The sequence below is a fragment of the Algibacter miyuki genome, from assembly GCF_030409805.1.
Lineage (GTDB): Bacteria > Bacteroidota > Bacteroidia > Flavobacteriales > Flavobacteriaceae > Algibacter > Algibacter miyuki.
Genome location: NZ_JAUFQP010000013.1, coordinates 230,686 through 346,028 on the forward strand (window position 1 = coordinate 230,686; position 115,343 = coordinate 346,028).

Here is a 115,343-nt window from a genome sequence, read left to right on the forward strand (position 1 = left end):
GTTTATTGCGATTATACGATTGATCTAATTAATTTTTTTTAACAACAGTCTGTTTGAGGTAAATCTTGATCTAAAAAAGCAGTCATTACAGCTTTCATTTTGGTCCAATTTTCTGGATTTATACAATAGCAAACACTCGTGCCCTCAACATTACCTTTTATTAAACCTAGTAATTTTAATTCTTTTAAATGTTGTGAAATTGTAGGTTGTGCTAGTCCTATTTCGCTTACCAAATCGCCACAAACACACGTGTTTATTTTGAATAAATGCTCTAAAATAGCTACACGTGCAGGATGCCCGAAGACTTTTGCAAACAAGGCTATTTCGTTTTGACTATCGGTGAACATTTCGGTTTTAGCTAATCCCATACTGTTATATTATTTAATTGCAATATTACGATTAAATAATGAATATGACTAATTTTAATTAAAATTTAATGTTCCTAGGGATCAAATTTAAATCGTTTGAATTGAGGTTTATGTTTAGGGTAGTAGCGTTTTAAATAGAAAAAAAATATTAAACATTATTTTCAATATCACTAATATGGTGTTCTAGAGCTTTTACCGAAATTTGAATTTCAACAATTAAAAGGGACAACGAAATAATAAGTAAAATAAGCGCCAAACCAAAGGCCCAAATGGCAATAGCATTCTGCTGAATATAAATTAAAAACATGGTAAGTACACAAAGCAGCAAGCTGGAAATACCAAAAATTTGCATACTACGGGTTAAATACAAACGTTTTTTAATGTTTTCTATTTGTGCCATTAAAACGCTGTCTTTTTTCTTTCGATACTTATCATGTAAACTTCTAATGGTAGAGGCGTAAGCCAAAAAGCGATTTGTATAAGCCAACATGATTAGCGAAATAGCTGAAAATAAAAGTGCAGGCGTGGTAAGTGTAAGTTGTTCCATAAAATAGAGTTATATAAAGGAGTAAAGTTAATTTAATTTTAAATCCCGATTGGATTTCTTGCATTAAATAACCGTTTCTAGTAGGAAGTTAGATGTAAAAACATAGTAAACAGGTAGGTAGCGTTGCTTTTGCGTTTCATTAAAATTTGGAGATTTTGTTTTGTAATACTATCTTTAAAACATGCAAGAAGATTTTCTACACTACATCTGGAAATTCAAAAAATTTGAAACCCATAATTTAAAGACTGAGGAAGGGCTTCCGGTAACGGTAAAACAAGTTGGACAGCATAATTTTAATTCGGGTCCCGATTTTTTCAATGCAAAACTTGAAATTGGTGAGCAACTTTGGGCGGGTAATGTTGAAATTCATGTAAAATCATCCGATTGGTATTTGCACAATCACGAACAAGATCTAGCTTATGATGGTGTTATTATGCATGTGGTTTGGGAACACGATACCGAAATTTTTAGAAAAGACAATACGGCAATTCCAACATTGCAAATTCGAGATTATATTGATTTTACACTTCTTAATAATTACAAAAAGCTATTCGCCAAAAGTAATACTTGGATAAATTGTGAAAATGATTTTGCTAAAACGGACGAATTTGTATTAGCACATTGGATAGAACGGTTGTATTTTGAACGCCTGCAACGTAAAACGGATTATATAGAAACCTTGTTGCAAGAGTCCCGAAACGATTGGGAAGCTGTACTTTTTAAAATGTTGGCTAAAAATTTTGGACTAAAAGTAAACGGTGATGCTTTTTTTAGTTTGGCACAGTCTATAGATTTTTCGGTGGTTCGGAAATCGCAATCTGATTTGCAGCGTTTGGAGGCTTTGCTTTTTGGACAATCAAATTTATTATCCGAAACCTTTGAAGATGCTTATTTCATAAGCCTATCAAAAGAATACAATTTTTTGAAACAAAAGTTCGGTTTAGAAAACAAGCACGTTTTACCTTTACAATTCTTTAGGTTGCGACCACCTAATTTTCCAACTATTCGTTTATCACAATTGGCAAATTTGTATCATCAACATCAGAATATATTTTCAAAAATTATAGAGACCGATACTTTGGAAGATTTTTACAAGCTCTTCAATGTGGAAACTTCCGAATTTTGGAAAACGCACTATACGTTCAAAAAAGAATCGAAACCAACATCAAAAGGAATTACAAAATCTTTCACCGATTTATTGCTCATTAACACGATATTGCCCTTGAAATTCTGTTATGCCAAACAGATGGGGCATGATATTGATTCGACTATTTTACAATTGGCTTCAGAAATTCATTCAGAAAAAAATAGTGTTATCGATGCTTTTAATCGGCTTAAAAAAATATCTAAATCGGCATTACAGTCGCAATCATTGCTTCAACTAAAAACAGAATATTGCGATAAAAATAAATGTTTACAGTGTGCTGTTGGGAATGCATTGTTAACTAAATAAACTCATTTTTAAACTAAATAAAAGTTTTATGTTTTTTAGAATAGACTTGATTATAGTAAATTGAAAAGGCTTAAATTGGCGTAATTATTCTAATAGGGAAGCGGGCTCTTTGATTGTTTAAAGTGTACTGCTCATTAAATATTTCGACAGATAAGCTTTTAAACAAATAAACTAATTCTTAAATTGCAACCATGAACAATATCTACAAGCCTTTATTGTTTTTTCAAAAACATGGTTATTATGTATGTCAACGTATTGCCGACAGGTTCGGTATTCGTGCAAAAGTGGTGCGTACGTCATTTATGTACCTCACCTTTGTAACGGTTGGTTTTGGCTTTGCATTATACTTGTTTTTGGCGTTTTGGATGCGTATTAAAGATTTAATTTACACCAAACGCTCTTCGGTTTTCGATCTGTAATTTATGAACCCATTAATTAGAATTTTTAGAACCAAAATTTATACGGCCGTATTTTTACTCGTTCTTATTCTGCTTATTGGTGTTTTTGGTTATGTTATGATTTCGGATTACACTATTATCGATGCCCTTTACATGACGGTTATTACTGTAACCACTGTGGGGTTTGGAGAAGTCGTACCGCTAGACGACGAGTCGAAAATATTTACCATTTTTTTAATTTTAACAAGTATTATAATTGTGGGTTACGCGCTATCCACAATTACCGAATATATCTTGAGCAAAGACCATATTGAAGAATTAAAACAGAAAAAGATGCAGAAGAAAATTGATAGTTTTAAAAACCATGTGATAATTTGCGGTTATGGTAGAAATGGTAAACAAGCTGCTGTAAAATTAGCAGCACACAACCGACCTTTTGTTATTGTTGAAAAAGATAAAGAAATGGTAGAGCGTCTAGAATTAGATGATGTGCCCTACGTTATAGGTAATGCTAATGAAGATGAAACATTAATGCTTGCTGGTGTAGAGCGTGCCGATTGTTTTATTTCGGCGCTGCCAAATGATGCCGATAATTTGTTTGTGGTGCTTTCTGCAAGGCAAATTAACCCAGAAATAAATATTATAAGTCGTGCGTCTCAAGAATCATCATATAAAAAATTAAAATTTGCGGGGGCCAATAATGTTATTTTACCCGATAAAATTGGTGGAGATCATATGGCATCCTTAGTTGTGGTTCCTGGATTAATGGAATTTATAGATAACCTATCTATCGTTGGTAAATCAAATATTAATATAGAAGAGGTTGCCGTAGAGAAATTACACAGTACCAGCGCTATAAAAACCATTCGCGACCTAGATTTACGTCGAAAAACAGGTTGTAGTGTAATAGGGTATAAAACTGAAAAAGGCGAATACATTGTAAATCCAGAGGCCGAATTAGAACTAGAACAGCATTCTAAAATTATTGTTTTGGGTCGTCCAGAACAAATTGAAGCATTAAATACGGAATATAATATAGAGTAGTGCTCTACGATTTTAGAGGGCTTTTCTTTAATTTACCATTTTTTTTTAGCATCTTGCTGCTTTTTAGTGTCATTTTGTAATGAAATGCTCCGTTTTGATGAAGTAAAAGTAAAATCAACACATATAAATATCTTATGAAGAAACATCTTCTTTCCATTTTTACATTAATTACACCTTTTCTAACTTTTGCACAAGAAACAGCCGAGTTAGGGATCGATCAGCAAATAGATCAAGCCTTTAAACCCGTTTCCGATTTTTTCTCAAGCGTAATCTTCTTCCAAGTATGGGGTACACCGTTTGTTTTAATCTTATTAGTGGTAAGTGCTTTATTTTTTACAATTTATTTCGGTTTTCCAAATGTTAGATATTTTGGTAAAGCAATAAAAACAGTGCGTGGTAAATATGAAGATATTGAAAAGCACGGCGCCAAGGAGCTTTATGGTGAAGGTGGTATTGCACAAGGTGTTGATATCAATACTATAGATAGTATAGAAGATCATTTAGTTAATGTAGAAAACGATTTAGCTGTAGATGGTGATATTGTAGACACTATAAGGGACGAAAGCAGCGATGGTGAAGTAAGTCACTTTCAGGCCTTAGCAACGGCTGTATCTGGTACGGTTGGTAATGGTAATATCGCAGGGGTAGCATTAGCTATCGCACTTGGCGGACCAGGAGCAACATTCTGGATGGTTATTTGCGGATTATTAGGAATGTCAACAAAATTTGTAGAATGTACTTTAGGAGTGCAATACAGGGATGTTGGTGAAGATGGTACCGTTTACGGAGGCCCAATGTATTATTTAAAGAAAGGTTTAAAAGAACGCGGTTTTGCTAAACTTGGAAAAGTTGCAGCGGTAGTATTTGCCATCTTTTGTATTGGTGGTTCTTTTGGTGGAGGTAATGCCGCACAATCTAACCAAGCCACTATTGTATTAAAAGAATTATTTGGACTTGAAAGTACGGGGGCCGGATTTTGGATTGGTATTATTTTAGCCTTTACAGTGGGGATTATCATCATTGGAGGTATTAAACGTATTGCTTCGGTTACCGAAAAAGTAGTGCCGTTTATGGCATTATTGTATATTTTATGTTGTTTATACATCATATTAAGTAATTTCACACTTATTGATGATGCTTTTGGCTTAATTTTTCAAGAAGCATTTAACCCGAAAGCTATCGGTGTTGGTGGTTTTATTGGTGTGTTATTAGTTGGGTTTAAGCGTGCAGCATTTTCTAATGAAGCAGGTGCCGGTTCAGCGTCTATTGCGCATTCAGCAGTACGAACTAAATATTCAGCAAGTGAAGGTTTAGTAGCCTTATTAGAGCCTTTTATTGATACGGTAGTGATTTGTACTATGACGGCTTTAGTGATTATTATTTTCAACTTCGGAGGGTTCTTCGAGTATGGAGATGTTACAGGTCAAGGTGTGGCTATTATAAATGGTGAATCTTTTGAAGGTGCTGGTATTACAGCCAAAGCTTTTGCAGAGTATATTCCTTATTCTAATATATTCTTAACTATTGCAGTGGTATTATTCGCAGTATCAACCATGATTTCTTGGTCGTATTACGGGTTACAATCTTGGAAGTTTTTATTCGGAAGAGGGAAAGCAGCAGATTTAACATATAAAATCTTATTTTTAACTTTCGTTGTTATTGGTGCAGCAGCAAGTATGAAATCTATCTGGGATTTCTCAGATGCGATGATATTCGCAATGGTGTTCCCTAACATGATTGGTCTTTATTTCTTATTCCCAGTCGTTAAAAAACAATTGAATAGATATTTAGATGCTATCAAGCTTAAAAAAGATGCTTTAGAAAATTAATATTTAAAATTTTAACATATGAAATCCCATGTTACGTTTACTAAAAGTCAGCGGCATGGGATTTTTTTATTGACGCTACTCATCATTATACTGCAATGCGTTTATTTTTTTGTCGATTTTTCTTCGGAAGATACACAAAGTAACAATATCGCGTTAGCAAGCTTTACCAAAGAGATTGATTCCTTAAAGTTAATTGAATTAGAAAACCGGAAACCTAAGATATTTCCATTCAATCCTAATTTTATAACCGATTATAAAGGGGCTTCTTTAGGGATGAGCAACGAAGAAATCGATAGATTACTTGCTTTCAGAAAACAAGACAAATGGGTTAACTCCATCAATCAGTTCCAAGAAGTAACTAAAGTTTCAGATTCATTGTTAAATCGTATTTCACCCTATTTTAAATTCCCCGAATGGATTACAAAAGCCAAACCGGTTACAACACCTGTTCGCAATTCATATAAAACAAAAAAGAAAACCTTTGCCCAAAAACAAGATTTAAACACGGCAACAGCGGTACAATTACAAAAAGTATACGGTATTGGCGCATCGTTTTCTAGTCGTATTATAAAGTACAGAAACAAGTTTGTTGGCGGCTTTATTGCGGACGAACAATTGCAAGCTATTTATGGGTTAAATCCAGAAACTATTGAGAATATCAAAGCAGATTTTACCGTAAAAACCCCACGACAGGTGCAAAAATTAAATTTAAACACCGCCACCATCGATCAACTGGTAACGGTAGAGTTTATAGATTACGATGTAGCGCACCATATTGTTGAACAACGCCACTTGCGCGAAGGTTTTAAAACCTTTGACGAATTAATAAAAGTAAAAGACTTCCCAGTAAATAGAATAGAGATAATTAAATTATATTTGCTCATCGATAAAATAAACTAATGAATAGCATGTATTTCACAGAAGAGCACCAGCTTTTTAGAGAAAGTCTTAAAGATTTTTTACAGAAAGAAGTCGTTCCTCACATCGAAAAATGGGAACAAACCGGTGTTATAGACCGTTTTATTTGGAAAAAATTTGGAGATATGGGATTCCTCGGAATCAACTATCCTGAAGCTTATGGCGGTATGAATTTAGATTTATTCTACACTGTAATTCTTCTTGAAGAACTTCAAAAAATAAACTCAGGCGGTTTTGCAGCAGCCATTTGGGCACACATGTATTTAGCCATGACGCACCTTAATGCCGAAGGCGACGAAACCATAAAACAAAACTATTTAGTGCCAAGTATTTCTGGCGACAAAATAGGGTGTTTATGTATAACCGAACCTTTTGGAGGTAGCGATGTTGCAGGTTTGCGTACCACAGCTGTAAAAAAAGGAGATTCGTATATTATTAATGGTTCAAAAACTTTTATCACCAATGGCGTGCTAAGCGATTACTTAATTGTAGCCGCAAAAACAAGTCCAGAGTTAGGTAATAAGGGTATCAGTATTTTTGTAATAGACCGCGATACCAAAGGTATTTCGGCAACCAAACTTGATAAATTAGGCTGGCGCGCTTCCGACACTGGAGAAATCGCTTTTGATAATGTTGAAATTCCAGCAAGCCAACTTATGGGGGAAGAAAATAAAGGCTTCCCATACATCATGCAGCATTTTGCATTAGAACGTTTAATTATGGGAATAAACGCCCATGCACGTGCCGAATTTGCTTTAGAATACGCTTTAAAATACATGAGCGAACGCCAAGCTTTCGGAAAAACTATCGATCAATTTCAAGCTCTACGCCACAATATAGCCGATTTATACACCGATACTGAAATCTGTAAAGAATTCAATTACTCGGTCGCTTATCGTTTAAATAAAGGCGAATACGTAGTGAAAGAAGCTACGATGTCCAAATTGAAATCCACCAAAGTGGCCGACGAGGTGATCTACCAATGCTTACAATTTTTAGGCGGCTACGGCTACATGGAAGATTACCCAATGGCACGCCTACTTCGCGACAGCCGATTAGGACCTATAGGTGGAGGAACCTCAGAAATTCTACGAGAAATTATTGCAAAAATGGTTATCGATAAAAAAGAATACCGTCCAGCAACAAAATAAAACACACTTGTAAAACGGATAAGTATCATCTTGTTTTGGGCAAATTACGCCCTTAAAAGATGGTGCTTTTATGTTTATGTCAGTTAATCCAGCACGTTTAGTTTTTCTTATAAAAATAGGCTAGGGCGCAACCACGCTTTCCGCTATATCTTTTGTTTGGGCAATCTTAAAGCTGCGTTTTTATTAAGAACCTGTTGGTTGTTTAATGCATTTTAGAGTATTCAACTAAAAACAAAAGGATGCCGCATCAATCGTTTTTGCAGGGTAAACTCGTCAAAATTAAGTGTAACAGCAGAGGTGTTTTACATCCTAAATTCAGCAATAAAAAAAAGTTATAAAAATATAATTGATAGTAAATAAATGTTTTTATATTTGCAGCCTGAAAATTCTAAAAGAGAGGAGGTTATGACACTATGTTAATAATACCAGTAAAAGATGGAGAAAATATAGATAGAGCGTTAAAGCGTTACAAGCGTAAGTTTGTAAAAACAACGGTTAAAAACCAGTTGAATACACGCAAACAATTTAACAAACCTTCTATTGTACGTAGAGCTCAGGTTCAAAAAGCACAATACATCCAAGGAATGAGAGACGCAGAAGAAGTTTAATTTTTCTGTTCTACTAATATAAATCCCGCAACTTGCGGGATTTTTTTTGCTTTAAACTCTCGAAAAACTATCGGGTTAAAAGTTGTATTCAGCATTTTAAAACGATAACTTTATAACTTCAAAATATGTTTATATGCCCTTTCAATCATTTACAGATTATCTTTTGCTCGAAAAAAACTATTCGGCATTAACCGTAAAGGCGTATCAAACAGATTTAAAAGGGTTTTCAGAATTTGTCAAAACCGAATTTGACGAAACATATATCAGCGATGTTAGTTATACCCAAATTAGAAGTTGGATTGTATCGTTGGTAGAAAAAAATATTTCAAACCGAACCATCAACCGGAAAATTTCATCATTAAACACTTATTATAAATTTTTATTGAAAATAGGGGAGATCACTTTAAATCCTTTAGCGAAACACCGTGCTTTAAAAACAAGTAAAAAAATGCAGGTACCTTTTTCCGAAGTAGAAGTAAAAAACGTTTTAAACGACTTTAATTTTGGAAACGATTTTGAGAGTCTACGTAATAAACTCATCATCGAGCTGTTTTACACAACTGGAATTCGACGTATAGAATTAGTGGAATTAAAGATAACCAGTTTTAATACAGGCGATAAAACATTAAAAGTATTAGGTAAACGAAATAAGGAACGGATTATACCGCTTTTAGGCTCGGTAATAGAAACCTGTAACATCTATTTAAAAGCGCGAAACGAGCTAGAAGACATCGTAGATTACGATAACTTATTTTTAACAAAAAAAGGTGTTAAAATATACGAAACACTTGTTTACAGAATAATAAAAGAGTATTTTAGTTTAGCATCTACAAAGGTGAAAAAGAGTCCCCATATTTTAAGGCATTCTTTTGCAACACACTTACTAAATCAAGGTGCCGATTTAAATGCTGTTAAAGAACTTCTTGGTCATTCAAGTCTAGCAGCAACACAAATATATACGCATAATAGTATTGCCGAATTAAAAAAGGTTCATATTAGTGCGCATCCTAGAAGTAAAAAATAGCACCTCATACAAGCATTCTATGTTATGATGTGTAATAGAAGAATAACTTAATAAATGTTTAACCAAAAACACGAGTATGAAAGTAAACACCCAAGCCGTAAATTTTAATGCAGATCAAAAATTAATAGATTTTATTCAAAAAAGAATGGATAAATTGGATATGTTTTATGATAAAGTCATTAAATCGGATGTTTTTTTAAAAGTAGAAAACATCTCTGATAAGGAAAATAAGATATTTGAGGCTCGCGTAAGTGTCCCTGGCGATAGTTTTGTTGTGAAAAAGCAATGTAAAAGCTTCGAAGAAGGAGCCGATATGGCTGTAGCGTCCCTAGAAAGACAGTTAAAAAAACGAAAAGAAAAATTAAGAGCGCATTCATAGAAGGCGTGTAGACCTGTAAACTAGTTTAGTTTTAAGTTCATTTACATAAAATTAAAACTTTATCGAAATATTTTTTCAAGGTCGATAAATTAAAATATCAAGCAATAGGTGCCTAAAACAACTGTTTTTTGAAATATTTTAAAAATACTTTACATTTCTATAAAAAATAATTAAAAAAATGTTTTGAATAATTAAATAATTCTATACATTTGCAGTCCGTTAGAAATAGCGGACTTTTTTATGCGTAAAAAAGGAAATAAAAGCCGATGTAGCTCAGCTGGCTAGAGCAGCTGATTTGTAATCAGCAGGTCGTGGGTTCGAGTCCCTCCATCGGCTCTTTAAAAGTTCATTAAAATACAGAATTGAAATATTGAAGTAAAACACGATATTTTAATTGGTTCGGGGAGATACTCAAGCGGCCAACGAGGGCAGACTGTAAATCTGCTGACTACGTCTTCGCAGGTTCGAATCCTGCTCTCCCCACAAATTATCGGATTGATTTTTCAATCCATCGTTTATTTGAAATATTGATAATAACCTTTTGTAAACTTTATGTAGTTAAAGTTTACAGAGAAATGCGAGAGTAGCTCAGTTGGTAGAGCGTCAGCCTTCCAAGCTGAATGTCGCCGGTTCGAACCCGGTCTCTCGCTCAAATTATCCTGCGAAGGCAGGCGTCGCTACTTTTTTAAGTTTACTTCGGTGGGTTTAAAAAGTATTAGGGAATAAAAACTTTACGCCGGTGTAGCTCAGGGGTAGAGCGTTTCCTTGGTAAGGAAGAGGTCACGAGTTCAATTCTCGTCATTGGCTCTAAATAGTGAAAAGAAAAATTAGATTACAAATTATTATATAACTTAGATTAAAATCATTTTAAAAACATGGCAAAGGCAACTTTTGATCGTTCAAAACCACACTTAAATATTGGTACAATTGGACACGTAGATCACGGTAAAACAACTTTAACTGCTGCTATTACTAAAGTATTAGCTGATGCAGGTTATTCTGAAGCAAGATCATTTGATCAAATTGATAATGCTCCTGAAGAAAAAGAAAGAGGTATAACAATTAATACATCTCACGTAGAGTATGCAACATTAAACCGTCATTACGCTCACGTTGACTGTCCAGGTCACGCGGATTACGTAAAGAACATGGTAACTGGTGCTGCGCAAATGGATGGTGCTATCTTAGTAGTTGCGGCTACAGATGGTCCAATGCCACAAACTCGTGAGCACATCTTATTAGGACGTCAAGTAGGTATTCCTCGTATCGTTGTATTCATGAATAAAGTGGATATGGTTGATGATGAAGAATTAATCGAATTAGTAGACATGGAAGTTAGAGATTTATTATCTTTCTATGATTACGATGGAGATAACGGACCTGTAATTGCTGGATCTGCTTTAGGAGCACTTAACGGTGAACAAAAATGGGTTGATACAGTGTTAGAATTAATGCAAGCTTGTGATGATTGGATCGAAGAGCCATTAAGAGAAGTTGATAAAGACTTCTTAATGCCTATTGAAGATGTATTTTCTATTACTGGACGTGGTACAGTAGCAACTGGTCGTATTGAGACTGGTATCGCTAACACTGGAGATCCTGTAGAAATTATTGGTATGGGTGCTGAGAAATTAACATCTACTATCACTGGAATTGAAATGTTCCGTCAAATATTAGATAGAGGAGAAGCTGGAGATAACGCTGGTATCTTATTAAGAGGAATTGAGAAATCTCAAATCTCTAGAGGTATGGTAATCTGTAAGCCAGGTTCTGTAACACCACACGCTAAATTTAAAGCTGAGGTTTATATCCTTAAAAAAGAAGAAGGTGGACGTCATACTCCATTCCATAACAACTATCGTCCACAGTTCTACGTACGTACAACTGACGTAACTGGAAACATTGCGCTTCCTGATGGTGTTGAAATGGTTATGCCAGGAGACAACTTAACTATTACTGTTGATTTAATTCAACCAATTGCAATGAATGTAGGTTTACGTTTCGCAATTCGTGAAGGTGGTAGAACTGTTGGAGCTGGTCAGGTAACTGAAATATTAGAATAATACAGTTTACAATAAATAAAGAGTTAAGGTGTTCTTTTTAGAATGCCTTAACTTTATTTACGGGCGTAGCTCAGTTGGTAGAGCACTGGTCTCCAAAACCAGGTGTCGGGAGTTCGAGTCTCTCCGCCCGTGCAAAAGTAAAGAGATATAAATCTCAAGTAAGAAAGTTTACACTAAGCATCTTTCTAGATGTTGTAAAAAAAAGTAAAAATGGCTGGATTTGTAAATTATGTAAAAGAATCATTTGGAGAACTTAAAAACAATGTAAGTTGGCCAACATGGGCTGAAGCGCAAAGTTTAACCATATTAGTGGCTGTGTTTTCTATTATATTCTCTTTAGCAATTTGGGGAGTAGATACAGTATTCAGTAAAGTCATTTCATTTTATTTTGATTTAATTAAATAAAAAAAAATTATGTCTGAAGTAAGTGAAAAAAAATGGTACGTTGTTCGTGCTGTAAGTGGTCAAGAAAATAAAATTAAGACATACATCGAGAATGAAATTTCGCGTTTAGGTCTTACTGATTATGTAGACCAAGTACTCGTTCCTACAGAGCGCGTTATCCAAATCCGTAACGGAAAAAAAATCCACAAAGAGAAAGTATTCTTTCCAGGTTATATTATGGTGCAAGCCAATTTAACAGGAGAGGTTCCTCATATTATTCGTTCAGTAACAAACGTTATAGGTTTCTTAGGAGAAACTAAAGGCGGAGATCCTGTGCCATTGAGACAATCTGAAGTAAACAGAATGTTAGGTAAAGTAGATGAGTTGGCTGTAGAAGAAAGTGCTATAGTTGCAATCCCTTATACTAAAGGAGAAACTGTTAAAGTAATTGACGGTCCTTTTAATGGATTTGATGGTACTATCGAGAATATTAATGAAGAAAAGCGTAAGCTAGAAGTAATGGTGAAAATTTTCGGAAGAAAAACACCATTAGAGTTAAGCTATATGCAAGTAGAAAAAGTATAATAGTGTTACATTAAGATAGATGTATTTTTCGCTTCCAAATGGAAAATAACATCAAATTAAATTAATTAAAATGGCAAAAGAATTAGGTAAAGTAGTTAAGTTACAAGTTCGGGGAGGTGCTGCGAATCCGTCGCCACCGGTTGGACCCGCTTTAGGAGCCGCTGGTGTTAACATCATGGAGTTCTGTAAGCAATTCAATGCTAGAACCCAAGATAAAGCTGGTAAAGTATTACCGGTTGTTATCTCTGTTTACAAAGACAAATCATTTGACTTTGTAATCAAGACTCCTCCAGCAGCAGTCCAGTTAATGGAAGCAGCTAAGTTGAAGAAGGGTTCTGGAGAGCCAAACCGAAAAAAAGTAGCTAAAGTATCTTGGGATCAGGTGAAGACTATCGCTGAAGATAAAATGGTAGATTTAAATGCATTTACTATCGAGTCTGCAATGAAAATGATAGCTGGTACAGCAAGATCAATGGGGATAACTGTAACAGGGCAATTCCCTAATTAATCTATTAAAGACATTAGAAAATGGCAAGATTAACAAAAAAGCAAAAAGAGGCTTTAGCAAAAATTGAAAAGGGTAAAATTTATTCTCTTAATGAAGCGTCTGCATTAATCAAAGAAATTTCGAACGCGAAATTTGATGCATCTGTAGATTTAGCGGTACGTTTAGGAGTAGATCCTCGTAAAGCTAACCAAATGGTGAGAGGTGTTGTTTCACTTCCACACGGTACAGGTAAAGATGTAAAAGTATTAGCATTAGTAACACCAGACAAAGAAGCGGAAGCTAAAGAAGCTGGGGCAGATTACGTAGGTTTAGATGAGTACCTTGATAAAATCAAGAGTGGTTGGACAGACGTTGACGTAATTATTACTATGCCAAGTGTTATGGGTAAATTAGGTCCTTTAGGACGTGTATTAGGCCCACGTGGTTTAATGCCTAACCCAAAAACAGGTACAGTAACTATGGATGTAGCAAAAGCTGTAACAGAAGTAAAAGCTGGTAAAATTGACTTTAAAGTTGATAAAACAGGTATCGTACACGCTGCTATAGGTAAAGCATCTTTTAGTGCTGATAAAATTGCAGGTAATGCAAATGAATTATTAACAACTTTAATGAAACTGAAACCAACGGCTTCAAAAGGTATCTATGTAAAAAGCATTTTTATGTCTTCTACAATGAGCCCAAGTATAGCTATTGATCCTAAAATTGGTTAATTAAGTTAAAACTTTTATTATGACAAGAGAAGAAAAATCACAAGTAATTGAGGACTTAACTGTAGAATTAGCTAATAACGCTAATATTTATTTAGCTGATATTTCAGGATTAAATGCAGTTACTACTTCAAACTTACGTCGTGCTTGTTTTAAGGCAGATGTAAAATTAGCAGTTGTAAAAAATACATTACTTGAAAAAGCAATGGAAGCGTCTGAAAGAGATTTCGGAGACCTTCCTTCTGTTTTAAAAGGAAATACATCAGTGATGTATTCTGAAACAGGAAATGTACCAGCAAAACTTATAAAAACATTCCGTAAAAAATCTGATAAACCTTTATTAAAAGGAGCATTTATCGAGGAGTCTGTTTATATCGGTGACGATCAATTAGACATGTTAGTAGATATCAAGTCTAAAGAAGAGTTAATCGGAGAGATAGTAGGATTATTACAATCGCCTGCTAAAAACGTTATTTCAGCACTTAAATCAGGTGGTGGAACAATAGCTGGACTTATCAAAACACTTTCTGAGAGATCAGAATAGTATTAAATAGTACGCACTTTATTACATTATATTATTAAAATTTATTAAAACGATAGAAAAATGGCAGATTTAAAAGATTTCGCAGAACAATTAGTTAACCTTACTGTAAAAGAAGTAAATGAGTTAGCAACTATATTAAAAGATGAGTACGGTATCGAGCCTGCTGCTGCTGCTGCAGTTGCTGTTGCTGGTCCTGCTGCTGGTGGTGACGCTGAAGAAGCTCAAACTGAATTTGATGTTATTTTAAAAGCTGCAGGTAGCTCTAAGTTAGCTGTTGTAAAATTAGTTAAAGAATTAACTGGTTTAGGTTTAAAAGAAGCTAAAGGTTTAGTTGATGATGCACCAAGTCCAATCAAAGAAGCTGTAACTAAAGACGAAGCTGAAGCTTTAAAAGCTCAGTTAGAAGAAGCAGGAGCTGAGGTTGAGCTTAAATAAGCTTAACAACTCAACAACATAAAGGTTTAGGTCTGGAGCACGCGCTACCAGACCTAGACCATTTTGTGTATAATAGCATTTATACCAAAAGTTTACAAAACAATTCAAATTATTTGACTTGTTTTTTGCAGTTTAATTAGTGTTTTAAAGCACTATCACTATTTTTTTAATCATAATTCCGTCTATTGATGTTGTCAACACAAGCTGAAAGATTAAATTTCTCGTCTATTGTAAATAAGACAGATTACCCCGACTTTTTGGATATTCAGATTAAATCTTTCCAAGATTTTTTCCAATTAGAAACAAAATCTGAAGAAAGAGGTGATGAAGGTTTATATAATACCTTCATGGAAAACTTTCCAATTACCGATTCTCGTAATCAATTCGTTTTAGAATTTTTAGATTACTTCGTAGATCCTCCAAGATATGCTATTGAAGAGTGTATTGAACGTGGATTAACATATAGCGTACCGCTTAAAGCGAGGTTAAAGTTATATTGTACAGATCCTGAACATGAAGATTTCGAAACCATTGTTCAAGATGTATACTTAGGAACTATACCTTACATGACACCTTCTGGTACTTTTTGTATCAACGGTGCTGAGCGTGTTGTTGTATCGCAATTACACCGTTCTCCGGGCGTATTCTTTGGTCAGTCTTTTCACGCCAATGGAACAAAATTATATTCAGCAAGGGTTATACCATTTAAAGGATCTTGGATTGAGTTCGCTACGGATATCAACCAAGTGATGTATGCCTACATTGATAGAAAGAAAAAATTACCTGTTACAACGCTTTTCCGTGCTATCGGATTTGAGCGTGATAAAGATATTTTAGAGATTTTTGATTTAGCTGAAGAAGTTAAAGTATCAAAATCTGGTTTAAAAAAGTACTTAGGAAGAAAATTAGCAGCACGTGTTTTAAACACATGGCATGAGGATTTTGTTGATGAAGATACTGGTGAAGTTGTATCTATCGAGCGTAATGAAATTGTGCTTGATCGTGACACCATTTTAGATAAAGAAAACATAGAAGAAATTCTTGAAGTTGATGTTAAAACGGTTCTTTTACATAAAGAAAGTACGGAACAAGGTGATTATGCCATAATCCATAACACACTTCAAAAAGATCCAACAAACTCTGAAAAAGAGGCTGTTGAACATATATATAGACAATTACGTAATGCTGAGCCGCCAGATGAGGAAACTGCACGTGGAATAATTGATAAATTATTCTTCTCAGACCAACGTTACTCTTTAGGAGAAGTTGGGCGTTACAGAATGAACAAAAAGTTACAGTTGGATATCGGTATGGATAAGCAAGTGCTTACCAAAGAAGATATCATAACTATTATAAAATATTTAATTGAGTTAATCAACTCTAAAGCAGAGATTGATGATATTGATCACTTATCTAACCGTCGTGTACGTACAGTTGGTGAGCAATTATCTTCTCAATTCGGTGTTGGTTTAGCACGTATGGCTCGTACTATTCGTGAACGTATGAACGTTCGTGATAACGAGGTATTTACACCAATCGATTTAATTAATGCCAAGACATTATCGTCTGTTATTAATTCTTTCTTCGGAACAAACCAATTATCTCAGTTTATGGATCAAACCAATCCACTAGCGGAAATTACGCATAAGCGTCGTTTATCAGCTCTTGGACCAGGGGGTTTATCTCGTGAACGCGCAGGTTTCGAGGTTCGTGATGTGCATTATACGCACTACGGACGTTTGTGCCCAATTGAAACTCCTGAGGGACCAAATATTGGTCTTATTTCTTCACTTTCTGTATTTGCAAAAGTGAATTCAATGGGATTCATCGAAACGCCTTATAGAAAAGTAACCGATGGTGTTGTTGATATCATTAATGAACCAACATACTTAAGTGCTGAAGAAGAGGAAGAAAAATTAATCGCTCAAGCAACTGTTAAGGTTGACGAGAATGGTAAAATTTTACATGATAAGGTAATTGCAAGAATGGAAGGTGACTTCCCGGTAATCGATCCAGCAAAATTAGATTATACCGATGTTGCACCAAACCAGATTTCGTCTATCTCGGCGTCGTTAATTCCGTTCTTAGAACATGATGATGCGAATAGAGCCTTGATGGGATCTAACATGATGCGTCAAGCAGTACCATTATTAAGAGTAGATGCACCAATTGTAGGAACTGGTTTAGAGCGTCAAGTCGCTTCAGATTCTAGAGTTTTAATTAATGCTGAAGGTACTGGTGAAGTACTTTATGTTGATGCAAACGAAATTAAAATTAGATACGATCGTACTGAAGATGAAGCTAAAGTAAGTTTCGATAGCGATATCAAGACCTATAAATTAGTAAAATTCAGAAAAACGAATCAAGGTACTTCTATCAACTTAAAACCAATTGTGGTTAAAGGTGATAAAGTAAGCAAAGGTCAAGTTTTATGTGAAGGTTATGCTACTCAAAAAGGAGAGTTAGCTTTAGGTAGAAACATGAAAGTAGCCTTTATGCCTTGGAAAGGGTATAACTTTGAGGATGCGATTGTAATTTCAGAAAAAGTTGTTCGTGAAGATATCTTTACATCAATTCATATTGATGAGTATTCTCTTGAAGTTAGAGATACTAAATTAGGTAACGAAGAATTAACTAATGATATTCCTAACGTTTCAGAAGAAGCTACTAAAGACTTAGATGAAAACGGAATGATTCGTGTTGGTGCCGAGGTTAAACCTGGCGATATCCTAATTGGTAAAATTACACCAAAAGGAGAATCAGATCCAACACCTGAAGAAAAATTATTACGTGCTATCTTTGGTGATAAAGCGGGTGATGTAAAAGATGCTTCTTTAAAAGCCTCTCCATCATTACACGGTGTAGTTATCGAAAAGAAATTGTTCGCAAGAGCCGTAAAAGATAAGCGTAAAAGAGCTCAAGATAAAGATGATATCTTAGCTTTAGAAGCGCAATACGACAGAAAGTTTGATGATTTAAAAGATGTTTTAATCGAAAAACTTTTCAATATCGTAAACGGAAAAACTGCTCAAGGTATTTTTAACGATTTAGGTGAAGAAGTATTACCAAAAGGTAAAAAGTTCACACTTAAAATGTTAAATGCTGTTGATGATTATGCGCATTTAGTGTCAGGTAAATGGACAACAGATGAGCATACGAATACTTTAGTTGCCGATTTAATTCACAACTATAAAATTAAAGAAAACGATTTACAAGGTGGTTTACGTCGCGAGAAGTTCACAATTTCTGTAGGAGATGAGTTGCCAGCTGGTATTATCAAACTTGCTAAAGTTTATATCGCTAAAAAACGTAAACTTAAAGTTGGAGATAAAATGGCAGGACGTCACGGTAACAAAGGTATTGTTGCTCGTATCGTTCGTCAAGAAGATATGCCTTTCTTAGAAGATGGAACACCGGTTGATATTGTATTAAACCCACTTGGTGTACCTTCTCGTATGAATATTGGTCAAATTTATGAAACTGTTCTTGGATGGGCAGGTCAAAAATTAGGTCGTACTTATGCAACACCAATCTTTGATGGTGCAACTATAGAGCAAATTAACGGATTTACAGATGAAGCTGGAATTCCAAGATACGGACATACTTATCTATACGATGGTGGTTCAGGGAAGCGTTTTGATCAACCAGCAACTGTTGGTGTGATTTACATGCTGAAACTAGGACACATGGTTGATGATAAAATGCACGCACGTTCTATCGGACCTTACTCATTAATTACACAACAACCTCTTGGTGGTAAAGCACAATTTGGTGGTCAACGTTTTGGTGAGATGGAAGTTTGGGCACTTGAGGCTTATGGAGCATCAAGTACTTTACGAGAAATTTTAACTGTAAAATCTGATGATGTTATTGGTAGAGCTAAAACTTACGAAGCAATCGTAAAAGGTGAACCAATGCCAGATCCAGGATTACCAGAATCATTCAACGTACTTATGCACGAATTGAAAGGTTTAGGATTGGATATCAGATTAGAGGAATAAAAAAAAACTAGTAATCAGTGATCAGTTGGGAGTAAATACTGCCGACTGAATACTGAATACTGAATACTAGAAAAATGGCAAGAAAACAAGATAAGAATACAGTAAAGAGGTTTAATAAAATCTCAATTGGTTTAGCATCACCAGAGTCTATTTTAGCAGAATCTAGAGGTGAAGTTTTAAAACCTGAAACTATCAATTATCGAACACACAAACCAGAACGTGATGGTTTGTTCTGCGAGCGTATCTTCGGCCCTGTAAAGGATTACGAATGTGCTTGTGGTAAATATAAAAGAATACGTTACAAAGGGATCGTTTGCGACCGTTGTGGTGTAGAAGTAACCGAAAAGAAAGTACGTCGTGATAGAGTAGGGCACATCAACTTAGTTGTACCTGTTGCTCATATTTGGTATTTCCGTTCGTTACCAAACAAAATAGGATACTTATTAGGTTTACCATCTAAGAAATTAGATATGATTATTTATTACGAACGTTACGTCGTAATTCAACCTGGTAATGCTAAAAATGAAGAAGGTGAACCATTACAAAAAATGGATTTCCTTACGGAAGAAGAGTACTTAAACGTAATGGAATCTCTTCCACAAGACAATCAGTATTTAGATGATGAAGACCCTAACAAGTTTTTAGCTAAAATGGGTGCTGAATGTTTAATCGACTTATTAGCACGTATCGATTTACAAACGTTATCATACGAATTACGTCATAAAGCAAATACTGAAACGTCTAAACAACGTAAAACAGAAGCTTTAAAACGTTTACAAGTTGTTGAAGCGTTAAGAGAATCTAACAACAATAGAGAAAATCGTCCAGAATGGATGATTATGAAGGTTGTGCCAATTATTCCACCAGAATTACGTCCTTTAGTGCCGTTAGATGGTGGTCGTTTCGCAACTTCAGATTTAAATGATTTATACCGTCGTGTAATTATTCGTAACAACCGTTTGAAAAGATTGGTTGAGATAAAAGCACCAGAAGTTATTTTACGTAACGAAAAACGTATGTTACAGGAATCTGTAGATTCGTTATTCGATAATACACGTAAATCTTCAGCTGTAAAAACAGATTCTAACCGTCCGTTAAAATCATTATCCGATTCATTAAAAGGTAAGCAAGGACGTTTCCGTCAAAACTTACTTGGTAAGCGTGTTGATTATTCTGCACGTTCGGTAATTGTTGTTGGACCAGAATTAAAGTTACACGAATGTGGATTGCCTAAAAACATGGCAGCAGAACTTTACAAACCTTTCGTAATTAGAAAACTAATTGAAAGAGGTATCGTAAAAACTGTAAAATCTGCAAAGAAAATTATAGATAAAAGAGAACCAGTGGTTTGGGATATCTTGGAAAACGTTCTTAAAGGGCATCCAGTATTATTAAACCGCGCACCTACGTTACACCGTTTGGGTATTCAAGCGTTTCAACCTACATTAATTGAAGGTAAAGCGATTCAATTACACCCATTAGTATGTACGGCATTTAACGCCGATTTCGATGGAGATCAAATGGCGGTGCATTTACCTCTTGGACCAGAAGCTATTTTAGAATGTCAATTATTAATGTTGGCATCTCATAATATCTTAAATCCAGCTAACGGTTCGCCAGTAACGGTACCTTCTCAGGATATGGTACTTGGTCTGTACTACATGACCAAGCTACGTACGTCTACACCAGAAGTGCCAATTAAAGGTGAAGGTTTAACATTTTATTCTCCAGAGGAAGTAGAAATTGCTTTCAATGAAGAAATGGTAGACTTAAATGCTGGTATTAAAGTTAGAACTATCGGTCTTAATGAAGATGGTAAACTTGATAAAATGATTATTGAAACTACTGTAGGTCGTGTGTTATTTAACCAACACGTACCACAGGCAGCTGGATATATTAACCAAGTATTAACCAAGAAATCTTTAAGAGATATTATTGGTGATATTTTGAAAGCAACTTCTGTTCCTGAAACGGCTGATTTCTTAGATGCGATTAGAACGTTAGGATTTAAGTTTGCATTCCAAGGTGGTCTATCATTCAGTTTAGGTGATATTATTATTCCACCAGAAAAACAATCAATGATTGATAAGGCTAACACGTTAGTTGAAGGTATTACCGGAAACTATAACATGGGTCTTATTACAAACAACGAACGTTACAACCAGGTTATTGATATCTGGACATCGACAAATGCTGAATTAACAGAGTTGTCTATGAAACGTATTCGTGAAGATCAACAAGGGTTTAACTCGGTGTTTATGATGCTTGACTCTGGAGCAAGGGGATCTAAAGAACAGATTCGTCAGCTTACAGGTATGCGTGGATTAATGGCGAAACCTAAAAAATCTACTGCAGGTGGGGGATCTATTATTGAAAATCCAATTCTTTCTAACTTTAAGGAAGGTCTTTCAATTTTAGAATACTTTATCTCTACGCACGGTGCTCGTAAAGGTCTTGCGGATACGGCTCTTAAAACCGCCGATGCAGGTTACTTAACACGTCGTTTAGTAGATGTTTCTCAAGATGTTATTATTAACACAGAAGATTGTGGAACATTAAGAGGTGTAGAAGTTGAACCATTGAAGAAAAATGATGAAGTTGTTGAAACTTTAGAAGAAAGAATCGTTGGGCGTGTATCTTTAAATGATGTTTATAATCCATTAACCGATGAGTTGTTAGTTTCAGCTGGTCAGTTAATCGAAGATGATATTGCTAAAACCATTCAAGCATCTCCAATTGAAAGCGTAGAAGTACGTTCTGCATTAAGTTGTGAGGCTTTAAAAGGTATTTGTGCTAAATGTTACGGACGTAACTTGGCTACCGGAAAAATGGTACAACGTGGTGAAGCTGTAGGTGTAGTTGCTGCACAATCTATTGGAGAACCAGGTACACAGTTAACACTTCGTACATTCCACGTAGGTGGTATTGCAGGTAACATTTCAGAAGAAAACAAATTAATTGTTAAGTTTGATGGTGTTGCAGAAATTGAAGATTTAAAAACAGTTAAAGGTAAAGATAACGAAGGAAACGATATTGATGTTGTAATCTCTCGTACATCTGAACTTAAACTTATTGATAAGAAAACAGGTATTGTATTAAGTACAAATAACATTCCTTACGGTTCTACGATTATTGTTAAAAATGGTCAGAAACTATCTAAAGGTGATGAAGTTTGTTCTTGGGATCCATATAACGGTGTTATTGTTTCAGAATTTGCTGGTAAAGTAAGGTATGAAAACATCGAACAAGGAGTTACTTACCAAGTAGAAATAGATGAGCAAACAGGTTTCCAAGAGAAAGTAATTTCTGAATCTAGAAACAAAAAGCTTATTCCAACGCTTCATATTGAAGATTCTAAAGGAGAAACAATGCGTTCTTACAACTTACCAGTTGGAGCACACATTATGATTGACGATAGTGAAAAAGTTATCGTTGGTAAGATTTTAGTTAAAATACCTCGTAAATCTGCTAAAGCAGGTGATATTACGGGTGGTTTACCTCGTGTAACTGAATTATTCGAAGCACGTAACCCATCTAACCCAGCAGTTGTTAGTGCTATTGATGGTGTGGTTTCTTTCGGAAAAATCAAACGTGGTAACCGTGAGATTATTATCGAATCGAAAACTGGAGATATTAAGAAATACTTAGTGAAATTATCAAGTCAGATTCTTGTTCAAGAAAATGATTTCGTAAAAGCAGGTATGCCTTTATCTGATGGTTCTATTACGCCTAACGATATTTTAAATATCAAAGGTCCATCTGCAGTGCAACAATACTTAGTGAACGAAGTACAAGAGGTATACCGTTTACAAGGTGTGAAAATTAACGATAAGCACTTCGAGGTTGTAGTACGTCAAATGATGCGTAAAGTTAGAATTATCGATTCTGGTGATACAATTTTCTTAGAAGATCAATTAGCTCATAAAGCGGATTTCATTTTAGAAAATGATGAAATCTTCGGAATGAAAGTGGTTGATGACGCTGGAGAATCTACAAACTTAAAAGCAGGTCAAATTGTTTCACCTCGCGAATTAAGAGACGAGAACTCTATATTACGTCGTGAAGATAAAGCGCTTGTTTCTGCAAGAGATGCACAGCCAGCAACGGCAACTCCAATACTACAAGGTATTACGAGAGCATCACTTCAAACCAAATCGTTTATTTCAGCGGCTTCCTTCCAGGAAACAACTAAAGTACTTAACGAAGCAGCAGTAGCTGGTAAGGTAGATTCTTTAGAAGGTCTGAAAGAGAATGTAATTGTTGGACATAGAATTCCAGCAGGTACAGGTATGAGACGTTATACAGACATTATCGTAGGCTCAAAAGAAGAGTTTGACGAAATGATGCAAGTAAAACAAGAATTAAATTATAATTAATAATTGCGATTCCTGCGAAAGCGGGAATCTCAATTATTTACGCTCAACGCAGGTTGAGATTCTGATTAAATAAAAAATGTCCTGCTAAATTTATAGTGGGACTTTTTTTTTGAAAACAATAAATAATAAGGCTTCCATACCCATGGGGGTTAAAAACATAATTTTCAATGGCAAACGAAAAAGAGGCTCCTAAGCAGGGGCAAATAAATATTGAGTTGGACGAAAAAGTTGCAGAAGGAACCTATTCTAACTTGGCAATTATCAATCATTCGGTTTCCGAATTTGTAGTCGATTTTGTAAACATCATGCCTGGTGTACCAAAAAGTAAGGTAAAATCACGAATTATTTTAACACCGCAACATGCCAAGCGCTTACTTAAAGCTTTAGGTGAGAATGTAACCCGTTTTGAGCATGCTCATGGCGAGATTAAGGATTATGAACAACCTCCAATCCCTTTGAATTTTGGACCCACTGGACAAGCTTAAATTATAAAAAAAGCCCTTTGAATATAAATATTCAAAGGGCTTTTTTTATACCTCCAATTTATAAAGGTGAAATATGTATGAGATCACTTCTTTTTTTGGGCTAAAAAATCAATTTCTATTATTTAAATTCAGAAACAAAATGAAACTTAATACTTGGGTATTTCTGTTGTGTCATTTGTAAAGAGAACGAGGAATCGGCTAAAAACACCAATTGGTTTTGTTTATCCTTTGCAAGAAAACGTTGCTTTACTCGCACAAACTCTTTGTACTCATCGTTTTTAGGGTCTTTTGGTTCAACCCAACAGGCTTTAAATACATTGAGGTTCTCGTAGGTACATTTAGCACCATATTCGTGTTCTAATCGGTATTGAATAACTTCATACTGAAGCGCTCCAACGGTTCCAATCACTTTTCGTCCGTTAAGTTCTAAAGTAAATAATTGCGCAACACCTTCGTCCATTAATTGGTCGATTCCTTTAAAAAGTTGTTTGGATTTTAATGGGTCGGCATTATTAATATATCTAAAATGTTCTGGAGAAAAACTCGGTACACCTTTATAGTTTAAAATTTCACCTTCTGTTAAAGTATCTCCAATTTTAAACGTTCCGGTATCTTGTAAACCTACAATATCACCAGGATAGGAGATATCTACAATCTCTTTCTTTTCAGCGAAAAAAGCATTCGGACTAGAAAATTTCACCTTCTTATTATGGCGTACGTGCAAGTATGGTGCGTTTCTTTTAAATTCACCCGAAACTATTTTAACGAAAGCTAAACGGTTTCTATGGTTTGGATCCATGTTGGCATGTATTTTAAATACAAACCCCGTAAATTTATCTTCGTCTGGTTTTACTAGACGTTCTTCACTTTGTTTTGGTCTTGGTTTTGGAGCAATTTCAACAAAACAATCTAACAATTCACGAACTCCAAAATTGTTTAAGGCCGAACCGAAAAATACAGGCTGTTGTTCACCATTGAGGTAGGTTTCTTTATCAAATTCAGGATAAATACCTTCAACAAGTTCAATTTCTTCACGAAGTGTGTTTGCTGCTTTTTCTCCAATCAACTTGTCTAATTCCGGCGAAGCCAAATCTGAAATTTCAATAGTTTCTTCTATATCCTTTCTGCTATCACCGCTAAATAGATTAACGTTTTTCTCCCAGATATTATAAATCCCTTTAAAATCGTAACCCATACCAATAGGGAAACTTAATGGCGCAACTTTCAACCCTAATTTTTGTTCAACTTCATCTAATAAATCGAAAGCATCTTTACCTTCACGATCCATTTTATTGATAAAAACTATCATAGGGATGTTTCGCATTCGGCAAACTTCAACCAGTTTTTCTGTTTGTTCCTCAACACCTTTTGCAACATCAATAACAACAATAACGCTATCTACTGCGGTAAGTGTTCTAAAAGTATCTTCAGCAAAATCTTTGTGACCAGGCGTATCTAAAATATTTATTTTGATGCCATTGTACTCAAAAGCAAGTACCGATGTTGCTACCGAAATTCCACGCTGACGCTCAATTTCCATAAAGTCACTCGTAGCTCCTTTCTTTATTTTATTACTTTTTACGGCACCAGCTTCTTGTATGGCGCCACCAAATAGTAGTAATTTTTCTGTTAAGGTTGTTTTTCCGGCATCGGGATGCGAAATAATACCAAAAGTTCGTCTGCGTTGTATTTCTTTTAAAAAACTCATAAATTCATGTTGAAAAGCGAGTGCAAATATAAGTGTAAATATAGATATTACAGTATTATAAGCGGGTTAAATAGGTTGTCTATCATCAGAAAAAATGAAGTTTTGCCCCATATCACCTGCTTTAATGAAAGTTAGTTTGATAACTCACTCATAATTTTGCGATTTTTTAAAATGTTTTGTCTAAATTTATACCTTATTTCGTCTTGAGGGAGTGCGAAATAACTGATATTTCAAATGTAAATTGCTAGATTTTAATAATAAATTATGAAAAATGACAAGACGTCGGTAATTGTAATTGAGGATGACGAGGTACTTTTAGATGCTTATGAGTATTACATAAACTCTTACGAAGGTTTTGAGTTAATAGGGATGTATAGTACTGTAACCAGTGCGCTTAAGAATTACGACAATGTACAACCAGATATTATTGTTAGTGATATTTCTATGCCTGGATTAAACGGTATAGAAGGTGTAAAAAAGTTTAAAACGCTTAATGAATCGATTAAAATTATTCTAATAAGTGTACACGATGAAGTCGATTATATTTTAGATTTTATTGAAAGTAGGGTTGATGGTTACTTAACCAAACCCATTAGTAAGGATAGTTTGTTGAATGCTTTGGAATCTGTTTTAGTAGGCGGTATGCCGTTAACAGGCGATGTGTCTAAGCAAATTGTTAACATGCTTCGAAATCAGAAGGAAGACGATTTTATTGTTGAAAATATATTTTCTGAACGGGAAGCCGAAATTTTAAATTTGTTTACCAAAGGATACACGTATAAAGCTATAGCTGAAACGCTTTTTATAACACATAGTACGGTTAATTTTCATATTCAGAATATTTACTGTAAACTAGATGTTAATAATAAATCGGACGCATTGGATAAATTGAAAAATAACAAGTTAAAATAATGGCTTGTTTTTTTAACTTCAAAGTATTTTAGAACCTATATCAAATGATGTGGGTTTTTTTATTTCCATTATTAAGGTGTCTTTCTATTTGTACATGGTTTTGATATAAATAAACAGAAAGGTTTCTGATGAATTGAAAACAAATTTGTTAAATAGATGAAAAGAAAGAATTTCTAAGCCACATAATATGTTTAATTTAGTATTGTTCTAATTATTAAAAATTAGTTGGTATTTTTGTATTCTATGATGGAAGAAAAAGTTGTTTTAGTAAACGAAAAAGATGAACAAATAGGTTTAATGCCTAAATTAGAAGCCCATGAAAAAGCCGTATTGCATCGTGCATTTTCAGTTTTTGTTTTTAATGATAAAAACGAACTCATGTTGCAACAACGGGCTTTAGATAAATATCATTCGCCAGGATTATGGACAAATACTTGCTGCAGTCACCAACGTGATGGTGAAAGTAATCTTGAAGCTGGTAAAAGACGCTTGCAAGAAGAAATGGGGTTTGTAGTGCCACTTAAAGAAAGCATATCCTTTATTTATAAAGCGCCTTTTGATAATGGATTAACCGAACATGAGTACGACCATATCATGATTGGATACTCAAATGAGGAACCCGTAATAAACCCAGAGGAAGTGGCAAGCTGGAAGTGGATGAGTCTCGATGATATAAAAGTCGACATGAAACAAAATCCAGAAGAATACACCGCATGGTTTAAAATTATATTCGAGAAATTTTACGAGCACATAAACCTATCTTAAATATGGAAGTAACCGTAAGTAGAAAAGGACATTTTAATGCGGCACACCGTTTGTACCACAAAGACTGGAGTTTTGAAAAAAACGAAGCCGTTTTTGGTAAATGTAATAACCCCAATTTTCATGGGCACAATTACGAACTTATTGTTAGTGTTACTGGTGAAATAGATCCAGAAACTGGTTTTGTTGTTGATATGAAAATCCTAAAAGATTTGATTAAGTCGGAAGTAGAAGATGCCTTCGATCATAAAAACCTGAATTTAGAAGTTCCGGAATTTAAAGATCTAAACCCAACGGCCGAAAATATAGTAGTTGTTATCTATAATAAATTGAAACCAAAATTAGACTCTAAGTTGGCTTTAGAAATAACATTATTTGAAACGCCTCGAAATTTTGTAAGCTATTCCGGAAAATAAAGTATTGCCCAAAAGAGCCACCTCATAAAATATATTTAGCGGTTTAATGTGTATGTTATTAAATTAGTGCTAAAAATGTTACACGTTAAAAACTTTATGTTTAATTTTGTCAAAATTTAAAAAGTAAAAAAAATGGCAAATGTTAGAAACCTAAAAAAAGACATTAACTATGTTTTAGGTGATATTATAGAAGCAGTTTACGTATGGGAATTCGCAAACACAGATAAAGATACTAAAGGAAGTGAAGCAATTATTGATGAAGCAATCACTACTTTCGATGAGTTAATTGTAAAAGTAAATGCAAAAAACGAAAACCCTAAAGCTCATTTCAAAGCTATTAATAGCGAATTAGAGACTAAAGGAAGAGCGTTAATTGAAAAAATCAATAATCTAGGATAATTTTTTTTAACAAAAAGTTGCAGGTTTAATTATTATTAATATATTTGCACTCGTTAAAAAAGCCGATGTAGCTCAGCTGGCTAGAGCAGCTGATTTGTAATCAGCAGGTCGTGGGTTCGAGTCCCTCCATCGGCTCTTAAAAATAAAAAAGACCTTTCAATTTTGAAAGGTCTTTTTTTATGGAATAAACTTAAGTTTAAAAAGAAAAGTTGTTTCTAGTTTACTTTCTCCGCAGCTTTAATTTCATCAATAAATGTTTGCAATTCTTTTCCATATTTCGACGCTTTTACTTTTGGAGTTAAAGATTTATTAATAGTATCTAATAGCGTGAGTTTAGCATTGTAAATTTCAGATAGTGCTAAATAAGGAGCCACTTCGCTGTCTTTATTATTAAGTGCGAAATTCACTGTAAATAAATAACGTCGTTTTATAATATTATCATATTGTTTTTCAATAGTACTAATCTTAGAAGTATCACCTTCTCTTTGGGCATCGAATTTATCTTTTATTAAATCTAAATTTCTACCGTTGAATTTACTAATCATCTTTCGGTAATCGTCTAATACTTTTTGTTGTTCCGATCCTTTAATTTCGGCATCATAAGTAAAGTTTTTTAAGGTCGAATTAATTTCAGTAATACCTTTATCTGCAAAAAACGAAATACCATCTTCTTGTGCGCTATTTTTATCTAAAAATAAAAAGAATATCTCCGGAGATTCAATAGCACTATGTAATTCGAAATTAGAATTCCCATTCATAACAAGAGAATCGACATTCACTAGTGCGGAATCGTTTAATTTCTTTAGGTAAACAGTCCCTTTTTTTAAACCAGCTATATGGCCTTTAACCGTTAAATCGTGCTGTTTTTCACCACAAGAAATCATGATACAAACTAAAAATAATAAAAATACTTTATTCATGGATATATGCTTTTTTTTAAGAGAAGCAAATATCTCACTTTTATATTTTATAAACTAATACCATTATTTAATTATTAGAAGTTAAAATATACCCAAAATAAGCTTTTTAAAAAGTTTGGCACAAGGTTTGCTTATATCATAATAGTTGCATTCTTATATAAACGGTTTATTGAGTGGTTACTTTAAACTTTAGAATTGCAACTCATATTTTGATTGGTTAGTTAGAAAAAAAGCATTCGTTTACGGATGCTTTTTTTGTGCCTTAAACTTAAAGTCCGTTTCGCCTATATGGGAAAAATACATATGCATTTCGTCGATGTTTTTATTTATTTTAGCATTAAGTGTTAAAAAAAGATGTATTTCGTCGATTTTAATTGTTTTTAAGCGTCGTCTTTTGTTTAAATCTTATATATTTGTAGTGTTCTAAATAATACAATTTTTGGATCAATGGATTAATTAATTAGTGTTTGCATTGTGTTGTTTAATTGGATTTCCATATTAAGTTACATAGTATAAAAGCAAATAATTTAAAAGCCGAGTTTGAGGGAACTCGGCTTTTTTTATGCCTAATTTTTAGAGACAATTAATTTTGGCTAAATTTGCTAATATGAAGTCTAAAGTTGTTTTATTTTTTTTGCTAAGTTCTCTATTTTCGTTTGCACAATTACCAGATGGTTTTGTTTACGTTACCGATGTTATTCCTACTTTACATGTCGAATTACGCTACCATACCGATAATAATTTTGTAGCAAAACCTGTTGATGGATATCGTTCTAACCGATTAATACTAACCAAGCAAGCAGCGGAAGCCTTAAAATTGGTTCAAGACGAATTGGAAAGTCAAAACTTATGCTTAAAAGTATATGATGGCTACCGGCCGCAACAAGCTGTAAATCATTTTATACGTTGGGCTAGAGATTTAAATGACACTGTAAATAAAACAGATTTTTATCCGAAGATTAAAAAAAGAAGTCTGTTTAAAGCAGGATATATTGCAACACGGTCAGGGCACAGCCGCGGAAGCACCATAGATTTAACCATTATTGATGGTAATACAGGTGAAATTTTAGATATGGGAAGTCCTTACGATTTTTTCGGAGAAGCTTCTTGGGTGAGTTATCCTAATATTTCTGAAGAACAAAAACGGAACCGTCAGTTATTACAAAATGTGATGTTGAAAAATGGTTTTAGAAACTATTTTAAAGAATGGTGGCATTTTACCTTACGCTGGGAACCGTTTCCTAAAACATTTTTTGATTTCCCGGTAGAGTAGACGCTATAGCTGTATTAATAAAGTCTATTTTATTTCAAAAATATTACTCAATAATTTCGCAATCACGAATATATATATTCTGCAAAGGCCAATCGCCTTCTCCTGTATCAACAGCAGCAATTTTATCAATAACGTCCATACCTCGGGTTACGTGTCCAAAAACGGTATAATCTCCATTTAAAAAATGAGAGCCACCATGTTGCTGTATGATAAAAAACTCATAAGGCGATGCTAGTTTGTGCGGATTATCAATAGCACTACTAGGCATAGAAATAACACCGCGATCGTGTTTAAAACCACGCTTAGTGTCTGGAGGAAGTAAGTATTTCCCTATTTCCCCGCGTTTTTTAGAAATTTCAATATCGTCGCTATTTCCGGCTTGTACCATATAATCATCAATAACACGATAAAATTGAGTGTTTACAAAATATTTTTTCTTCGTTAGAAAAATAAAGTTCGAACGGTGAAACTTGGTTTCGTTGTAAAGTAATATATCAAAGCTACCCAAATCGGTCGTTATACGCACTTTATTTTCTTTGTGATGTTTGTCGTATTCTAAAAAAAACTCCATCGCACTTCTCGAATCTAGCTTTTCAAAAGTATCAGTAACTTCAACAATACTGTCTTTTTTAACTGGTTTTCTTAACTCAGTTTCAGTTGTGTTTTTCTTCTTAGATTGTTTATCTTCACAATTGAGAAATAAAAAAAAGAAACTTAAAAGCAAAACTAGACGCATATCAATGAATTTTGATGAATTTTTAAAATCGGTATCAAAAATAAAAAATATACCGCTCCCAGCCGAAGTATCTCAGTTTAAAATGGTGCCATCTTTTCGTCAGAAGCTATTAAAGCAACAAACGGAAGCCATAAAAAAGGCGAAATATGCCGGGGTTTTGGCGTTATTTTATCCGAATGAAGTAGGTGAAACTCACTTCGTTTTAATTTTGAGAAAAACGTATAAAGGCGCACATTCTGGTCAAGTTGCTTTTCCAGGAGGGAAGTTAGAGGATGAAGATACCACGTTAGAAATGGCTGCCGTTCGAGAAACCTTTGAAGAGGTTGGTGTGCCTATGGAAGCTATGACCGTTTTGCGGGAGTTAACCGAGGTTTATATTCCGCCAAGTAACTTTTATGTGTATCCTTTTGTAGGAATTACGCATAAACAGCCTCGATTTACCAAGCAAGAAGATGAAGTTGAAGCTATTATTGAGGTCGATTTGGAACATTTTTTGGATGAAAACAGTATCGTTGAAAAAACGGTAAGAACATCTTATAGTGTTGAAGTTGAGGTTCCTGCGTTTTGTTTGAATGGCCATGTAGTTTGGGGTGCAACTGCCATGATGTTAAGTGAAATTAAAGACTTATTAAAACAGCTTTTGTAATCTACTAGAATTGTTACATTTGTATTTAGTATATTAACTAACCAATTTGACGCGTGATTTATGGGATTGTTTAAGAAAAATCCGTTCGGACACATATTATTTTTAAAGAAATGGCTTATCAGAATCTTCGGAGTGATAACCCATAGACGCTTTCGTGGATTTAACGAACTACAAATAGAAGGCTCGGAAATACTTAAAAATTTACCAGACACTAATGTGCTTTTTGTATCCAATCATCAAACCTATTTTGCCGATGTTGTGGCGATGTTTCATGTTTTTAATGCGAGTTTAAGTGGCCGATCCGATTCTATAAAAAATATAGGATATATCTGGGATCCGAAACTTAACATCTACTATATTGCGGCAAAAGAAACTATGAAGGATGGATTGTTGCCAAAAATTTTGGCGTACATGGGGTCTATTAGCATCGAACGTACTTGGCGTTCAGAAGGTAAAGATGTTAACCGTCAGGTGAAAATGAGTGATATTTCTAGTATAGGAAAAGCACTAGATGATGGTTGGGTTATTACCTTTCCACAAGGTACTACCACACCGTTTAAACCTATTAGAAAAGGAACTGCGCACATAATAAAAAGATACAAACCTGTTGTTGTACCTATTGTTATTGATGGTTTTCGTAGATCGTTTGATAAAAAAGGATTATTCATTAAGAAGAAAAATATTTTTCAATCCTTTGAAATAAAAGCACCCTTAGAAATAGATTACGAAAACGAAAGCCATGCAGAGATTGTTGAAAAATTAGAATATGCTATTGAACAACATAAATCGTTTTTAAAAGTAGTCTCTCAAAAAGATCTTGCAGCACTTGAAGAATTGAATAAAAAACGCGAATGGTAAAACATAGTGCTTTTATTGTTTACCGTTTACCATTAAATTCATGCCAGAAACAGCCGCACTCGACCAGGTATTTTCAAATTTAAAAACTTATTTTGGTTACGATTCTTTTAGAATCAATCAGCAAGCCATTGTTGAGTCTGTACTCAATAAAAAAGATTGTTTGGTTATTATGCCAACGGGTGGTGGTAAATCGATGTGTTTCCAATTACCAGCCTTATCTTTTAAGGGTGTTACCATTGTTATTTCGCCATTGATTGCCTTAATGAAGGATCAGGTCGATGGTTTAAATGCGAATGGTATTCCGGCATCTTATTTTAATAGTAGCCAAAGTAGCGACGAGCAATTCGGTATTATTGAAAGCGTTATTAAAGCCGAAATAAAACTGCTTTATGTGGCTCCGGAAAGTTTGGCTGCGCTTCAAAATATTTTAACCGAAAAATATATTAGTTGTATTGCCATAGATGAGGCGCACTGTATCTCGTCATGGGGACACGATTTTAGACCGTCGTACCAACAACTCGGTTTTTTAAAAACTACCTTACCCAATATTCCATTTATTGCCTTAACGGCTACTGCTGATAAAGCCACACGAGAAGATATTGTAAAACAATTACGTATTGAACATGCGCAACGTTTCATCTCATCTTTCGATAGAGAAAATATTGGGTTAGAAGTGCGAACAGCTAATAACCGAATTTCTCAAATTGTTAAGTTTATAAAAGCGCGCCCCAATCAATCGGGGATTATTTATTGTTTAAGCCGGAAAACCACCGAGCAATTATCTAAAAAATTAAAAGCCAATAGTATTCCAGCGGAAGCTTATCATGCGGGTTTAACCTTTGATAAACGTTCTAAAGTTCAAGAATCTTTTATACACGATAAAACCCAAATTGTTTGTGCTACGGTAGCTTTCGGGATGGGTATTGATAAATCTAACGTGCGTTGGGTTGTGCATTATAATATGCCGAAAAATATCGAAGGGTATTATCAAGAAATTGGACGAGCAGGGCGAGACGGATTAAAATCGCATGCCTTATTATTCCATAGCTATGCCGATGTTATTCAACTTCAAAATTTTGCAAGTGGCGCTACTAATGAAGCTGTTCAGATTGCGAAATTAGATAGAATGAAGCAGTTTGCCGAATCGACCACCTGCCGACGAAAAATTCTGTTGAGTTATTTTGGAGAACTACTAGGTGGGAACTGTGGCAATTGTGATGTTTGTAAAAATCCACCACAATTTTTTGATGGCACTATTATCGCTCAAAAAATACTATCGGCTGTTTATCGTTTGAAACAACAGGAAGCCATGGGGACGATTATCGATGTGCTTCGTGGTTCGCAAAATGCTAATGTTATTTCAAAAGGATATGATCAGGTTTCTACCTTCGGCATTGGTCGCGATATTTCATGGCAACATTGGCAACATTTTGTAATTCAATTGGTAAATCAAGGCTTTTGCGAAATCGCTTTTCATAAAAATAATGCCTTGCAACTTACCGAGTTCTCTAGTCAGGTTCTGTTTAAAGCCGCTAAGGTTGCATTAACAAAACCGATTGCAGTTACCGAAATTAAGCCTGTAGTTAAGGAGCGTAAAACCCGTGTAAAACGAACAAAAACACGAACAAAAACGAAAGCCAAGCCGGCAGTTAGTAGTTTATTTGAAAAACTTCGCCAGTTGCGTTATAAAATTGCGTCGGAAGAAGGGATTCCCGCTTATTTGGTGTTTAGCGATGCTACGCTGAAAGAAATTGAACGCGAACGCCCAATGAGCGAAAACGAGTTTTTAAGTATTAGCGGAGTGGGGCAACGTAAACTTGAGGTTTATGGTGATGAGTTTATGGCGGAAATTATGAATTTTATGGGCTCTAAAGTAAAGAAACCTAAAAAAGGTGATACTTATACCAAGACTTACGAGCTTTATAAATCTGGGTTATCTATTGAAGAAATAGCGATGGAACGTAAATTAAATACCACTACTGTATATTCGCATATTGCTAAATTATACAGTACAGGAAAAAAAATAAATTTATACGATTTTGTTTCCAAAAGTGATGTAGAAGCGGTTCGAGAAGCAAAAGTAGCTTTAAAATCTCCAAAGGCTTTACGTGCCTATTACGACTATTTTAACGAGAGTATCGATTATTTTAAAATTCGTTTAGCACTGAGTATTGTTGAAAAAGACTAACGGGTTTCTGTTATGGTTGTTTAAAATAAGTTAACTTCGTTTTTAAGCCATTAAAGTTTAATAAGTATGCCCGCACCTTTATTTGAAGACGATATTTTTGATAAGCAAGATTACACCGTAAACCGAATTCCAAAAGGAGATTATGAATATTGTACGTTTAAAAATTGCAACTTTTCTGAAAGCTTTTTATCTGAAGTTCGGTTTTTAGAATGTGAGTTTATAGCATGTAATTTGAGTTCGGCAAATTTGACAAGTAGCTCTTTTCAAGATGTTAAGTTTATGGGGTGTAAAATGCTAGGTATTCATTTTGAAAGTTGCAATAGGTTTGGTTTTGCGTTATATGTTGATGATTGCCAGCTCAATCATGCATCATTTTATCAAGTGGATTTAAGTCAGACGAAAATTGTGAATTCTAAACTTCAAAATGTTGAGTTTACGGAAGCTAATTTAAGTAGTTGTGTTTTTGATGGCTGCGATTTTCAAGGGGCTACTTTTGAAAACACGAATTTAGAAAAAGCCGATTTTCGTAAGGCGATTAATTATGGTATCCATCCGGAACGTAATAAAATAAAAGGTGCTAAGTTTTCTTTGGAAGGTGTACCGGGACTTTTAACGCGTTATGGTATTGTGATTGAGGGCTGATTTCTTATTATTTGTCATGTCGACGGGAGTAAACATATTATTTTCTTCATTCTGAATATGTAAAACGACTCAAAGATAAACCTAAGCAAACCTAAAAAACATTTTGATAAGTAGAAGTTTTGGCTGGTTAACCTGCGTTAAGGATTGCAGTGGAAAGCCCACAGGCCGACGTAGGAGGTGCGAGGACTTGCAGCGGAAAGCCTGACCTGCAAGGGAACGCCCAAATTTAAAGTTCTAGTTTTTTTAATTCGGTATAATTTCGGTTTAAACGTTTTAATAATAAGCCGTAAATGAGTTTGTAAAACAGCCAAATAACAAGGATGAAAATACAGGTAAATAGTATTAAAAATACTAAAACAAGCATCATTTTGGTGTCGCCAAATGTGGCTAATTGATGTGTTACTTTAGGGTCGTTGTGTAGGGCGTAATAAAACCCGACGATTAGTGAAGCGCCCGCCATTACTAGGTTGTAGAAGACGTAATATTTAATTACTTTTCTTGTTTTTAGTATGTTTTCCATGAGTCTTTTTGCGCTATCGGTTACGGAAATCGATTTGTACGATTTGTAGAGTAAATAGCTGAAAAAGATGATGACGACATAAGTGAACATGGTGATTATGGTGAGCACGGTTTCGTTGGTGTAAATGGCTTCTAGCTTGGCTTTATATTCGGCAGAATAAAAGTAAGGAAGGGTGTTTATGAGGATCCAAAACACGAGTTCGGCAATGCTAATGTAGAATAAAGTCTTCACGATGGAGGACGATTTTTTGCGTAGCATCGGGTAAATATCGTTTACCGTAAGTTTTTTATGATCGGCTTTGGTGGTGTTCCAATCCTTTTTTAAAATATCTAATTCATCCATAGGGTTACGGATTTAATATGGTTCTAAGTTTGGTCTTAATTCTATTCATTTTCACTCGGGCATTGACTTCACTTATTCCTAGGGTTTCACTGATTTCTCTGTAATCTTTATCTTCTAAATACAAGAATACAAGGGCTTTTTCGATGTCGTTAAGCTGGTGCACTGCTTTGTAAAGTACTTTTAATTGTTCTTCTTCGGTATCGTCGTAATCTTCAGCTTTTATTTTGAAGGATACACTTTCGAAATCTTGTGTGGTTATACTTCGTTTCGATTTTCGATACAGTGTTATCGCCGTGTTTAATGCGACACGATACATCCATGTACTAAATTTTGCATCGCCACGAAATTTCGGGTACGCCTTCCATAATTGGATGGTTATTTCCTGAAATAAATCGTTGTGGGCGTCATAGTTATTGGTGTACAAACGACAAATTTTGTGTCCAATATTCTGATGCTTTTCCAGCAATTCTACAAAACTATGTTCTAGCTCTTTATTCAATGTGATGGGTTAGTTATTTTATAAGTAGTTGTTTTAATTGAATTGTTACAAATAATTTTAATTATTTTTTTAGATGATGTTTTAATGGTTTGTAATGTATGTTTTTTTAGGAAAATAATAGGAATAAAAAAACGGTTCAATAAAATTTTTTTTAACTGAAATGATAGCTAAACACATTTTATTGAACCGTTATTTAGTAAGGTTTATGCTGTGTTTTTTTAGTTCACAGAAATAAGGTCGATATCAAAAATGAGTACAGATCCTGCAGGAATGCCATTGTAGTAATAATTTCCATAAGCTAAATGTGCAGGTATTAAAAGTTTACCACTGCCACCTTCTTTAAAATAAGTGATACCTTCTGTCCAGCCGGCGATAACTTGGTTTAGGTCGAATGAAACACCTGAAGCATCACTTGAATCAAAAGACTCTTCGTCTGTATAATAACCTTCATAAGCTACGGTTACATTATCGGTTTGGGTTGGTTGGTCTCCGGTACCTTCCTCTTCAATAATATAGTATAGGCCGCTATCGCTTTTTTCGGCGGTTAAGTCGTTATCTTCAAGATACTGTACAATCTGTTGGTCGTTTTCAGTTTTATAATTCACATAAATTAATTCGATGTCAAAAATAATTACAGAACCAGCAGGTATATCGTCAGTTGATCTGCTGCCATAACCTAAATGCGCTGGGATGATTAATGTGCCGGTGCCACCTTCATTAAAGTACTGAAGTCCTTCTAACCAACCGTATATTAAGTTGTCTAAATAAGTATCGTATCCTTCGGTGTTGTTTTCAAAAACGCTACCATCGGTTAAGTATCCTTTATAGGCTACTTTAACGCGGTCGCCTAAAACGGGTTTTTCTCCAGTGCCTTGTTCGTCTATTATGTAGTATAAACCAGAGGTGCTTTTTTCTGCATCTATATTGTTATCTGTAATATATGCTTGGATTTCTGCGTCGTTTTCAACGGAGTAATCAATAACGTCTTCTGTTTTACTACATGAGGTGATGAATAGTAATGTAATTGCAATTAATAAGGTGTTTTTCATTTTTCTTTTTTAAGCAAATATAGCTAGAAATATTTGGTGTTTTGTAGGGCGACTCTTTTTTACTAATCCACCTTTTTTAAACGTAGCGTTTCATTGCTGTCTAAGTCGAAAAATGTAAGTGTTAAATTTTCTCTTTTATAACTAACTGTGTTGCTTAAAGCGTTATTGAAACTATCTGGGATTTGCATGTCTAAACACAATTTTTGAGTAGAAGCTAGCTTATCAAAAGTAATTTGGTTAGATTTTAGTTTTGTAATGTCTCCTGTGTAATTGTTACAACCATCGGTGCCATAAACTTTCATTTTGGTTAGGTTTATTTCTAAAGTTGGAGTGTTTGCAGTCGCGGTTATCGCTTTGCCGTTTATGTTGGTAACAGCCCAAATATCATGTAAACCTAAAGCGGGATCTTGCTTCTTTTCTAAAACTTTGATAAGACTATATGTAATTGAGGAAGCATCAGCAGGTCTATCTTTTTTATCTAAAGAAGTTTCTTTAACTTTTAATTTTTGGAGGTATCCGGTTTCAAACTTAAAGCCTTCAATAGGCGCGTAGAAGTTTAACCATTTGGCATCGTTGAGATTTTCGCCTTTATAAACTTGCATGCACGTTCTAGAGCCATTGCCGCCTGTGCAATCCGATTTTATACTATTCACCCAAAGTGTGGTGGTTTTTGATGCACTGCAAGAGGTTAAAAGGAAAGCAAAAATCAGGGTGAAAGAGAGGTTTTTTAAGAATGTCATAGTTCTGTTTTTAGTTTGAAATAATGTTGAGGTTTTTTGAGAATAATCAAAAGGTATACCAAATTAGGACAAATAAAAAACCACCTTGTTTTCACAAAGTGGTTTTAGTTTTTATTGTTTCCGCGAAAGCGAAAATATATAGCTTACTTAATCATTTCGTAGCTACGTTTAATAAAGTTTGTTAATTCTTCACCTTTTAATAATCCTTGAGAAAGGCGTGCTAAATCTAAACTTTGCGTAATTAAACGTTCTTGAGTTTCTTTAACTTCGGTTGCTAAAATATCACTAACTAAAACCGAGTTTGTATTTACAATTAAGTTATACATTTCTGGCATGTTACCAAACATTTGCATACCGCCACCACCTGTAGCTTGCATTTCTTTCATTCTACGCATAAATTCTGGTTGCGTAATTGTGAATGGAGACTCGTCGCTATCCATAGATTCTAACTGAACTGTGAATTTTTCTGCAGGGATAACTTCTTTTAATAAAGCTTCTAAAGTTTTAGTTTGATCTTCATCTAATTTAGAAATAGTGGTTTCGTCTTTCTTAATTAAATTATTAATATGATCTCCATCAACACGAGCAAAAGTGATGTTTTCTTTGCTGCTTTCTAGTTTTTGTATTAAGTGCGATACAATTGGAGAGTCTAATAATAAAACCTCGTAGCCTTTAGCTTTTGCAGACTCGATATAACTGTGTTGTGCATCTTTATTAGAAGCATAAAGGATAACTAGCTTACCATCCTTATCGGTTTGATTTGCTTTAATTTTGTTAAATAATTCCTCGTAAGTATAGTGTGCACCATCAACGGTTGGGTATAATGCAAAGGCATCTGCTTTTTCGAAGAATTTCTCTTCAGAAAGCATTCCGTATTCAATAACAATTTTAATATCGGCCCATTTAGCTTCAAAATCTTCACGGTTCGAGTTGAAAAGTGATTTTAATTTATCGGCTACTTTTCTAGTAATGTAAGACGAAATCTTTTTTACAGCACCGTCGGCTTGTAAATAAGAACGCGATACGTTTAAAGGAATATCTGGAGAATCGATAACACCACGTAACATGGTTAAAAATTCTGGCACAATCCCTTCTACATTATCGGTAACGTATACTTGGTTTTGATACAGTTGAATTTTATCCTTCTGCATTTGCATATCGTTCGACATTTTTGGGAAATATAAAATTCCTGTTAAGTTGAACGGGTAATCTACGTTTAAGTGAATGTTGAATAACGGATCTTCAAATTGCGATGGGTATAATTCGCTGTAAAAGCTCTTATAGTCATCCTCTTCTAAATCTGCTGGTTGTTTTGTCCAAGCTGGATTTGGATTATTTATAATATTATCAACCGTAATCTTTTTGTGAGGTTCGGTTGTTTCCTTACCGTCTTCATCTTTAGTTGTTGCTGGCGTAAATTCTGGATCGTTTATTTCTTTAGTACCAAATTTAATTGGCACAGGCATAAACTTGTTATACTTAGAAAGTAACTCAGAAATTCTGTTTTCTTCTAAAAATTCAGTTGAATCTTCAGCAATATGAAGGATAATTTCTGTTCCACGATCTGTTTTGTCCGATGCTTCTAATGTAAATTCAGGTGAGCCATCGCAAGTCCAATGTGCAGCAGGATCTTCTTCTCTATGAGATTTGGTAATAATTTCAACTTTTTCTGCAACCATGAAAGCTGAGTAAAAACCTAAACCAAAATGACCGATAATTCCAGAATCTTTAGCCGAATCTTTATATTTATCTAAAAACTCTTCAGCTCCAGAAAAAGCCACTTGGTTAATATATTTTTCAACCTCGTCAGCACTCATCCCTAAACCTTGGTCAATAATATGAAGCTTTTTACCTTCCTTATCAATTTTAACCTCAATTTTTGGATTGCCATATTCCGCCTTAGATTCACCAATACTTGTTAAGTGTTTTAACTTTAAAGTGGCATCCGTTCCGTTACTAATAAGCTCACGTAAAAATATTTCGTGATCGCTGTATAAGAATTTTTTAATTAACGGAAAGATATTCTCTACCGATACATTAATACTTCCTTTTGTCATGATTTTATAGTTTTTATTTTTCTTTTCCGCGAAGACGGAAAACTGTTTATGTTTTTATTTACTGAGATGTATTAGTCAACAAAAATGCCAATTGAACAAATATGACAAACTGACACTTTTTTATTTAAGTTAAAAAACTTCTAAAATATTGTAGAAGAAAACTGTAGTGAAACAATTTTTTTCGTTTTGAAGAATAATGAAAGATTTCTTTTATGAATTAAATGTTTCCGGAAATAGCATTGTAAATAGCCGTTTTTACTGCGGTTTTCATAAAATTGTTTTCTGAGGATTTTTGATTGATTTCAATTTCAATACCTAAATAATACTCAGGAAATTGTTTACGTAAATAGGTGGTAAACCCGTCCGATTTTCCTAAGTATGGATAATTGTACCGTACATTTAAGTCGGAATCTTGCTTCAAAATGTCATGTTTTAAAGCTTTGCAAAAGTCTTTTTCTTTTGTTTTTCGGGAGTCGAAAAGTAAACAAATATCGCCATGTCTTTCTTCGGAATTAAAAATAGGAGTGAAGGAATGTACCGAAATATGAAGCACTTTTTGCTGATTTATAATTAACTTTTGAATAGCCTGTTCTACGGAATTTCTATATTCTAGATATTCCGAAATTAACGCGTCTTGATCTGGTTTTGAAAGCTGTTTTGAAAATTCAGAAAACAAATTTTTATGATGTAAAGAGCGGTTAAGCTCTATCAATAAACGACTTCTAGTACAGTAAAATGAGGCGTACGACAAAGATTTTAAATGATTGAAAACATCTAATGCGCCCAAATCGAAACCACGATGCGTTTCTAAAATAGCTTCGTGGTTTTTAAAAATTCCGCTGTATTTTTTTGGGATGTCATTACCGCCATGCTCACAAGACAAGATGAGTTTCATGAGGTAAAAAGTTGATTTTCCGCTAAACAATTAGCTAGTTTGGAATACACGTTTTTAATGTTTTCTTGTGAAAAGTCAGTGTTTAGCGCCTTTAAAATTCGAGTTGAAAGTGTGCCTTCGGATAAAATAATATCTAGAGCTTCGTAATGAGAATCATCTATTGAAGGTTTTGCTAAGGCATACAAATGTTTCCAAAGGTCTTTAACGGTACTCGCTTTTGAAATTCCAAAAAGTTGCAAATATTCAAGGTTTGAAATATTATGATTTTCGGCATCTTTTATCGTTTCATTTAAAATTGAAAACAGGACTTCTTTAGACCACGTTTTTTGTTCATTTAAAGGTGCTAAAGTTTCATTTACTAATAATTTTAAGACTTCAATAATAAGCACACAAATGGCAATGTCGGCTTTCGGGCATTCCTGAATGTCTACCAACCTAATTTCAATAGCATTTCTATCAAAACGAGCAATGGCTCCTCTTGAGTTTAAAAAATGATGTTCTAGAATATTATCCGTATCAAACGGTTTTATGGCTTTGTTTATAGGTTCAAAAATAGTTTTTGCATACGCTTTTTTAGAAAACACGGCTTCTGGAATCACAGAGCCAGTCATTTCAGGAATTTCTTTTTGGTTGGTTTTATAATACTCTAATCGGGTGTCTTTAAAACCGGTAACTTGGCCCTCTAAAATAGGGGAGCTCGCGCATAACCCAGGAATTAAAGGTAAAATAACCCGGATGGCAGCATGTAGTTTTTCAAACTCGGCATCATCAAAAAAAGGCAAGTTAATATGCGTACTTTGCACGTTGCTCCAACCATGACCTTTACAGTTGAAAATTTTATTATACAACTCGTACACTTCACTATAGCTGTGTTTCCATAACATGGTGTCTGTTTCTGGATTCATTAACGGATGAGATGCCGTTGGTAGAAGTTGGCTGTTTTCTTCCTTTAAAAGCGTATTGATTTCTATTATATTCTTATGAAATAATCCTGACAAACTATTCAAATGGGCAGTTGGGCCATTGGTTTTTAATTCCACAACATGAGCTACTAATTCATTGCTCCAGGCAATGGCTCCATTATCAATATCACCAGCAAGTTCACCCTTTTTTTTAGTTAAAAGTGTGTCTACAATAGGCGCAACTTTAAAGCTGTTTGTGTTTATAAGCATGTATTCTAACTCAATGCCATACACTTCAAATAAATGATATTTTTTCGCCATCTTACTGTACTCTTGTTTTTAATGCTGATAAAATTTTGGTGTAAATTAAATCTCCATAATATTCATCTTCCACACCAAAATCGATGTTTGGGTTGTCGTTAATTTCTATTACCATCGGTTTATTGTTCACCACTTTGATGTCAATTCCATATAGGCCTTTGCCCATTAATTTAGCCGATTTTAAAGCCATTTTCAAAACTTTTTTCGGCACTTTTTCAATCGGTAAACATTCGGCGTCGCCATCTTGTTCTTGTTTCTTTTTAGCTTTCCAGTTATAAATTTGCCAGTGTCCTTTGGCCATGTAATATTTACAGGCATAAAAGACTTCATCGTCAATAATTCCAATACGCCAATCATAATCCGAAGGGCAAAATTCTTGAGCAATAATCAAGTCTGATTCTTTTAACATCTCATCAACTAATGCCGTATACTCTTCTTCTGTTTTGGCTTTTTTTACTCCAAAAGAAAAGGTTGAATCTGGTGCTTTTAAAACACAAGGTAAACCCACTTGTGCTAAAACATCGTGCCTATTTTCTTTATGTACAATAACCGTTTTTGGTGTGTCAATATGGGCGTTATTTAATGCTTCAGCCATATAGACCTTATTGCAGCATTTTAAAATAGCATCGGGGTAGTCTATAATAGCAATGTCTTCCTGTTGTGCCTTTCGGGCAAAGGCGTAAGCTTCATTATTTACTTCGGTGCTTTGTCTAATAAATAGGGCGTCGAAAGAGGTGAGTCGACCTAAATCTTTAGGTTCAATAATTTCGGCGTAAATATTCATTTTTTCAGCAATATCAATAAACTTTTTTAAGGCTTTTGGATTGCTTGGTGGCGCCGGATCATTCGGGTTTACCAAAATGGCCAAATCAAAATCCGATCGTGTTAGTTTTGGCGTGTCGTATCTTTTTTTAGAAAAATACTGATTTGCAAATTCATAAACACTCTCTAAATGTTCTTCTGGTATTTCAGATTCCGAAATGGCCTTAATACTCTGAATATGCCATTTGCTATTAAACGAAAACTTCACGCGCAAAAAAGGCACCTGAAAATGTTTATAAAACAAGCTGCTTAATTCTTTGTATTTCTGCGCCACATTCTGTCCAAAATAAATGCTTAAAACAAACTCGCGAGATTTAATGTTTTTTAAACTTTGCTGAATGACATTATCAAAATCTTCCGAAACAATTTTCACAAGTTTCAAATCTTTTAGGTCCACTAAGTTTTTCACCGTCGGAATGGCGCTATGGCCACGTGCTTCGGCTAATAAAGATACATAGTATCCTTTAGTTTGATAGTTGTAGTTTTTACATAAATTAAAAATTCTAGCTTTTTTAATTTGCGAAAATTTTAAATCCGTGAGGTATTCTTGAGAAGAAATTACGGTAATATTGTTAATAGAAAACTTCCATTTTTCAGGTTGATTAACAACAATATATTTATTCATTAAAGTGCATGATAGCGGTGTATATTTTACACGAATGTACTTTATTTTTTAATAGGTTTTACAAAGTGATAAAATAATTTTTCGGCATATTAAGTTGTTGGATTTTAGCTGTTTGTGCTGGTTTTTAGTTAGCGGTTAGTCTTGAGGTTTTGTGGTACTTTAAGTCGATTATATGCATAACTAAAAACAAAAGTTCTAATCTGTAAAATGAAGATAAAAAGAGCCATAAGTATATCATATTAAGTAAGCTTAGAGCGAGCTGTATTTTATAAGCTAATTGAAAAATACAAGCAGGTTTTTAAAATGTCAATTGAAATTTGAAGAATACCGCCAGTTGTTGTATTTTGGCTTTCTAATCGACTCTAAATATGTACAATTCAAAAATAACTGGCTTAGGTAAATACTTACCTGATAACGTGGTGACAAACGACGATTTGTCTAAGTTAATGGATACCAACGATGCTTGGGTGCAAGAACGCACAGGTATTCAAGAACGCCGCTGGATTAAAGAAGGCACCGAAGATACCTCGGCCGTTATGGGAGCAAAAGCTGCCCGAATTGCCATAGAACGCTCCGGTTTAACCAAGGACGATATCGATTTTATTGTATTTGCTACCCTAAGTCCCGATTATTATTTCCCTGGTTGTGGTGTGCAAATTCAAGACATGCTCGATATGCCAACCATTGGCGCTCTCGATGTGCGTAATCAATGCTCCGGCTTTGTGTATGCTATTTCTGTGGCCGACCAGTTTATTAAAACCGGCATGTACAAAAATATTTTGGTCATTGGAGCCGAGTATCACAGTAACGGACTCGATAAAACTACGCGAGGTCGTAGCGTAAGCGTAATTTTTGGCGATGGTGCCGGCGCCTGCGTACTTTCTCGTGAAGAAGATAACAACAAAGGTATCCTCTCCACACATTTACATAGTGAAGGTAAATATGCCGATAAATTAATAGTAGAATCCCCAAGTATTGGCCATTGGGTTCCCGAAATTAAGGCTGCTGGAGACGACGATTTAACCTATTTTCCATACATGGATGGTCAATTCGTGTTCAAACACGCTGTGGTGCGTTTTAGCGAAGTCATCATGGAAGGGCTCGCGAAAAATGGCTTACAAAAGGAAGACATCAACATGTTAATTCCGCATCAAGCCAATTTACGTATTGCTCAATTTATTCAGAAAAAGTTCGGATTGCAGGACGATCAAGTATTTAATAACATTCAAAAATACGGTAACACCACCGCCGCATCCGTTATTATAGCGCTTACCGAAGCCTGGGAAGAAGGCAAAATCAAACCCGGCGATAACGTCGTTTTAGCCGCCTTTGGAAGTGGTTTTACTTGGGCAAGTGCCATTATAAAATGGTAAAAAGTTTAGAATATTAAGATTTTTGGCGTTCCCTTGCAGGTCAGGCTTTCCGCTGGAAGTCCTCGCACCTCCTACGTCGGGCTGTGGGCTTTTCACTGCAATCCTTAACGCGAGCTAATCCGCTAAACAGGAGACGTACTAAAAGGTATCTAATATTTGCTGAAATTTATCGGCAACGCGAGAAAAGTATAACTGATGTAAATATGAATTTACATATTATCCTTGGTAGCCGAATCACTCAAACTAAAAACGTCCACCGGAATAACATCACCAATTTGCATAGTATTCACCTGAATGTTTCCCACGCGAACGCGCACTAAACGCAAGGTTGGAAATCCCACAGCCGAAGTCATTTTCCGAACCTGTCTAAACTTACCTTCGTTCAACGTTACCGAAACCCAAGATGTTGGGCCATGTCTATCATCTCTAATTTTTTGTTGCCGTGTGGGTAAATCCGGAATGGTCTCTAATTTAAACGCTTTGCACGGTTTGGTTTGGTATTTTTTACCTTCAAAACCAATTTCAACACCTTGTTGCAGTGCCGTTATAGCTTCCGCAGAAATATCGCCATCAACCTGAGCATAATATTCTTTTTCAACCTTTTGGCTATTTACAAAATCGCTCATTTTTCCGTCAGTGGTTAAAAGTAATAAACCTTCCGATTTTTCATCCAAACGTCCGATGGCCATAATTCCTTCTGGAAAATCATGAAGTGCGCCTAGAAATTTTTTGCGTTTTTGTTGTGTAGAATTAGAGTAAAACTGACTTAAATACCCAAAGGGTTTATAAATTATGAAATGTTTATGTTTAATAGTGTGTTCAGAATGGTTTTCGGTCATTTTAATAAAATAATACGATTTACAATTCTCCTTTCAGAATACGATACACTAGCGCTTTCGTTGGCGTTTGCCCGTTAATTTTAGATTTAACCGTATCAAAGGTCATTTTAAAATCGCAACCCGATTTATACGCGCTACACCCATAAGCTGTTTTTCCTTTCATAACCTTGCCTGTGTTACATTTTGGGCAAGTTAATTTATCATCGTCTGGTTGCGCTGTTTGGGGTTTGGTTTTCGTTTTGGCTTTTACTTTTGGTTCTAGTTTCAGTTTAAAATCGTCATCAAAACGAAGTAAACCTTCCACCGTTCCAGCATCGGTTTTAAAACCTTTTAAATTCACTGTAGATCCTTTTTGAAGTAAGCGTATAAATTGCTTTTCAGAAATTTTCTTTTCACCAAAACTAAAAGGTAATACAAATTTACAGCCGTCTTTATAAGCACTGCAACCGTAAGCTGTTTTTCCTTTTAAGAGTTGTCCTTTTTTACATTTCGGACAAACCTCTGCCATAATTCCGGCTTGCTTTTTCACCGTCGCTTTTGCGGCTCGGCTTTTTACCACATTGGCTTGCGAAATATTGGCACGTTTGGTTTCGCTTCGCACTTCGTAAACCAAAGCATCTACCATGCGTTTCATGTTTTTTATAAACGCACCTGCGCTATAAGTGCCTTTTTCAATATCTTTTAATTGTTTCTCCCAAGAACCTGTAAGTTCGGCAGATTTCAACAATTCATTCTGGATGGTGTCAATTAGCAAAATACCCGTAACAGTCGGCAATACTTGCTTTTTGTTTCGTTTTATGTATTTTCTTTTAAAAAGTGTTTCAATAATATTGGCTCGTGTTGATGGTCGGCCAATACCGTTTTCTTTCATTAAATCTCGTAATTCTTCATCGTCTACCTGCTTACCTGCCGTTTCCATAGCACGTAACAAAGTAGCCTCTGTAAACTGGTTTGGCGGTTTGGTTTCCTTTTCTAAAAATGAAGGTTCGTGCGGGCCTTTTTCTCCTTTAACAAAGGTTGGTAAAATACCCGATTCTTTTTCTTTCGCATTCGGGTTTTCAAAAACAACACGCCAACCTTTTTCTAAAATTTCTTTTCCTGTAGTTTTAAAAACAACATCGGCTGCATTACCTAAAACCGTAGTGTTTGATACAATACATTCATCATAAAAAACCGCAATAAAGCGCTTGGTTATAATATCGTAAACCTGTTGTTGGTTGTACTGTAAATTAATTTGAATCCCGGTTGGAATAATAGCGTGGTGATCGGTTACTTTTTTATCGTTAAAAACCTTAGTCGATTTTTTTATTTTCTTCCCTAAAAGCGGTTCTGTTAAAGCGGCATAACTGGTTAGTTTTTGCAATATACCAGCGACTTTAGGATAGACATCATTTGGTAAAAAAGTGGTATCTACTCTAGGGTAAGTTACTACTTTTTGTTCGTACAATTTCTGAACAATTTTCAACGTTTCATCTGCCGAAAACCCAAACTTGGTATTGCAATATACCTGTAGTCCGGTTAAATCGAATAATTTTGGCGCATATTCCTTGCCTTTCTTTTTGGTAGTCGATTGTATTTCAAACTCGCTTTCCTTTACTTTATTAGCCATAGCTTCACCATCTTCTTTTTTAAGAAAACGGCCTTCTTCATAACTAAAAAGGGTTTCGCGATATAGGGTTTGTAATTCCCAATAGGGTTGAGGTTTAAAGTTTTCAATATCTTTAAATCGGCCAACAACCATGGCTAATGTTGGTGTTTGCACACGCCCAACCGATAATACTTGTTTGTAGCCACCGTGTTTTACGGTATATAATCGGGTGGCATTCATACCTAAAAGCCAATCGCCAATGGCTCTAGAAAATCCAGCATAATATAAATTATCGTAATCTTCCGAAGGTTTTAAATTCTGAAATCCTTCTTTTATGGCTTCTGTAGTTAAAGAGGAAATCCATAAACGTTGTACTTTACCTTTATATTCGGCCTCGTTCATCACCCAACGTTGAATAAGTTCTCCTTCTTGCCCAGCATCCCCACAGTTTATAACCACATCGGCTTTATCAAATAAACTTTTTACAATTCTAAATTGCTTCTGGATACCATCATTTGCGACTACTTTAGTCTCAAATTTTTCTGGTAGCATGGGTAAATTATTTAAATCCCAACTTTTCCAATAGGGCTTATAATCATTGGGTTCTTTCAATGTGCATAAGTGTCCAAAGGTGTATGTAACTGCATAACCATTACCTTCGTAATAGCCATCACGTTTAGTGTTCGCTCCTAAAACAGTAGCAATTTCGCGGGCAACACTTGGTTTTTCAGCTATACAGACTTTCACGTATTGGGGTTTAAAATAGAGGGTGCAAAATAAGAATTTTGGGGCGTATATAAACCAGGATTTGTTAGGAGTTATTAACGATTTTTAAATCTCTGGATAATGATAAATTTATTCGAGTTTTCTTATAAATCGCTATTATTTAGTTGGTTATTTTTTTGAATTGCATTTGTGTAGCTAAAGTAATACTTGGCTTTTTCAAAAAAGTTGGCAAATCCCTGTATTCGGGGGTGGTTATGCTTTGGGCAATTCCTACATTTGCAAATGCCTTTTAATTTAAAATTTATTATTGCATTTCTCATTTTATGCTGTACCACTGTGTGTATGGCACAAACGGCGGGGTCTGTTCAGTTAGAAAACGAAAAGGTCGATTCACTTTTTTACTATTTTAATAATGGAGCCGATAAAAAAGCGTACCAAGCATCTCATCATATTTTACGCCACATAAAAAGCAATAAAGCTATTGCCAATGCCAATTTATTATTGGCGCATTACCATAATAAATATGCGGCCATAGATTCTTCTATTTATTACACCAACCAAGCGCTTAAACATAAAAGTGTTGTAAACGACTCTTTAGGGGCTCGGCTTACTATATTGGCTTACCAACTATTGGCTATTAATAATAAAGATAAAGGGTTGTTTCATGAAAGTAAAAAATGGCATTTAAAAGGTATTGAATTAAGTGAAAAGCATCATGAAACCAATCTGTATTATTCGCATTTGCACGGGTTAGCAAGCACTTATATTGCGCTAAATAAAACGACAGAAGCTTTAGGTATTTTTAAAGATTGTATTAAAAACTCTAAAGATCCAGAAATTATTTTAGGAAGTTATATCAATTTAGGATCCATATATTCTTCGTTATATCAGTATAAATTATCGAATACTTATTTGCAAAAAGCTAAAACGATTTGTGAGAGAAATACGCACGACAAACAAGCTTTAATAAGTATTCTTATAAATATAGGTGATAATTATTTGAATAATGGCGACATCAATAAAGCCCTGTACACTTATGAAGACGCGAAAACGGAAAGTCGTAAAAATAAGTTAGTCAATTTGGAACTTATTTTAGATGATAAAATTGGCACTGTTTTATACAATGAAAATAGAAACGAAGAAGCACTTTTAATTTATGCAAGTGCTTTAACAAAAGCGATGGGCTTGGGTGTATTAAATATCCAAATGCATAGTTATATGATGTTGGAGAAAATTTCGGCAAGGCGAAACGATTATAAAAACGCGTATATCTACGGCGAGCGCTATAATGAGATAAAAGACTCTATTGATAATTTACAAAAGGAAAAAGAAATTAACCAATTAGAAATGAAGTTTGAAACACTTCAGAAGGAAAAAACCATAAAATTATTAAAAATAGAAAACTTAAATAAGAGTTTAAATATTAAGAATAAAGATGCCGATATAGAAAAATACAAACTTCAGGAAGCTATTATTGCAAAGCAAAATGAAAATCGGGTTTTACAATTACAAAACGGTGTTGAGAAACGTAAAAACGAAATTGCTTTACTTAAAGAAAAAGAGCAATTAAAGGCATTGGAGTTAGATAGAGAAAAGACGATAAAATATATTGTTCTGGTGGCGTTTTTCATTTTATTGGTGCCCACGGTTGGTCTTTTAATTATTTATTATCAAAAATTACAAGCCCAAGGTTTGCTTAATTTAAAAGAAAAAGAAATTAATGCCCAACGAGTGAGTTCCTTAAAAAAAGATCAAGAAATAAAACTGATTAAAGCTTCTATTCGCGGTCAAGACCATGAACGAAAAAAGATAGCTCAAGAAATGCACGATAGCATTGGTGGAAATTTGGCAGCTATAAAATTGCAATTCAGTCAGCTTGCTAATCATCCGGATAAAGTCAATTTAATTTATAGTCAATTAGATGATACTTACGAACAAGTACGAAATTTATCGCATAATTTACTACCAAAAAAAATAAGAGAAAACGATTTTGTATCCTTAATTAACGAATACATAAACACCGTGCAAGAAGCCAGTAATATTGCCATACAGGTTTCTTTTTATGATGAAGATAAAATTAATGAGTTGGATAAAATATTACAAAATGAGTTGTTTTCCATTTTTCAGGAACTCACTACCAACACGCTAAAATACGCTAATGCCACAGCAATAGACATACAGCTCGATTTATTAAACGCCTGCCTGTTTTTTGTTTATGAAGATAACGGCGATGGTTTTGATGTCTCGCAAACCACATTGGGTATTGGGCTAACAAATATAAAAAGTAGAGTAGAAAATTATAAAGGGATTATTCATATTGATGCAAGCCCAAACCGTGGCACTAATATCAATATAGAAATCCCTATAGAAAACCATACAAATGAAGCATAACCTAATTATAGCAGACGATCATAAAATGTTTTTAGATGGCTTATTAAGCATTCTTAAAACAGAAAGTAATTACAATATTTTGTTTACCGCAAAGCACGGTGGCCATGTTAAAAAATATATATCTATAAATACTGAAGAAAGAATAGACCTTGTAATTACCGATGTTACCATGCCTGAAGTGGATGGTATAGCGCTAAATAAATGGATAAAAGAAACCTCGAGCAGTATAAAAACGCTAGTGGTAAGCATGCACAATACTCCGGAAATTATAGATAATCTTATTGAAAGTAATGTGGATGGCTATCTTCAGAAAAACGCGCAAAAGGAAGAGTTTCTAAAGGCTATAGAAACTATTTTAGGTGGCGAAAAATATTTTTCTTCAGAAATAAAAGACATCTATCTGAAAAACAAATTTGAAAAAAATAAAGAAAAGGAAATTAAACTCACCAAACGTGAGGTTGAAGTAATTTCGTTAATTGCTGAAGAGTTTACAACTCAAGAAATTGCCGATCAGCTTTTTTTAAGTAAACACACCATAGAAAGTTACCGTAAAAACTTAATTACAAAACTGAATGTTAGAAATCTTGCTGGTCTTACCAAATACGCCATAAAAAAAGGTTACGTATCTTCTTAAATTACAAAATAAATCATCATTCATATAAAGGCTCCTTAATTTAGGGAGTCTTTTTTTTTGTAAAAATCTTCATTTAGCTGTTAATGAGGATGTCTTTATTCTAATGGCGCTAATTTTTGGCGTTTTAACCTAACAAACAGAATAATATTAAAACGCCTCGTTTCATTGTATCTTGATTTTTAGTGTTTTACGTTGAAACACCCTGTTTTCAGGGTATTCGTTTTCACCAAATACGGGGTTATTCTAAGGTGTGTATTGCTATACATTTGTACCAGGAAATACGGCACACCACAAGTTAAAACATAAAAAAGCTTTGGGTGTTATTCAAAAAAAACAAATAAAAAACAACCATTAAAAAAAACAACATTATGACTTTCGGAATTACATTAATCTTATTAAGTATCATCGCAGTACCTTCTTTATTATTATCAAAAAAACCTAACGCAAAAGAACTTCTAGAAAAAATTGAGCCTTATCAAGGTTGGATCGGACTTATTTTGTGTTTCTACGGCGTTTGGGGTATTATTTTTTCAATATTAAACTTAGGCTGGATTACAACATTCCCAATTTGGTGGGCCACTTTATTAGCAGGAAGTGCTGTGCAAGCCGTTTTAGGTTTCATGCTAGGCTTTAGCTTAATTAACAAACTGGTTTTATCTAAAAACGAAGCTGCTAAAGAAAAGGCTATGGTTCTTAGAGAAAAACTAGCGCCAAAACAAGGGAAGTTAGGAATCGTAGGTCTATTTGTAGGCGCCTGGATGATTGTTGCTTCTATCTTATTCTTTTAATTAAAACACACTAAAAAAAATCAAATTATTATGAAAAAATTTATCCTATTCGCAGCATTATTATTCACGTTGCCATTTATCGCACAAGAACATAAAAATACCATTACCGTTATTGGTGAAACAAAAAAAACAGTACAAGAGAGTGGTTATACCGTTTTAATCGGGTTGCAACAAGTTATTTATCATGGCGGACAACAAGAGGTGGAGGCTACATCTTTAGCTGATGTAACAAAAAACTACGCCGATAAACTGGCCGACTTAAGAATTGATTTTAGCCGATTCCGAAGAAACACATATTACGAATTAGCGATGTCTTACAGTCAAAACAGAGAATCTGCTTACTATAGTTTTACAACGGATGATATAGAAGAAGTGAGAAAAATTATTCAACTTAATTTGGCAGGGATGACTATTGTATATAACGAAGTATTGGCTAAAGAATTGACTAACGACCAGTTGGTAGAGCTTTCTGAAGCAGCTATAGCTAATGCTAAATTAAAAGCAAAAGCAATTGCTAAAAAAATGAATAAAACGGTTGGTGATATTGTAAATATATCAGACTCAAATACTAACGAACAGTATATTCAAAATTATGGGATAATCACAACGCAGCCTTATGATGTAACCGTAGTATTCGAGCTTAATTAAATATTAAAAAAATAAAAATTCAGTAAGGTTTTTCGGTATTAAGCCTGTATTATTTAACTACTTTCGCCGCCCTTAAAAAAATTAAAGGATGTCTATAATTAACAAATTCAAACAAAAATCATGAAAATTAAATTAACAGTATTATCAGTATTCGCATTCTGTAGCATGTTTAACGCAGAAGCACAAAAATTAAAAAAGTTTGGAAGTTCTATTGAAAAGAAAATTGGACCAAAAACAATAAAAGTACCTTACACTGATGTGATATCATACTTAGGATACGCTACGCCAGGTAATGAAGACAACATTGTAGACGATAAAAAATTCTACTATATTTATTTATGGGTCCCTGCTGTAGCTCCAGAATTAGGAGTAAGAATGCTTTCTCCTGTAGCTAAAACAAAAATTAAAGACGCTATTAGTTCTTCAGAATATGAAGCTAATGCATCGTCTAGCGATTATTTTGATACATACATTACTTTAGAGCGTTCTTCTATATTCACAAAAGAAGGTGTTACTGTAGATGGTGCTAAAAACGCAACATGGACTACACTTGCTAGTAACGATGATAGTAGCGAAATGCCTGCACAACCAAGTGGAAGCAGCTACAACTCATTATTAAGATATAAAAGTGAAGTTGGTAGCCCAACAAAAGCATTAACTGCCGGTTTATACCGTATTGGTTTTACAACTTACAAAAGAGGTGAAGTAAAAGGAACCTTTTTAGCAGAAGTAGCAGCACCAGTAAAATTACCAGGAGTTGTTATGGCTAAAACCATAGAAGAACTTAAAAAAGGACTATAGTATAAAAACAGGCATCCATTAACCCTCTAGAAATACCTCTTTATGTATGTAAAGAGGTGTTTTGTTTTTATCATTTATATCAACGTTAATTTATAAAAACAGTATATTTAAACCCTTTTATTTTAAAGAAAGCTATCTTTGCAGCATGCAATCCAAAGCCCTTTTTATAACGCCTCCGTTTACGCAGCTAAATACCGCTTATCCAGCAACCGCCTATTTAAAAGGCTTTCTGGAAATACACGATATTTCTATGCCGCACTGCGATTTAAGTATCGAGCTGTTTACTGCTGTTTTTAAAAGTGATTTTTTGCGTGCCATGTTTAAAGAAGCTAAGGATTTGGGTAATTACAATTATCCCGAAGTAAGCAAAATGAAATCGCGCTACATCTCGTGCGTCGATCCTGTTATTGCATTTCTTCAAAAGCATGATATTGAAACTGCTCAAAGCATATTAAAACCCGATTTTTTACCACCAGGACACCGTTTAAAACATGTCAATACTAAAATAGAATGGGAAGCTGGTGATATTGGTGTTATTGATAAAGCCAAACACCATGCCACACTTTTTATTGAAGAAATAGGCGATTTTATACAAGCCAACGTCGATGAGTTTTTTGCATTCACCAAATACGCTGAGCAAATTGCAACTTCGGCTAGTAGTTTCGATCAAATAGACGAGTTTTTAAGCTATCAGCCCACACTTATCGAAGAGGAAATGCTCGATATTTTGGTGGATCAAATTAAAACTCATCAACCTAATTTAGTGTGTTTTACGATTCCTTTTCCGGGGAATTTATTCGCAGCCTTACGTTGCGCACAATTTATTAAACAACTTTTTCCAGATATTTACGTGGCTTTTGGAGGGGGGTATTGCAATACCGAGTTACGCGCGTTAGAAGATCCTAGAATATTCGAATTTGTCGATTTCATCTCACTCGATGATGGCGAAGGTCCGTTATTAAAAATGATAAACTATCTCGACGGAAAAATTGATATAAACCAACTAGAGCGCACCTTTGTACTCGAAAATAATAAAGTGGTTTACAAGAATAAAACGCCAAATACCATTTATCATCATAAAAACTTACCCGCACCAAATTATTCGGGTTTGCCTTTTGATAAATACGTCTCCTTTTTAGATGTGGTAAATCCTATGCACCGTATGTGGACTGATGCTCGTTGGAATAAACTCACCATATCCCACGGATGCTACTGGAAACAATGCTCTTTTTGCGATGTAAGCCTAGATTATATAGGTAATTACCAAAACACTACCGCAGAAGATTTAGTCAATAAAATTGAAAAAATAATAAAAGATACCGGCATTACAGGTTTTCATTTTGTGGACGAAGCAGCGCCTCCAAAAATGTTACGCGCGCTATCAAAAGCACTAATAGAACGAAACTTAAAAATAACGTGGTGGACTAACATTAGGTTTGAAAAAACATTTAGTTTCGAGTTATGCGAACTCATGGCGCAATCGGGTTGTATAGCAGTAACTGGCGGGCTAGAAGTAGCTTCAGATCGTTTGCTTTCTAAAATGAAAAAAGGTGTTGATATAGCACAAGTGGCACGAGTAACCCATCATTTTTCGGAAAATAATATCATGGTGCATGCTTATCTCATGTACGGATTTCCCACTCAAACCGAGCAAGAAACCATCGATTCTCTCGAAGTAGTTAGGCAATTATTTCAAAAAAACTGTATTCAATCGGCATTTTGGCACCAATTTACCACCACCATTCATAGTCCTATTGGGCAAAACCCCGAAGCTTTTGGTATCGAGATAACAGGTCCTGTGTTCCAGGGGTTTGCACAAAACGATTTGTACCATAAAGATGCACAAGGTGCCAACCATCCCAAGTATACTAAGGGGTTAAACCTCGCTTTACACAATTATTTAAATTCGGCTGGGCTGCAAGATAATCTGCAAAACTGGTTCGATTTCCCTATACCACCAACAAGCCATCCCGATGGTTTAATCGAAAGTTTTTTAGAAGCATTAACCGTAAAATAATTTGGGCGTTACCTTTATCCTGAAACAAATTCAGGATAAAGGTCAGGCTTTCCGTTGCAAGTCCTCGCACCTCCTGCGTCGGGCTATGGGCTATCCACTGCAATCCTTAACGCAGGTGTATCCGTAAGGTTAAAGTCTATTCGAAATAAAATACCGGTCTATAAACGTTCTTAAAAACAAGTGAATCATAATAACTATGTTTTTTCGGATTATAATCTCAAAAAGAAACACAAACAAAAACCCCAAAACATAAAGTCGTGGGGTTTTCTAGCTATTAATCATAACTTCAACTAACACTAGTGAAGAATATTAAATAGTAAGACGTAAAATAGTTTCGGAAATTGCAAAAAGATAAAAACTTTAACACTCTTTAACGTTTAGGGCTGTTAATGCACAAAGCCCGAATTTAAATTCGGGCTTTATCATGTAAGACAATTACGTGTTGTACGATTTATGTATTGTGAAGGTGACTAACTCTAAATAATTTTTACTCGTACAGCACTGTCTACGTGTAATATAACGAATTTTGACGAGGTTTATTTTATTTTTTTAGAATAAATTTGAAAAAATAACGTTTCAGAAAGCGTTCAATAAAGGGAAATAAACATATATAACGTAATAATCACTTTATGGCTGAGGTTTTTTAGTCTCGATATTTTCAGAAGGAAACAGGGAAAGTAAGGCAGCGTTGTATATGTCGTCTAAAAGGAATATAAAATATTTAAAAAATGAGTAAAAAAACATTAGTTATCGGCGCGTCATTAAAATCAGACCGCTATTCCAATAGAGCTATTAAAAAATTAGTGGCTCATAATAATGAAGTTGTAGCCATTGGTTTACGCGCAGGAGTTGTTGCTAACGTAGAAATCGATACCGATAAAGTGGCTTATCAAAATATCGATACGGTAAGTTTGTACCTTAACCCTAAGCGCCAAGCCGATTATTTTGATTATATTATTTCTTTAAATCCGAAACGTGTTATTTTTAATCCTGGAACCGAAAACCCAGAATTCTACAAGCTTTTAGAAGCAAATAACATCGCTTTTGAAGAAGCTTGTACCTTGGTTTTGTTATCTATCAATCAGTTTTAGGCTTTACTTTTTTTCGAAATTAATAGTAATCCAATAAAAGTCAGGATGCCATTAATAATGAGTAATTCGTAACCAATCACGTAGCCGCCTAAACGTTCTGCCGGTATGGTTCCAATAATAAAAGAGATTAGTACAGATAGTAGTGCTACTAACCAAACATAGTTGTCTTTTATAGTGTATTTTGTGAAAATTCCGAAGGCAAATAACCCCAGTAAAGGGCCGTAGGTATAGCCTGCAACTTTTAGCAAATTATCAATAACGTTGCTGTCTAATACGTATTTAAAAATAACGATAACAATAATTAAGAGTACGCTCATTAATATATGTACACGTTTACGTAAACCTTTTTGTACGTGTTTTTCGCGTTTTTCGATACCTAGAAAATCTACACAAAAAGAAGTGGTTAAAGAGGTTAAAGCCGAATCGGCACTACTGTAAGCTGCGGCAATTAATCCTAGTAAAAAGAAAATAGCCAAAGTAATACTCAATCCACCATTTAATGCAATTTCAGGAAATAGTAAATCGGTTTTTACTTTGCCGTCTAAAGTAGGGATGGCAATTTGATTTTTTTCCGCATAAATAAATAGAAGAGCTCCCAATAAAAGAAACATAAAATTAACAACGATTAAAACTGATGCAAAGGAGAGCATGTTTTTCTGAGCATCTTTTAAGCTTTTGCAACTCAGGTTTTTTTGCATCATATCTTGGTCTAAACCCGTCATACAAATCGCGATAAACATACCACCCAAAAACGATTTTATAAAATGATTTTTAGCCAAAATAGAATCGGTAAACATGATTTTGTTGTATTTGGTTAATTCTTCCGAAGCGAAAAAATCGGCAAAACTCCAGTTCAATTTATCGGTAATTAAATAAACCGCAACCACTAAAGCGGTAAGCATGAATAAGGTTTGCAAAGTATCGGTCCAAATAATGGTTTTTATGCCGCCTTTAAAAGTGTAAAGCCATATTAATAAAATAGAAATACTCACGGTAACTACAAACGGAATTCCAAAATCGTCGAAAACAAATTTTTGCAATACAATAGCTATTAAATACAATCTAAATGCGGCTCCTAAAACCCGAGAAATAAAGAAGAAAAACGCACCTGTTTTGTAACTTACAACACCGAAACGATTTTCCAAATACTGGTAAATGGAGGTAACATTCATTTTGTAATATATGGGCATGAGTACGTAGGCAATTACCAAATAACCCACCAAATAACCGAAAACGACTTGCATGTAACTAAACTGAGAACCAGCAACCCAACCTGGAACTGAAATAAAAGTAACGCCAGAAAGCGATGCGCCAATCATGCCGAAAGCAACTAAGTACCAAGGCGCCGATTTGTTAGCTTTGAAAAAAGCATCGTTACTGTCTTCTTTTCCAGTGAAATATGATATTAAAATTAATACGCAAAAATAAGCAGCGATTAAAAAAAGTATTTGTGTGGCCGTCATAAAAAATGAAATTGTAAGTTTTTCAAAATACGAATATAAAACATCAATAAACAAGCTCTAATGTGGTTATTTAAAAGTGTGGTTTAAAATTAGCGAATATCCTTGCGAAATAGTAATTTCGCAATCATGGAATTCTCTTCAAAATTATTAGAACGCGCTGTAAATGAGATGTCTCAATTACCAGGTATTGGTAAGCGTACGGCGCTGCGTTTAGTTTTGCATATGTTAAGGCAACCTAAAGAGCAAACTATTGGTTTGGCCGAGGCATTAAAAACCATGCGTGTGGAAGTTAAATTTTGTAAATCGTGCAATAATATTAGCGATGTTGCGTTGTGCGAAATATGCTCTAATCCGTCGAGAAATGAAGGCGTAATTTGCGTGGTGGAAGATGTGCGAGATGTTATGGCTATAGAAAACACTAGTTCGTATAAAGGCTTGTACCATGTTCTTGGAGGTAAAATTTCTCCTATGGATGGTATTGGTCCGCACGATTTAAATATAGAATCCTTAGTGGCTAAGGTGAAAGAAGGAAAAGCTAAAGAACTTATTTTTGCGTTAAGTTCAACCATGGAAGGGGATACCACAAATTTTTATATTTATAAGCAAATTCAAGATTACGATGTGTTTACATCAACTATTGCCCGAGGAATTTCGGTTGGGGACGAATTAGAATACGCCGATGAAATTACTTTAGGTCGAAGCATTGTGAATAGAATTCCGTTTGAATCCTCATTAAAATTGTAATTTTTATTATTTGAAACTCTCAATTGTCATCCTTAATTATAATGTGCGCTACTTTTTAGAATTGGCTCTAAAAAGTGCACAAGCGGCAATTGCTGAAATTGATGCTGAAATTATTGTGGTTGACAATGATTCTAGTGATGATAGTTGCGCCATGGTAAAACGTGTGTTTCCAGAAGTAAAGCTCATCGAGAATAAAGAGAATTTAGGCTTTTCAAAAGGAAATAACATAGGTGTTTCAATAGCAAAAGGAGAATATATTTGCATTTTAAATCCGGATACGGTGGTTGCTGAAGATACCTTTACAAAACTCTTAGCTTTTTCTGAGAAAAAAGAAAATCTAGGTCTTGTAGGTTGTAGATTAATCAACGGGAGCGGCTTATTTTTACCTGAAAGTAAACGTAACGTTCCAACAGTTTCGGTAGCATTAAAGAAAATTTTAGGAATGTCTGAAATGTATTATGCCAATCATCTAACAGCCGATGCTATTGGTGAAGTTGATGTTCTTGTGGGCGCATTTATGCTAATAAAAAAAGATGTTTATTTAGCTGTTGGCGGTTTTGATGAAGATTACTTTATGTATGGTGAAGACATCGATTTATCTTACAAGATTATAAAGGCAGGTTATAAAAATTATTATTACGGCGAAACAACAGTTATTCATTTTAAAGGTGAAAGCACACTGAAGGACAGTCGTTATGCACGTCGCTTTTTTGGTGCTATGCAAATATTTTATGAAAAGCACTTTAAGCAAAACGTGATTTTTGATTTAGTTGTTTGGTTAGGAATTAAATTAGCCTTAGTTTTTAGACGATCAGGAACAAAGGAAATCAAAGCGATTTCAGAATATGTTTTTGTTTCAAAAAGTGAAAACGAAGCATTACAAAAGAAACTTCCAAGTAAAATGAATTTACAGTCGGCATTTGGCGATTTTAAAACAGGAGCTGAGGTTGTTTTCGATGCCAACATAATGTCTTATAAAGATATTATTGAGCATATTAAAAATGCAGATAAAGAATTAACCTTTAAAATATTACCAAACCAATCGCATTTTATTATTGGAAGCAATAATGGATTTAGTAGAGGAGAAGTAATAGATTTTAAATAGTATTGTGTGATTTGTTTAATGAAATTGATGTTTTTTCATTAATTTTGCATTGTAAAACTAAAAAACAAGTATTTTATTAATAATATGGCAAAGTTTGAACTAAAGTTACCTAAAATGGGAGAGAGTGTTGCTGAGGCAACCATTACCTCTTGGTTAAAAGAAGTTGGAGATACTATAGAATTAGACGAAGCAGTTTTAGAGATTGCAACGGATAAGGTGGATAGCGAAATTCCGAGTGAAGTAGATGGTGTTTTAGTCGAAAAGCTTTTTAATGTAGATGATGTTGTTCAGGTTGGGCAAGTCATCGGCATTATTGAAATTGAGGGAGATGCTGAAGTTGCTAGTATAGCAGCTACTGAAGATGAAGCATCTGATGATGAGGACGAAGCTGTAAAGGAGATAGAGCAAAGTGTGGAGGTAGCCAAAGAAACGGCTGCACCATTAGCATCTAGTGAAACTCGTTTTTATTCGCCTTTGGTGAAAAACATCGCTAAAGCGGAAGGCGTGTCGCAATCTGAATTAGACAACATTGTTGGTACTGGTAAAGATGATCGTGTTACTAAAACGGATATTTTAAGTTACGTTGAAAATAAAGGAGCTAATCAAACGGTTGCTCCAGAAAAAATAGCAGCGCCAACAAACCCAGTGGCTCCTAAGGTTGCACAACAGGCTCCAAAAGCAGTATCAAATCCTGTTATTTCAACAGGTGAAGATGAAATTATCGAAATGACCCGAATGGGTAAGTTGGTAGCGAATCACATGGTGCAGTCCGTTCAAACTTCGGCACATGTGCAGAGTTTTATTGAAGCCGATGTTACTAATATTTGGAATTGGAGAAAAAGAGTTAAAGATGGCTTTATGAAACGTGAAGGTGAAAACTTAACCTTTACACCTATTTTTATGGAAGCTATTGCTAAAGCACTTCGTGAGTATCCCATGATGAATATTTCTCTTCAGGGAGATACTATTGTAAAGAAGAAAAATATAAACCTAGGTATGGCAGCAGCTTTGCCAGATGGTAATTTAATAGTTCCCGTTATTAAAAATGCCGATCAGCTTAACTTAGTTGGTATGACCAAGCAGGTTAACGATTTGGCTAAAAGATCGCGTTTAAACCAATTGAAACCAGACGATATTCAAGGAGGAACATACACTGTAACTAATGTGGGAACCTTTGGAAGTATTATGGGGACACCTATTATCAATCAGCCACAAGTAGGGATATTAGCATTGGGCGCTATTAGAAAAGTGCCTGCGGTTATTGAAACTCCGGAAGGTGATTTTATTGGTATTCGTTACAAAATGTTTTTATCGCACTCTTACGATCATCGTGTTGTAAATGGCGCTTTAGGCGGTATGTTTGTAAAAGCGGTTACCGATTATTTAGAAGCCTGGGACGTTAACAGAGAAATATAAACTTACTTATTGTAATTGTTTATAGTATCTATAAGCGCGGTTTTTGTAGTGATGTTGGTGTATATAGACGCCTTGATTTTAAGTATAAAAGTCGCGTTTTTTATAACATCTGTAGTTTGTTCGGTATGCTTTAAAAGTTGTTCTAATTCTTGTTGATGCGCCTTAATATCTTTAGTTTTAAATGCTATTTGATAATCGTTAAACAGATTTTTGGCGTCGTTACACAAGGCACAGTTTTCAGATTCAAAAATAGTGATGTCTTCAGTTTTTAAAGCATCGTCTATATTAATCTGGAAATCATCAAAATCTTTACGGAAACTTAGGTTTTGGCTAATTTCATTGACAATAAATTGCTCGTTATAGTCACCCACTTTATCGGTTAGCTTTATAAGTGTAATTAAATGTTTTTCGCTGTTGGCAGGGATAACTTTTAATACAGGCCGGTTACTGCTTCTTCTGTAATCTTTGGTTTCTATGCGTAAAAAAATAGAATAGCTTACAGAGTCATTATTTTTGGCATAAAACTCTAAGCGTTTACCATTTTGTTTTTTAACAAGTTCTACATTTTTATTCTTGGTTTGCTGAGCAAAACTGAAGAAAGAAAATAAAAGTAATAGAAGAAAAGAATATGTTGTTTTGTGGTTTGAATTCATAATACGAACAAATTTAAACAAATTTTAAAAGTATATTTGTAAAAACATTTAATAAAAAATGAAGTTAAACCTTACAAAGCCGATCTGTTTTTTCGATTTAGAAACTACAGGAATCAATATATCTAAAGACCGTGTAGTCGAAATTTCTATTCTTAAAGTTTACCCTAACGGAAATAAAGAAAGTAGAACTTGGTTGGTAAATCCAGAAATGACTATTCCGCAAGAGGTGGTAGATATTCATGGAATTAGCAATGAAAAAATAGCAAACGAACCTACCTTTAAGGAACTTGCTAAGGATATTTACGGTATGATTAAGGACGCCGATTTAGCGGGTTTTAATTCTAATAGATTTGATATTCCTTTATTAGCAGAAGAATTACTGCGTGCAGATATCGATTTTGATATGAAAAGCAGTTTAGCTGTAGATGTGCAAACTATTTTTCATAAAATGGAACAACGCACACTTAGTGCTGCATATAAATTTTATTGTAATGAAAATCTGGAAGGAGCGCATAGTGCTGAAGCAGATACCAATGCGACTTACGAAATTTTAAAAGCGCAGATTGAGCGTTATGATGATTTGGAGAATAATACCAAATTTTTAGCTGAATTTAGTTCTAGAAATAAATTTGCCGATTTTGCAGGATTTATAAATTATAATAAAGATGGTGTAGAATGTTTTTCTTTCGGAAAGCATAAAGGAAAATTAGTAACCGATGTTTTAGAAAGTGAACCGGGATATTTTGGCTGGTTATTGAATGCCGATTTTCCGTTATACACTAAAAAAGTGCTTACCGCTATTAAATTACGTAGTTTAAATACGAAGGCTTAAAAAAAATAGAGTTAAGAGTTAATAAAAGAGCGTATAGAAATGTTATACAGAAGTTGAAATTGTGCTAGATTAGAATTGAAAACTAAATACTTGTTTTTAGACAATCTAACGTACTGAATACTGTATGCTGACAACCGCGTTAGGGATTGCAGAGGAAAGCCCACAGCCTGACGAAGGAAGTGCGCGGACTTGCAACGTAAAGCCCGACCTTTAAACTGAACTTTTTTCAGGATAAAGGTAACGCCCAAATTAAAATTAATAAAGGATGAAACTTATTTGTATTGGTCGGAATTATACCGAACACATCGAGGAATTAAATAATGAGAAACCTACAGATCCGGTGGTGTTTTTAAAGCCTGATACGGCGATTTTACTTAAAAAGCAACCGTTTTTTATTCCTGATTTTTCGGACGATGTACATTATGAAGTGGAAATTTTAGTGAAAATAAATAGAGTAGGGAAGCATATTGATAAGAAATTTGCGCATAAATATTACAATGAAATTGGTTTAGGTATCGATTTTACAGCCCGAGATTTGCAGGCTCAATTAAAAGCAAAAGGACTCCCTTGGGAAAAAGCTAAAAGCTTTGATGGTGCTGCTGTAATTGGAAATTGGATTTCTGTGGATACTATTGATAATGTGGATAATATTGAGTTTTCTTTAAAAAAGAACGATATTGTTGTACAAAATGGAAATACAAGCCACATGTTGTGGAAAATTGATGATTTAATAGAATATGTGTCGAAATATTTTACTTTAAAGATTGGAGATGTTATATTTACAGGTACGCCAGCAGGAGTTGGTAAAGTATTGGCAGAGGATAAGTTAAAAGGATTTATAGGAGATAATGAGATGTTTTCAATAACAGTTAAATAAATGGAACAACACTACAAATTATTTAGAGTAAGAGAATTAGCGGATAATGACGAGTCTTTTGTCGCTGCATTGGCCGAGGCTTTTTTGGAAGAAGTACCCGAAGATGCTGAGCGTTTAAAAAAAGCAGTTGCCGAAAAAGATTATACTGAAGCCTACCAAGCGGCGCACAAAATGAAACCAACCATCGATTTGTTTGAATTGGGTGTGCTGGATAAGTTAATTGAAGTTCAGGATTGGGGTAAATTTACTCAAAAGGACGTCAATGTTGAGGAGCAACTAGCTATTGTGATTGATGCAGTAGACAAAACGGTAGCAGAAATTAAGTCGGATTTTAATCTATAGTTTATCATGCTGGCAGAAATTATAACCATTGGAGACGAACTCCTAATTGGGCAAGTTATTGATACTAATTCTGCTTATATTGCAAAACAACTTAATAAAATAGGAGTTTCGGTTTATCAGATTACGTCTATTCAAGATGATAAACAACACATTCTTCAAGCTTTTGAAGAAGCTGAAAAACGGGTCGATATTATTATCATTACCGGTGGATTGGGACCAACAAAGGACGATATTACAAAAAAAACCATTGCAGAATATTTTAATGATACTTTAGTTAGAAGTACTGCCGTGGAAGACAATATTAGAACACTTTGGAGTAAATATGTGAGGCAAACCTTGCTTCAGGTAAATTTAGATCAGGCTTTAGTACCTTCTAAATCGACTGTTTTAATGAATACTTTAGGAACCGCTCCTGGCATGTGGATGGAGCGTAATAACACTGTTTTTATATCGCTACCTGGCGTGCCTTTTGAAATGGAAGACTTGATTGATAATGAAGTAGTGCCGAGAATTACAGAGAAATTTGAATGTCCGTATATTTTACACCGCACCTTATTAATTTATGGTTTAGGTGAAAGTACTTTGGCTGCCCGAATTGAAGCCTGGGAAGACCAATTACCATCCCATATAAGACTCGCTTATTTGCCTAGTTTAGGTAATATGCGTTTACGTTTATCAAGCAAAGGTTTTGATAAAGAAGCTGTGATAGCAGATGTACAGAAGCAGTTAGGGACATTAATTCCATTAATAAAAGACGAGTTTGTAGGTTTCGAGGAAGAAGATGATTCCATCGAAATTATTATAGGTAAACAACTTACCGCATTAGGTAAAACTGTGGCCACGGCCGAAAGTTGTACAGGCGGAAAAATTGCCGAGCGTTTTACGGCAAATTCTGGTGCATCGGCATACTTTAAAGGAAGCGTAATTAGTTATGCTACGGCATCTAAAATTGATGTTTTAGGGCTTTCAAAAACCGATATTGATGCACATTCTGTAGTGAGTTCTCAGGTAGCCGAATCTATGGCGCAGCATGTTTTGGACCTATTTAAAACCGATTATGCAATTGCCACAACCGGAAATGCAGGTCCAACAAAAGGCGATTCGGATGTTGAGGTGGGTACCGTTTATATTGCAATAGCTACAAAAACAGGAGTTTATTCAGAAAAATTTATGTTAGGCAACTTAAGATTAAAGGTAATAAACAAGGGGGCTAACAAGGCTTTTGAAATGTTACTAAAAGAAATATTAAAAAATAGATAAAAATTTGGTTGTCATACCATAAAGATTTTATATATTTGCACCTCGATTTTAAGCAACAAAATTTAAAGTTATATAGAATGTCAAGAGTTTGTGAACTTACAGGAAAGAAGGCGATGGTTGGAAACAACGTGTCTCATGCATTAAACAGAACTAAACGCAAATTCAATGCGAATTTAGTAAAGAAACGTTTTTACCTTCCAGAAGAAGACAGCTGGGTAACTTTAAAAGTTTCAACATCTGCTTTAAAAACAATTAATAAAATAGGTATTTCTGCAGCAATTAAAGATGCAAAATCTAAAGGATTTTTAACGAAGTAATTCGCTGTATTAAAAATATAAAGAAATGGCAAAAAGAGGCAATAGAATACAGGTGATATTAGAATGTACAGAGCATAAAGAATCTGGTCAAGCGGGAACTTCTCGTTACATTACTACGAAAAACAAAAAGAATACGCCAGATAGAATGGAGATTAAGAAATTTAATCCTATCCTTAAGCGTATGACAGTGCATAAAGAAATTAAATAATTAGAAATTTTAGCAATAAAATTTCAAATACCTTAAAAATATATAGGTCATGGCAAAGAAATCCGTAGCATCATTACAAACAGGATCTAAAAGATTAACAAAAGCAATAAAAATGGTAAAGTCTCCAAAAACAGGAGCTTACATGTTTGTTGAATCTATCATGAATCCAGATCAAGTATCAGACTTTTTAGCTAAAAAGTAATAGAACTTGTTAGACAATATTATAAGCTGCTTTCCTTTCGGAAGCAGCTTTTTTATTTTTATATTTGAAAAACGCCGATTTAACTGACATATTAGCAGTAAAAAAATGTGGTAAGGATTTTGACAAGAGTAACTAGTATCGTTATCTTAAAAAGAGTATTACGTAATAATAATGTAGTCTAAATTTATAAAACAGATCTATACTAAAGTAAAAATAAAAAGAGCATAACCACTCTATAACTAACAACCAGCAAGAAAATGAGCTTTTTTAAAAAAATATTTTCGTCAGATAAAAAGGAAACCCTTGATAAAGGATTAGAAAAAACTAAATCTAGTTTTTTTGGAAAACTAAGTAAAGCCGTAGCCGGAAAGTCTAAGGTGGATGCTGAGGTTTTAGATAATTTGGAGGAGATTCTTGTATCTTCGGATGTTGGTGTTAATACCACACTTAAAGTAATAGAGCGTATTGAGGAACGCGTGGCTAAAGATAAATATTTAGGTACCGATGAACTTAATAAAATACTTCGCGAGGAAATAGCTGCTTTATTAAGCGAAACAAATTCTGGTGAAGAAACTGAGTACACTATTCCAAGCTTACCAAAACAAGCCAATGGAACCAAAACACCTTATGTGTTAATGGTAGTTGGTGTAAATGGTGTGGGTAAAACTACAACTATTGGTAAGTTAGCTTATCAATTTAAAAAGCAAGGTTTAAAAGTCGTTTTAGGAGCTGCAGATACGTTTCGTGCGGCAGCTATAGATCAGCTTCAAGTTTGGGCTGATCGTGTAGATGTGCCAATGGTACGCCAGGATATGGGAAGTGATCCCGCTTCAGTAGCGTTCGATGCTTTAAAATCGGGTGTAAATCAAGATGCCGATGTTATTATTATTGATACTGCTGGACGTTTGCATAATAAAGTAAACTTAATGAACGAGCTTACCAAGGTGAAACGTGTTATGCAAAAAGTGGTTGCAGATGCGCCTCACGATGTTCTTTTGGTTTTAGATGGCTCTACAGGGCAAAATGCTTTCGAGCAAGCTAAGCAGTTTACTGCGGCAACAGAGGTTACATCGTTAGCAGTTACCAAACTTGATGGAACAGCAAAAGGTGGTGTTGTTATTGGTATTTCCGATCAATTTAAAATTCCTGTAAAATATATTGGTGTTGGTGAAGGTATTGAAGACTTACAAGTGTTTAATAAATTTGAATTTGTCGATTCGTTTTTTAAATAGAAATTATCTTTTTAGTGTAAAGTGTCCGGTGTACTTCTTTCCATTGGCACGTGTTACTACAAACCAATAATCTGAAGTAGGCATGTTTCTTCCGTTATAATTGCCATCCCATGATATGTTTTTATCTAAGGTTTTAAGTAGTTTTCCATATCTATCATATATTTTGATGTCTAAAGTCTCTTCCGTTTCGGAATACTTAATAGACCATGTGTCATGAAATCCATCTCCATTTGGCGTAAAATATTTTCGAGCGTTTAATATGTAAACATTTTCTGTAATAGTACCACAACCATTTTTGTCTCTTACATAAATAGTGTATTCCCCTATTGGTAATTTTGTAAATACATTATCATCTTGGTAGTTGGTGTCATCTAAAGAGAGCTCATAATCTCCAAGACTTAAGTTGGATAAATTAACAGTTATTGAATTGTTAGTGTCGGTCCAATCTTCAATTTCAATGTTTTGAATAATGGCTTTGTTAGATAGTACGACTTCGAAATCTTTAGTTGTAGAGCAGGTGTAGGTGGCATAATCTTTAGTTACTGTTATGGAGTAACTGCCAATATTTGAAGTTAGAATACTTATGGTTTGTGTTGTTTCTCCGGTAGACCATAGGTAACTATCAAAACCATGTCCAGCATCTACAATTATTTCATGATCACCTTCGCAAATACTTATAAATTCGGGGATATTAATTATTCGTGTAGCTTGTAGCGAAATAGCTATTTCTGCTATTTGATAACAATGATCGGCAGAATCAATTCGAGCGTAAATGATAGGATTATCTATAGTCCAATTATAATTAGTCGGTTCTGTAATATGTTCGTCTTCATAATAATTCTCTGCTCCAGATAGAGAAGTGAAGTAATTAATATCACAATCATTACAGCTCGTAATTTCAGATTTATAAAAGGTTAAATTAATAACTTCTTCATCATCATTTAAATTATCACAGACCACAAATGAGATGTTATTTATGGCGAGTGTGGGCGATACTATGTTTACCAAAACAGCAAATCTATCTTCACTTTCACATCCATAAAGAGTTTCTTTTGCGGCGTAATAAGTAGCCCCATCGGTTAAACTTGTTTCATCTAGTAAAATATTTCCACCAGTTTCGGCATCATACCAAATGGGAGTTGCGCTCACTTCAATACTCGCTATGGTTGGGTTTTGTGTAGTGCAAAATAGCTGTTTGGCCTCACCGGTTAAGGCTTCTGGAGTTTCAATAATTTCTACTTCAAAATTACCTGAAGCAATTCTACAAAAAGCAGAATTTATGTTATTGCCGTTGGCAACAGTTAATCTATATAGAAATGTTCCAGAGGTAGCCGTATTAGAAAATAGATAGTTCGGGGTGGTCTCCCCAATAATATCCGTCCAGGTATTACCAGTATCATTAGAAAACTGCCATTGATATTGTGGGTCGGTATATCCGGATGAAACATCAGCTTGAAAAGTATAGTTTACATTTTCGTTTTGACAAATAGATAACGCTGTTGCAGCGCCGTTGTCAATAGAATTGATTATAGTTGGGCCACAAGGTCTAAAACTAATGTCATCTAAAGCAATATCGTTACCCGGATGCGCGCTAGGCGCAGAATTTAAAATACTAATTACAACTTCCGCGTCTGCTCCAGATGTAAAAAAGAAACCATATTGTAACCATGTTGGTGATGATGATTGGTTGATGTTCTCTGTACTATAAGACCCTAAAACGGTACCAGAAGTATCACTAATTCTAAAGGTTACATTCGGACTATATTGATCGGTAAGTCCTGCGTTGGGGTTTAGTAAGTTTATTACCCATGCAGAAAATTCATAAGTAGTATTCGGACAAAGCCCTGAAATTGTTTTAGTATAAAACACACCTTCACTAGCTATTACGGCGCTATTAATTACCATCATATAACCGTTTGAATTACCAGTGTGGTCGTTGGTGACGTGCCACGCATTCCCTTTTAAGCCACTTGAAGAGTTTACTATGGTGTATTCACCTTCGTCTAGCTCACCACCAGCTCTATAAGTAAATGCTGTAATGGCCGAACCTAATGCACTTCCTCTATTTGAGCCCGATCCGAAGTCGATTTCTACAATAGGGTCACCTAAGCTACCTTCACATAATTGCGCGTGAGATTGGATGTAAATACAGAATATTGTAAGTAGAGAGAGTAAATGTTTCTTTTGCAAAGTCTTTCTTTTAAACGCGTTTCTCAGCAGTAAGTGTTAGTGATAAACTTACTAATACTTTGCTTTTGAATACGTTGATTTAGTAATAACGTTTAGATGTGATTTAGAAGAAAAACTTGCGTTTAAAGTTTCAATAGAGGCTCATTGATGTTGCTGGTAAGTATTTGTCAATTGTATTAATCAGGCTGTTTAGATAAATGACAGGATTTGTTTTTAATATGAAGAAGATAGGTAAAGCTTACTCAATTAAAGCATTGATTTTAGCCCATAACTCGTTATCAAAACTAGATAAGGCGAAATTTTCGCTATCGGCAGCGTTACCCATTCTTATAATTACTAGTTTTTTACTTGGTACAATATAAATTTTCTGATCGTTTTTGCCTAAAGCGGCATACATATCATCAGGGGCATTCGGAATTAGTGTTCCATTAAACTCTAATTGACTTTGCGGTAAATGGTAGCTCGATTTTCCGTTAAGCCACCATAAATAGCCGTAAGCCTCATTAATGTTTTGCGAGGTATTAGTCGCTTCATTTAAAAAAGGTTCAGATATAATTTGTGTTTCATCCCATGTTCCGTTGGCATACATTAAAAGTCCAAAGCGCGCCATACTTCGTGTGTTGCTCCAATAAACACTTAAATTGTTGAGAGAAATCCATTGACCACTCATACCTATTTTATCCTTAAGGTTTTCACTGAAATAAGTGTCCCAATTTTGGCCGGTTGCTGCGGCGACTACATCTTGTGTTTTTACATATACATTGTGGTAGGCCCAACGCGAGTTTGCATCGGCTATATATTGTAGGTTTTCTGGAGTTACATCGTCTCCTAAACTATCGTCCAAACCAGAACTCATGGATAATAAGTTTTTAGTGGAAATAAGATTCTCTTTTTCTAAAGTCAAACTCGTCCAACCAATTCCTAAATAGTCGGATACCTTCGTGTTTATATTTAAAAAGCCTTGGTCTTGTGCTATTCCAACGGTTGCTGTGGTTAACGTTTTTCCTGCACTTGCCCAATACCAAGATTTTGTGCTGCTATGGTCGTTCATGTAATGTTCAACAACAAGTTTGCCATCATGTAAAATGATAAAGCTTTTACTATTTTTTTCTTCTAAGTAATCGAGTAGCGGTTGTAATTCATTAGCGTTCCAGTTTAAATCGCTTATGGATTTTGTTTCCCAAACATCAGAACTTAAAGGAGGAAAATATATGGGGTCAACAGTAGGGGTTTCTTCTGAAATTGGATTGTTTTCAGAAGAACAACTTAAGATTAAGACTAAGAAAACTAGATTGATATGGCGGAAATACTTCATCATAGTAAATTTAATAATTTAGACTGTAAAACGGGCTATTGGTTTAATATTAGTGACTAAAGATGTTATTCTTCAAACCTTCATCATAAATCAATCCGCTTTGCGTATCTTTGCACACTTAAATTTTAGTATGAGAACAAAGACACTTAAAAAGAACAAAATCAACGTAGTAACACTAGGCTGTAGTAAAAATGTTTACGATAGTGAGGTGCTTATGGGGCAACTTAAAGCCAGCGGAAAAGATGTTGTACATGAAGAAGAAGGCAATATTGTAGTGATAAACACTTGTGGTTTTATCAATAATGCCAAGGAAGAAAGTGTAAATACTATTCTTGAATACGTACAGAAGAAAAATGATGGTGAAGTAGATAAAGTCTTTGTTACCGGATGTTTAAGTGAACGTTATAAGCCAGATTTAGTGAAGGAAATACCTAATGTGGATGAGTATTTTGGAACTACTGAATTGCCAGGATTGCTAAAAGCTTTGGGTGCCGATTATCGACACGAATTAATTGGTGAACGTTTAACAACAACGCCTAAAAACTACGCTTATTTAAAAATTGCTGAAGGTTGTGATAGACCATGTTCTTTTTGTGCTATTCCTTTAATGCGCGGAAAACATAAAAGTACACCTATTGAAGATTTGGTTACCGAATCGGAAAAACTTGCAGCTAAAGGTGTTAAAGAATTGATTTTAATTGCTCAAGATTTAACGTATTACGGACTTGATATTTATAAAAAACGAAACTTAGCAGAGCTTTTAGAAGCTTTAGTAAAAGTGGAAGGTATCGAGTGGATTCGTTTACATTATGCATTTCCAACAGGTTTCCCGCTAGATGTGCTTGATGTTATGAAACGCGAGCCTAAGGTTTGTAATTACTTAGATATTCCGTTGCAACATATTTCAGATTCTGTTTTAAAAAGCATGCGTCGTGGTACGAATAAAGCCAAAACAACAAAGTTAATTGGTCAGTTTAGAGAAGCTGTGCCAGAAATGACAATTAGAACAACGCTAATTGTTGGATATCCTGGTGAAACAGAAGAGAATTTCCAAGAATTAAAACAATGGGTTAGTGATATGCGTTTTGAGCGTTTAGGTTGTTTTACGTATTCTCATGAAGAAAATACACATGCTTACACTTTAGAGGACGATGTGCCAGAAGAAGTTAAGGTTGATAGAGCAAACCAAATTATGGAAATTCAATCTCAAATTTCTTGGGAATTGAATCAACAAAAAATAGGTGAGGAGTTTAAAGTGGTTATCGATCGTAAGGAAGGTAATTATTTTGTTGGTCGTACTGAATTTGATTCTCCAGATGTAGATAATGAAGTATTAATCGATGCCTCTAAATGTTATTTAAAAACAGGTGAATTTGCAACTGTAAAAGTAACGGAAGCAGAAGATTTTGATTTATATGCAGAAGTGGTTATTTAGTTTCTAAATATTGAAATTATGGAGACTATGGATTTTTCAAAATTTCTAAGCGGTTTGCATCCTGATGGAGTATCGGTTTTGGACTCTGGTATTCCGAAGTCTAAATATATTCCGATAGATTTATCAGAAACAAACGATTTTTTGAATACGGTTGATGTCTCTTCATCTTCAAAACTAGGTGGGTTTGTGGATAACCATATCAATAAACAGCATGCCGAAGTGGCTTATGGTGGCTATTTAGAGATTCGGAATATTTACAAACGTAGTACACATTTTAACAGTCAAGCTGAAGAAGAACGTAATATTCATTTAGGCGTTGATTTGTGGTGTCCCGCAGGAACGCCTATTTTTTCACCGTTCGATTCCGTAGTGCATAGCTTTAATAATAATGAGAATTTTGGCGATTATGGACCAACTATTATTTTAAAACATCATATTTCAGGTATTGATTTCTACACGCTTTATGGTCATTTAAGCTTGGCTTCCCTCAATAATCTTGAAGTTGGACAGCGTTTCAAGCAAGCTGATAAAATAGCCGAATTAGGCGATGCTTCGGTAAATGGCGATTATCCGCCACATTTACACTTTCAAATTATAAAAGATATTCAAGATTTTAACGGTGATTATCCAGGAGTTTGTAGCAAAGCTAATTTAGAGTTTTACAAAAACAATTGTCCGGATCCAGAAGTGTTGCTAAAACTTTCTTTAAAATAGAGTTTTTTAATCCATCTTGTTTTAAACAATATTTACCGTACTAACCCCATTATTTTTTTTGGTGATTTGAATTTGCGTCGGAATACGTTCCTTTAAGTTTTCTACATGCGAGATAATGCCAATCATTTTACCTTGCGATTGTAAGGTTTCTAAAGTTGAAATTACTGTTTCTAGGGTGTTATTATCTAAAGTTCCGAAGCCTTCATCTATAAATAAGGAATCAATTTTCACGTTTTTACTCGCTAAATTTGATAGACCTAAAGCCAAGGCCAAACTGATAATGAATTTTTCGCCACCACTGGATGTATCAACTAATCGCGCCTGATCGGTTTGATAATGATCTATTAAATTGAAATTAAGTTCTTCTTTAGGTTTGTATTCATCTTCCATTTTTAATGAATAACGCTTGTTTAAATGATGTAAATGGACATTGGCATATTCTAGTAAATGTTTCAGCGTTAAACGTTGTACGTAAACATTAAAAGCATCTTTTGAACCTCCTATAATTTTAAATAACTCTTTCCAAACACCACAAATTTCAGCTTGCGATTCAATTTTTTTGTAGATTTCTTGGTTTCGGTTTTTAATTTCTTGATCTTTTCTGAAAGCCTCGGCTATTTTACCTTTTTCGGTATGATGTGTTTCTAATTTTCCTTGTGCAACTTCCAAAGCTTTGTTACTTTCTTCAAGCGTTGTTTCAAAGTTTTTCGAGCTATTTAATGTTTCTTTAGCTTTTAAGTTGGCTTCCTGTAAGGTACTTAAGCGGAGTTTGCTATTTTCTATCTGTTTTTTATTTTGCTTATATTTTTCAAGGTCTTCATCTGGTAAGAGAGCCTTTTCTACAGACTCTTTTAATTCGAAACTACTGTTTTTTAATTGGGTGTTGAATGTGTTTTCTAATACGTTTCGTTTTTCTTTTAAAAGTGCTTGTTCTTTATTACACTCAATTTTTAAAGCTTCTTTTTGATTTTTTGAATCTAAATGTTTTTGTAAGTTTTGTTTGCTTAATTCTGCTGTTTTAGCCAAAGCTGTTCTTGCAGATTGCATACTATTGCGTTTGTTTTCTACAGAGATATTTAGGGGTAAAATAGCAATACGTTTTGTTTTTAGTTGTTCTATTGTTGTATTACTCGCAGTAATGGATGTACTGTGATTATCTGCTGTTTTAAGGTGGGTTTTAAGTTGATCTTTGAGATTGTCTAATTTCGTATTAGTTATGGAAACACTGGCTTTTAAAGCTTCTAGATTTTGCTGAGTTTTATTAAAATGATCAATTGATGTTTTAAGCTTAGCAATAAAGGCGTCACTATTTTCAGAGGAAGGTAATGTATAGTTGAATTTTGAAAGTTTAGTTTTTAGCTCGGTTTCTAGTGCATTACAAAGGCTATTTAATTTTAGTGTCAGTTTTTGTTTTTCTTCAATTTCTATAGTTGTGTTTTTGTTTTTTTCGAGTAGCGTAGCAATTTTTGTTTTGATGACGTTTACCAATTCATTTTGTGTTTTAAAAATGGCGTCTAATTTGTTTTTATCCTCTTGTAATTGCTGTGCTAGTTTTAGCTTTTCGTCTAAACTCGTAATGCGTTCTGTTACATTTTTTATTTCAATCTCAATTTTGTCGGTATCACTTAATGCACAATCTATGTTTAACTCCGTTGTCGAATGTTTTATGGTTTTTAATTCCTCACTAATAGTGCTATTTCGTAGAGTTAAAGCTTTTATTTCAGTTTGTAATACGGCTTCTTTTTTGTCTAATTCATTTTTAGACATAACCAAAGCCTGAAGTTTATCTTTACGTTGTTTCAGTTCTAATTCAGATTTTGAAATGCCAACAGAAACCAAATGTTCAGTAAACGGATGTGTTTCAGAACCACATAAACCACAAGGTGTTCCGGGAGTTAAATTTTGCCTGTCTGCTTCGTATTTCGAAATGCTTTTTTCTAAACTTAATATTTTTTCCGCATCAGCAACTGATTTTTCTTGAACTGCAATTTGTTGTTTAGCGGTTTCAATTGCTTTCTTATTTGTTTCTATTGAAGTGGTTAAGGTTTTATGTTTTTCTAGTAATTCGGCATTTTCTTTTTCAATTTTCAGAATGTGTTCTGAAAGAGATTTAAACTGTTTCCAATTGGCTTCTGTAGCCGATAATTTTGTTTTTTGTGCTAATAAATCGGTCAGATTATTTTTTGATAATTGTTGAGTAATCGTAGCAAGCTTTTTCTCTGTTTCGGCAAGTTCGGTACTTTTTTCAGTAAGGACTTTATTTCCTTCAACAAGACGTGTTTTTGTTCTTTCTACCTCATCTTTTTTCAGAATAACAAAATCATGAGCTTCTTTTAGTGTTTCCTTTTTAGCTTTTAAAGCTGCTATTTCACTGGCCCAATTAGAGATTTCTACATCAACTTCTTTTAAAAATTTATTTTCCGAAACAAAGATTTCATTAGTCTTAATTTTGGCATTAGTTTCGTTTAATGCTTTAATCAAATTGGTTTGTTCTGTTTTTAGAACATCAATTTGTTTGCTTAATGCATTTCGTTCTAATTCCTGTTTTTGTTTACTTTCAGCTTCATTTTTTAGTTTGCTGTCTAAGTTTGTAACTAGGTCAAGTTTTGGTAACCAGGCTGTAAAATCGTCATCTGCCTTTTGCAAAGCATCATTTTCCTTTTGAGTTTGTAATTGTAATTTTTCAATCTCTGGTTTTAGAGCAGTAAGTTCAGTTTCTAATAGTGTTAACTGTTTCGATTTTTCAACAAATTCCTCTTCGTTTCTTTTTATGTCTTTGAGAAGATCTTTAAAAGGAGTGGCTTTTTCATTTAAATCTAAAAGGATTAATTCGGCTTTGTGTTTTTCAATTAATAACGATATAGCTTTAGATTCATGTTCTAGTTTCTCCTCCTCATCCAATATTTTTTGAAATTTCAAATACCAATCCACCATGGTTTGAATGGTTTTTATTTCAGCAGTTACTTTGATGATGTCGGCATCTAAATTTTTATTGTTTTCGGTTAATTCAATTTTGGCTTCTTCGGTTAAAATATCTTCAGAATTAATTTTAGATTGAATATCCTTTAACTTATTATCTTCAAAAGATTTTCGATCTAGAATACCTTGACCAATTTTTTTATAAATTTCTTCACCGGTAATTTGTTCTAAAAGCTTTCCTTTTTCAGGGCCTTTAGCTGTTAAAAAGGAAGCGAATTCGCCCTGTGCTAGCATCACAGACCTTAAAAATTGATTGTAATCTAATTGCGTTACTCGGACCACTTCAGTAATTAAACTTCGTTTTTGAGAAGCTAGAATAATCTCGTTTGTTAAGTTTTTTAAAGCAACTTCTTCTTTTGGGTTTTTATATTTTTTTCCAGATTTATCAGCAATTCTAATAGTCCAAGAAGCTTCGTAAATAATGTCATCATTCTCGAAAGTAACCCTACTAAAGGCATCGTTTGCCCCATGGCTCACCACGTCAATTAATGTGCCTTTTGTTCCGTTAAAACGCGGCACGCTATGGTATAGGGCAATGGTTATGGCATCTAAAACGGTGGTTTTTCCTGCGCCTGTAGATCCCGTAATCGCGAATAAGCCAACATCTTTGAACTTGGCGCTTTCAAAATCAATAACAATGTCGCTGTCCGATTTTAAAGAATTTATATTTTGTAATTCTACTTTTAAAATTTTCATTTCTAGCGGCTGTTATTGGTTTTTAACGGATTGTAAAATTTCATTAAAGGCATCCCAAACTTGAGGTTTTTCTTTTAAATCGATATCCATTTCTTCGCATTTTAGTTTAAATACGTCCGTTGGTAGAAGTTCTTTTATTGATTTGGTGTTTTTTGATATTTCCTGGATACCTCGATGTTTCTGTTGGTTTTTTAATGTGGTTTTTAAAATTTCAAAGCTGTATTTTTCAGCAGCAACTTTTAACTGGTCTGTGTTTACGGAGCTCTTTTCGTTTAAAACAATTTCAACCCAAGGTGTTAATCCGTAAGTATTTGAAAGGATGTCTGGAAATTGATTAATACATTCGTTAATGCTGCCGGTGAGTTTGTAAAATGCCCTAAAATCGGGGATGGTATCGGCTTGAATATGGCTAATTTTATTGTCTTCTAGAGTTAGAACAACAACTTCTTTATTGTAACCCACTTCGCTAAAACTCAATATATGTGGCGATCCTGAATATCTTACTTTTGGGTTTTTACCAATAATTTGCGGACGGTGTAAATGCCCTAATGCGATATAGTCGAAATAGGTTGGAAAATCTTCAGCACCAATATGTCCCAAAGTACCTACATAAATATTTTGTTCACTATCGGAAATAGAGCCACCAGTTGCAAATAAATGGCCCATGGCTATTACTGGGGCTTGGGTGGTGTTTATCAGTTTACATTGTTCGGCAACGGCTTGGTAATGGTTAATTAATGCGGTTTTATATTTGTCGGTGAGTTCTTCAAAAGATTCTCCTGCAACGGCGCGCCTGATATCGCCATCACGTAAATAAGGCACAGCACCAATGATGACTTTTTCGCCATCGATATCAACCTCAAAAACTTCGTCAGCGATGTTTTCGGTGGCTTTACCAACCACTTTTATAGATAGAGCGTTTAGTATATGTTTAGGGGCATTTAATGTACCTGGAGAATCGTGGTTGCCGCCTGTAATAATAATCGATTTACAGGTGGTGGCTTGTAATTTCACCAAAAAACTGTAATACATTTCTAGACTTTGGTTCGATGGCGAACCGGTATCAAACACGTCGCCAGAGATTAGAAGAACATCAATGTGTTGTGAGTTGATGTAATTTTCCATCCAACTTAAAAATAGGGTTTGTTCCTCGACTTGCGATTGTTCGTGTAGTCTGTGTCCTAAATGCCAGTCGGCGGTGTGTAAGATTCTCATGTTGTTTTACCTTGGTTCTGAATATTAAAAGGAAGGAATTCCGCTTTTAATTTTCTGTATCCGTTGTTAAACGAATTTAGGTGAAAATTTATGAAAATTCAAGTTTTGTGAGGATGGTTTTCTGAAACAAAAAAGCCTTATAAGAAAAGCAGTGTAATTTAGGAAGTTCTTATTTTTCTGGGTTTTTCTTCTCTACTGAAGTATTTATTAGGGTCCCATTTTTGTCAAATACTTTTATAATGGTTTCCATTTCGTTATTTTCATAGGTTTGATATTTTATGAGTTCATCTTCATCTGAGTAGTAATTTATACGACTAAAATCGATAGACATAGTATTATAGAAAGCATGAGAAATCATTGATCCGTTTTCTCGAAAGGTTTTAATTTCTAGAGGTTTTCCGTTAACAAAAACACCTTCTGTACTTTTATTTCCGTTAGGATGAAATTCTGTTTCTGTGCCATTACAAATTTGGTCGCAGTTCATGGTGTTCCAATTAGAATCGTCGGTTTGGCTTTTATAAGCGAATAGTATTTTAGGTATGTTAATCGTGTCGTTTATGGGATCTAGAAGAACCGTGTAACGTGCTATTAAGTCGCCACGATTAATATAAGCGGTAATCATTTGATAGGTTTCGGAATAGGTTTTAATTTTAAATTCCGGATTTATACGGTTTCCCGAACAGGCATCCATAAACACCAAATCTCGATCTGTTTGTTTTCCTTTTTGACTAAAACAGGATATGTTTAAGAGGACAAGGAGTAGGATGGTTATTACTTGTTTCATTTTAGGGGAGCGTTTATAGCTAACGAAATTAGTTGAAAATAGTTTGGGAATCAAGTTTTAATGAGAGCGCTAAAAAAAACTCTCAACAGAAAACTGTTGAGAGTTGATTTTATTAAGTACTATTAGATGTTTTAATCTTCAACAATAACCCATTCGCCTTTGGCTAATAGAGGTTCTGCTTGTTTGAATTTTACGGTTTTATTTTCGCCGTTCATTACGTTTTTAATAGTTACACGGTCGTTTCTACCAATTTTTGGTTGATCGCGCACTATAGTTTCTGTAACCTGCGGTTGCTGTTGTGTAGTTCCTGCCGCTCTATTTTGTGCAGAACGTTCGTCTAAATTAGGAATCTCATCTTTTTGAGTATTTAGATTTTCCTGTTTACGATCGCGAGCTTCCTGAATGGTGTTTTGTGTTTCCTGAGGCAATTCACCTTTAAATAAGAATGAAATTACATCTTTATTCACTTCGTCAATCATGGCTTTAAACAATTCAAAAGCTTCAAACTTATAAATAAGTAAAGGGTCTTTTTGTTCGTGTACCGCTAATTGTACCGATTGTTTCAACTCGTCCATTTTACGTAAATGCGTTTTCCAAGCATCATCAATAATGGCTAAAGTAATGTTCTTTTCAAAATCGGTAATTAATTGTTTTCCTTGCGATTCGTAAGCTTTTTCAAGATCGGTAACCACATTTAAACTTTTAACACCATCGGTAAAAGGCACTACAATACGTTTGAATTTATCGCCTTGTGTTTCGTAAACATTTTTAATTACAGGGAAAGCAGTTTCGGCATTACGAGCCATTTTTCCTTTGTAGTTTTCAAAAGCACCTTTATAAATTTGAGAGGTGATATCTTGTACAGCTAATTTCCCGAAGTCATTTTCCGTAACCGGAGACCCCATTGAGAAGTAACGAATTAATTCGAACTCGAAATTCTTATAATCGTTGGCTGCTTTGTTGGTTTCAGAAATACCTTCCGATGTATCGAAAATCATATTAGCTAAATCCACACGTAATCTTTCGCCAAATAAAGCATGGTGACGACGTTTGTAAACTACCTCACGTTGGGCGTTCATTACATCATCATATTCTAATAAACGTTTACGTACTCCAAATTGGTTTTCTTCTACTTTTTTCTGTGCACGTTCAATAGACTTAGAAATCATAGAATGCTGAATTACTTCGCCTTCTTCTAATCCCATTTTATCCATCATTTTAGCAATACGCTCGCTACCAAATAATCGCATCAAGTTATCTTCTAAAGACACATAAAACTGTGAGCTTCCTGGATCTCCTTGACGACCAGCACGACCACGTAACTGTCTGTCTACACGACGCGAATCGTGACGTTCTGTACCAATAATAGCTAAACCACCAGCGGCTTTAACTGCTTCTGATAATTTAATATCCGTACCACGACCTGCCATGTTGGTGGCAATAGTAACCTGACCTGGCTTACCAGCTTGGTCTACAATATCGGCTTCTTTTTTATGTTGCTTTGCATTTAATACATTATGCGGAATTTTACGAATGCTTAACATTTTACCAAGCAATTCACTAATTTCAACCGATGTTGTACCAATTAAAACGGGGCGTCCAGCTTCTGATAGTTTGGTAACATCATCGATAACGGCATTGTATTTTTCACGTTTGGTCTTATAAACTAAGTCCTCCTTATCATCACGCGCAATAGGGCGGTTGGTTGGGATTTCAATAACATCTAATTTATAAATCTCCCAGAATTCTCCAGCTTCGGTAACCGCAGTACCCGTCATACCACTTAATTTGCGGTACATTCTAAAGTAATTTTGAAGCGTTACCGTTGCAAAGGTTTGGGTAGCATCTTCAATTTTTACGTTTTCTTTCGCTTCAATCGCTTGGTGTAAACCATCAGAGTAACGACGGCCATCCATAATACGACCTGTTTGCTCGTCTACAATCATTACTTTATTATCCATCACCACATATTGGGTGTCTTTTTCAAATAAAGCATAAGCTTTTAAAAGCTGATTTAAAGTATGAATACGTTCCGATTTTACACCGAAATCTTTAAATAATTCTTCTTTTTGATTTGCTTCTTCTTCCTTAGAAAGATTTTGGTTTTCAATTTTGGCAACCTCAAGTCCAATTTCTGGTAAGATGAAAAAATCAGGATTATCCTTTCCAGAAATGTATTCCACACCTTTATCAGTTAATTCAACCTGATTATTTTTTTCTTCAATTACATAGTACAATTCCGCGTCGCACTTAGGCATCTCGCGGTTGTTGTCTTGCATGTAATAGTTTTCGGTTTTTTGCAATAATTGTTTAACACCGTCCTCACTTAAAAATTTAATAAGGGCTTTGTTTTTCGGGATACCACGATATACACGTAATAATTTTAAACCACCTTCTTTAGTTTCGCCGGCCGCAATAAGTTTTTTGGCTTCGGCTAAAACACCCGTTAAATATTTACGTTGTACCGATACAATATCGTCAACCTTTGGCTTTAGTTCTGTAAATTCATGAAGTTCACCTTGAGGTATTGGTCCAGAAATAATTAATGGCGTACGTGCATCATCGATTAAAACCGAATCCACCTCATCCACAATAGCGTAGTGGTGTGGGCGTTGTACTAAATCGTCTGGCGAGTGTGCCATGTTATCACGTAAATAATCGAAACCAAATTCGTTATTTGTACCGTAAGTAATATCGGCATTATAAGCCGCTTTACGGGCTGCCGAGTTAGGTTGGTGGTAATCAATACAAGCTACACTTAAACCGTGGAACTCAAAAATTGGTGCCATCCAAGCACTATCACGTTTTGCTAAGTAGTCGTTCACTGTTACTAAATGCACACCTTTTCCGGCTAAAGCATTTAAGTAAACCGGTAAGGTAGCCACAAGTGTTTTACCTTCACCCGTATGCATTTCTGCAATTTTACCTTGGTGCATAGCAATACCACCAATAAGCTGTACATCGTAATGTACCATATCCCAAGTAATGGCTTTTCCAGCGGCATCCCAAGAGTTGGCCCAAGTAGCATTATCACCTTCTAAAGTGACATACGCTTTATCTGCCGAAATAGAACGGTCAAACTCACTAGCTGTAACCGTAATTTGTGTGTTTTTTGTAAAACGTTTTGCAGTTTCTTTTACCACAGCAAAAGCTTCAGGTAAAATCGTATTTAAAACATCTTCGGTAATTTTATAAGCATCGTCTTTTAGTTTATCTATTTCTAGGTAAATATCTTCGCGACGGTCAATATCTTCAGTGTTTTCAGCTTCAGTAGCAAGAGTTGCCATTTGTGCCGTTGTAGCTTTGGTAGCATCAGCAATTTTAGCTTTAAATTCGGCTGTTTTTGCTCTTAATTCATCGTGAGATAAAGCTTCTAAAGCCGCTTCGTATGTTGTAATTTGTTTTACTAAAGGGGTAATGGCTTTAACATCTTGTTTCGATTTATCGCCAACAAATACCTTTAGAATAGAATCTAAAAATGTCATGTTTATAATTTTATATAAATTTGTTTTCTAGGACAATCCTAGGGGTTTTTTCAATTAAATTAAAGTCTCCATGTTAGCCCTGTTACGGGCGTTTTATAACGTATATAAACTTACGTTATAATCTATATCAAAGATACCTTATAGAACAAAAAAAGCCTCAATACGAGACTTTTTAACTATTCTTTATGCTATTTATTTAATATTCATCTTCATTCCACAGATAATCTTCATCTGTAGGGTAATCCGACCATATTTCTTCGATCGAATCGTACGAATCGCCTTCATCCTCGATCGACTGTAAATTTTCAACAACCTCTAAAGGTGCGCCAGTTCTAATAGCGTAATCTATCAATTCGTCTTTGGTTGCAGGCCAAGGTGCATCACTTAAATAAGATGCTAATTCTAAAGTCCAATACATGTGTAGTTGCGTTTTATTTTTTGCAAAAATAAATTTTTAGTTTAAACACACAAGTAAAAAATGAATTATTTAATCATTAATTTTAAGAACGTCTCTTTTTGTGCTATAAACGGTTGAAATTTAGCGCTTACCCGTAATTAGTAGTCGCTGTTTTCCAACAAAAATAATTTGGGCGTTACCCCAAGGGTCGGGCTTTCCGTTGCAAGTCCTCGCACCGCCTTCGTCGGGCTATGGGCTTTTCACTGCAATCCCTAACGCGGGAGCCGTCTATAAAAACAAAATTCAGCAAAAATATTAAAGGTTCAATAGAGTTGTATTAGTACTTCTCCGGAATCCATTTAACTTCATTTGCTTTCAAGTCAAAAGTCAACTTTCGTGCCAATACAAATAGATAGTCCGAAAGTCTGTTTAAATATACTAAAGCGTGCGCTTCAAAAGGTTCAAGCTCGTTAAGAGCAGAGGCTAAACGTTCGGCTCTACGGCATACACAGCGTGCTATATGACAAAATGACACCGTTTGATGCCCACCTGGAAGTACAAAATGTGTCATTTCCGGTAAAACCGCATTCATTGTGTCCATGGCTTGTTCTAAATGCTGGATATCTTCCGAAGAAATTTTTTCAATATTTAAACGATCCTTACCATTTTTTAAAATTGCTTTTTCTGGATCGGTAGCTAAAATAGCTCCCACCGTAAAAAGTTTATGTTGTATTTCGGTAAGTAAGGTTTTGTAGTCCTCATGGATATCTTGGTCCCTAATTAAACCCAAATGAGAGTTTAATTCGTCTACAGTGCCGTAACTTTCAATGCGAATATGGTGTTTTGGTACCCGTGTGCCGCCAAATAATGCCGTGGTGCCTTTATCGCCTGTTTTGGTGTAAATTTTCATAGGTTAAAGGTAAATGTAAATAAAGAGATAGTCAAAAAAGTTTAGGTAAAAAGTGATCATCTATTTTAATAAAAAAAGAGGGTTTATTTTAAGTTTTTGATGGTTTTTCGTGTTATTATTTTAACAAATCTTTAAGGAATTAAGATTATTTTTAATAATAATCATATTAAAACGTTGAAATTGGTTTAAAGTCCGTAATAATTGATTGTTAGCTAATTAACATGCGTGCTAAATGATTTAAACTGTTATTTTTGCGGTTACAAATTTAAACTTACTTTTTATTATGAAAAAAATCTCTTTACTTGTCATGTTAGTGATCGGTACGTTAAGTGCCAAGGCTCAATCCTATATGGGGTACCTTACCGATAATTATAGTGGTGTAAATAGCGTTATTGCTAACCCTGCTAACATTACAGACTCTCGTTTTAAAACTGATATTAACCTTGCTGGGTTTAGCGTATTTGCAGGTAATGATTATTACGGTGTAAATGTACTAGATGCAATCAAAGATGATTATGATTTTGACTTAGATGCAAAAAAATCGCCAACGACTGATAATAATGCGATGGTAAATTTAGATGTTATGGGGCCTGCTTTTATGTTTAACTTAAACAAAGTGAGTTCTATTGCTGTATTTACTAGAGCACGTGCTATGGTAAATGTTGATGAAGTTAATGGTGAAACTATCGATGACCTTGATAATGATGATACTACTGATTTTGTTGTTAATGAAGGTGATTTTAATACTTTCGGACATGCTTGGGCAGAACTTGGTGTTACTTACGCTAGAGTTTTAATGGATAACAACCAACACTTTTTAAAAGGTGGTCTTACTGCAAAATTTTTACAAGGTGGTGGTACAGCTAATGCTTACGGTAGAAATGTAACTGTTAACTATACAGAGTCATCTGAAACTATAGCTACAACAGGTGCTATAACTTATGGCCGTGGTGATGATTACGATAATGATAATTACGATTATGAACTTCCAGAAGCTATTGGTTTTGGTGCCGATTTAGGTTTTGTTTACGAATGGAGACCAAACCATGCCGATTATAAAACTGAAGGTGCTAACGGATCGACTTACAACCATAAAGATCAAAATAAATACAAATTGAAAGTAGGATTATCTATCACAGATATCGGGAAAATCAATTATAAAGATGCTATTTCTGAAACCTTTGATGTTACAAATACAGTTACCGAAGATGATATTGATAATGAAGAAGATTTAAATGATATTTTAAATAACTTATATACTTTAACAAATAGCAGTGTAGGTTATAAAGTAAACTTGCCAACGGCATTACATTTAAATGTAGATTATAGCTTAAACAGAAGCTTTTACGTAAACTTAAATACCGATTTCTCTTTAGTATCTAAAGGAAAAGAAAATGCAAGTCGTATTGCTAATGCAGTTTCTTTAACGCCACGTTTCGAAAGTAAATGGTTTAGTTTCTATGTGCCTGTAAGTGTTGTACAATACAATGGTTTTCAAGCAGGAGCAGGCTTTAGAGCAGGACCATTATATATTGGTTCAGGTTCTGTAATTACAGCTTTAGCTGGTGATGATACTAAAGGTGCCGATGTTTATGCAGGTTTAAAAATACCGGTATATCAAGGAAAACCTAAAGATAAAGATGGCGATGGTGTTATCGATAAGTTAGATGGTTGCCCAAAATTAGCAGGTCCAGTTGAAAATAATGGTTGCCCATGGGAAGATCAAGACGGCGATTCTGTTTTAGATAATGAAGATGATTGTCCTACTGTAGCAGGTCCTGTTGAAAACAAAGGTTGTCCTTGGGGAGATGAAGACGGAGATACAGTTTTAGATAATGTTGATATTTGCCCTACTGTAGCAGGTCCTGTTGAAAACGGTGGTTGCCCTTGGAAAGATACCGATAATGATGGTGTTGTAGATAAAGATGATAAATGTGTTGATGTTCCTGGTACAGTAGCAAACAACGGTTGTCCTGAGGTTGTTATTCCAACAGTTGAAGTTCAAGAAACATTAAATGCTTATGCTAAAACCATTTTATTTAACTCTGGAAAAGCTTCTATAAAAGCAGAATCTCACGAGGTTTTATCTGAAATTGTAAAGATTTTAGCTGAATACCCATCGGCTAAGTTTTCTGTTGAAGGACATACAGATAGTTCTGGTAGTGATGCTTTAAACCAAAGGTTATCAGATTCTAGAGCAAATGCTGTAAAAACATTTTTAGTAAAAAATGGAGTGGATGAGTTTAGATTGTCTTCTATTGGTTTTGGAGAAACAAGGCCAATTGATACAAATGCAACAGCTGCAGGAAGAACTAATAACAGAAGAGTAGAGATTAACTTGGTAAAGTAATCGCTATTAAAATATAAATAGATGTAAAAATCTATAGATGAAAATCTCAGAGTTTAGGCTCTGGGGTTTTTTTTTGTTTATATTAAAAAGGGAATATATTATAAACGAATCACAAAGTCTTCACGAACTTGTTCTTTTCTGAAGAACACAAAACCCCAGAAAAAGGTGTCGATAGTTACTGTTACTTTTGGGTGCTTTTTTATGGTGTTCCAAGCTTCCGTCATTCCTGGAGACCAATAGATGTCGTCAAAAATAAAAACAGAGTCGTTGTGCGCTGTATCTAAAAGTAATTCGAAGTATTGTAAAGTAGCTTCCTTTTGGTGGTTGCCATCGAAGAAAATAAGATCGTAAGTTTGGAGTTTTAGTTTTTTAATTTCAGTATTAAAATCTCCCGTAATTACAGAAATATTTTTGTAACCCAACTGTTCAAAATTCTGTTTAGTAAAGTTCGCAATATTCGGGCAACCTTCAATAGTTGTAATTTTTGCTTGGCGATGCCCTAAATGCATGGCTGTTGTGGCAATGCCTAATGATGTACCTAATTCTAATATGTTTTCTGGTTTAAAATATGCCGTAAGCCGGTATAATAGTTTTGCCCGTTTGTTGGTAGAACCTGCGTTTTTTGCCATACTAGCAATACTTCGGTTTTGCTGTTTCATGAGTTGGGAGCCAGCGCCTAAATCGGTAACTTCTATGCTTTCTGTGTTTTTTAAAAGAGTAGAAGTATAGTTTAAAAGGGCATTATAATCAGGATATTTCTTTTTGTCGTAAAAACATTTGGTAATTAAATCGAAGACAAAAGGGGAGTGTACACCGTGCTCGTTAGTCGATTTTAATAAAAACTTAAAGTATTGTGTTATTTGGTACATAACGAGGCGCTGTGCAAGCGCTAAAGGTTTCTGTGGTTGGTTTTTCTTCAGAAAAGGTTTGTTTTATGTTTTCCGAAGCATCATTTATATAAGGCCGCAAAGTATGTAAAACTTCAACTAAAAAAATGAATTTAAATATTATTCTTCAATAGGCGTTATGGCGATATATATTTCGGTAATCCAATCGGCAGGGTTTGGCGTTTTAGCGGGGTCGTTTCTGTAAATTTCTAAAGTTGTTCCACCTTCTAAAACGTTTAAACCATTTTCAGGAATGTAGCTCATGGCTTTCTCCCAAGCTTCTTTTAAGTTACTGTAATTCCCTGTTAATACCGTTTTTACGGCTCTAAAAGGTTGAAGTTGTCCGGTAAGTACATCACTTTCTTCTGATACTATTTTTTCGGTAGTCGGTATACAGTAAGAAAACATAACGGCATTATTTTCATCATCCCAATTATGATAAATTATAAAAGGAGAACCTGCGATTTGTATTTGATTTTTAGCGGCATATTGCCCTAGTTTTGGTAGCGTTTTTTGAATTTGTACTGGAAGTTCGCTTATCTTGCATGACGCTGTATTGTATAAGTAATACCCGCCACCGTGTGTTGTGATACCCGTATTTTTGATGCTATATTTTTTCATGCTAGCAACAGTAACGCTGTCTAGTTTAAATAAACCACGTTCAAAATCGGGACCAACCATGTCTTCCATAGGGCCATTAAAAGCGGTGTACATTTTCGTCATAAAATCTTGTTTACCGCTCATGATCCAAGTGACTTTAGTGCCCTCGTTTTGTGATTCGAAGGTCCATTCTACATCAGCTTCACTTTCATAAGGCGTTATAAAATTTAGTTTTTGCGAAATATTTTTATTTTCTATTACGTTTAAAGTCGTCATGCTACCTTGCCCTAACAAATCGCCGTGCCAAGTATAACCGCTATTTACTCCGCTCGATGGATCTAAATAAGTAAGTGTCGCAGTAGGTTCTTGTTCTAACCATGGCGAAAATTCAGTCCAATTTTTATAATCGTTTACCTCATTAAAAATTATAGATGTAGGCGCTGCAATTATACGGCTTTTAGAAAAGCTAAATTCATTGGGTTGAACAGCAATATAAATGGCCGTACCAATAATACTGATAAGTAAAAGAAACAAAATATACTTAAACGTTTTCATTGAATTTGAGTTTGAGAGAATTAATCGAAATTCAAAGATAATCATTTTTAAATTTCGATTAATAAATTATTACATTTGCTGAATTAGTAATGGCTTTTTATTATCGAAATATTAAATTATCGTTATAATCAATACTTAAATGTAGTTGTAGGCCTTGTTATTGTAAGTTGAATTAAATAATAATAAAAATTATGAAACTGAAATCAGTTGTTGGAATTGCAATCGTGAATTTAATGCTTTTCTCATGTGGAGACACGAAAAAAGAAACGGTTGTAGTAGATGAAACAAAGAAGGAAACCGTGGCATTTAATTATGATGTAGATGAGTTTGCCGATATAAAAATATTGAAATACCAAATTCCGGGTTGGGAGCAGTTAACGTTGAAGGAGCAAAAGTTGGTGTACTATTTAACGCAAGCTGGTTTGTCTGGTCGCGATATTATGTGGGATCAAAACTACCGTTATAATTTAAAAATCAGAAAAGCTTTAGAGCATGTTTATACTAGTTATGCTGGTGATAAAACATCGAAAGATTGGTCGAATTTTGAAACCTATTTAAAACGTGTTTGGTTTAGTAATGGTATTCATCATCATTATTCAAACGATAAATTAAAACCTGAATTCTCTTCTGAATACCTAAAAGGACTATTAGCAGAAACAAGTACAGTGTTAGACGGAGAAGCTTTTGATGTTATTTTTAATGATGCCGATAATAAAAAAGTGAACCAAGCTCAAGGCGTGGATAATGTAGGGCTTTCTGCAGTTAATTTTTACGGTCCAAATGTTACCAATGCAGATGTGGAAGCGTTTTATAAAGCTAAAAAATCTCCAAATCCAGATAAGCCATTATCTTTTGGCTTGAACTCGCAGTTGGTGAAAGAAAACGGTGTTTTAAAAGAGCGCGTGTATAAATCGGGAGGACTCTACGGATCTGCAATTGATGAAATTATTACATGGTTAGAATTGGCAAAAACTGTTGCTGAAAATGATGCACAAGGGCATGCTTTAGGTTTGTTAATAGACTATTATAAAACGGGAGATTTACAAACTTGGGACGATTATAACGTAGCCTGGACAGGGGCTACTGAAGGTAATGTGGATTACATTAATAGTTTTATAGAAGTTTATAACGATCCGTTAGGTTACCGTGGTTCTTACGAGAGTATTATCCAAATTAATGATTTTGATATGTCTCAAAAAATGAAAGTTTTATCGGATAATGCACAATGGTTTGAAGATAATTCACCATTAATGGACGAGCATAAAAAAGAAAAAGTAGTTGGGGTTACTTATAAGGTGGTAAACGTGGCTGGCGAGGCTGGTGATGCCTCTCCAAGTACGCCAATTGGTGTGAATTTGCCAAATGCTAACTGGATTCGTTCGGCAGTAGGAAGCAAGTCGGTTTCCTTAGGAAATATTATAAATGCTTCTAATAATGCTGGAAGTTCAGGGAAATTAAAGGAATTTGTTCATGATGAAGAAGAACTTCAGTTAGAAGAAGAATATGGTCAATTAGGTGATAAATTGCATACTGCATTACACGAAGTTATTGGGCATGCCTCAGGAAAGTTAAATCCTGGTGTTGGTGAAACTAAAGAAACTTTAAAAAATTATGCTTCAACTTTAGAAGAAGGTCGTGCAGATTTAGTGGGCTTATTTTATTTATATAACCCTAAATTACAAGAGCTTGGTCTTGTACCAGATTGGAAAAAAGTGGCTATGGCAGCTTACGATGGTTATATTAGAAATGGTTTAATGACGCAGTTAGTACGTTTAAATTTAGGTGATAATGTAGAAGAAGCTCACATGAGAAATCGTCAATGGGTTTCTGGATGGGCGTTTGAAAAAGGGAAAGCAGATAATGTTATTGAAAAAGTAACACGCAACGGAAAAACCTATTTCAATATTAATGACTATGATAAATTGCATGACCTTTTTGGACAGCTATTAAGAGAAACACAACGTATAAAATCTGAAGGAGATTATAAGGCTGTTGAAGCTTTAGTAGAGGGTTACGGTGTAAAAGTGGATCAAGCTATTCATGCTGAGGTTTTAGAACGTAACAAACAATTTAATTCTGCTCCTTATAGAGGTTATGTAAACCCTGTTTTAGTTCCAGAAACTAATGACGAAGGTGAAATAACGAAAATAAACGTGACGCAACCAGAAACTTTTGTTGAGCAAATGTTAGCTTATAGTAAGCATTTCAATTTTCTGCCAGAAGTAAACTAGATAGAAAATAATATCTCATTTTTAAAACAGAATCTTATTTCAAGGTTCTGTTTTTTTGTTTACACTAAACGTTAAAAGGATAATATTAATAAGTAGAAGTACACCGATAATAATTAAGATTTTCATATTCAGTTGGTTTAATAGCTATTTAGCAGATGCATAACTTTTAAAAAGGTTGCGTCTAAAACACATAATTATTTGTAAAACATTTGATTATGTGTGTTTTAACGAGGTTTTATCTGTTTTTTATAGTTCAAAATAATAGGCGTTTTAACGAATTCAATTTATGGTGTTTCGTTAACAGTCGCTTTATCAAGGTCTTCGTTTTTTTAAGAAAAGCACGTTGTTAGAATGCCTAAAAGCAATAGTGTTTTCTCTATGATTTTTATAATTATTGTTTTTAGTTAATAGCTGTATAAATCTAATGAATGTACAGTCTTTAGGAAATACCCAATGTTGGGTATATTTTGCATGAAAAGGCTTTGTTTACAGGGTTTTATTTCTACTCGGAGAAAAGTGTGGTATAAATAGATGTTCTGATGAAGCTTGAATGAGGTGGCACTATTAATATTTACAGGAAGAATAATACCGTAAAAGGAATAGCTTAGAATAAAAAAAATAATGTTTTTAAAAGAAGTATTTCAATAAAAATGTCTACTTAAAAAAGTATTTAATAGCAACAATCATAAGAATAAAACCAATAAAGGCAGCTAAAACCCAAATACTTCCGCTGTAGAAACGCTTATGAAGTTTAAGGTCTTTTCGGTAGGTAAAACCGATAACAATGGCAAATACAATAAAAAATAATACACCGAAAATCATTTGACCATTACTAAACATATCCCTATTTTTATGCAAATTTAATTAATACTTACGAGATTTCTGCGCTTGTAGAAGTTTAAAAATATAATTTATGAAGAATAAAATAGAAGCTGTAAAAGCCTTTCATACGGCATATAAAATTGGATACAGAGAAAACCCAAAAGCCGATTTGGGTGATGCTAAAAATATACTTCGTTTTAATTTAATGAAAGAAGAAAATGAAGAGTATCTTGAAGCCGCAAAGAACAACGATTTAGTTGAGGTTGCAGATGCGCTAGGCGATATGCTTTATATTTTATGTGGCACCATTATAGAGCATGGTATGCAACACAAAATTGAAGAAGTTTTTGAAGAAATCCAACGTAGTAATATGAGTAAGTTAGATGAAAATGGTGAGCCTATTTACCGAGAAGATGGTAAAGTATTGAAAGGGCCAAACTATTTTCAGCCCAATATAAAAGCTATTTTAGATAAATAAATTTATAATCTAATTATAAATTGAAACAAAGGTGTTAATGATTATAAATATGTTTAAATGAAAAAAATTATTGTTGTTTTAATGGTTGTATTCGGTTTTATTATTACGAGTTGTAGTAATGAAAGAGATGGAGGTGCAAAAGTTTTGGTGTTTTCAAAAACCTCAGGTTATAAGCATAAGTCAATTCCAAAAGGAATAGCAGCTATTGAAAAACTAGGTTTGGAGAATGGTTTTAAGGTAGATACTACAAAAAATGCCGATTTATTTACTGATGAGAATTTAAAAAACTATAGTGCCATAATATTTTTAAGTACTACCGGTAATGTCTTAGACAATAAACAAGAAGCGGCTTTCGAACGTTATATTCAAGCAGGGGGTGGTTATGTTGGTATTCATGCGGCAGCAGATACAGAATATGATTGGGGCTGGTACAGCAAATTAGCTGGAGCACAATTTTTAAGTCATCCAAAAGGTACTCCAGAAGCCGATTTTATCGTAAAAGATAAAAACTTTATTGCGAATAAGCATTTAAAGGATACGGTTTGGCATAGAACCGATGAATTGTATAATTACAAAAAAATCAATCCAGATGTTAATGTATTATTAACCTTAGATGAGTCTTCTTATAAAGGCGGAGAAAATGGCGATTTTCATCCTATTGCATGGTATCATGATTATGATGGTGGACGCGCATTTTACACAGGAGGAGGGCATACCAACGAAAGTTTTGAAGAATCAGATTTCCTAAAACATATTTTAGGAGGTATTCAATATGCTATTGGAAAAAATGAAAATCTAGATTACAGTAAATCTACCACTCAAATCCCGCCAGATGCCGATCGCTTTTCTAAAGTAACCTTAATTGAAGGTGACTTTTTTGAACCTACAGAAATGACTGTTTTTCCTAATAATGATGTACTTGTTGGAGAACGTAGAGGTAAAATAAAACTATATAAGGCTGCTACAAAGGAGTTGTTAGAAGTAGCTCAATTAGATGTGTACCATAAAACATTAAATACACCTAAAGTAAATGCCGAAGAAGGCCTTATGGGGTTACAAAAAGACCCTAACTACGAGACTAATCATTGGGTTTACGTTTATTATAGTCCAACAGGAGATGCGTGGATAAACCGTTTATCTCGATTTAAATTTAAGGACGATGTGTTCGATTTAGCTTCAGAACAGGTAATCCTTGATGTTGATTCAGATAGAGAAATTTGTTGTCACACTGGTGGTTCTATTGCATTCGGATCTAATGGTTTACTATACCTTTCTACAGGCGATAATACAACACCTTTTAATGAGAGAAATGTAGAATATGTAAGTAGTGGTTTTGCGCCTTTAAATGATATCCCTGGGCACGAGCAATACGATGCAAGGCGTTCATCAGGAAACACAAATGATTTAAGAGGTAAAATTTTAAGAATTAAAGTTAATGAAGATGGTAGTTATAGCATTCCTGAAGACAATTTATTTGCTGTAGGTGAAGAAAAAACAAGACCAGAAATTTATACTATGGGACATCGTAATCCATATCGTATTTCGGTAGATCCTAAAAAAGGCTATTTGTATTGGGGTGAAGTAGGGCCTGATTCTAGAAAAGATGATTTTAAAAATCGTGGTCCAAAAGGCTATGATGAGTTAGGGCAAGCGCAAAAAGCAGGTAATTTTGGATGGCCTTTATTTATTGCCAATAATATACCGTATGTGGATTATGATTATGAAACAGGCGAAAGCGGTATTACCTTTGATCCGAGTAAGCCTGTAAACGATTCCAAAAACAATACAGGGCTTACAATATTACCCGAAGCCATGCCTGCTTTTGTTTATTATCCGTATGCAAAGTCTGGCGATTTTCCACAAGTAGGAACAGGTGGCCGAAATGCTATGGCAGGTCCAACGTATTATTCCGATATGTTTCCTAATGGAGGCGGATTACCGGAGTATTACGATGGAAAATTAATTGTATACGATTGGATGCGCGGATGGATGATGGCCGTAACTAATTTTGAAGATGGTACTTTTAATAAAATGGAACCCTTTGCTCCCGATGTAGAAATTAATTCGGCTATCGATATGGAACTTAGTCCAGATGGAAGGCTTTATATTTTAGAATATGGTAGCGGATGGTATAGCCATAACTTAAATTCATCTTTAGGTTATATAGCTTACAATGATGGTAACAGACCTCCTGTAATAGAAAAGGTTATGGTTGATAAAAATTCTGGAGCCGTACCGTTGACTATTACTGCCAAAGTAGAAGCTTTTGATCGCGATGGTGATGCCATAGTTTATATATGGGATTTAGGAAATGGAGAAACTAAAGAAACAACGGAGCCTGAAATTACTTACAGCTATGCAGATATTGGAGAGTACAATATTGCTTTGGATGTTAAAGATGAAAAAGGAGGTGTAACACATACCAATTTATCATCCATAGTTGCAGGGAATTCTAAACCTGTAGTAACTATCGATTTATTAGGTGGCAATACAACAACTTTTACTTCAGGAACTCCTGTGAAATATAAAGTTACAGTAACCGATCCTGATGGAAATACAGATATCAATCCGAGCAATATTTTTGTTTCTGTAGATTATTTAGAAGGCATGGACGAGGCTAATGTAGCACTTGGACATCAAGAAGCTTCAGCGGAAATTACGGGTAAAGCCTTAACACAAGCCATGGATTGTAAGGCGTGCCATAAAGAAAAAGAAGCCTCAATTGGACCTAATTATTTAGCTGTAGCTGAAAAATATAAACGCAAGAAAAAAAATATTCCATATTTACAACATAAAATTAAGAATGGCGGCGGTGGCGTATGGGGCGAAGTAATGATGCCTGCGCACCCAAGTATTTCAAGTGAAGAAACTAGACAAATAGCGACTTACATTATGTCGTTAGCTGAAAATGATGGAGATAAAAAATCATTACCTCAAGAAGGTAGCATTATGCCAAGCACTTCAAAAGACGAAAATGTATTGGTGCTTAAGGCGAGCTATACCGATAATGGTTTAAATGATGTACGACCATTAATAGGTGTAACATCAGTAAGACTTAAAAGAGAAAAGGAGTAGTCTTAAAAAACAATAATTAAAAGAAAACAGCCTCTAAAATTAATATTTTAGAGGCTGTTTTTTATAGTTCTTATTTTGAATAGGAAGTCGGTTTATTTAACTTCGTATCTCCATCCAAAAGGGTCTTCTGTTTTATTCGTTTGAATATCAGTAATGCGCTTTTTTAAGAAGCTAGCATAGGTTTCTTCTAATTCAGGAATATCAAAATCTTCATCTTTAAAACCAAAACCTGAAATTGGAGAAATTACGGCAGCTGTTCCAGCACCAAACATTTCTTTTAACGATCCGTTTTTAGCAGCTTCAACTACTTCTTTAACCGATATTTTTCTAACTTCAACAGGAATGTTTTCCGCTTCAGCTAATTGAATAATACTTTTACGAGTAATACCATCTAAAATTCTATCACTCGTTGGGCCTGTAATTAATGTATCGTTTATACGTACAAAAATATTCATAGCACCAGCTTCTTCAATATACTCATGCGTATTATCATCAGTCCAAATAACTTGTTGGTAACCTTTTTCTATTGCTAATTGTGTTGGGTAAAATTGCCCAGCATAATTACCTCCAGCTTTTGCAAAACCTACACCACCATTAGCAGAACGAGAATACTTCTCTTCAATTAAAACTTTTACTTTTCCAGAGAAATAAGCTCCAGAAGGTGCAGTGCAAATAATAAATTTATAAGCATCGGCAGGCGAGGCGTGAAAACCATTTCCAGAGGCAAAAATAAACGGACGAATATATAATGAACTACCTTCGTTTTTAGGAATCCAATCACTATCCACTTCAAGTAAGGTTTTTAAACCTTCCATAAAATAGTTTTCTGGCAATTCAGGAATGGCTAAACGTTTCGCAGAAATATTTAATCGTTTAAAATTATCTAACGGTCTAAATAACCAGACGTTTTCATTTTCATCTTTATATGCTTTCATGCCCTCGAAAATCGATTGACCGTAATGGAAAATCTTAGCCGAAGGGTCAAGCGTAATCGGCTCGTAAGGCGTAACCTTAGGCGCTTGCCATTTACCATTTTCGTAATTACACACTAACATGTGGTCTGAAAAAACACTTCCAAACTTCAAATCGTCGAAATCTACATCATTAATTTTTGTAGATTTCGCTTTTATAATCTCGATATTGTTGATTATAGCACTCATATTCTTCTTATTTAGTTTGTAAATTTAAGTAAATTCGCTTTTAAAATTTGGGTATATTTACACAAATTGTATAAAAACAAAACTTTTATCGAATGAGATTACTTTTTCTGACATGTATTTGTGCTTTTTTATTGGTTTCTTGTAAAGAGAAAGCCGAAAAAAAACCTGCTGAAATTACTCAAATTGAAGCTGTTAATTATGAATCTTTCGGTAATGAAATTATTGCGGACGATGCTATAGCAGCGACTTCCATGGCAAATCATTATAAAACGATGAATGTTGGAGACAGTATTCCTTCTAAAATGAAAGCGAAAGTTGTTAGTGTTTGTCAAGCCAAAGGCTGTTGGATGCGTTTAGATTTGGAAAACGGTAACGAGGTAATGGTTAAATTTAAAGATTACGGTTTTTTTATGCCAAAAGATATCGCAGGCAAAGAGGTTATTGTAAACGGTAATGCCTTTGTTAATGAAATCTCGGTAGATGAGCAACGCCATTATGCTGAAGACGCAGGTGATACTAAAGAAACTATTGCATTAATAATTGAGCCTAAAAAAACGTTTTCTTTTGAAGCCGATGGTGTCCTTTTAATACCTTAATTGTGAAAAGAGAAGTTGTAATTACGGCCGATGGTTCTTCAACCATTCATTTACCCGATTGGGATGAGCAGTACCATTCTAAACATGGCGCCATACAGGAAGCTTATCATGTATTTATAAAACATGGCTTAACGCATTTTTGTGCGGAAAATACGCCTAGTTTAGATACTGAATTAACGATTCTTGAAATTGGTTTCGGTACCGGTTTAAATGCTTTTATCACTTTTTTAGAAGCCGAAAAATTAAAGTTAAAAATTAATTATGTTGGCGTAGAAGGTTACCCTATTTCTGTAGAAGAAGTCAGTCAGTTAAATTACGCTTCGGAATTAAAAGCAGAAGAAAACGAAACTGTTTTTAAAACACTTCACGAGGTGTCATGGAATGAAAATCATCAAATAAGTCCACTTTTTTCTTTAGAAAAACAACACAAGTTTTTTGTAGATATTACAGATAAAAACGCCTTTAATATCATCTATTTTGATGCTTTTGGAGCTCGTGTACAACCCGAGTTATGGACAGAATCTGTTTTTGAAACCATGTATAAAGCTTTAAAATCTAACGGAATTTTGGTAACATATTCTGCTAAAGGTAGTGTGCGTCGTGCTATGCAAGCTGTTGGTTTTACAGTAGAGCGTTTAGAGGGACCTCCTGGGAAACGCGAAATGTTACGTGGTGTAAAATATAGTTCTTCAAAAATAATTTAGTTACAGGTTTCTAAATTTGGAAGTCTATTCTTATATGTCTTTTTAATTGAATAAACTTCTGTTAAACCTTCCCTAAAAGGCATGCCATCCAAACGGATATTTTGTAACTTTAAATAAAAAGGATATGCGTGTTTTGATAACAGGAGCTACCGGTTTGGTTGGGCAAGAAATTGTTAAGCTTTGCCATGCCCAAAATATTAAGGTTAATTTTTTAACCACCAGTAAATCTAAACTTGAAAAAAGTGAAAATTATCAAGGTTTTTTCTGGCAGCCTCAAACTAAGGAAATTGATTTAGATTGTTTTAAAAATGTGGATGCTATTATAAATTTAGCCGGAGCTACTATTTCAAAACGATGGACTTCGTCTTATAAAAAAGTAATTTTATCCAGCCGAAAACAAGGCGTAGAATTACTTATTGATAGTCTAAAAAATACCACACATCAAATTGAACAAGTCATATCGGCTAGTGCTATTGGTTTATATCTCGATTCGTTAACGAATTATTATTCCGAAGATTTTAAAAATGAACAAAGAAATAGCTTTTTAAGTGAGGTTGTTTATCAATGGGAAGCAGCAGTCGATGGCTTTTCAGAATTAAATATAGAAATCACCAAAATAAGAATTGGTTTAGTTTTAGCTAACAATGGCGGTGCTTTGCAAGAAATGGTAAAGCCCATTAAGTTTGGTTTAGGTGCTGCTTTTGGTAGCGGAAAGCAATGGCAATCGTGGATTCATTTAGAAGATTTAGCGCAAATTTTTATGTTTACGCTTTTAGAAAAAAAAGGAGGTGTTTTTAATGCTGTTGCACCAAATCCTGTAACGAATTATCAATTAACCAAAGCTATTGCAACTACTATGGAGCGCCCCATGTTTTTGCCAAATATTCCAAAAGTTGTAATGCAATTGGTTTTAGGCGAGATGCATGCATTGTTGTTCGAAAGTCAGCGAGTAAGCTCAAAGAAAATAGAAGATGCCGGTTTCAGTTTTAAATTCCACCATTTACAACCAGCTTTAGATTACTTATTGAAATAAAATATTATTATTTCAAACCAAACTTATGTTATAAAACATAAGTTTTAAATATGTTTTCCAATTCGCTTTCAGGGTCTTCACTTAGACCGGGGTGTGTTTTAGAACTTTGAATAATGGTGCTTCTGCAAGCGGTAAGCCATCGAAACCTATCCGATAATTCCATTTGTCCTATTCTTCCTCCTTGTGGTTCGCCATCGCAAATTAATTCCCAAGCCTTTAAATAGTCGTTAAATACATTCAATTCAACTTCTTGTGAAAAGGCTTTCAATTTATCTGGATTAATATGAAATTTTATACCAAGAAATTTTTTGCGTTTCGAAAAAAGAATCACACCAACATTAAAGAATTCCTCGCGTTCCACCTTAGGTACAATTCTAATAATGGCATATTCAAATGTGTATTTATTTTGCATCGTTGGCTTCTTTAACTAATAAATCAATTTTAGAGAGTCTGGAGTTTATATACTCAATATAGGCTGCTCTCATGCTGTCACTATTCATGTCATCAGATTCACTTGTTAGCCAATCTTCAGGGATATTTGAAATAATTTCTATAATTTTATCTTGGTTTAATGTTTGTTCAATTTCTGTTGAAGCATTTTTTAATTGTGTGGCTTTTGGTAAAAGAACATGGTCTTTAATGAGCGGAAATGTTCTAGAAAGATGGTTTGTCCAGTTTTTCCAATCGTGATGAAAATAGAAACTAGCTCCATTATCAATAACCCAAAGTTCGTTATTCCAATGTAATAAATTTGTGTTTTTTGCAGTTCTATCAATATTGCTGATTATACTATCCAATAGCACCACTTTTGAAGCCGTTAAGGCATCTACCGTGCTAACTAAAGGGTCGAAGGTAATTGCGCTAGATAGAAAGTGTAATCCCAAATTTAGCCCAACACTAAACTTAAGCAAGTCTTGAATTTCTTCATCGGGTTCTGTTTTACTAAACGAGTCATCTAGATTCATAAAAACCAATTCGGGAACTTTTAAGCCTATTGCACGGGCCATTTCTCCTCCAATAAATTCGGCTATTAAGGCTTTTTTTCCTTGTCCGGCTCCTCTAAATTTAAGGACGTAAAGAAACCCATCGTCTGCTTTAACAATGGCAGGAAGTGATCCGCCTTCTCGCAAAGGATGCACGTATTGCGTAACGTTTACTGTTCTAATATCAATTGTATTCATAATAACGAAACATGAACTTGTCTATTTTGTAAATCTATATTCTTATTTTTTAATAGGTGAATATAGTAAGCTATTTTATTTTTTAAAATCGGCTTTGGTTAAGCCGTTATTAAACTTTATGTCGGTCCAATTTACAAGTATCCAAGGCGCATCGGTGACTTCGGCGTCCCAATTAGATTTTTTGTATTTACGTTTTGTAGGTATTAGTAAATCGTCAACTTGTTCATATTCCATAACCATTAACATAGGCTCGGTTCTTCCAAAATCCATAACAGTAAACAAAAACTGGTCGACTAATTTTGTTTCTTTATTAATATACAATTGGTAAATATCCGATGGTTTCTCATTTTTTGGATCAAAAGAGACTTTAACAACATCATAAGCTTTATTGTTAATGGTTTGCTCGCTAATGTAGTCGTATTGTAAACCTGGATCTAGCAATTTTTGCATCATGGTAAACCAATAAAAATTTGTGGGTCTATTAAAAGCTGCTTTTTTTAAAGCTGCCGGATCATTTAATGGAGTATTGTTAAGTTTTATCCAGAATTCGTTACCATCATAACCTTGTTCAATTAAACCTTCAAGATCGGAAAGCGTACGTTCATGTTTTTGATATGCCCCGTAAGATAGTTCTCCATTAAAAATATATTTTTCTGTAATAATATCGGTTTTCCCATCGGGTGTTTGGTAGGTATAGGTGTAAACCACATCTTTTTTACTAGCAAGCTTACTGTAATCACCAACTCTTTGTGTCATTTGGTGTACTAACTCATGAGCTTGGTTTTTAAATTCTTGTTTCTGTTCTACAACCGTATCAGTAGGCGTTTCTGTTTGGTCTTGTTTCGCTTCATTTTTGCAAGATGCTAAAGTGAAAACAGTAATAACGCTAAGAAGTAAATTCGTTTTTATTTTCATTTCTTTTTTTTTAAACAAAGTTAAGTTTTAAGATGTGTTTTACAATGGAGAACGTTTAGTGTTTACGTGCTTTTATAAAATAAAAAAAGCCACCATGTATTCACAAAGTGGCTTTTCAATAAAAATGATGTTGTAATTAAGACTTTGCAGCTTTAACCGTAATTTTTAATTCAATATCATCATTAATAAATTTATCGCCTAAATTATCAAAAATAGATTTAGATCCATATTGTACGTTCCATTTTGTTCTATCAATAGAGAAAGCTTCACTGGTAATAGTAACGGCATCATCTTGGTTAGTAATAGTAACAGGGAAAGTGACATTGTTTTTAACTTCTTTAAGTGTTAAATTACCAGAAAGCATGGTTTTACCTTCAGCAACTTTAGTTTCAGTAATTGTAAAAGCAGCATTTGGGAATTTTTCAACATCAAAAAAGTCAGCATTTGTTAAGTGGCCTACTAATTTAGCATTGCCCTTATCATCAGCTGGAATATCTAAAACAGTAATAGATTTCATATCAATAATAAAAGATCCGCCAACAACTTTTCCGTTAACAACATTAAGAGCTCCACTTTCTAAAGCAATGGTTCCATTATGCGATCCTGTTGGTTTAGAACCAGTCCATGCAATTGTAGAAGCGTCGGTGTTTACGGTATAAGTTTCAGCATTTGCAGCTTCTGTAATAACAGGTGCTTCAGCATCGGTAGTTACTGCTTCTTTAGCCTTATCTTTACAGCTTATCACAGAAGCAGTAATTGCTGCAATGAATAAAATATTTACAAATTTCTTTTTCATCTTAAAAAGTGTTTTAGTGTTAATCTGTAAAATTAAACAAAAGCGTAAAGAAAGTAAAGGAAATAGAAACAAAATTATTTAATGACATTATGGCATTTTCACAATATTGGCAGTACTTTTGCCAACTAGTTTTAAGAATTGGAAAATTGAAATTTACAATGAGTAATAAAGATACAAAAGACATAGAAAAGGAACAGGTTGAAGCTAACGAAGTGGAAACAGCTGCTGCTGCTGAAGAACAAGAAGTTATTGAATTAAGTGTAGAAGAAAAACTACAAGAAGAAGTAAAACAAGAAAAAGATAAATTCTTGAGACTTTTTGCTGAATTCGAAAACTATAAAAAACGTACTTCAAGAGAGCGTATTGAATTGTTTTCTACAGCGAGCGAAGATGTAATGAAAACCTTACTGCCTGTTTTAGACGATTTTGAACGTGCTTTAAGTCATATTGAAGAAGATAAAGAAGCTGAAGAATTACGTAAAGGTGTGCTTTTAATTTATCAAAAATTAGTAAACACACTAGACCAAAAAGGTTTAAAACCGATTGTTGTTGAAAAAGGCGAAGCTTTTAACGCAGATAATCACGAAGCAATTACTCAAATTCCTGCACCAACCGAGGATTTAAAAGGAAAAGTTATTGATGTTGTTGAAAAAGGTTACAAACTAGGCGAAAAAGTAATTCGTTTTCCGAAAGTAGTTATCGGACAATAAGAAAGTATTATTAATTAAAATAAATGCTTCCTTACTCGGAAGCGTTGAATAGGCATGGCAAAAAGAGATTATTACGAAATATTAGGCATTAGTAAAGGAGCAACTGCAGCCGAAATTAAAAAAGCTTACCGAAAAAAAGCAATTGAATTTCATCCAGATAAAAACCCGGATGACAAAAGTGCTGAAGGTAAATTTAAGGAAGCAGCCGAAGCTTACGAAATATTAAGTGACGATAATAAAAAAGCACGTTACGATCAATTTGGACATCAAGCCTTTGAAAATGGCGGCGGTGGCGGCGGCGGTTTTGGCGGCGGCGGCATGAATATGGACGACATATTCAGTCAGTTCGGAGATATATTCGGCGGCGGTGGCGGCGGATTTTCTGGTTTTGGTGGCGGTGGCGGAGGCCAACGTCGTGTAAAAGGAAGTAATTTACGTATTCGCGTAAAATTAACTCTTGAAGAAATAGCGAATGGTGTCGAAAAGAGAATAAAAGTAAAACGTAAAGTTCAAGCCGAAGGTACAACTTACAAAACATGTTCTACATGTAATGGTAGCGGACAAGTAACACGTATTGCCAATACTATTTTAGGTAGAATGCAAACCGCAGCACCTTGTAATGTATGTGGTGGTGCAGGACAAACTATAGATAAAAAACCTGCCGATGCGGATGCTCAAGGTTTAAAAGTAGCCGAAGAAACGGTAACTATTAAAATACCAGCAGGTGTTGTTGATGGGATGCAACTTAAAGTTTCTGGAAAAGGTAACGAAGCACCAGGACATGGTATTTCGGGCGATTTATTAGTCGCTATTGAAGAAGCCGATCATGATACTTTACAACGTGAAGGCGATAATTTACATTACGATATGTATATCAGTTTACCAGATGCTGTTTTAGGAACATCAAAAGAAATTGATACCGTAACTGGTAAAGTACGTATTAAGGTTGAAGCTGGTGTGCAATCGGGTAAAATTTTACGCTTGCGCGGAAAAGGAATTCCGAGTATTAATGGTTACGGAAAAGGTGATTTATTAGTACACGTAAATGTTTGGACTCCGAAAACATTGAACAAAGAGCAAAAAGACTTTTTTGAAAATATGAGAGATGATGATCATTTTTCTCCTAAACCAGAAAGTTCTGATAAATCATTTTTTGAAAAAGTAAAAGATATGTTTTCATAAACCACGCTTTTATTTCAATTTGATTTAAAATATTATTTCAGAAAATAAAGAGCGTCAGGATAATACTGATTGCTTTAAATTTATAAATCCGCTATTTTTTAGCGGATTTTTTTGGTTTATGAAAAGAAAATTAACAGTTTTATTCGTTATTATCAAAAAAAAACTATATTTGGAGTATCACTAATTAATTTTAGTGGTAATTTTTCTTTTTCATAGCAATTTTTTTCCCATCCTTAATTTTTTTGAGGGTGGGTTTTGTTTTTCAGTAAAGGCTCCAATTGTAATGGCGTTTCAACAAATAAAAAATGCGACAATGATTTTGTGATAAATAGCATGTTTAAATGTGTTGCTTGCTTTTACCTTTTAGGTTGGAAGCTAAAAATCGCATGAATTAATCGTGAAACCACGTAACCACTCCCGTAAACATTTAATATCTTTACGGCAAACAAGTCAACTTAAAAATTAATGAGTAATTTATTAGAAGTCAATGAAGTTTCTAAAAACTTTGGCGATTTTACCGCATTAAATAAAGTATCACTTTCAGTTCCTAAAGGTAGTATTTTTGGGCTTTTAGGTCCGAATGGCGCTGGGAAAACCACCTTAATTCGTGTGGTAAATCAAATTACTATGCCAGATTCTGGTTCGGTAATTTTAGATGGTGAAACGCTTCGTGATAGACATATTATGGATATTGGATATTTACCCGAAGAACGTGGTTTGTACAAATCTATGAAAGTGGGAGAGCAGGCTTTGTATTTGGCCCAACTTAAAGGATTGAGTAAATCTGAAGCCAAAATACGTTTGAAATATTGGTTCGATCGTTTGGAGATTGGCGATTGGTGGAATAAGAAAATCCAAGAGCTTTCTAAAGGAATGGCCCAAAAAATTCAATTTGTGGTTACGGTATTGCATCAACCAAAATTATTGATTTTTGATGAGCCGTTTTCTGGTTTCGATCCTATAAACGCCAATTTAATTAAGGATGAAATTCTTCATCTAAGAGACCAAGGCGCCACCATTATTTTTTCTACCCACCGTATGGAATCCGTAGAAGAACTATGTGATGATATTGCACTTATTAATAAATCGAATAAAATTTTAGAAGGTAAATTGGTCGATGTAAAACGTCAATTTAAATCTAATACTTACGAGATTGGTGTTCGTGCCAACGATCAATTGGCTTTAAAAGAAGAATTAGCACAAAAATTTAGTGTTTCCGATGCTTATTTTAAAACTTTGGAAGATGAGTTGAAGTTGAATATAAAACTTCAAGATAACGAGAAGTCGAACGATTTACTAGGCTTTTTGGCTAGTAAAGGCGAGGTGTCTCATTTTGTAGAACTCATACCGAGCGTTAACGATATTTTTATTCAAACTGTAAAGAATAATTAATTTTTATGAATCACTTACCACTCATTATAAAACGCGAATATCTAAACAAAGTTAGAAATAAGTCGTTTATAATCATGACGTTTTTAAGTCCGTTAATTTTTGCGGCGCTTATAGCGGTTGTAGCCTATTTAACTCAATTAAACAACGATAAAGTTCGTGTTATTTCCGTGTTAGACGAATCGGGATTAGTGCGTAATATTTTCAAAAATTCAGAACATACCACCTACCATGTTTTAGAGCAAATGTCGCTGGATGATGCCAAGGCTTTATCTAAAGAAACCGAGGCTTACGGTTTGTTGCATGTTGATAAAATGGATGACGTAAAAACACTATCAGAACACATTACGTTTTATTCTGAAGAATCACCATCGCTCAATACCATTTCCGATTTAGAAAACCAAATAGCAGCAACGTTAACCAATATAAACCTGCTTAAAAACGGGGTTGATGTGGATATGATTAACGCTTCCGAAGTTAAAGTAAATATAGCTCAAGAAAGTTTCGATGGACAAAAAACATCAAAAATAGATAGTGTTGTAAAAATCGCTTTTGGAGGTGCTGCTGGGTATCTACTTTTCATGTTTATTATTATTTATGGAAACATGATTATGCGTAGTGTTATCGAAGAAAAAACAAGTCGCATTATCGAAGTTATTATATCTTCTGTAAAACCTATGCAACTTATGTTGGGTAAAATTTTCGGTACCTCATTGGCCGGAATTACGCAGTTTTTAATTTGGACTATTTTGGGAGCAATATTGATGTTAATTATCCCGATGGTGTTTGGTGTAGATTTGGCAGCGGTACAAACGCCGCAGCAACAAATGATGCAACAGGCTATGGAAAACCCTGAAATGAATATGGAGATTCAAAATGTACTAACGGCGTTTTATAATTTACCATTATTTAACTTGGTATTAGCTTTTGCTTTATTTTTTATTGGAGGCTATTTATTATACAGTTCGTTGTACGCTGCTATTGGTGCCGCTGTTGATAACGAAACCGATACCCAACAATTCATGATGCCTATACTAATGCCTTTAGTTTTGGCGGTATATATAGGGATATTCACTGTAGTAGAAGATCCGCATGGAACAGTTTCTACCGTATTTTCTTTTATTCCGTTTACCTCGCCGGTAGTTATGCTTATGCGTATTCCGTTTGGTGTTCCAATTTGGCAGCAAATATTGTCTTTTTTAATTTTAGTAGGGACATTTATGTTTACGGTTTGGTTTGCGGCTAAAATTTACCGTGTTGGTATTTTAATGTATGGTAAAAAGCCAACGTATAAAGAATTAATTAAATGGATTAAATACTAATATGCAAGAAGGAACGCTCGAACATATAGAAGAAACCATAGAAAACAGCTCCCTTTGGGAACAAATTGTAACGTTTCTTAATTATAAAGTCATCACTTTAACAGATACGGATGGTTATGAAACAGGGGTGTTAACAGTAAGATTTATCTTAATTGTTATCTCTATTTTGGTTATAACCACTTTTGTGTTACGGTTGGTGAACAAATTGTTACTGCGAAGAATACCAAAAGAGAATCATTCCGAATTTTTTACAATTTTCTCTTTTGCTAAATGGTTTGTATACGTAGTGGTTTTGCTTGTTGCTATGAATTCCATGGGCATAAATATTACAGCCATATTTGCTGCGTCGGCCGCCTTATTAATCGGTATTGGTTTAGCTTTACAAACCTTATTCCAAGACATTATTTCGGGTATTTTTATATTAATCGACCAGTCGGTACATGTGGATGATATTATCGAGATTGAAGGTAAAGTAGGGCGTGTAGAGGAAATTAAACTACGCACCACTAGAGCCGTTACCATAGATAATAAAGTATTAATAATACCTAACCATTTATACTTAACTAATAGTTTATATAACTGGACGCAAAATGGAACAACCACCCGAGAATCGGTTGAGGTTGGGGTAGCTTATGGCAGCGATGTGCAATTGGTGAAAAAGCTACTTTTGGAGGCTGCAACAAAACAAGAGTTAGTGCTAGACGAACCGGCACCTTATGTTTATTTTTCAAATTTTGGAGATAGCTCCTTAGATTTCAAATTGGTTTTTACCTTGGCTAATAGTTTTCAAAGTGCCATTCCTAAAAGTGATATCCGATTTGAAATAGATAAATTATTTAGAGAAAATAATATCGCTATTCCTTTCCCGCAAAGAGATATTCACATTATAAAACAATAACAACATGCCAAAAATATTAGTAATAGAAGATGAAGCAGCCATTAGACGTGTGCTTGTTAAAATTCTTTCAGAAGAAAATGATACCTATCAAGTTGAAGAAGCTGAAGATGGTTTGGTTGGTATTGAAAAAATAAAGAATGACGATTTCGATTTAATACTTTGTGATATAAAAATGCCAAAAATGGATGGTGTTGAAGTTTTAGAAGCCACAAAGAAAATTAAACCAGAAATTCCGATGGTCATGATTTCAGGACACGGAGATTTAGATACTGCAGTAAATACAATGCGTTTAGGGGCTTTCGATTATATTTCGAAACCGCCCGATTTAAACCGTTTATTAAACACTGTACGTAATGCTTTAGACCGAAAAGAATTGGTTGTTGAAAACAAGATTCTGAAGAAAAAAGTAAGTAAAAAATACGAAATGATAGGCGAGAGCGAAGGTATTTCGCAAATAAAAGAAATTATCGATAAGGTGGCGCCAACCGATGCTCGTGTATTAATTACAGGGCCTAACGGAACAGGAAAAGAATTGGTTGCGCATTGGTTACACGAAAAAAGCGACCGTGCTAAAGGCAATTTAATCGAGGTTAACTGTGCTGCAATACCTAGTGAATTGATAGAGAGTGAATTATTCGGACACGTAAAAGGCGCTTTTACAAGTGCAAATAAAGACCGTGCCGGAAAATTTGAAGCCGCAAACGGAGGTACTATTTTTTTAGATGAAATTGGTGATATGAGTCTTTCGGCGCAAGCCAAAGTGTTGCGTGCTTTACAAGAAAGTCGAATCCAACGTGTGGGTAGCGATAAAGATATTAAGGTGAATGTACGTGTTATTGCGGCAACCAATAAAGATTTAAAAAAGGAAATTGAAGAAGGTAACTTTAGAGAAGATTTATATCACAGACTGGCGGTAATTTTAGTAAAAGTACCCGCTTTAAATGAGCGACGAGATGATATTCCGTTGCTAATAAAACATTTTTCGTTTAAAATATCAAACGAGCAAGGTACGGTTGAAAAAAAGTTTACAGAAAAAGCAATCAAATTACTTCAAGAATACGATTGGACTGGTAATATTCGGGAACTGCGCAATGTGGTTGAGCGTTTAATTATTCTTGGTGGCGCTGAGGTTAGCGAGTTAGATGTTAAGCTTTTTGCTAGTAAATAAGTATAAAAAATAAACCTGTTTAAAACCCCAATACATTATCGTTTTCTAAACATGTTTTTTTTTTAGTTGCCACAAGCGTTTAAAGCCGTTGCGTATTCAGAAGTTAAAGTTTTTAATATTTTTATAAAGTAAACGTTTATAGCATCCATATCATTATCTGCTAAACCAACTTCAATAGCAGGGCTTTTCAAAACAGTATTGGCATTGCCGCAATGCATCAAAGTTTTATTAAATGTTTTAATGTTTTCGGTTATCGTTAAATTATAACCGCTTATTAATTGCTTCTTTTCAAGACGTAAAGCCTTATCTTTTTGCGCGGATAATTTCATTTTCAATTCAGCTTCTTTTAATTTTAAAGCTTCTTGTTGTTGCTTCAGTTTTAGTTGCTCATTTTGCAATTCAGCAAGTGTATTGTCATCATCTAAAACATCATTGTTACCATTATTTGTTATCCCTGCCGTGCATTTGTCACTCGCAATAACACTTTTCTGGCTCAGTTCTCGGGCACGTTTTACATAAAATCGGCCATCTTCAAAAGTAGGCTGATTTTCAACTTTTAAAAGTAAATCTACTGTTTCACCTGCAAGGTCTACTGCCGTTTGGCAATCGCAACCTTCTAGGTTCTCTTTCGCTAATTCTATGGACTCTAACGAGCGGTTGGCGTAATATTTTAAATGACTAATATTATTAGAATCATAAGAGTCTTTAATATGCGAATAAGCATTTACTAAATAAGCATTAGCATCGTCGCAAGCAGCTTGACTATTAGAAATCAATGTCGTAAATAAGGCGGTAAGCAAAACGTAGGTTTTCATAAATTATGGGTGTGTAAGGTAAATTTGGAGTAGTAAAAGTATTAAAAACAAACTGTTTGGCTGGGGCGTTCATCGAAAACTATAAAATAATTCTTACATTTTAAAGAATAATTTGTTTCATTCGTCATTTTTAGTATTCGAGTAATTTCTTAGGGTAAAAATTGTGTATTGCTGGTTTCAAATAATTCTTTATTATATTTATAAAAATTAATTCTTCAGCATAAACATGAAAAACATAAAAATAGAAGACTATAAAGTCACTGCGGATATCAACCTAAAAAACTCTAAAACCAAACACGTTATAAAGGGAGCAAAAAGTGAATTAAAAAGCATTAGAAAAAAGTTGGGTGAATGGCAAAATATTATGTACGCCCACGATAAACATGCCGTTTTAGTGTGCTTGCAAGGTATGGATACCTCTGGGAAGGACAGTTTAGTGCGCGAGGTTTTTAAAGAATTTAATGTACGAGGCATTGAGTGTCATAGTTTTAAAGTACCAACCGATTTGGAGTTGGGGCACGACTACCTATGGCGCCATTATATTGTGTTGCCTCCACGCGGTAAGTTTGGTGTTTTTAATCGCACACATTACGAAAATGTACTTGTAACCCGTGTGCATCCAGAATATATTTTAGGTGAAAATATTCCGGAAATTAATACGGTTGAAGATATCGATGAAGCCTTTTGGGATAAACGTTTCGAGCAAATCAATAATTTTGAAAAACACCTTGCAGATAACGGTACCATCATTTTTAAATTCTTTTTAAATCTATCAAAAGAAGAACAAAAAAGCAGACTGTTACGCCGCTTAGATAAACCTGAAAAAAACTGGAAATTCTCGCCCGACGATTTAAAGGAGCGTAAACTTTGGGATCAATACCAAGCCTGCTACCAAGATGCTATAAACCGCACATCGAAACCGCATGCGCCTTGGTACACCATTCCAGCCGACGATAAGCCTACCGCGCGCCTTTTGGTTGCCAAAATTTTACACGATACTTTAAAGGAATATAACGATATTACCGAACCTGAGCTCAACGATAAAGTAAAAGCCAACCTCGATAACTATAAAAATCAGTTAAATAATGAATAAAATGTTTTGGGCGTTTTAACACGCTTTCACTACGCGCTCCCTCCTTTGGTCGGGGAGCTTAAACAGGCCGTTCAATCGTTAACGCGGTTTCGTCTGGTTAATTAACAAAACGTTATTATTTTCAAATCGGTGCAGTTTTTACAGAAAACGTACCTTTAGCCATTAAGATATAGAAAACCAGAAATATGAAAAAAATCCTATCTATTGCCATGGCCTTGAGTACGCTACTTACAGTGGCTCAAAGTGATGAAGAGGTATTAAAAACCATTTACACACAATCGCTTACCAACGGAAAAAGTTACGATTGGTTAAATCACTTATCCAATCAAATAGGTAGCCGTTTGTCAGGCTCGTTAGGTGCAGAAAAAGCAGTAGCTTACACCAAAGAAGAACTTGAAACATTGGGGCTAGATAAGGTTTGGTTACAACCTGTAATGGTACCTCGTTGGGTGCGCGGAGCAAAAGAATATGCTTTTATAGAAAGCGAACGCGGAAAAACCAGTACGGTTAATATTTGTGCGCTTGGCGGTTCGGTAGCCACACCAAGTTTAGGGTTAAAAGCGCCTATTGTTGAGGTTAAAAATTTTCAAGAATTAGAAGCCTTGGGAACTGAAAATATAGAAGGTAAAATTGTGTTTTTTAACCGTCCGATGCAAGCCGATTTAATTATTACATTCGAAGCTTACGGTGGTTGTGTAAATCAGCGTTATAGTGGAGCAGTGGAGGCCGCGAAATACGGAGCGGTTGGTGTTATTGTACGTTCAATGAATTTACGTCAAGACGATTTACCTCACACCGGAAGCATGACTTATGGCGATTTACCTGTTGAAAAACGAATTCCTTCCGCTGCAATTAGTACCAACGATGCCAATTTATTAAGCACGATGTTGACGCTTAAAAAAGATATTAAATTTTATTTCAAACAAAACTGTAAACAACTCAAAGATGTGCTATCGTATAATGTGATTGGGCAAATTACGGGCAGTGAATTTCCTGATGAATACATGATTGTTGGAGGCCATTTAGATTCTTGGGATTTAGGCGATGGCTCTCATGATGATGGCGCGGGTGTTGTACAATCTATGGATGTTTTACGCTTACTGAAAGAATCTGGTATTAAACCTAAAAGAAGCATTAGAGTGGTGCTTTTCATGAATGAAGAAAACGGACTTCGAGGAGGAAAGAAATATGCAGAGGAGGCTATAAAGAAAAATGAAAATCACATATTTGCATTAGAGAGTGATGCAGGAGGTTTTACACCTCGCGGTTTTAGTTTCGATTGTTCCGATGCTGCTTTTGATCAGGTTTTAAGTTGGGAATCACTTTTTAAGCCATATTTAATTCATTATTTTGAAAAAGGTGGAAGCGGTGCCGATGTAGGACCATTAAAATCTGAAACCAATGTTTTGGCGGGCTTACGTCCAGATTCTCAACGTTATTTCGATCATCATCATGCGAGTAATGATACTTTTGATGCAATTAATAAACGTGAGTTAGAATTAGGAGCAGCAACCATGACATCTTTGGTTTACCTATTTGATAAATATGGGGTTAATCCGATTAACGCTTCAAAAGAAATTAAAAAGTAATTATATTAATAAAACAACTATGAAATTAAAATTACTGGCATTGCTTTTAATGATAAATACAGTGGCGATGGCTCAAGAGGAAAAATTACCTTATTATGAAATTCTAGAACCTGCCGAGAATTATACAGCAGGAAGCGTAGCTGCTAGAATGATTGATGGTTTAGGTTTTCGGTATTATTGGGCAACCGAAGGATTGAAAGCTGAAGATTTAGAACAAAAAGCAAGCGATTCTGGAAGAACAAGTGGTGAAACGGTAGATCATATTTTAGGCTTATCGTATTTTATTTTAAATGCTATTTCGGAGGAAGAAAACAAAAAGGCTAATGGAACGCTCTCTTTTGAGGAACAACGTAAACAAACCTTGCTTAATTTTAAAAAAGCATCAGATATTTTATTAAATACAGAAGATTTATCCAAAATGGGGGCATCTCGAACTCCTTTTTGGAATATTATAAATGGACCAATTGCTGATGCTATTTGGCATTCCGGACAGGTAGCTATGTTACGTCGGGCTTCGGGTAATCCATTTAATTCTAAAGTTAATTTATTTTCAGGGAAAGTAAAGAAGTAGAAATAATACCTCAGGATTTTTGAACTATATCAATCTTAAATCTTGAGGTGAATTTAACCACATATTTTCGATGTTAAATTCTATAAACGGTAGATTTTTAACGATTTAAAGATTTGATTTTTTTGTAAGTTTGTTCTGAAAAAACAACTTATAAATTCCTATTTTTTATGAAAGTAAAACTACTATTATTACTACTATCAACAAGTTTGGGGTTTTCTCAAACGTCAATAACTAATTTTGAAAGTGCAGCACAGTCGGAATATGCCGTAGTTACATCAACATTGGACCAAACGGCAACAGGAGCTGGGCTAATTTGGAATTTTAATGTCGCTTATGATAATGATGACACTTCTGATGTTTTATCATCTCCAACTTCTACGGAATTGAGCAGCTATGCTAATGCAACCAATGTTATAAAAACGAGTAATGCCGACGATGAGGTAGTTAGTGCGGTTTATTTAAATAAGAGCGGAACAAGTGCTGAGTTTGTTGGTGTAGAAAGTTTCGGAATTAAATTAAACTATAGCAATCCAGGTGTTCTAGGCGATTTTCCTTTAAGTTTCATGGATTCTAATAGCAATGCTATTTCAGGTACTTTTGATTATAACGGAAGTATCAATGGCTCTTTTAGTGGGACAATAACAAGTAAAGTAGATGCCTATGGTACTTTAAATGTTGATGTCTCAGGTTTAGTTGGTGAGGATTTTAGTGGTTCGGTAACACGTTTAAAAGTTGTTCAGGATATAGAATTATCAGCATTTGTTACAGCGGATATGATACAAACCTCTTATTATTACTATGCAAGTAACGGTGATTTAGTTTTTAGAACATCAGATATTCAAATAACAGGGGTTATTAATGATACCTCTAGTTTTATTGAAACTTTAAAATCGAGTTCATTAGGAATTGAAGATCAAAAACAAAAACAATTGAGTTTTTCAACATTTCCTAATCCAGTAAATAATGAATTGAACTTTAAAATTGATGCAGAAATTGAATCTGTTTCTATTGTTGATATTTCAGGACGTGTGGTACTAAAAGTTGAAACCGATCAACCTAATTTATCTGTAAGTCAATTAAATTCAGGAATGTATATTGCTAATATTTCAACTGATAAAGGATTGTTTTCTAGAAAGTTTGTTAAGAAATAAGAATTATTGATAAAAAAAAATCACCCTATTTCAGGGTGATTTATAGATTTATGTAAAGCGCGAGAAATTAACTTTTCGCGCTTTGTGTTTGCAATAATTTGCGCTGTTGTTTAATGGTTAGTGAGCTTCCGTCATGGCTCCATCCTGGTGCAGCAAAAGCATACATGAATTTATGATACCAGTTGCTCGACTTTTTCATATCGTTCCAAATATCTTTGTATTCGTGTGTTAAAATCACCAATGGATTGTATGAGTTTGGTGCATGTGTAACACCGTATTTTATCTCTATATTTTCATCCAGTTCTTTCCAAGTTCCAAACATTTTATCAAAAACATTTAAGAATCCACCATGGTTTTTATCCATGTACTCAAAGTTTTGAGCATGGTGAACTTGGTGCATGGTATGTGTATTCATAAACTTCTCTATAAAACCTAGCTTAGGAATATAAACAGAGTGTAATTGAAACTGCCAAAGTGCCTCAATACCTAAACAAACTACTAACATTTCTGGTGGAAATCCGATAGCAACAATCCACATATAGAAAAATGGTTTGTACAAAATAGTGAACCAACCGTTTCTTACAGCAGTACCTAAGTTGAAATTATCGGAAGAATGGTGTACAATGTGAGCGGCCCATAAAAAACGAACATTATGGTTTTGACGATGGAACCAGTAGTAACTAAAATCATCTAATAATTGACAAATTATCCAAATGTACCAAGCATAACCAAAAGACTCGTAACCCATAATATTAGTGCGTACACCATCTACTAAAGGATTAAATATTTCATATACATAATTGAAAAGTACAATAGCCGCAATGGTTTTTGTAAGAGGCGCTAATACCGCAGAACCAATACCCATGGTAAGGCTAGCTCCTAGATCTTTCCAGTTGTATAATTTCTGACTGCGTTCTTCTTTTCGGTGTTTGCTGTAACTTAGTTCTAATAAAATAAGTCCTAAAAAGCAAGGCACACCATATACTAAAGGGTTCGTAAAATCCATTATAAAAATTTGTTAGTCCCCAAAAATAACTTGATTTTGCTAGTAAACGGTAATGAAAACGAGTTTTCTTATCAAAAAAAAACCGCTTTAAGAAATTTTTAACTTAAAGCGGAGGTGTATTGTGAGAAATTAGCTTATTATTTTGCTAATATATTTTCTTTATTAGTTGAAAAATCGACAGCAATTTGATTGTGTATAATATCATCAAAAGTCTCTCTTTTTCTAATTAAATGAGCTTCGTTATTGTACCATAATACTTCCGCTGGGCGTAAACGTGAGTTATAATTACTCGCCATAGAGAAGCAATAAGCACCTGCATTTTTAAAGGCTAAAATATCACCTTCATTAATTTCGTTAATTCTTCTGTTATTTCCAAAAGTATCGGTTTCACAAATGTAACCTACAACGGTGTAAAAACGCTCACGACCTTTTAAATTAGAGATGTTGCTAATTTCATGGTGCGACCCATAAAACATGGGGCGAATTAAATGATTAAAACCAGAATCTATTTGTGCAAACACAGTAGATGTGGTTTGTTTTACGGCATTTACTTGTGCTAAAAAGTAACCCGATTCACTTACCAAGAATTTTCCAGGCTCAAAAGCTAAGGTTAATTCTTTACCATAATCTTTACAGAAATCGTTAAAACGTTTCGATAATTTTTTGCCTAATTCTTCAATATTAGTTTCAATATCGCCTGGTTTGTAAGGCACTTTAAAGCCAGAACCGAAATCGATAAATTCTAAATTATTAAATTGTTTAGCCGTCTCAAATAAAATTTCACTTGCATAAAGGAATACTTCAATATCTAAAATATCACTTCCCGTATGCATGTGGATCCCGTTAATATTCATTTTAGTATTTTCAACAATACGTAAAATATGAGGGATTTGATGAATTGAAATACCAAATTTAGAATCAATATGTCCAACAGAAATATTAGCATTTCCACCAGCCATAACATGCGGGTTTATTCTAATACAAACCGGTGTTGTTGGGTGTTTTGCTCCAAATTGTTCTAAAATAGAAAGGTTGTCAATATTTATTTTCACACCTAATTGTGCCGCTTCTTCAATTTCGTTTAAAGAAACACCGTTGGGTGTAAATATAATTTGCTCAGGTTTAAAACCAGCAGCCAAACCTAGTTGCACTTCTTGTATAGAAACCGTATCTATACCGGAACCAAGCGTATGTAAAAGTTTTAAAACAGATATATTTGATAACGCCTTAACAGCATAATTTATCTTTAATTTCTTAACGTTTTTAAAAGCACCAGTTAAACGTTTGTACTGCGCTTCTATTTTGTTTCCATCGTAAACATATACAGGGCTCCCAAACTCATTGGCAATTTTAAGCAATT

General features: G+C 34.5%; 102 protein-coding genes and 6 tRNA genes (1 of these 108 running past the window's edge). 72 read left to right on the plus strand and 36 right to left on the minus strand.

What is annotated here, in order from left to right; genetic code table 11:
* Window positions 1-38: 38 nt before the first annotated feature.
* Complete coding sequence (locus QWY92_RS13250) at window positions 39-368, minus strand: ArsR/SmtB family transcription factor (RefSeq protein ID WP_290272068.1); 330 nt, start codon at window positions 366-368, stop codon at window positions 39-41.
* A 148-nt stretch (window positions 369-516) separates the two neighbouring features.
* Entirely contained in the window at window positions 517-915 is a 399-nt protein-coding gene (locus QWY92_RS13255) for a DUF2721 domain-containing protein (protein ID WP_290272070.1), read from the minus strand.
* A gap of 181 nt (window positions 916-1,096) precedes the next feature.
* Between QWY92_RS13255 and QWY92_RS13260 the strand changes: the two genes are divergently transcribed.
* The 24 genes from QWY92_RS13260 to QWY92_RS13375 all read left to right on the plus strand — a co-directional run bounded on the left by QWY92_RS13260 (window position 1,097) and on the right by QWY92_RS13375 (window position 23,807).
* Window positions 1,097-2,368, plus strand: a complete 1,272-nt coding sequence (locus tag QWY92_RS13260; RefSeq protein WP_290272071.1) for a DUF2851 family protein — start codon at window positions 1,097-1,099, stop codon at window positions 2,366-2,368.
* Between the two features lie 191 nt (window positions 2,369-2,559).
* The gene (locus tag QWY92_RS13265; RefSeq protein WP_158847702.1) at window positions 2,560-2,787 is read left to right on the plus strand and encodes a PspC domain-containing protein; all 228 of its coding nucleotides are present in this window, start codon (window positions 2,560-2,562) and stop codon (window positions 2,785-2,787) included.
* A 3-nt stretch (window positions 2,788-2,790) separates the two neighbouring features.
* Window positions 2,791-3,810: a potassium channel family protein gene (locus QWY92_RS13270; protein WP_290272072.1), complete on the plus strand. Its 1,020-nt coding sequence runs from the start codon at window positions 2,791-2,793 to the stop codon at window positions 3,808-3,810.
* Between the two features lie 134 nt (window positions 3,811-3,944).
* Window positions 3,945-5,639, plus strand: a complete 1,695-nt coding sequence (locus tag QWY92_RS13275) for an alanine/glycine:cation symporter family protein (protein WP_290272073.1) — start codon at window positions 3,945-3,947, stop codon at window positions 5,637-5,639.
* A gap of 18 nt (window positions 5,640-5,657) precedes the next feature.
* A complete protein-coding gene (locus tag QWY92_RS13280; RefSeq protein ID WP_290272075.1) occupies window positions 5,658-6,539 on the plus strand; it encodes a ComEA family DNA-binding protein in 882 nt (293 codons plus the stop codon).
* Window positions 6,539-7,708 (plus strand): acyl-CoA dehydrogenase family protein, encoded by a 1,170-nt coding sequence (locus QWY92_RS13285; protein WP_290272077.1) that lies wholly within the window; start codon window positions 6,539-6,541, stop codon window positions 7,706-7,708. The genes QWY92_RS13280 and QWY92_RS13285 overlap by 1 nt, the downstream gene beginning before the upstream one ends.
* A 413-nt stretch (window positions 7,709-8,121) precedes the next feature.
* Window positions 8,122-8,316: a 30S ribosomal protein S21 gene (gene rpsU, locus QWY92_RS13290; RefSeq protein WP_290272079.1), complete on the plus strand. Its 195-nt coding sequence runs from the start codon at window positions 8,122-8,124 to the stop codon at window positions 8,314-8,316.
* 133 nt (window positions 8,317-8,449) lie between these two features.
* Window positions 8,450-9,340, plus strand: coding sequence for a tyrosine-type recombinase/integrase (locus tag QWY92_RS13295; RefSeq protein ID WP_290272080.1), 891 nt, complete (start codon window positions 8,450-8,452; stop codon window positions 9,338-9,340).
* 76 nt (window positions 9,341-9,416) lie between these two features.
* Window positions 9,417-9,719, plus strand: coding sequence for a ribosome hibernation-promoting factor, HPF/YfiA family (gene hpf, locus QWY92_RS13300; RefSeq protein ID WP_290272082.1), 303 nt, complete (start codon window positions 9,417-9,419; stop codon window positions 9,717-9,719).
* Between the two features lie 262 nt (window positions 9,720-9,981).
* Window positions 9,982-10,055, plus strand: a tRNA-Thr gene (locus QWY92_RS13305).
* A 65-nt stretch (window positions 10,056-10,120) separates the two neighbouring features.
* Window positions 10,121-10,202: transfer RNA gene (locus tag QWY92_RS13310), tRNA-Tyr, on the plus strand.
* A 94-nt stretch (window positions 10,203-10,296) separates the two neighbouring features.
* Window positions 10,297-10,369: transfer RNA gene (locus QWY92_RS13315), tRNA-Gly, on the plus strand.
* Between the two features lie 85 nt (window positions 10,370-10,454).
* Window positions 10,455-10,526 (plus strand) — tRNA-Thr (locus QWY92_RS13320).
* Between the two features lie 68 nt (window positions 10,527-10,594).
* Complete coding sequence (gene tuf, locus QWY92_RS13325) at window positions 10,595-11,782, plus strand: elongation factor Tu (RefSeq protein WP_290272084.1); 1,188 nt, start codon at window positions 10,595-10,597, stop codon at window positions 11,780-11,782.
* Between the two features lie 59 nt (window positions 11,783-11,841).
* A tRNA-Trp gene (locus QWY92_RS13330) sits at window positions 11,842-11,914 on the plus strand.
* A gap of 78 nt (window positions 11,915-11,992) precedes the next feature.
* Complete coding sequence (gene secE, locus QWY92_RS13335) at window positions 11,993-12,187, plus strand: preprotein translocase subunit SecE (RefSeq protein WP_290272086.1); 195 nt, start codon at window positions 11,993-11,995, stop codon at window positions 12,185-12,187.
* Window positions 12,188-12,196: 9 nt separating this feature from the next.
* Complete coding sequence (gene nusG, locus QWY92_RS13340) at window positions 12,197-12,751, plus strand: transcription termination/antitermination protein NusG (protein WP_290272087.1); 555 nt, start codon at window positions 12,197-12,199, stop codon at window positions 12,749-12,751.
* A gap of 70 nt (window positions 12,752-12,821) precedes the next feature.
* A complete protein-coding gene (gene rplK / locus QWY92_RS13345; protein WP_290272089.1) occupies window positions 12,822-13,259 on the plus strand; it encodes a 50S ribosomal protein L11 in 438 nt (145 codons plus the stop codon).
* A 20-nt stretch (window positions 13,260-13,279) separates the two neighbouring features.
* The gene (gene rplA, locus QWY92_RS13350; protein WP_290272091.1) at window positions 13,280-13,969 is read left to right on the plus strand and encodes a 50S ribosomal protein L1; all 690 of its coding nucleotides are present in this window, start codon (window positions 13,280-13,282) and stop codon (window positions 13,967-13,969) included.
* A gap of 19 nt (window positions 13,970-13,988) precedes the next feature.
* The gene (gene rplJ, locus QWY92_RS13355) at window positions 13,989-14,510 is read left to right on the plus strand and encodes a 50S ribosomal protein L10 (protein WP_290272092.1); all 522 of its coding nucleotides are present in this window, start codon (window positions 13,989-13,991) and stop codon (window positions 14,508-14,510) included.
* A gap of 60 nt (window positions 14,511-14,570) precedes the next feature.
* Window positions 14,571-14,945 (plus strand): 50S ribosomal protein L7/L12, encoded by a 375-nt coding sequence (gene rplL, locus QWY92_RS13360; RefSeq protein WP_290272094.1) that lies wholly within the window; start codon window positions 14,571-14,573, stop codon window positions 14,943-14,945.
* Between the two features lie 188 nt (window positions 14,946-15,133).
* Window positions 15,134-18,946: a DNA-directed RNA polymerase subunit beta gene (gene rpoB / locus QWY92_RS13365; RefSeq protein ID WP_290272096.1), complete on the plus strand. Its 3,813-nt coding sequence runs from the start codon at window positions 15,134-15,136 to the stop codon at window positions 18,944-18,946.
* A gap of 74 nt (window positions 18,947-19,020) precedes the next feature.
* Window positions 19,021-23,322 (plus strand): DNA-directed RNA polymerase subunit beta', encoded by a 4,302-nt coding sequence (gene rpoC / locus QWY92_RS13370; protein ID WP_290272098.1) that lies wholly within the window; start codon window positions 19,021-19,023, stop codon window positions 23,320-23,322.
* A gap of 167 nt (window positions 23,323-23,489) precedes the next feature.
* On the plus strand, window positions 23,490-23,807 hold the full coding sequence (locus QWY92_RS13375; protein WP_290272099.1) for a DUF3467 domain-containing protein: 318 nt from the start codon (window positions 23,490-23,492) through the stop codon (window positions 23,805-23,807).
* 118 nt (window positions 23,808-23,925) lie between these two features.
* Here the strand turns inward: QWY92_RS13375 and QWY92_RS13380 are convergent, their stop codons facing one another.
* Window positions 23,926-25,515, minus strand: a complete 1,590-nt coding sequence (locus QWY92_RS13380; RefSeq protein WP_290272101.1) for a peptide chain release factor 3 — start codon at window positions 25,513-25,515, stop codon at window positions 23,926-23,928.
* Window positions 25,516-25,779: 264 nt separating this feature from the next.
* Here QWY92_RS13380 and QWY92_RS13385 point away from each other — a divergent pair, with 264 nt between their 5' ends.
* From QWY92_RS13385 to QWY92_RS13405, 5 genes are all read left to right on the plus strand, one after another.
* Window positions 25,780-26,427, plus strand: coding sequence for a response regulator transcription factor (locus tag QWY92_RS13385; protein WP_290272103.1), 648 nt, complete (start codon window positions 25,780-25,782; stop codon window positions 26,425-26,427).
* Window positions 26,428-26,670: 243 nt separating this feature from the next.
* Window positions 26,671-27,192 (plus strand): isopentenyl-diphosphate Delta-isomerase, encoded by a 522-nt coding sequence (gene idi / locus QWY92_RS13390; protein ID WP_290272106.1) that lies wholly within the window; start codon window positions 26,671-26,673, stop codon window positions 27,190-27,192.
* Between the two features lie 2 nt (window positions 27,193-27,194).
* Entirely contained in the window at window positions 27,195-27,605 is a 411-nt protein-coding gene (locus QWY92_RS13395; protein ID WP_290272108.1) for a 6-pyruvoyl trahydropterin synthase family protein, read from the plus strand.
* Between the two features lie 132 nt (window positions 27,606-27,737).
* Window positions 27,738-28,004, plus strand: a complete 267-nt coding sequence (locus tag QWY92_RS13400; protein WP_290272110.1) for a hypothetical protein — start codon at window positions 27,738-27,740, stop codon at window positions 28,002-28,004.
* A gap of 61 nt (window positions 28,005-28,065) precedes the next feature.
* Window positions 28,066-28,139 (plus strand) — tRNA-Thr (locus QWY92_RS13405).
* Window positions 28,140-28,219: 80 nt separating this feature from the next.
* Here the strand turns inward: QWY92_RS13405 and QWY92_RS13410 are convergent.
* Window positions 28,220-28,924, minus strand: coding sequence for a DUF4369 domain-containing protein (locus QWY92_RS13410; protein ID WP_290272112.1), 705 nt, complete (start codon window positions 28,922-28,924; stop codon window positions 28,220-28,222).
* Window positions 28,925-29,531: 607 nt separating this feature from the next.
* On the opposite strand from QWY92_RS13410, the gene QWY92_RS13415 reads away from it, so the two are divergent.
* Window positions 29,532-30,197 carry a M15 family metallopeptidase gene (locus tag QWY92_RS13415; protein WP_290272114.1) on the plus strand — a complete coding sequence of 222 codons (666 nt, stop codon included), beginning with the start codon at window positions 29,532-29,534 and terminating at the stop codon, window positions 30,195-30,197.
* A 43-nt stretch (window positions 30,198-30,240) separates the two neighbouring features.
* Here the strand turns inward: QWY92_RS13415 and QWY92_RS13420 are convergent, their stop codons facing one another.
* Window positions 30,241-30,933 carry a peptidylprolyl isomerase gene (locus tag QWY92_RS13420; RefSeq protein ID WP_290272116.1) on the minus strand — a complete coding sequence of 231 codons (693 nt, stop codon included), beginning with the start codon at window positions 30,931-30,933 and terminating at the stop codon, window positions 30,241-30,243.
* A gap of 4 nt (window positions 30,934-30,937) precedes the next feature.
* Here QWY92_RS13420 and QWY92_RS13425 point away from each other — a divergent pair, with 4 nt between their 5' ends.
* The 4 genes from QWY92_RS13425 to QWY92_RS13440 all read left to right on the plus strand — a co-directional run bounded on the left by QWY92_RS13425 (window position 30,938) and on the right by QWY92_RS13440 (window position 35,267).
* Window positions 30,938-31,579: an NUDIX hydrolase gene (locus tag QWY92_RS13425; protein ID WP_290272118.1), complete on the plus strand. Its 642-nt coding sequence runs from the start codon at window positions 30,938-30,940 to the stop codon at window positions 31,577-31,579.
* 60 nt (window positions 31,580-31,639) lie between these two features.
* Window positions 31,640-32,437, plus strand: coding sequence for a lysophospholipid acyltransferase family protein (locus QWY92_RS13430; RefSeq protein ID WP_290272119.1), 798 nt, complete (start codon window positions 31,640-31,642; stop codon window positions 32,435-32,437).
* Between the two features lie 40 nt (window positions 32,438-32,477).
* On the plus strand, window positions 32,478-34,625 hold the full coding sequence (recQ, locus tag QWY92_RS13435) for a DNA helicase RecQ (RefSeq protein ID WP_290272121.1): 2,148 nt from the start codon (window positions 32,478-32,480) through the stop codon (window positions 34,623-34,625).
* A gap of 66 nt (window positions 34,626-34,691) precedes the next feature.
* A complete protein-coding gene (locus tag QWY92_RS13440) occupies window positions 34,692-35,267 on the plus strand; it encodes a pentapeptide repeat-containing protein (RefSeq protein WP_290272123.1) in 576 nt (191 codons plus the stop codon).
* A gap of 226 nt (window positions 35,268-35,493) precedes the next feature.
* On the opposite strand, the gene QWY92_RS13445 is transcribed toward QWY92_RS13440, so the two are convergent.
* The 8 genes from QWY92_RS13445 to QWY92_RS13485 form a co-directional block, all read right to left on the minus strand.
* Entirely contained in the window at window positions 35,494-36,129 is a 636-nt protein-coding gene (locus QWY92_RS13445) for a DUF8845 family protein (protein ID WP_290272125.1), read from the minus strand.
* A 4-nt stretch (window positions 36,130-36,133) separates the two neighbouring features.
* Window positions 36,134-36,628, minus strand: coding sequence for an RNA polymerase sigma factor (locus QWY92_RS13450; protein ID WP_290272127.1), 495 nt, complete (start codon window positions 36,626-36,628; stop codon window positions 36,134-36,136).
* Between the two features lie 218 nt (window positions 36,629-36,846).
* Entirely contained in the window at window positions 36,847-37,677 is an 831-nt protein-coding gene (locus tag QWY92_RS20440) for an FKBP-type peptidyl-prolyl cis-trans isomerase (protein WP_336622099.1), read from the minus strand.
* A 62-nt stretch (window positions 37,678-37,739) separates the two neighbouring features.
* A complete protein-coding gene (locus tag QWY92_RS13465; RefSeq protein WP_290272129.1) occupies window positions 37,740-38,417 on the minus strand; it encodes a DUF4377 domain-containing protein in 678 nt (225 codons plus the stop codon).
* Between the two features lie 143 nt (window positions 38,418-38,560).
* A complete protein-coding gene (htpG, locus tag QWY92_RS13470) occupies window positions 38,561-40,474 on the minus strand; it encodes a molecular chaperone HtpG (RefSeq protein WP_290272130.1) in 1,914 nt (637 codons plus the stop codon).
* A gap of 217 nt (window positions 40,475-40,691) precedes the next feature.
* Complete coding sequence (locus tag QWY92_RS13475) at window positions 40,692-41,369, minus strand: N-formylglutamate amidohydrolase (RefSeq protein WP_290272132.1); 678 nt, start codon at window positions 41,367-41,369, stop codon at window positions 40,692-40,694.
* Window positions 41,366-42,592: a glutamate-cysteine ligase family protein gene (locus QWY92_RS13480; protein WP_290272134.1), complete on the minus strand. Its 1,227-nt coding sequence runs from the start codon at window positions 42,590-42,592 to the stop codon at window positions 41,366-41,368. The genes QWY92_RS13475 and QWY92_RS13480 overlap by 4 nt, the downstream gene beginning before the upstream one ends.
* Before the next feature lies 1 nt (window position 42,593).
* A complete protein-coding gene (locus QWY92_RS13485; protein WP_290272136.1) occupies window positions 42,594-44,039 on the minus strand; it encodes a RimK family ATP-grasp domain-containing protein in 1,446 nt (481 codons plus the stop codon).
* A 368-nt stretch (window positions 44,040-44,407) separates the two neighbouring features.
* Between QWY92_RS13485 and QWY92_RS13490 the strand changes: the two genes are divergently transcribed.
* A complete protein-coding gene (locus QWY92_RS13490) occupies window positions 44,408-45,412 on the plus strand; it encodes a 3-oxoacyl-ACP synthase III family protein (RefSeq protein WP_290272138.1) in 1,005 nt (334 codons plus the stop codon).
* A 209-nt stretch (window positions 45,413-45,621) separates the two neighbouring features.
* On the opposite strand, the gene QWY92_RS13495 is transcribed toward QWY92_RS13490, so the two are convergent.
* Window positions 45,622-46,251 carry a pseudouridine synthase gene (locus tag QWY92_RS13495; protein ID WP_290272140.1) on the minus strand — a complete coding sequence of 210 codons (630 nt, stop codon included), beginning with the start codon at window positions 46,249-46,251 and terminating at the stop codon, window positions 45,622-45,624.
* A 19-nt stretch (window positions 46,252-46,270) separates the two neighbouring features.
* Entirely contained in the window at window positions 46,271-48,586 is a 2,316-nt protein-coding gene (locus QWY92_RS13500) for a type IA DNA topoisomerase (RefSeq protein ID WP_290272142.1), read from the minus strand.
* A 321-nt stretch (window positions 48,587-48,907) separates the two neighbouring features.
* On the opposite strand from QWY92_RS13500, the gene QWY92_RS13505 reads away from it, so the two are divergent.
* The 7 genes from QWY92_RS13505 (at window position 48,908) to QWY92_RS13535 (ending at window position 56,935) form a co-directional block, all read left to right on the plus strand.
* Window positions 48,908-50,956 (plus strand): tetratricopeptide repeat-containing sensor histidine kinase, encoded by a 2,049-nt coding sequence (locus QWY92_RS13505; protein WP_290272143.1) that lies wholly within the window; start codon window positions 48,908-48,910, stop codon window positions 50,954-50,956.
* On the plus strand, window positions 50,946-51,590 hold the full coding sequence (locus QWY92_RS13510; protein WP_290272145.1) for a response regulator transcription factor: 645 nt from the start codon (window positions 50,946-50,948) through the stop codon (window positions 51,588-51,590). The genes QWY92_RS13505 and QWY92_RS13510 overlap by 11 nt, the downstream gene beginning before the upstream one ends.
* 368 nt (window positions 51,591-51,958) lie before the next feature.
* Window positions 51,959-52,378 (plus strand): hypothetical protein, encoded by a 420-nt coding sequence (locus QWY92_RS13515; protein WP_290272147.1) that lies wholly within the window; start codon window positions 51,959-51,961, stop codon window positions 52,376-52,378.
* A gap of 30 nt (window positions 52,379-52,408) precedes the next feature.
* Window positions 52,409-53,026, plus strand: coding sequence for an SIMPL domain-containing protein (locus QWY92_RS13520; protein WP_290272148.1), 618 nt, complete (start codon window positions 52,409-52,411; stop codon window positions 53,024-53,026).
* Between the two features lie 120 nt (window positions 53,027-53,146).
* Complete coding sequence (locus QWY92_RS13525) at window positions 53,147-53,827, plus strand: Lipl32 family lipoprotein (protein WP_290272149.1); 681 nt, start codon at window positions 53,147-53,149, stop codon at window positions 53,825-53,827.
* 145 nt (window positions 53,828-53,972) lie between these two features.
* Window positions 53,973-55,844: a B12-binding domain-containing radical SAM protein gene (locus QWY92_RS13530; RefSeq protein ID WP_290272150.1), complete on the plus strand. Its 1,872-nt coding sequence runs from the start codon at window positions 53,973-53,975 to the stop codon at window positions 55,842-55,844.
* A gap of 728 nt (window positions 55,845-56,572) precedes the next feature.
* The gene (locus tag QWY92_RS13535; RefSeq protein ID WP_290272152.1) at window positions 56,573-56,935 is read left to right on the plus strand and encodes a CoA-binding protein; all 363 of its coding nucleotides are present in this window, start codon (window positions 56,573-56,575) and stop codon (window positions 56,933-56,935) included.
* On the opposite strand, the gene QWY92_RS13540 is transcribed toward QWY92_RS13535, so the two are convergent.
* Complete coding sequence (locus QWY92_RS13540) at window positions 56,932-58,398, minus strand: sodium:solute symporter (RefSeq protein ID WP_290272154.1); 1,467 nt, start codon at window positions 58,396-58,398, stop codon at window positions 56,932-56,934. The two genes, QWY92_RS13535 and QWY92_RS13540, sit on opposite strands and share 4 nt — an antisense overlap.
* 126 nt (window positions 58,399-58,524) lie before the next feature.
* Between QWY92_RS13540 and recR the strand changes: the two genes are divergently transcribed.
* The 3 genes from recR to QWY92_RS13555 all read left to right on the plus strand — a co-directional run bounded on the left by recR (window position 58,525) and on the right by QWY92_RS13555 (window position 61,663).
* Window positions 58,525-59,142: a recombination mediator RecR gene (gene recR, locus QWY92_RS13545; protein WP_290272156.1), complete on the plus strand. Its 618-nt coding sequence runs from the start codon at window positions 58,525-58,527 to the stop codon at window positions 59,140-59,142.
* Between the two features lie 10 nt (window positions 59,143-59,152).
* The gene (locus tag QWY92_RS13550) at window positions 59,153-60,247 is read left to right on the plus strand and encodes a glycosyltransferase family 2 protein (RefSeq protein WP_290272158.1); all 1,095 of its coding nucleotides are present in this window, start codon (window positions 59,153-59,155) and stop codon (window positions 60,245-60,247) included.
* 84 nt (window positions 60,248-60,331) lie between these two features.
* The gene (locus QWY92_RS13555; RefSeq protein WP_290272160.1) at window positions 60,332-61,663 is read left to right on the plus strand and encodes a dihydrolipoamide acetyltransferase family protein; all 1,332 of its coding nucleotides are present in this window, start codon (window positions 60,332-60,334) and stop codon (window positions 61,661-61,663) included.
* A 2-nt stretch (window positions 61,664-61,665) separates the two neighbouring features.
* Here QWY92_RS13555 and QWY92_RS13560 read toward each other — a convergent pair whose 3' ends face one another.
* Complete coding sequence (locus QWY92_RS13560; RefSeq protein WP_290272161.1) at window positions 61,666-62,316, minus strand: glutaredoxin domain-containing protein; 651 nt, start codon at window positions 62,314-62,316, stop codon at window positions 61,666-61,668.
* A gap of 58 nt (window positions 62,317-62,374) precedes the next feature.
* Here QWY92_RS13560 and QWY92_RS13565 point away from each other — a divergent pair, with 58 nt between their 5' ends.
* The 8 genes from QWY92_RS13565 to ftsY all read left to right on the plus strand — a co-directional run bounded on the left by QWY92_RS13565 (window position 62,375) and on the right by ftsY (window position 67,586).
* Entirely contained in the window at window positions 62,375-63,148 is a 774-nt protein-coding gene (locus QWY92_RS13565; protein WP_290272162.1) for a 3'-5' exonuclease, read from the plus strand.
* A gap of 265 nt (window positions 63,149-63,413) precedes the next feature.
* Window positions 63,414-64,025, plus strand: a complete 612-nt coding sequence (locus QWY92_RS13570) for a fumarylacetoacetate hydrolase family protein (RefSeq protein WP_290272164.1) — start codon at window positions 63,414-63,416, stop codon at window positions 64,023-64,025.
* Complete coding sequence (locus QWY92_RS13575; RefSeq protein ID WP_290272166.1) at window positions 64,026-64,367, plus strand: Hpt domain-containing protein; 342 nt, start codon at window positions 64,026-64,028, stop codon at window positions 64,365-64,367.
* A gap of 6 nt (window positions 64,368-64,373) precedes the next feature.
* A complete protein-coding gene (locus QWY92_RS13580; protein ID WP_290272168.1) occupies window positions 64,374-65,627 on the plus strand; it encodes a CinA family nicotinamide mononucleotide deamidase-related protein in 1,254 nt (417 codons plus the stop codon).
* 77 nt (window positions 65,628-65,704) lie between these two features.
* A complete protein-coding gene (gene rpmB, locus QWY92_RS13585) occupies window positions 65,705-65,944 on the plus strand; it encodes a 50S ribosomal protein L28 (RefSeq protein WP_290272170.1) in 240 nt (79 codons plus the stop codon).
* 25 nt (window positions 65,945-65,969) lie between these two features.
* Entirely contained in the window at window positions 65,970-66,152 is a 183-nt protein-coding gene (rpmG, locus tag QWY92_RS13590) for a 50S ribosomal protein L33 (protein ID WP_042500020.1), read from the plus strand.
* 49 nt (window positions 66,153-66,201) lie between these two features.
* The gene (locus QWY92_RS13595; protein ID WP_290272173.1) at window positions 66,202-66,354 is read left to right on the plus strand and encodes a DUF4295 domain-containing protein; all 153 of its coding nucleotides are present in this window, start codon (window positions 66,202-66,204) and stop codon (window positions 66,352-66,354) included.
* 257 nt (window positions 66,355-66,611) lie between these two features.
* A complete protein-coding gene (gene ftsY / locus QWY92_RS13600) occupies window positions 66,612-67,586 on the plus strand; it encodes a signal recognition particle-docking protein FtsY (protein WP_290272175.1) in 975 nt (324 codons plus the stop codon).
* 3 nt (window positions 67,587-67,589) lie between these two features.
* On the opposite strand, the gene QWY92_RS13605 is transcribed toward ftsY, so the two are convergent.
* Both QWY92_RS13605 and QWY92_RS13610 read right to left on the minus strand, forming a co-directional pair.
* Complete coding sequence (locus QWY92_RS13605) at window positions 67,590-69,776, minus strand: T9SS type B sorting domain-containing protein (protein ID WP_290272177.1); 2,187 nt, start codon at window positions 69,774-69,776, stop codon at window positions 67,590-67,592.
* Between the two features lie 238 nt (window positions 69,777-70,014).
* A complete protein-coding gene (locus QWY92_RS13610) occupies window positions 70,015-71,091 on the minus strand; it encodes a serine hydrolase domain-containing protein (protein ID WP_290274096.1) in 1,077 nt (358 codons plus the stop codon).
* A gap of 130 nt (window positions 71,092-71,221) precedes the next feature.
* Here QWY92_RS13610 and rimO point away from each other — a divergent pair, with 130 nt between their 5' ends.
* Together rimO and QWY92_RS13620 are read left to right on the plus strand one after the other, a co-directional pair.
* Window positions 71,222-72,526: a 30S ribosomal protein S12 methylthiotransferase RimO gene (rimO, locus tag QWY92_RS13615; protein WP_290272179.1), complete on the plus strand. Its 1,305-nt coding sequence runs from the start codon at window positions 71,222-71,224 to the stop codon at window positions 72,524-72,526.
* A gap of 27 nt (window positions 72,527-72,553) precedes the next feature.
* Entirely contained in the window at window positions 72,554-73,240 is a 687-nt protein-coding gene (locus QWY92_RS13620) for a peptidoglycan DD-metalloendopeptidase family protein (protein WP_290272180.1), read from the plus strand.
* A gap of 21 nt (window positions 73,241-73,261) precedes the next feature.
* Here the strand turns inward: QWY92_RS13620 and QWY92_RS13625 are convergent, their stop codons facing one another.
* The 6 genes from QWY92_RS13625 to QWY92_RS13650 all read right to left on the minus strand — a co-directional run bounded on the left by QWY92_RS13625 (window position 73,262) and on the right by QWY92_RS13650 (window position 83,706).
* Window positions 73,262-76,915 (minus strand): SbcC/MukB-like Walker B domain-containing protein, encoded by a 3,654-nt coding sequence (locus QWY92_RS13625; RefSeq protein WP_290272182.1) that lies wholly within the window; start codon window positions 76,913-76,915, stop codon window positions 73,262-73,264.
* A gap of 12 nt (window positions 76,916-76,927) precedes the next feature.
* The gene (gene sbcD, locus QWY92_RS13630) at window positions 76,928-78,130 is read right to left on the minus strand and encodes an exonuclease subunit SbcD (protein ID WP_290272185.1); all 1,203 of its coding nucleotides are present in this window, start codon (window positions 78,128-78,130) and stop codon (window positions 76,928-76,930) included.
* Between the two features lie 169 nt (window positions 78,131-78,299).
* The gene (locus QWY92_RS13635) at window positions 78,300-78,914 is read right to left on the minus strand and encodes a toxin-antitoxin system YwqK family antitoxin (protein WP_290272186.1); all 615 of its coding nucleotides are present in this window, start codon (window positions 78,912-78,914) and stop codon (window positions 78,300-78,302) included.
* A gap of 131 nt (window positions 78,915-79,045) precedes the next feature.
* Complete coding sequence (gene secA, locus QWY92_RS13640) at window positions 79,046-82,399, minus strand: preprotein translocase subunit SecA (protein WP_290272188.1); 3,354 nt, start codon at window positions 82,397-82,399, stop codon at window positions 79,046-79,048.
* Window positions 82,400-82,595: 196 nt separating this feature from the next.
* Window positions 82,596-82,817 carry a DUF2795 domain-containing protein gene (locus QWY92_RS13645; protein ID WP_019387375.1) on the minus strand — a complete coding sequence of 74 codons (222 nt, stop codon included), beginning with the start codon at window positions 82,815-82,817 and terminating at the stop codon, window positions 82,596-82,598.
* Window positions 82,818-83,133: 316 nt separating this feature from the next.
* Window positions 83,134-83,706, minus strand: a complete 573-nt coding sequence (locus QWY92_RS13650; protein ID WP_290272191.1) for a cob(I)yrinic acid a,c-diamide adenosyltransferase — start codon at window positions 83,704-83,706, stop codon at window positions 83,134-83,136.
* Between the two features lie 283 nt (window positions 83,707-83,989).
* Between QWY92_RS13650 and QWY92_RS13655 the strand changes: the two genes are divergently transcribed.
* Entirely contained in the window at window positions 83,990-86,056 is a 2,067-nt protein-coding gene (locus QWY92_RS13655) for a DUF5723 family protein (protein ID WP_290272192.1), read from the plus strand.
* A 98-nt stretch (window positions 86,057-86,154) separates the two neighbouring features.
* On the opposite strand, the gene QWY92_RS13660 is transcribed toward QWY92_RS13655, so the two are convergent.
* The gene (locus QWY92_RS13660; RefSeq protein WP_290272194.1) at window positions 86,155-86,925 is read right to left on the minus strand and encodes an O-methyltransferase; all 771 of its coding nucleotides are present in this window, start codon (window positions 86,923-86,925) and stop codon (window positions 86,155-86,157) included.
* 138 nt (window positions 86,926-87,063) lie between these two features.
* Window positions 87,064-88,098 carry an SRPBCC family protein gene (locus QWY92_RS13665; protein ID WP_290272196.1) on the minus strand — a complete coding sequence of 345 codons (1,035 nt, stop codon included), beginning with the start codon at window positions 88,096-88,098 and terminating at the stop codon, window positions 87,064-87,066.
* A gap of 191 nt (window positions 88,099-88,289) precedes the next feature.
* Here QWY92_RS13665 and QWY92_RS13670 point away from each other — a divergent pair, with 191 nt between their 5' ends.
* Window positions 88,290-90,329 carry a dipeptidyl-peptidase 3 family protein gene (locus tag QWY92_RS13670; RefSeq protein ID WP_290272198.1) on the plus strand — a complete coding sequence of 680 codons (2,040 nt, stop codon included), beginning with the start codon at window positions 88,290-88,292 and terminating at the stop codon, window positions 90,327-90,329.
* Between the two features lie 654 nt (window positions 90,330-90,983).
* Here the strand turns inward: QWY92_RS13670 and QWY92_RS13675 are convergent.
* On the minus strand, window positions 90,984-91,169 hold the full coding sequence (locus tag QWY92_RS13675; protein ID WP_290272200.1) for a hypothetical protein: 186 nt from the start codon (window positions 91,167-91,169) through the stop codon (window positions 90,984-90,986).
* A 73-nt stretch (window positions 91,170-91,242) separates the two neighbouring features.
* On the opposite strand from QWY92_RS13675, the gene QWY92_RS13680 reads away from it, so the two are divergent.
* Complete coding sequence (locus tag QWY92_RS13680) at window positions 91,243-91,629, plus strand: pyrophosphohydrolase domain-containing protein (protein WP_290272202.1); 387 nt, start codon at window positions 91,243-91,245, stop codon at window positions 91,627-91,629.
* Between the two features lie 57 nt (window positions 91,630-91,686).
* Window positions 91,687-94,704: a ThuA domain-containing protein gene (locus QWY92_RS13685; RefSeq protein ID WP_290272204.1), complete on the plus strand. Its 3,018-nt coding sequence runs from the start codon at window positions 91,687-91,689 to the stop codon at window positions 94,702-94,704.
* A 92-nt stretch (window positions 94,705-94,796) separates the two neighbouring features.
* Here QWY92_RS13685 and QWY92_RS13690 read toward each other — a convergent pair whose 3' ends face one another.
* Complete coding sequence (locus QWY92_RS13690) at window positions 94,797-95,864, minus strand: branched-chain amino acid aminotransferase (protein WP_290272206.1); 1,068 nt, start codon at window positions 95,862-95,864, stop codon at window positions 94,797-94,799.
* A gap of 92 nt (window positions 95,865-95,956) precedes the next feature.
* Between QWY92_RS13690 and QWY92_RS13695 the strand changes: the two genes are divergently transcribed.
* The 3 genes from QWY92_RS13695 to QWY92_RS13705 all read left to right on the plus strand — a co-directional run bounded on the left by QWY92_RS13695 (window position 95,957) and on the right by QWY92_RS13705 (window position 98,197).
* Window positions 95,957-96,460 (plus strand): DUF4920 domain-containing protein, encoded by a 504-nt coding sequence (locus tag QWY92_RS13695; RefSeq protein ID WP_290272209.1) that lies wholly within the window; start codon window positions 95,957-95,959, stop codon window positions 96,458-96,460.
* Between the two features lie 2 nt (window positions 96,461-96,462).
* On the plus strand, window positions 96,463-97,164 hold the full coding sequence (gene mnmC2 / locus QWY92_RS13700) for a tRNA (5-methylaminomethyl-2-thiouridine)(34)-methyltransferase MnmC2 (RefSeq protein WP_290272211.1): 702 nt from the start codon (window positions 96,463-96,465) through the stop codon (window positions 97,162-97,164).
* Between the two features lie 124 nt (window positions 97,165-97,288).
* Window positions 97,289-98,197, plus strand: a complete 909-nt coding sequence (locus tag QWY92_RS13705; protein ID WP_290272213.1) for a TIGR01777 family oxidoreductase — start codon at window positions 97,289-97,291, stop codon at window positions 98,195-98,197.
* A gap of 28 nt (window positions 98,198-98,225) precedes the next feature.
* Here the strand turns inward: QWY92_RS13705 and QWY92_RS13710 are convergent, their stop codons facing one another.
* The 4 genes from QWY92_RS13710 to QWY92_RS13725 all read right to left on the minus strand — a co-directional run bounded on the left by QWY92_RS13710 (window position 98,226) and on the right by QWY92_RS13725 (window position 101,089).
* A complete protein-coding gene (locus QWY92_RS13710; RefSeq protein WP_290272214.1) occupies window positions 98,226-98,609 on the minus strand; it encodes a DUF3037 domain-containing protein in 384 nt (127 codons plus the stop codon).
* Window positions 98,599-99,378, minus strand: coding sequence for a HipA family kinase (locus QWY92_RS13715; protein ID WP_290272216.1), 780 nt, complete (start codon window positions 99,376-99,378; stop codon window positions 98,599-98,601). Before QWY92_RS13715 ends, QWY92_RS13710 begins: the two co-directional genes overlap by 11 nt.
* Before the next feature lie 75 nt (window positions 99,379-99,453).
* The gene (locus tag QWY92_RS13720; RefSeq protein WP_290272218.1) at window positions 99,454-100,293 is read right to left on the minus strand and encodes a DUF6503 family protein; all 840 of its coding nucleotides are present in this window, start codon (window positions 100,291-100,293) and stop codon (window positions 99,454-99,456) included.
* A gap of 136 nt (window positions 100,294-100,429) precedes the next feature.
* A complete protein-coding gene (locus QWY92_RS13725) occupies window positions 100,430-101,089 on the minus strand; it encodes a YceI family protein (protein WP_290272220.1) in 660 nt (219 codons plus the stop codon).
* Window positions 101,090-101,247: 158 nt separating this feature from the next.
* On the opposite strand from QWY92_RS13725, the gene QWY92_RS13730 reads away from it, so the two are divergent.
* The 6 genes from QWY92_RS13730 to QWY92_RS13755 all read left to right on the plus strand — a co-directional run bounded on the left by QWY92_RS13730 (window position 101,248) and on the right by QWY92_RS13755 (window position 107,758).
* The gene (locus QWY92_RS13730; protein WP_290272221.1) at window positions 101,248-101,799 is read left to right on the plus strand and encodes a nucleotide exchange factor GrpE; all 552 of its coding nucleotides are present in this window, start codon (window positions 101,248-101,250) and stop codon (window positions 101,797-101,799) included.
* A 54-nt stretch (window positions 101,800-101,853) separates the two neighbouring features.
* Complete coding sequence (dnaJ, locus tag QWY92_RS13735; protein WP_290272223.1) at window positions 101,854-102,981, plus strand: molecular chaperone DnaJ; 1,128 nt, start codon at window positions 101,854-101,856, stop codon at window positions 102,979-102,981.
* 465 nt (window positions 102,982-103,446) lie between these two features.
* Entirely contained in the window at window positions 103,447-104,373 is a 927-nt protein-coding gene (locus QWY92_RS13740; protein WP_290272225.1) for an ABC transporter ATP-binding protein, read from the plus strand.
* 5 nt (window positions 104,374-104,378) lie between these two features.
* Entirely contained in the window at window positions 104,379-105,692 is a 1,314-nt protein-coding gene (locus tag QWY92_RS13745) for an ABC transporter permease (RefSeq protein ID WP_290272227.1), read from the plus strand.
* Window position 105,693: 1 nt separating this feature from the next.
* Window positions 105,694-106,590 (plus strand): mechanosensitive ion channel family protein, encoded by an 897-nt coding sequence (locus tag QWY92_RS13750; protein WP_290272228.1) that lies wholly within the window; start codon window positions 105,694-105,696, stop codon window positions 106,588-106,590.
* A 4-nt stretch (window positions 106,591-106,594) separates the two neighbouring features.
* Window positions 106,595-107,758: a sigma-54-dependent transcriptional regulator gene (locus QWY92_RS13755; protein WP_290272229.1), complete on the plus strand. Its 1,164-nt coding sequence runs from the start codon at window positions 106,595-106,597 to the stop codon at window positions 107,756-107,758.
* 62 nt (window positions 107,759-107,820) lie between these two features.
* On the opposite strand, the gene QWY92_RS13760 is transcribed toward QWY92_RS13755, so the two are convergent.
* On the minus strand, window positions 107,821-108,573 hold the full coding sequence (locus tag QWY92_RS13760) for a hypothetical protein (RefSeq protein ID WP_290272230.1): 753 nt from the start codon (window positions 108,571-108,573) through the stop codon (window positions 107,821-107,823).
* 226 nt (window positions 108,574-108,799) lie between these two features.
* Here QWY92_RS13760 and QWY92_RS13765 point away from each other — a divergent pair, with 226 nt between their 5' ends.
* From QWY92_RS13765 to QWY92_RS13780, 4 genes are all read left to right on the plus strand, one after another.
* The gene (locus QWY92_RS13765) at window positions 108,800-109,666 is read left to right on the plus strand and encodes a PPK2 family polyphosphate kinase (RefSeq protein ID WP_290272232.1); all 867 of its coding nucleotides are present in this window, start codon (window positions 108,800-108,802) and stop codon (window positions 109,664-109,666) included.
* A gap of 185 nt (window positions 109,667-109,851) precedes the next feature.
* Entirely contained in the window at window positions 109,852-111,255 is a 1,404-nt protein-coding gene (locus tag QWY92_RS13770; RefSeq protein WP_290272235.1) for a M20/M25/M40 family metallo-hydrolase, read from the plus strand.
* Between the two features lie 19 nt (window positions 111,256-111,274).
* Complete coding sequence (locus QWY92_RS13775; protein ID WP_290272238.1) at window positions 111,275-111,826, plus strand: hypothetical protein; 552 nt, start codon at window positions 111,275-111,277, stop codon at window positions 111,824-111,826.
* 167 nt (window positions 111,827-111,993) lie between these two features.
* Window positions 111,994-112,977 (plus strand): T9SS type A sorting domain-containing protein, encoded by a 984-nt coding sequence (locus QWY92_RS13780; RefSeq protein ID WP_290272246.1) that lies wholly within the window; start codon window positions 111,994-111,996, stop codon window positions 112,975-112,977.
* A 67-nt stretch (window positions 112,978-113,044) separates the two neighbouring features.
* Here the strand turns inward: QWY92_RS13780 and QWY92_RS13785 are convergent, their stop codons facing one another.
* The gene (locus tag QWY92_RS13785) at window positions 113,045-113,983 is read right to left on the minus strand and encodes a sterol desaturase family protein (RefSeq protein WP_290272249.1); all 939 of its coding nucleotides are present in this window, start codon (window positions 113,981-113,983) and stop codon (window positions 113,045-113,047) included.
* A gap of 137 nt (window positions 113,984-114,120) precedes the next feature.
* Window positions 114,121-115,343, minus strand: the 3' portion of a protein-coding gene (gene lysA, locus QWY92_RS13790) for a diaminopimelate decarboxylase (protein ID WP_290272251.1). Its footprint extends 13 nt past the window's final position; the window shows 1,223 of its 1,236 coding nt (coding positions 14-1,236); the start codon falls outside the window, past its right edge; it ends in the stop codon at window positions 114,121-114,123.

What these genes read in the sequence shown, in the direction of transcription:
- QWY92_RS13250 (WP_290272068.1), bottom strand. Translation starts at nt 368, where the DNA reads ATGGGATTAGCTAAAACCGAAATGTTCACCGATAGTCAAAACGAAATA.
- QWY92_RS13255 (WP_290272070.1), bottom strand. Translation starts at nt 915, where the DNA reads ATGGAACAACTTACACTTACCACGCCTGCACTTTTATTTTCAGCTATT.
- QWY92_RS13260 (WP_290272071.1), top strand. Translation starts at nt 1,097, where the DNA reads ATGCAAGAAGATTTTCTACACTACATCTGGAAATTCAAAAAATTTGAA.
- QWY92_RS13265 (WP_158847702.1), top strand. Translation starts at nt 2,560, where the DNA reads ATGAACAATATCTACAAGCCTTTATTGTTTTTTCAAAAACATGGTTAT.
- QWY92_RS13270 (WP_290272072.1), top strand. Translation starts at nt 2,791, where the DNA reads ATGAACCCATTAATTAGAATTTTTAGAACCAAAATTTATACGGCCGTA.
- QWY92_RS13275 (WP_290272073.1), top strand. Translation starts at nt 3,945, where the DNA reads ATGAAGAAACATCTTCTTTCCATTTTTACATTAATTACACCTTTTCTA.
- QWY92_RS13280 (WP_290272075.1), top strand. Translation starts at nt 5,658, where the DNA reads ATGAAATCCCATGTTACGTTTACTAAAAGTCAGCGGCATGGGATTTTT.
- QWY92_RS13285 (WP_290272077.1), top strand. Translation starts at nt 6,539, where the DNA reads ATGAATAGCATGTATTTCACAGAAGAGCACCAGCTTTTTAGAGAAAGT.
- rpsU (WP_290272079.1), top strand. Translation starts at nt 8,122, where the DNA reads ATGTTAATAATACCAGTAAAAGATGGAGAAAATATAGATAGAGCGTTA.
- QWY92_RS13295 (WP_290272080.1), top strand. Translation starts at nt 8,450, where the DNA reads ATGCCCTTTCAATCATTTACAGATTATCTTTTGCTCGAAAAAAACTAT.
- hpf (WP_290272082.1), top strand. Translation starts at nt 9,417, where the DNA reads ATGAAAGTAAACACCCAAGCCGTAAATTTTAATGCAGATCAAAAATTA.
- tuf (WP_290272084.1), top strand. Translation starts at nt 10,595, where the DNA reads ATGGCAAAGGCAACTTTTGATCGTTCAAAACCACACTTAAATATTGGT.
- secE (WP_290272086.1), top strand. Translation starts at nt 11,993, where the DNA reads ATGGCTGGATTTGTAAATTATGTAAAAGAATCATTTGGAGAACTTAAA.
- nusG (WP_290272087.1), top strand. Translation starts at nt 12,197, where the DNA reads ATGTCTGAAGTAAGTGAAAAAAAATGGTACGTTGTTCGTGCTGTAAGT.
- rplK (WP_290272089.1), top strand. Translation starts at nt 12,822, where the DNA reads ATGGCAAAAGAATTAGGTAAAGTAGTTAAGTTACAAGTTCGGGGAGGT.
- rplA (WP_290272091.1), top strand. Translation starts at nt 13,280, where the DNA reads ATGGCAAGATTAACAAAAAAGCAAAAAGAGGCTTTAGCAAAAATTGAA.
- rplJ (WP_290272092.1), top strand. Translation starts at nt 13,989, where the DNA reads ATGACAAGAGAAGAAAAATCACAAGTAATTGAGGACTTAACTGTAGAA.
- rplL (WP_290272094.1), top strand. Translation starts at nt 14,571, where the DNA reads ATGGCAGATTTAAAAGATTTCGCAGAACAATTAGTTAACCTTACTGTA.
- rpoB (WP_290272096.1), top strand. Translation starts at nt 15,134, where the DNA reads ATGTTGTCAACACAAGCTGAAAGATTAAATTTCTCGTCTATTGTAAAT.
- rpoC (WP_290272098.1), top strand. Translation starts at nt 19,021, where the DNA reads ATGGCAAGAAAACAAGATAAGAATACAGTAAAGAGGTTTAATAAAATC.
- QWY92_RS13375 (WP_290272099.1), top strand. Translation starts at nt 23,490, where the DNA reads ATGGCAAACGAAAAAGAGGCTCCTAAGCAGGGGCAAATAAATATTGAG.
- QWY92_RS13380 (WP_290272101.1), bottom strand. Translation starts at nt 25,515, where the DNA reads ATGAGTTTTTTAAAAGAAATACAACGCAGACGAACTTTTGGTATTATT.
- QWY92_RS13385 (WP_290272103.1), top strand. Translation starts at nt 25,780, where the DNA reads ATGAAAAATGACAAGACGTCGGTAATTGTAATTGAGGATGACGAGGTA.
- idi (WP_290272106.1), top strand. Translation starts at nt 26,671, where the DNA reads ATGATGGAAGAAAAAGTTGTTTTAGTAAACGAAAAAGATGAACAAATA.
- QWY92_RS13395 (WP_290272108.1), top strand. Translation starts at nt 27,195, where the DNA reads ATGGAAGTAACCGTAAGTAGAAAAGGACATTTTAATGCGGCACACCGT.
- QWY92_RS13400 (WP_290272110.1), top strand. Translation starts at nt 27,738, where the DNA reads ATGGCAAATGTTAGAAACCTAAAAAAAGACATTAACTATGTTTTAGGT.
- QWY92_RS13410 (WP_290272112.1), bottom strand. Translation starts at nt 28,924, where the DNA reads ATGAATAAAGTATTTTTATTATTTTTAGTTTGTATCATGATTTCTTGT.
- QWY92_RS13415 (WP_290272114.1), top strand. Translation starts at nt 29,532, where the DNA reads ATGAAGTCTAAAGTTGTTTTATTTTTTTTGCTAAGTTCTCTATTTTCG.
- QWY92_RS13420 (WP_290272116.1), bottom strand. Translation starts at nt 30,933, where the DNA reads ATGCGTCTAGTTTTGCTTTTAAGTTTCTTTTTTTTATTTCTCAATTGT.
- QWY92_RS13425 (WP_290272118.1), top strand. Translation starts at nt 30,938, where the DNA reads ATGAATTTTGATGAATTTTTAAAATCGGTATCAAAAATAAAAAATATA.
- QWY92_RS13430 (WP_290272119.1), top strand. Translation starts at nt 31,640, where the DNA reads ATGGGATTGTTTAAGAAAAATCCGTTCGGACACATATTATTTTTAAAG.
- recQ (WP_290272121.1), top strand. Translation starts at nt 32,478, where the DNA reads ATGCCAGAAACAGCCGCACTCGACCAGGTATTTTCAAATTTAAAAACT.
- QWY92_RS13440 (WP_290272123.1), top strand. Translation starts at nt 34,692, where the DNA reads ATGCCCGCACCTTTATTTGAAGACGATATTTTTGATAAGCAAGATTAC.
- QWY92_RS13445 (WP_290272125.1), bottom strand. Translation starts at nt 36,129, where the DNA reads ATGGATGAATTAGATATTTTAAAAAAGGATTGGAACACCACCAAAGCC.
- QWY92_RS20440 (WP_336622099.1), bottom strand. Translation starts at nt 37,677, where the DNA reads ATGAAAAACACCTTATTAATTGCAATTACATTACTATTCATCACCTCA.
- QWY92_RS13465 (WP_290272129.1), bottom strand. Translation starts at nt 38,417, where the DNA reads ATGACATTCTTAAAAAACCTCTCTTTCACCCTGATTTTTGCTTTCCTT.
- htpG (WP_290272130.1), bottom strand. Translation starts at nt 40,474, where the DNA reads ATGACAAAAGGAAGTATTAATGTATCGGTAGAGAATATCTTTCCGTTA.
- QWY92_RS13475 (WP_290272132.1), bottom strand. Translation starts at nt 41,369, where the DNA reads ATGAAACTCATCTTGTCTTGTGAGCATGGCGGTAATGACATCCCAAAA.
- QWY92_RS13480 (WP_290272134.1), bottom strand. Translation starts at nt 42,592, where the DNA reads ATGGCGAAAAAATATCATTTATTTGAAGTGTATGGCATTGAGTTAGAA.
- QWY92_RS13485 (WP_290272136.1), bottom strand. Translation starts at nt 44,039, where the DNA reads ATGAATAAATATATTGTTGTTAATCAACCTGAAAAATGGAAGTTTTCT.
- QWY92_RS13490 (WP_290272138.1), top strand. Translation starts at nt 44,408, where the DNA reads ATGTACAATTCAAAAATAACTGGCTTAGGTAAATACTTACCTGATAAC.
- QWY92_RS13495 (WP_290272140.1), bottom strand. Translation starts at nt 46,251, where the DNA reads ATGACCGAAAACCATTCTGAACACACTATTAAACATAAACATTTCATA.
- QWY92_RS13505 (WP_290272143.1), top strand. Translation starts at nt 48,908, where the DNA reads ATGGCACAAACGGCGGGGTCTGTTCAGTTAGAAAACGAAAAGGTCGAT.
- QWY92_RS13510 (WP_290272145.1), top strand. Translation starts at nt 50,946, where the DNA reads ATGAAGCATAACCTAATTATAGCAGACGATCATAAAATGTTTTTAGAT.
- QWY92_RS13515 (WP_290272147.1), top strand. Translation starts at nt 51,959, where the DNA reads ATGACTTTCGGAATTACATTAATCTTATTAAGTATCATCGCAGTACCT.
- QWY92_RS13520 (WP_290272148.1), top strand. Translation starts at nt 52,409, where the DNA reads ATGAAAAAATTTATCCTATTCGCAGCATTATTATTCACGTTGCCATTT.
- QWY92_RS13525 (WP_290272149.1), top strand. Translation starts at nt 53,147, where the DNA reads ATGAAAATTAAATTAACAGTATTATCAGTATTCGCATTCTGTAGCATG.
- QWY92_RS13530 (WP_290272150.1), top strand. Translation starts at nt 53,973, where the DNA reads ATGCAATCCAAAGCCCTTTTTATAACGCCTCCGTTTACGCAGCTAAAT.
- QWY92_RS13535 (WP_290272152.1), top strand. Translation starts at nt 56,573, where the DNA reads ATGAGTAAAAAAACATTAGTTATCGGCGCGTCATTAAAATCAGACCGC.
- QWY92_RS13540 (WP_290272154.1), bottom strand. Translation starts at nt 58,398, where the DNA reads ATGACGGCCACACAAATACTTTTTTTAATCGCTGCTTATTTTTGCGTA.
- recR (WP_290272156.1), top strand. Translation starts at nt 58,525, where the DNA reads ATGGAATTCTCTTCAAAATTATTAGAACGCGCTGTAAATGAGATGTCT.
- QWY92_RS13555 (WP_290272160.1), top strand. Translation starts at nt 60,332, where the DNA reads ATGGCAAAGTTTGAACTAAAGTTACCTAAAATGGGAGAGAGTGTTGCT.
- QWY92_RS13560 (WP_290272161.1), bottom strand. Translation starts at nt 62,316, where the DNA reads ATGAATTCAAACCACAAAACAACATATTCTTTTCTTCTATTACTTTTA.
- QWY92_RS13565 (WP_290272162.1), top strand. Translation starts at nt 62,375, where the DNA reads ATGAAGTTAAACCTTACAAAGCCGATCTGTTTTTTCGATTTAGAAACT.
- QWY92_RS13570 (WP_290272164.1), top strand. Translation starts at nt 63,414, where the DNA reads ATGAAACTTATTTGTATTGGTCGGAATTATACCGAACACATCGAGGAA.
- QWY92_RS13575 (WP_290272166.1), top strand. Translation starts at nt 64,026, where the DNA reads ATGGAACAACACTACAAATTATTTAGAGTAAGAGAATTAGCGGATAAT.
- QWY92_RS13580 (WP_290272168.1), top strand. Translation starts at nt 64,374, where the DNA reads ATGCTGGCAGAAATTATAACCATTGGAGACGAACTCCTAATTGGGCAA.
- rpmB (WP_290272170.1), top strand. Translation starts at nt 65,705, where the DNA reads ATGTCAAGAGTTTGTGAACTTACAGGAAAGAAGGCGATGGTTGGAAAC.
- rpmG (WP_042500020.1), top strand. Translation starts at nt 65,970, where the DNA reads ATGGCAAAAAGAGGCAATAGAATACAGGTGATATTAGAATGTACAGAG.
- QWY92_RS13595 (WP_290272173.1), top strand. Translation starts at nt 66,202, where the DNA reads ATGGCAAAGAAATCCGTAGCATCATTACAAACAGGATCTAAAAGATTA.
- ftsY (WP_290272175.1), top strand. Translation starts at nt 66,612, where the DNA reads ATGAGCTTTTTTAAAAAAATATTTTCGTCAGATAAAAAGGAAACCCTT.
- QWY92_RS13610 (WP_290274096.1), bottom strand. Translation starts at nt 71,091, where the DNA reads ATGAAGTATTTCCGCCATATCAATCTAGTTTTCTTAGTCTTAATCTTA.
- rimO (WP_290272179.1), top strand. Translation starts at nt 71,222, where the DNA reads ATGAGAACAAAGACACTTAAAAAGAACAAAATCAACGTAGTAACACTA.
- QWY92_RS13620 (WP_290272180.1), top strand. Translation starts at nt 72,554, where the DNA reads ATGGATTTTTCAAAATTTCTAAGCGGTTTGCATCCTGATGGAGTATCG.
- QWY92_RS13625 (WP_290272182.1), bottom strand. Translation starts at nt 76,915, where the DNA reads ATGAAAATTTTAAAAGTAGAATTACAAAATATAAATTCTTTAAAATCG.
- sbcD (WP_290272185.1), bottom strand. Translation starts at nt 78,130, where the DNA reads ATGAGAATCTTACACACCGCCGACTGGCATTTAGGACACAGACTACAC.
- QWY92_RS13635 (WP_290272186.1), bottom strand. Translation starts at nt 78,914, where the DNA reads ATGAAACAAGTAATAACCATCCTACTCCTTGTCCTCTTAAACATATCC.
- secA (WP_290272188.1), bottom strand. Translation starts at nt 82,399, where the DNA reads ATGACATTTTTAGATTCTATTCTAAAGGTATTTGTTGGCGATAAATCG.
- QWY92_RS13645 (WP_019387375.1), bottom strand. Translation starts at nt 82,817, where the DNA reads ATGTATTGGACTTTAGAATTAGCATCTTATTTAAGTGATGCACCTTGG.
- QWY92_RS13650 (WP_290272191.1), bottom strand. Translation starts at nt 83,706, where the DNA reads ATGAAAATTTACACCAAAACAGGCGATAAAGGCACCACGGCATTATTT.
- QWY92_RS13655 (WP_290272192.1), top strand. Translation starts at nt 83,990, where the DNA reads ATGAAAAAAATCTCTTTACTTGTCATGTTAGTGATCGGTACGTTAAGT.
- QWY92_RS13660 (WP_290272194.1), bottom strand. Translation starts at nt 86,925, where the DNA reads ATGTACCAAATAACACAATACTTTAAGTTTTTATTAAAATCGACTAAC.
- QWY92_RS13665 (WP_290272196.1), bottom strand. Translation starts at nt 88,098, where the DNA reads ATGAAAACGTTTAAGTATATTTTGTTTCTTTTACTTATCAGTATTATT.
- QWY92_RS13670 (WP_290272198.1), top strand. Translation starts at nt 88,290, where the DNA reads ATGAAACTGAAATCAGTTGTTGGAATTGCAATCGTGAATTTAATGCTT.
- QWY92_RS13675 (WP_290272200.1), bottom strand. Translation starts at nt 91,169, where the DNA reads ATGTTTAGTAATGGTCAAATGATTTTCGGTGTATTATTTTTTATTGTA.
- QWY92_RS13680 (WP_290272202.1), top strand. Translation starts at nt 91,243, where the DNA reads ATGAAGAATAAAATAGAAGCTGTAAAAGCCTTTCATACGGCATATAAA.
- QWY92_RS13685 (WP_290272204.1), top strand. Translation starts at nt 91,687, where the DNA reads ATGAAAAAAATTATTGTTGTTTTAATGGTTGTATTCGGTTTTATTATT.
- QWY92_RS13690 (WP_290272206.1), bottom strand. Translation starts at nt 95,864, where the DNA reads ATGAGTGCTATAATCAACAATATCGAGATTATAAAAGCGAAATCTACA.
- QWY92_RS13695 (WP_290272209.1), top strand. Translation starts at nt 95,957, where the DNA reads ATGAGATTACTTTTTCTGACATGTATTTGTGCTTTTTTATTGGTTTCT.
- QWY92_RS13705 (WP_290272213.1), top strand. Translation starts at nt 97,289, where the DNA reads ATGCGTGTTTTGATAACAGGAGCTACCGGTTTGGTTGGGCAAGAAATT.
- QWY92_RS13710 (WP_290272214.1), bottom strand. Translation starts at nt 98,609, where the DNA reads ATGCAAAATAAATACACATTTGAATATGCCATTATTAGAATTGTACCT.
- QWY92_RS13715 (WP_290272216.1), bottom strand. Translation starts at nt 99,378, where the DNA reads ATGAATACAATTGATATTAGAACAGTAAACGTTACGCAATACGTGCAT.
- QWY92_RS13720 (WP_290272218.1), bottom strand. Translation starts at nt 100,293, where the DNA reads ATGAAAATAAAAACGAATTTACTTCTTAGCGTTATTACTGTTTTCACT.
- QWY92_RS13725 (WP_290272220.1), bottom strand. Translation starts at nt 101,089, where the DNA reads ATGAAAAAGAAATTTGTAAATATTTTATTCATTGCAGCAATTACTGCT.
- QWY92_RS13730 (WP_290272221.1), top strand. Translation starts at nt 101,248, where the DNA reads ATGAGTAATAAAGATACAAAAGACATAGAAAAGGAACAGGTTGAAGCT.
- dnaJ (WP_290272223.1), top strand. Translation starts at nt 101,854, where the DNA reads ATGGCAAAAAGAGATTATTACGAAATATTAGGCATTAGTAAAGGAGCA.
- QWY92_RS13740 (WP_290272225.1), top strand. Translation starts at nt 103,447, where the DNA reads ATGAGTAATTTATTAGAAGTCAATGAAGTTTCTAAAAACTTTGGCGAT.
- QWY92_RS13745 (WP_290272227.1), top strand. Translation starts at nt 104,379, where the DNA reads ATGAATCACTTACCACTCATTATAAAACGCGAATATCTAAACAAAGTT.
- QWY92_RS13750 (WP_290272228.1), top strand. Translation starts at nt 105,694, where the DNA reads ATGCAAGAAGGAACGCTCGAACATATAGAAGAAACCATAGAAAACAGC.
- QWY92_RS13755 (WP_290272229.1), top strand. Translation starts at nt 106,595, where the DNA reads ATGCCAAAAATATTAGTAATAGAAGATGAAGCAGCCATTAGACGTGTG.
- QWY92_RS13760 (WP_290272230.1), bottom strand. Translation starts at nt 108,573, where the DNA reads ATGAAAACCTACGTTTTGCTTACCGCCTTATTTACGACATTGATTTCT.
- QWY92_RS13765 (WP_290272232.1), top strand. Translation starts at nt 108,800, where the DNA reads ATGAAAAACATAAAAATAGAAGACTATAAAGTCACTGCGGATATCAAC.
- QWY92_RS13770 (WP_290272235.1), top strand. Translation starts at nt 109,852, where the DNA reads ATGAAAAAAATCCTATCTATTGCCATGGCCTTGAGTACGCTACTTACA.
- QWY92_RS13775 (WP_290272238.1), top strand. Translation starts at nt 111,275, where the DNA reads ATGAAATTAAAATTACTGGCATTGCTTTTAATGATAAATACAGTGGCG.
- QWY92_RS13780 (WP_290272246.1), top strand. Translation starts at nt 111,994, where the DNA reads ATGAAAGTAAAACTACTATTATTACTACTATCAACAAGTTTGGGGTTT.
- QWY92_RS13785 (WP_290272249.1), bottom strand. Translation starts at nt 113,983, where the DNA reads ATGGATTTTACGAACCCTTTAGTATATGGTGTGCCTTGCTTTTTAGGA.